The sequence below is a fragment of the Ignavibacteria bacterium genome, from assembly GCA_041649015.1.
GTDB lineage: Bacteria > Bacteroidota > Ignavibacteria > Tepidaquicellales > Tepidaquicellaceae > CAIKZJ01.
In genome coordinates, this window is the sequence record JBAZNU010000007.1 from 1 (window position 1) to 115343 (window position 115343).

The 115343-nt window shown below is 35.7% G+C and carries 79 protein-coding genes; 41 read left to right on the top strand and 38 right to left on the bottom strand.

Translation table 11 applies throughout. The features are described from left to right. Both WC644_11175 and WC644_11180 read right to left on the bottom strand, forming a co-directional pair. On the bottom strand, nt 1-3208 hold a 3208-nt coding region (locus WC644_11175), incomplete at its 3' end, for a hypothetical protein (GenBank protein ID MFA5012497.1). A gap of 65 nt (nt 3209-3273) precedes the next feature. Next, nucleotides 3274-4629: a T9SS type A sorting domain-containing protein gene (locus WC644_11180; protein ID MFA5012498.1), complete on the bottom strand. Its 1356-nt coding sequence runs from the start codon at nt 4627-4629 to the stop codon at nt 3274-3276. Nucleotides 4630-4784: 155 nt separating this feature from the next. On the opposite strand from WC644_11180, the gene WC644_11185 reads away from it, so the two are divergent. Further along, complete coding sequence (locus WC644_11185) at nt 4785-4931, top strand: hypothetical protein (GenBank protein MFA5012499.1); 147 nt, start codon at nt 4785-4787, stop codon at nt 4929-4931. A 298-nt stretch (nt 4932-5229) separates the two neighbouring features. On the opposite strand, the gene WC644_11190 is transcribed toward WC644_11185, so the two are convergent. Then, entirely contained in the window at nt 5230-6159 is a 930-nt protein-coding gene (locus WC644_11190) for a choice-of-anchor J domain-containing protein (protein ID MFA5012500.1), read from the bottom strand. A gap of 155 nt (nt 6160-6314) precedes the next feature. Here WC644_11190 and ndhC point away from each other — a divergent pair, with 155 nt between their 5' ends. Continuing rightward, nucleotides 6315-6683 carry an NADH-quinone oxidoreductase subunit A gene (ndhC, locus tag WC644_11195; GenBank protein ID MFA5012501.1) on the top strand — a complete coding sequence of 123 codons (369 nt, stop codon included), beginning with the start codon at nt 6315-6317 and terminating at the stop codon, nt 6681-6683. After that, a complete protein-coding gene (locus WC644_11200) occupies nt 6674-7186 on the top strand; it encodes an NADH-quinone oxidoreductase subunit B family protein (protein MFA5012502.1) in 513 nt (170 codons plus the stop codon). Before ndhC ends, WC644_11200 begins: the two co-directional genes overlap by 10 nt. Nucleotides 7187-7218: 32 nt before the next feature. On the opposite strand, the gene WC644_11205 is transcribed toward WC644_11200, so the two are convergent. Continuing rightward, on the bottom strand, nt 7219-9006 hold the full coding sequence (locus WC644_11205; protein ID MFA5012503.1) for a long-chain fatty acid--CoA ligase: 1788 nt from the start codon (nt 9004-9006) through the stop codon (nt 7219-7221). Between the two features lie 147 nt (nt 9007-9153). Here WC644_11205 and WC644_11210 point away from each other — a divergent pair, with 147 nt between their 5' ends. From WC644_11210 to WC644_11230, 5 genes are all read left to right on the top strand, one after another. Then, nucleotides 9154-10269 carry an efflux RND transporter periplasmic adaptor subunit gene (locus WC644_11210; GenBank protein MFA5012504.1) on the top strand — a complete coding sequence of 372 codons (1116 nt, stop codon included), beginning with the start codon at nt 9154-9156 and terminating at the stop codon, nt 10267-10269. Between the two features lies 1 nt (nt 10270). Next, complete coding sequence (locus WC644_11215) at nt 10271-13420, top strand: efflux RND transporter permease subunit (protein MFA5012505.1); 3150 nt, start codon at nt 10271-10273, stop codon at nt 13418-13420. Nucleotides 13421-13443: 23 nt separating this feature from the next. Continuing rightward, nucleotides 13444-14226 (top strand): hypothetical protein, encoded by a 783-nt coding sequence (locus WC644_11220; GenBank protein MFA5012506.1) that lies wholly within the window; start codon nt 13444-13446, stop codon nt 14224-14226. Nucleotides 14227-14298: 72 nt separating this feature from the next. Then, the gene (locus tag WC644_11225) at nt 14299-16209 is read left to right on the top strand and encodes a M1 family aminopeptidase (protein MFA5012507.1); all 1911 of its coding nucleotides are present in this window, start codon (nt 14299-14301) and stop codon (nt 16207-16209) included. Nucleotides 16210-16984: 775 nt separating this feature from the next. Then, complete coding sequence (locus WC644_11230; GenBank protein ID MFA5012508.1) at nt 16985-18910, top strand: M1 family aminopeptidase; 1926 nt, start codon at nt 16985-16987, stop codon at nt 18908-18910. Nucleotides 18911-18965: 55 nt separating this feature from the next. Here WC644_11230 and WC644_11235 read toward each other — a convergent pair whose 3' ends face one another. The 3 genes from WC644_11235 to WC644_11245 are packed head-to-tail and all read right to left on the bottom strand — an operon-like array spanning nt 18966 to nt 23120. Further along, complete coding sequence (locus WC644_11235) at nt 18966-20729, bottom strand: DUF4153 domain-containing protein (protein MFA5012509.1); 1764 nt, start codon at nt 20727-20729, stop codon at nt 18966-18968. A gap of 55 nt (nt 20730-20784) precedes the next feature. Next, nucleotides 20785-22164, bottom strand: a complete 1380-nt coding sequence (mnmE, locus tag WC644_11240; protein ID MFA5012510.1) for a tRNA uridine-5-carboxymethylaminomethyl(34) synthesis GTPase MnmE — start codon at nt 22162-22164, stop codon at nt 20785-20787. After that, complete coding sequence (locus tag WC644_11245) at nt 22164-23120, bottom strand: iron ABC transporter permease (GenBank protein MFA5012511.1); 957 nt, start codon at nt 23118-23120, stop codon at nt 22164-22166. The genes mnmE and WC644_11245 overlap by 1 nt, the downstream gene beginning before the upstream one ends. 113 nt (nt 23121-23233) lie before the next feature. Between WC644_11245 and WC644_11250 the strand changes: the two genes are divergently transcribed. The 7 genes from WC644_11250 to rnr are packed head-to-tail and all read left to right on the top strand — an operon-like array spanning nt 23234 to nt 36710. Further along, nucleotides 23234-24439 carry a HAMP domain-containing sensor histidine kinase gene (locus WC644_11250; protein ID MFA5012512.1) on the top strand — a complete coding sequence of 402 codons (1206 nt, stop codon included), beginning with the start codon at nt 23234-23236 and terminating at the stop codon, nt 24437-24439. Between the two features lie 15 nt (nt 24440-24454). Continuing rightward, a complete protein-coding gene (locus WC644_11255) occupies nt 24455-26728 on the top strand; it encodes a glycosyltransferase family 39 protein (protein MFA5012513.1) in 2274 nt (757 codons plus the stop codon). A 47-nt stretch (nt 26729-26775) separates the two neighbouring features. Further along, a complete protein-coding gene (gene rfaE1, locus WC644_11260) occupies nt 26776-27774 on the top strand; it encodes a D-glycero-beta-D-manno-heptose-7-phosphate kinase (GenBank protein MFA5012514.1) in 999 nt (332 codons plus the stop codon). A 1-nt stretch (nt 27775) separates the two neighbouring features. Continuing rightward, nucleotides 27776-28228 (top strand): D-glycero-beta-D-manno-heptose 1-phosphate adenylyltransferase, encoded by a 453-nt coding sequence (rfaE2, locus tag WC644_11265; protein ID MFA5012515.1) that lies wholly within the window; start codon nt 27776-27778, stop codon nt 28226-28228. A gap of 6 nt (nt 28229-28234) precedes the next feature. Continuing rightward, nucleotides 28235-32875 (top strand): translocation/assembly module TamB domain-containing protein, encoded by a 4641-nt coding sequence (locus tag WC644_11270; GenBank protein MFA5012516.1) that lies wholly within the window; start codon nt 28235-28237, stop codon nt 32873-32875. A gap of 4 nt (nt 32876-32879) precedes the next feature. Next, nucleotides 32880-34568, top strand: coding sequence for a phospholipase D-like domain-containing protein (locus WC644_11275; GenBank protein ID MFA5012517.1), 1689 nt, complete (start codon nt 32880-32882; stop codon nt 34566-34568). Between the two features lie 12 nt (nt 34569-34580). Further along, nucleotides 34581-36710 (top strand): ribonuclease R, encoded by a 2130-nt coding sequence (gene rnr, locus WC644_11280; GenBank protein ID MFA5012518.1) that lies wholly within the window; start codon nt 34581-34583, stop codon nt 36708-36710. 13 nt (nt 36711-36723) lie between these two features. On the opposite strand, the gene nuoF is transcribed toward rnr, so the two are convergent. The 4 genes from nuoF to WC644_11300 are packed head-to-tail and all read right to left on the bottom strand — an operon-like array spanning nt 36724 to nt 40314. Next, nucleotides 36724-38013 (bottom strand): NADH-quinone oxidoreductase subunit NuoF, encoded by a 1290-nt coding sequence (gene nuoF / locus WC644_11285; protein MFA5012519.1) that lies wholly within the window; start codon nt 38011-38013, stop codon nt 36724-36726. Between the two features lie 41 nt (nt 38014-38054). Further along, nucleotides 38055-38537 carry an NAD(P)H-dependent oxidoreductase subunit E gene (locus WC644_11290; GenBank protein MFA5012520.1) on the bottom strand — a complete coding sequence of 161 codons (483 nt, stop codon included), beginning with the start codon at nt 38535-38537 and terminating at the stop codon, nt 38055-38057. 16 nt (nt 38538-38553) lie between these two features. Beyond that, the gene (gene nuoD / locus WC644_11295) at nt 38554-39831 is read right to left on the bottom strand and encodes an NADH dehydrogenase (quinone) subunit D (protein ID MFA5012521.1); all 1278 of its coding nucleotides are present in this window, start codon (nt 39829-39831) and stop codon (nt 38554-38556) included. A 6-nt stretch (nt 39832-39837) separates the two neighbouring features. Further along, complete coding sequence (locus tag WC644_11300) at nt 39838-40314, bottom strand: NADH-quinone oxidoreductase subunit C (protein MFA5012522.1); 477 nt, start codon at nt 40312-40314, stop codon at nt 39838-39840. Between the two features lie 180 nt (nt 40315-40494). On the opposite strand from WC644_11300, the gene WC644_11305 reads away from it, so the two are divergent. After that, nucleotides 40495-41967 carry a PQQ-dependent sugar dehydrogenase gene (locus tag WC644_11305; protein ID MFA5012523.1) on the top strand — a complete coding sequence of 491 codons (1473 nt, stop codon included), beginning with the start codon at nt 40495-40497 and terminating at the stop codon, nt 41965-41967. A gap of 228 nt (nt 41968-42195) precedes the next feature. Here the strand turns inward: WC644_11305 and guaA are convergent, their stop codons facing one another. Together guaA and WC644_11315 are read right to left on the bottom strand one after the other, a co-directional pair. Then, on the bottom strand, nt 42196-43767 hold the full coding sequence (gene guaA / locus WC644_11310) for a glutamine-hydrolyzing GMP synthase (GenBank protein MFA5012524.1): 1572 nt from the start codon (nt 43765-43767) through the stop codon (nt 42196-42198). Beyond that, entirely contained in the window at nt 43768-44694 is a 927-nt protein-coding gene (locus WC644_11315; GenBank protein ID MFA5012525.1) for a BadF/BadG/BcrA/BcrD ATPase family protein, read from the bottom strand. Between the two features lie 119 nt (nt 44695-44813). Between WC644_11315 and WC644_11320 the strand changes: the two genes are divergently transcribed. Genes WC644_11320 through WC644_11330 form a run of 3 tightly spaced genes read left to right on the top strand, consistent with a single transcriptional unit; the run spans nt 44814 to nt 45991 of the window. Further along, nucleotides 44814-45224 (top strand): hypothetical protein, encoded by a 411-nt coding sequence (locus WC644_11320; GenBank protein MFA5012526.1) that lies wholly within the window; start codon nt 44814-44816, stop codon nt 45222-45224. 38 nt (nt 45225-45262) lie between these two features. Continuing rightward, a complete protein-coding gene (locus WC644_11325) occupies nt 45263-45601 on the top strand; it encodes a hypothetical protein (protein ID MFA5012527.1) in 339 nt (112 codons plus the stop codon). Continuing rightward, nucleotides 45602-45991: a DUF2752 domain-containing protein gene (locus WC644_11330; protein ID MFA5012528.1), complete on the top strand. Its 390-nt coding sequence runs from the start codon at nt 45602-45604 to the stop codon at nt 45989-45991. A 115-nt stretch (nt 45992-46106) separates the two neighbouring features. Here the strand turns inward: WC644_11330 and WC644_11335 are convergent, their stop codons facing one another. The 10 genes from WC644_11335 to WC644_11380 all read right to left on the bottom strand — a co-directional run bounded on the left by WC644_11335 (nt 46107) and on the right by WC644_11380 (nt 64567). Beyond that, complete coding sequence (locus WC644_11335; GenBank protein ID MFA5012529.1) at nt 46107-49544, bottom strand: T9SS type A sorting domain-containing protein; 3438 nt, start codon at nt 49542-49544, stop codon at nt 46107-46109. A 176-nt stretch (nt 49545-49720) separates the two neighbouring features. Then, on the bottom strand, nt 49721-50941 hold the full coding sequence (locus WC644_11340) for a T9SS type A sorting domain-containing protein (protein ID MFA5012530.1): 1221 nt from the start codon (nt 50939-50941) through the stop codon (nt 49721-49723). 22 nt (nt 50942-50963) lie between these two features. Then, nucleotides 50964-52211 (bottom strand): T9SS type A sorting domain-containing protein, encoded by a 1248-nt coding sequence (locus WC644_11345; GenBank protein MFA5012531.1) that lies wholly within the window; start codon nt 52209-52211, stop codon nt 50964-50966. 592 nt (nt 52212-52803) lie between these two features. Next, nucleotides 52804-55209 carry a T9SS type A sorting domain-containing protein gene (locus tag WC644_11350; GenBank protein ID MFA5012532.1) on the bottom strand — a complete coding sequence of 802 codons (2406 nt, stop codon included), beginning with the start codon at nt 55207-55209 and terminating at the stop codon, nt 52804-52806. 161 nt (nt 55210-55370) lie between these two features. Next, complete coding sequence (locus WC644_11355; GenBank protein MFA5012533.1) at nt 55371-56630, bottom strand: YCF48-related protein; 1260 nt, start codon at nt 56628-56630, stop codon at nt 55371-55373. Nucleotides 56631-57151: 521 nt separating this feature from the next. Beyond that, a complete protein-coding gene (gene ligA, locus WC644_11360; GenBank protein ID MFA5012534.1) occupies nt 57152-59155 on the bottom strand; it encodes an NAD-dependent DNA ligase LigA in 2004 nt (667 codons plus the stop codon). Nucleotides 59156-59176: 21 nt separating this feature from the next. Further along, nucleotides 59177-60274, bottom strand: a complete 1098-nt coding sequence (locus WC644_11365) for a helix-turn-helix transcriptional regulator (GenBank protein MFA5012535.1) — start codon at nt 60272-60274, stop codon at nt 59177-59179. Between the two features lie 111 nt (nt 60275-60385). Next, complete coding sequence (locus WC644_11370) at nt 60386-61255, bottom strand: hypothetical protein (protein ID MFA5012536.1); 870 nt, start codon at nt 61253-61255, stop codon at nt 60386-60388. A gap of 110 nt (nt 61256-61365) precedes the next feature. Further along, nucleotides 61366-62643, bottom strand: a complete 1278-nt coding sequence (locus WC644_11375) for a DUF6600 domain-containing protein (GenBank protein ID MFA5012537.1) — start codon at nt 62641-62643, stop codon at nt 61366-61368. Nucleotides 62644-62854: 211 nt separating this feature from the next. After that, nucleotides 62855-64567 carry a M2 family metallopeptidase gene (locus WC644_11380; GenBank protein ID MFA5012538.1) on the bottom strand — a complete coding sequence of 571 codons (1713 nt, stop codon included), beginning with the start codon at nt 64565-64567 and terminating at the stop codon, nt 62855-62857. Between the two features lie 238 nt (nt 64568-64805). On the opposite strand from WC644_11380, the gene WC644_11385 reads away from it, so the two are divergent. From WC644_11385 to pepT, 3 genes are read left to right on the top strand one after another with little or no spacing between them, the layout of a single operon-like run. Beyond that, the gene (locus WC644_11385; protein ID MFA5012539.1) at nt 64806-66791 is read left to right on the top strand and encodes an oligopeptide transporter, OPT family; all 1986 of its coding nucleotides are present in this window, start codon (nt 64806-64808) and stop codon (nt 66789-66791) included. Between the two features lie 30 nt (nt 66792-66821). Next, complete coding sequence (locus tag WC644_11390; GenBank protein MFA5012540.1) at nt 66822-67223, top strand: GxxExxY protein; 402 nt, start codon at nt 66822-66824, stop codon at nt 67221-67223. A 3-nt stretch (nt 67224-67226) separates the two neighbouring features. Next, the gene (pepT, locus tag WC644_11395) at nt 67227-68459 is read left to right on the top strand and encodes a peptidase T (GenBank protein ID MFA5012541.1); all 1233 of its coding nucleotides are present in this window, start codon (nt 67227-67229) and stop codon (nt 68457-68459) included. Between the two features lie 482 nt (nt 68460-68941). Here the strand turns inward: pepT and WC644_11400 are convergent, their stop codons facing one another. The 3 genes from WC644_11400 to WC644_11410 all read right to left on the bottom strand — a co-directional run bounded on the left by WC644_11400 (nt 68942) and on the right by WC644_11410 (nt 76193). Further along, the gene (locus tag WC644_11400) at nt 68942-69136 is read right to left on the bottom strand and encodes a hypothetical protein (GenBank protein ID MFA5012542.1); all 195 of its coding nucleotides are present in this window, start codon (nt 69134-69136) and stop codon (nt 68942-68944) included. 387 nt (nt 69137-69523) lie between these two features. Then, on the bottom strand, nt 69524-75073 hold the full coding sequence (locus WC644_11405) for a PAS domain S-box protein (GenBank protein ID MFA5012543.1): 5550 nt from the start codon (nt 75071-75073) through the stop codon (nt 69524-69526). 205 nt (nt 75074-75278) lie between these two features. Next, entirely contained in the window at nt 75279-76193 is a 915-nt protein-coding gene (locus WC644_11410; protein MFA5012544.1) for an AEC family transporter, read from the bottom strand. Nucleotides 76194-76313: 120 nt separating this feature from the next. On the opposite strand from WC644_11410, the gene WC644_11415 reads away from it, so the two are divergent. Together WC644_11415 and WC644_11420 are read left to right on the top strand one after the other, a co-directional pair. Then, complete coding sequence (locus WC644_11415; GenBank protein ID MFA5012545.1) at nt 76314-76892, top strand: redoxin domain-containing protein; 579 nt, start codon at nt 76314-76316, stop codon at nt 76890-76892. Nucleotides 76893-76894: 2 nt separating this feature from the next. Next, nucleotides 76895-77380: a TlpA disulfide reductase family protein gene (locus tag WC644_11420; GenBank protein MFA5012546.1), complete on the top strand. Its 486-nt coding sequence runs from the start codon at nt 76895-76897 to the stop codon at nt 77378-77380. A gap of 71 nt (nt 77381-77451) precedes the next feature. On the opposite strand, the gene WC644_11425 is transcribed toward WC644_11420, so the two are convergent. The 3 genes from WC644_11425 to WC644_11435 are packed head-to-tail and all read right to left on the bottom strand — an operon-like array spanning nt 77452 to nt 81752. Next, nucleotides 77452-77886 (bottom strand): DUF6526 family protein, encoded by a 435-nt coding sequence (locus WC644_11425; protein MFA5012547.1) that lies wholly within the window; start codon nt 77884-77886, stop codon nt 77452-77454. Nucleotides 77887-77889: 3 nt separating this feature from the next. Continuing rightward, on the bottom strand, nt 77890-79311 hold the full coding sequence (locus tag WC644_11430) for an aminotransferase class I/II-fold pyridoxal phosphate-dependent enzyme (protein MFA5012548.1): 1422 nt from the start codon (nt 79309-79311) through the stop codon (nt 77890-77892). Next, nucleotides 79311-81752 (bottom strand): T9SS type A sorting domain-containing protein, encoded by a 2442-nt coding sequence (locus WC644_11435; GenBank protein ID MFA5012549.1) that lies wholly within the window; start codon nt 81750-81752, stop codon nt 79311-79313. The genes WC644_11430 and WC644_11435 overlap by 1 nt, the downstream gene beginning before the upstream one ends. A gap of 84 nt (nt 81753-81836) precedes the next feature. Between WC644_11435 and WC644_11440 the strand changes: the two genes are divergently transcribed. Together WC644_11440 and WC644_11445 are read left to right on the top strand one after the other, a co-directional pair. Next, the gene (locus WC644_11440; GenBank protein MFA5012550.1) at nt 81837-83999 is read left to right on the top strand and encodes a YCF48-related protein; all 2163 of its coding nucleotides are present in this window, start codon (nt 81837-81839) and stop codon (nt 83997-83999) included. A gap of 11 nt (nt 84000-84010) precedes the next feature. Continuing rightward, nucleotides 84011-84832: a choice-of-anchor V domain-containing protein gene (locus WC644_11445; GenBank protein ID MFA5012551.1), complete on the top strand. Its 822-nt coding sequence runs from the start codon at nt 84011-84013 to the stop codon at nt 84830-84832. Between the two features lie 85 nt (nt 84833-84917). Here WC644_11445 and WC644_11450 read toward each other — a convergent pair whose 3' ends face one another. The 8 genes from WC644_11450 to WC644_11485 all read right to left on the bottom strand — a co-directional run bounded on the left by WC644_11450 (nt 84918) and on the right by WC644_11485 (nt 95535). Beyond that, nucleotides 84918-87095, bottom strand: a complete 2178-nt coding sequence (locus tag WC644_11450) for a T9SS type A sorting domain-containing protein (GenBank protein ID MFA5012552.1) — start codon at nt 87093-87095, stop codon at nt 84918-84920. An 89-nt stretch (nt 87096-87184) separates the two neighbouring features. After that, on the bottom strand, nt 87185-88330 hold the full coding sequence (gene dnaJ, locus WC644_11455) for a molecular chaperone DnaJ (GenBank protein ID MFA5012553.1): 1146 nt from the start codon (nt 88328-88330) through the stop codon (nt 87185-87187). Between the two features lie 3 nt (nt 88331-88333). Then, entirely contained in the window at nt 88334-88909 is a 576-nt protein-coding gene (locus tag WC644_11460; GenBank protein ID MFA5012554.1) for a nucleotide exchange factor GrpE, read from the bottom strand. Between the two features lie 19 nt (nt 88910-88928). Further along, nucleotides 88929-89969 carry a heat-inducible transcriptional repressor HrcA gene (gene hrcA / locus WC644_11465; GenBank protein MFA5012555.1) on the bottom strand — a complete coding sequence of 347 codons (1041 nt, stop codon included), beginning with the start codon at nt 89967-89969 and terminating at the stop codon, nt 88929-88931. Between the two features lie 201 nt (nt 89970-90170). Then, complete coding sequence (locus WC644_11470; GenBank protein MFA5012556.1) at nt 90171-91043, bottom strand: glycosyltransferase family 2 protein; 873 nt, start codon at nt 91041-91043, stop codon at nt 90171-90173. A gap of 1 nt (nt 91044) precedes the next feature. Then, entirely contained in the window at nt 91045-92712 is a 1668-nt protein-coding gene (nadB, locus tag WC644_11475; protein MFA5012557.1) for an L-aspartate oxidase, read from the bottom strand. 119 nt (nt 92713-92831) lie between these two features. Beyond that, nucleotides 92832-94667 (bottom strand): M20/M25/M40 family metallo-hydrolase, encoded by a 1836-nt coding sequence (locus tag WC644_11480; GenBank protein MFA5012558.1) that lies wholly within the window; start codon nt 94665-94667, stop codon nt 92832-92834. 16 nt (nt 94668-94683) lie between these two features. Next, nucleotides 94684-95535 (bottom strand): hypothetical protein, encoded by an 852-nt coding sequence (locus WC644_11485; GenBank protein MFA5012559.1) that lies wholly within the window; start codon nt 95533-95535, stop codon nt 94684-94686. Nucleotides 95536-95751: 216 nt separating this feature from the next. On the opposite strand from WC644_11485, the gene WC644_11490 reads away from it, so the two are divergent. The 4 genes from WC644_11490 to WC644_11505 all read left to right on the top strand — a co-directional run bounded on the left by WC644_11490 (nt 95752) and on the right by WC644_11505 (nt 99646). Further along, nucleotides 95752-96681, top strand: coding sequence for a TerC family protein (locus tag WC644_11490; protein MFA5012560.1), 930 nt, complete (start codon nt 95752-95754; stop codon nt 96679-96681). A gap of 485 nt (nt 96682-97166) precedes the next feature. Beyond that, nucleotides 97167-98054, top strand: coding sequence for an SDR family oxidoreductase (locus WC644_11495; GenBank protein ID MFA5012561.1), 888 nt, complete (start codon nt 97167-97169; stop codon nt 98052-98054). A 2-nt stretch (nt 98055-98056) separates the two neighbouring features. After that, a complete protein-coding gene (locus tag WC644_11500; protein MFA5012562.1) occupies nt 98057-98245 on the top strand; it encodes a YwbE family protein in 189 nt (62 codons plus the stop codon). A 300-nt stretch (nt 98246-98545) separates the two neighbouring features. Continuing rightward, entirely contained in the window at nt 98546-99646 is a 1101-nt protein-coding gene (locus WC644_11505; GenBank protein MFA5012563.1) for a serine hydrolase domain-containing protein, read from the top strand. Nucleotides 99647-99723: 77 nt separating this feature from the next. On the opposite strand, the gene WC644_11510 is transcribed toward WC644_11505, so the two are convergent. Further along, nucleotides 99724-101571 carry a T9SS type A sorting domain-containing protein gene (locus tag WC644_11510; GenBank protein MFA5012564.1) on the bottom strand — a complete coding sequence of 616 codons (1848 nt, stop codon included), beginning with the start codon at nt 101569-101571 and terminating at the stop codon, nt 99724-99726. A gap of 1126 nt (nt 101572-102697) precedes the next feature. On the opposite strand from WC644_11510, the gene WC644_11515 reads away from it, so the two are divergent. From WC644_11515 to WC644_11565, 11 genes are read left to right on the top strand one after another with little or no spacing between them, the layout of a single operon-like run. Further along, the gene (locus WC644_11515) at nt 102698-103486 is read left to right on the top strand and encodes a hypothetical protein (protein ID MFA5012565.1); all 789 of its coding nucleotides are present in this window, start codon (nt 102698-102700) and stop codon (nt 103484-103486) included. A 22-nt stretch (nt 103487-103508) separates the two neighbouring features. Continuing rightward, entirely contained in the window at nt 103509-105119 is a 1611-nt protein-coding gene (locus WC644_11520) for a hypothetical protein (protein ID MFA5012566.1), read from the top strand. 12 nt (nt 105120-105131) lie between these two features. Continuing rightward, complete coding sequence (locus tag WC644_11525; GenBank protein MFA5012567.1) at nt 105132-106160, top strand: hypothetical protein; 1029 nt, start codon at nt 105132-105134, stop codon at nt 106158-106160. A gap of 19 nt (nt 106161-106179) precedes the next feature. After that, nucleotides 106180-107076, top strand: coding sequence for a PorV/PorQ family protein (locus WC644_11530; protein MFA5012568.1), 897 nt, complete (start codon nt 106180-106182; stop codon nt 107074-107076). Between the two features lie 42 nt (nt 107077-107118). After that, a complete protein-coding gene (locus WC644_11535) occupies nt 107119-108786 on the top strand; it encodes a glycosyltransferase family 39 protein (GenBank protein MFA5012569.1) in 1668 nt (555 codons plus the stop codon). A 2-nt stretch (nt 108787-108788) separates the two neighbouring features. Then, the gene (locus WC644_11540) at nt 108789-109754 is read left to right on the top strand and encodes a hypothetical protein (GenBank protein MFA5012570.1); all 966 of its coding nucleotides are present in this window, start codon (nt 108789-108791) and stop codon (nt 109752-109754) included. A 10-nt stretch (nt 109755-109764) separates the two neighbouring features. After that, a complete protein-coding gene (locus WC644_11545; GenBank protein MFA5012571.1) occupies nt 109765-110733 on the top strand; it encodes an NAD-dependent epimerase/dehydratase family protein in 969 nt (322 codons plus the stop codon). Further along, on the top strand, nt 110730-111644 hold the full coding sequence (locus WC644_11550; GenBank protein ID MFA5012572.1) for a formyltransferase family protein: 915 nt from the start codon (nt 110730-110732) through the stop codon (nt 111642-111644). The genes WC644_11545 and WC644_11550 overlap by 4 nt, the downstream gene beginning before the upstream one ends. Then, nucleotides 111641-112378: an amidohydrolase family protein gene (locus WC644_11555; protein MFA5012573.1), complete on the top strand. Its 738-nt coding sequence runs from the start codon at nt 111641-111643 to the stop codon at nt 112376-112378. Before WC644_11550 ends, WC644_11555 begins: the two co-directional genes overlap by 4 nt. Further along, on the top strand, nt 112371-113417 hold the full coding sequence (locus WC644_11560) for a hypothetical protein (protein ID MFA5012574.1): 1047 nt from the start codon (nt 112371-112373) through the stop codon (nt 113415-113417). The genes WC644_11555 and WC644_11560 overlap by 8 nt, the downstream gene beginning before the upstream one ends. Beyond that, nucleotides 113414-114883: an oligosaccharide flippase family protein gene (locus WC644_11565; GenBank protein ID MFA5012575.1), complete on the top strand. Its 1470-nt coding sequence runs from the start codon at nt 113414-113416 to the stop codon at nt 114881-114883. Before WC644_11560 ends, WC644_11565 begins: the two co-directional genes overlap by 4 nt. Nucleotides 114884-115343 lie beyond the last annotated feature (460 nt).

Here is a 115343-nt window from a genome sequence, read left to right on the forward strand (position 1 = left end):
TTTCTGAAAATCCCTGGATTGATTTTGCTCCGATTATTTCCGAGTAAAACCGGTTATAATACAAATCTATACTTGAGTTTGTTGCTATAACGCCGTCTGAGAAGTTATTGAAATTATTATTTTTAATTGTTCCTCCGCAGACTCCGTTAACAGCCGCTGCGATTGCAGATACTCCCGAAATGTTGTTAAAATAGTTGCCCTCAAGTCTTATTGGAGTTTCTATTGCAGACAAAGAGTTAAATGAAGTTACCAAAGGGCTGCTAATATTTGTTTCATTTATTATGAAGCTATTCCCGCCTATATAAGCATTTCGCCACCATGGGTTTTCGCAACTGCTGTACTGATAATAGATTGCGCCTGACTTAGTGTCTATATAAAACTGACTGCTGTTTATTGTAATATCATTGCAGTTAATAATACTGAGAGCACAGTTTTGATATTGTGCGTCCAATCCCCCCTGAGGTTCGTAAGCTATATTCTTGAATACGGAATTTGAAATGTGTATATCCGTGCCGCCTATAAATGATATACCTTCCCAGTAACAGTTGTTTCCGGAAAATTCTGTCATTGTAGGAGATGAATTCTGGGGTAAGATACCTGAATAAAAACTTCCTCCCGAGAATACTATTTTACCTTTCGGATTAAACTTAATTGTGGTTCCCTGATAAAGCCTTAATTCATGGTTGTTATTGAAAACAATGCTGTCGCACACAAATGTTGAAGAAATTACTTCCTCATCGCATACGAACGTTCCCCCTTCCTGCATTACGGGAGCGATTTTAAGAAGCTTTCCTTCACCTGGTTGGAATTCTCCGGCATACACGAATTCAGTTGTAGATTTATTAAAGTATGATATTACGGAATCTGTTACTGCTTCCTTTATTACCCAGTTATTAAATCCAGGTAATTGAGAGGGGTTAAATTTAATTTTCAATACTCTTATGTCTCCGAAAACATTGGCATCATTAACCGGATAAGTTCTTTTATTTACAGCATAAAGATACTTGCTTTTATCGAAAGGTTTTGATGATGCAGGATTTGTTTTAAAAAACCCCAGCTCCCAAAATCTTTTAATCAAATTATCATAATCTCCTCCTTCTGTTTGATTGCAGGGAACCGTTGCACCATTTAGATATGGTGCCAAACTTTTTATATCGTTTACATATTCGTAATTTGTATATCCGCATTCAGTGCAGTCAGGATATGTTACAGGGTTTACCGTTAGTGTTTTATCATGTATCAAATGTTCATTTGGTAGGTTCATGGGATACATATAGTCGCCTGTTCTTTTAATCTTATAATTTAAATTTGCTACAAAATCCCATTTATGCTGACCATAATAATTTGTATCCCTTTTCCCCGAGAAAATACTGTCGGAAGTTGTTAATCCCCAATTATAAGAGTGTTTACCGGTATCCTGTAATTTACTTGTATAAGAAAATTCAAGCATGATTTTAGCTCCATATGCCATGGATGTATGCATTAGTAATGAGATTTCTTCATTAGTTGGCTCCCTTATTCCCCAATCACCAGCCAATCCGGAACCAGTAATATTATTCTCATCGCTGTTAATCTGATTTATTACGCCGTATATTAATCCTTTATCTCTGGCTTTTTTATAAAAATATTTTTGCTGGCGTACGAACCAGGAGATAGAATTCTGAACACTAAACTCGTTGTCAGATGTATAGGCACAATAATTTGATGCAGGGAAAACATATTGACTAATGTGATATGTCGAAGGAATGTTTGGAAATACATCAGGATATCTTAAGGTATAATAAAAAGGAAACCATTGTGTTATCATTATATCCGTAAGAGCGCTGTCGCTTATTGCTTTGTCCATACAAACATCCCATTGTCTTTCATCCGCAATATTTTTGTTTCTTAGTGCGGTCCAATCTATAAATGCTTTAGGGTCAGTGATAAAGATTAATGACATTTGATTGTTGGAGTACTTTTTTACAAGTTTGTTAACTTCACCTATGCATTCCAGATTCGGATATTGCACTTCGTCAACCCAGAAATAGCCAAGTCCATTGTTTGTTTCAACAAATGCTTCGACTTCTTCTTTGATTCGTAAATGAAATTTCCAGGGATTTTGATTCCCAGGTAATATTTCATTTTCATAAGTATCCGTAAAAAGATAATGCGCCCATGAGTCATCAACTCTTACGTAGTCAAGCCATACATCAACCTTGCCATGCCATTTTATCTGGTAATCAATTTGACTTAAAAAGTCGGGTTTGTCTGGGCTGCCGCGTTTTCCTACAGCGAGTGAATCTGCAAGGACGGAGAGGAAATTAGCTGTATCCAAAATTGGTAAATTGGAATTAAAATATCTCTCGAGGTAACTCCCATCATAATAATAATTTAATCCTACTTTAGTTAAAAAATTTATGCATTTAATATAAGTAGTATCAAAAATATCACCGTTGAAATTCTTTACATAAACAATAACAACGGTATCGTTAGGATGTGTTTTTGCATAAACAGAATCAATTCTCATCCTTGGTTTGATAAACCAACGCATTTTATATTCACTTTGTTTAATATCAGAATACAATCTTTCCCAGCCGCTGCTGTTAGTTGAGTCCGGCTTCCTTGTTAGGTTATTTGTCTGACTGCAGTTTTCATATAAACCTTTTACCATAAATCCCGCAGAATCTCTTCCTGCTTTGCAATATCTGCCTCTTATCGTTACGCCCGTAAAATCATCATCTACATTTTCACCTGTTACATTTGTGCTTGCATATCCGAATGAAGGAAACTTTAAATGCCACGTTCCAGGGTCTTCTGCCTGATATGTAAATCTCTGTCCATAAGCAGGGCGAAGTATTTTTTCTCTTTCAAATATCAAAGAATTGTCATTTGCGATATTCTTCCAGTTCGTGATTACCTGAATCATCTCGCTTTGATAATTTTTGATGGGTTCAAAAAATCCCCCGTCTCTTTGAGTTGTATTGCTCCATTCGCTCGGAAAGTAATCCAGATGTGCACAATAACTATGCATCATATTGTAGGATAAATCCTGATACCATTGATGGTGGGATCTTGTTTCAAGAACATTTAAAAAGTAGTGGCTCATTGGTCCCAGATAAAACCCTTTTTTCATATTAGGGTTGTTCTGTGAATTTAACTGTGATAAACTCGTGAATGCTATAATTACTACTGTAATCATTGCAAGTATAAATTTTAATTTTCTCATTTTAAAATTTATTTAAATTCTAAAAAATGTTTGATTTAAAAAACCTGATAATAATAAATTTTTAATCACTTTACATAAACAAGTTTTCTTGACTGCTCAAAAACATTATTGCTTTTTATGTCAGAAGCCCGCATTCTATAAATATACACACCTGAAGACAAACCCATCTTTCCTATATCAATTCCCGCATAATAATTGCCTGACGTGAAAAACTCGTAGTTATATACCTTTAATACCTCCTTTCCTGTTATGTCATAGACGTTTAATGAAACAAATGAAGGTCTTGATATAGAAAAGTTTATTCTTGTTGATGAATTAAAAGGATTTGGATAATTCTGTTCAAGAATGAACAGTTCGGGTTTGGTTGTTATTTGATTGTTTATTCCGGTTATTATTATAGGTCCTCCACCGTCATTAGTTCGGATTCCAATATTATATCCAAGACTCCACCCTGTATCCTTATTTGCAAAATCAATTCCAGTAAATTGTATTTGTCCAAATGATGTATCAGGTTGTTGAAAGTTCCAATTTACACCACCATTGGTTGAAATCCAGATAATTCCTCTATATTTTGCACCAACATCAAAAAACCTAATTCCATTATCTCCATATATTGTATCTTTATTTACAAATTCAAAATCAGCAATAGTCTTGCCAACTATATAATTCAAATTTGGAAGGTTATATACATTCCAATTTAAACCCCCATTTGTAGTTTTCTTGAATTTATCACCCGCTGAAACATAGCCTATATTCTCGTCTAAAAAATACAACTTTGATATACCAAATGACTGTTGTATTTGTATCCAATTTACGCCCGAATTTGTGGTTTTCCATAGATCAGAATAATTCGTTGACCAACCAACATACTCTCCGTTTACTTTGTTCTTCAGAAAGAACACTTTTCCAAATCCTGTATTGGTTGATTGAACGTTCCAGGTTACTCCTGCATTTGTTGTCCTCCATAGAAATGGCAACCCGCTAGCAGTGCCGCCTACCCAGCCGGTGTCACGGTTAACAAATGAGAGTCCGTTTACTGTCCAGGAACCTGCTAATGGCAGACTATCCCACGAAATACCAAGATCGTATGATCTTAATAACATACCATATCCGCTTGCACTCATTCCATTTGCATATACTGTACTTGTATCAATTATTTCAAAATTACCAACATATTGACCCGGTAAAATTATTAACCAATTAAACCCTCCATTTATTGTTCTAAGTGTTATTGCGGGATCCATAGAAATCAATCCAGTGTTTGCATTAATAAATTTAAGATCATTAACCTGTCCATTCACTGGCAACGGCTGAGAAAACCACCCTGACTGGGAATAAGAAGAGACGGTAAATAAAAGTAATAGAATCTGAAATGAAAGTATTGTTAATTTTGAACTTTTGAGGTAATATAAAACTTTCATAATATTATATATTTTGAATTAAATAAAATATAGATTTACTTTAGGTAATGTTATTTACTCATATTTTATGATTATTAAAATCCAAATATTCAGTTGCACTTCTCGATAAATTACAGCTTGAACTTTTTGAAGCGATAAGCCAGAAGCCGCAAACGATGGACTTTGACGAGATAAGACTTTTTGTGGATAATGTTTTTATGGTTCTGAATAAATGTGCTTCAATAACAAAGGATGTGAAGAATGCATTGCTTCAGAAGGATTATAAAGAATTGTTTACTGAGACGTATAATTCACCTGCATAGGCTTAGAAGGTAATAGAAAAATAGTAAAGGGCGGGAGCGAAGGTTTCCGCCTTTTTTTAATTTGAGGCGTAATAATAGAACACCTGACAGCAACTGGCAGACAGATTTCACGGATTAAACATATAAACGCTGATTGAGATTATAAAAGAACGCACGACAAAAACTGATTGATTTAAGATTGACACTGATATCGAACACGGTTTCTTGATAATAATTCGTAGAATAAAATTATGGGGATCGAAATAAAAAACCCGCCTCGATGAATCGGGGCGGGTTGACGCATAGAAAATGTGAAATTTTACTTCACAAGAATCATTTTCTTTGTTTGTACGAAATCCTGTGATGTAAGTTTGTAATAGTAGATACCGCTTGTTAGTCCGCTTCCGTCGAAGTTTGTTTCGTAGTAGCCTGCATTTGTATTACCGTTGTGCAGAGTCTTTACAAGCTGTCCGAGATTGTTATAGACTTCAAGCAAAACACTTCCATTTTTAGGGACATCGAATTTAATCTTTGTTGTAGGATTAAACGGATTTGGGTAGTTTTGGCTAAGAGCGTATTTCTTTGGGACGTTTGTACCTATCTGAGAAATGCCTACGCTGGCTCGGTTTCCGACTAATACGTCATCGATATTGCACCAGAATCCATCATTAGTAGTGTTCATATAATATCTGAATCCAAGGCAAATTTTCTGACCTGCAAATGCAGTAAGTGAAAATTTATGTTCCATCCAAACATTATTCGCAAGTGGAACGCCTGCACTATCATTGCTCTTAATAGTTGCAAGTTTTTCCAGAGTTAAACCTGAAGATTGTTCGAGCAAAGTCCATACCTGCATAGTATCAAGATATGGCTGAAAACCCTCAGGACTTCCAATAAGCATCCAGAAAATTAAGCTGTCACCCGGTTGAACTGTGAATGTATCCGTTATTGTCCAATCATCTGCTATTGGATTACCGGCACTCCACGGAATAGTAAGGGCTCTTTTGCTGTCGTGTGCTTTTGAAGTAAGTAATGCGTTGGTTCCGACATAATTAGTGTTTGAGTCTCTAACTGCCCAGTTTCTGCCTGGTCCGCCTGTTCCATCAACATCTTCCTTTACCCAGTTAGGCGGAAGACTGTCTGTGTTAAATCCCGTAGTTTCAAAGTTTTCGTTAATAAGAATTCTTTGTGCAAAGACACTCGGGATAATAAATGCTAAAGCTAAAAGCGTAAAAATTAATTTCTTCATTTCTTTTCCTTTCGATTAATTTGGCTAAATGTATGTATAATTGACAAATAAAGAAACGAAAAATTTTATGTGCAAATTTTCAGGACTATATTATTATTTTGAAAATTTGGCAATTTTTGACTTTAGACTTTTAGCAATCTTAAGTATCTTATTTTATGTTAAGTCTATATATACCTATTCTTTTAATAATGGGGTTTGCAATTTTGCTTGCCTTCATTTTTGTTAAAACATCGACATGGTTCGGACCGAGTAAACCCGACACAGAAAAACTTTCAACATATGAAAGCGGTATGGAGCCTATAGGTTCGGCACGCGACCGGTTTTCCGTGAAATACTATATGGTCGCCGTTAGCTTCATCGTGTTCGATATTGAGGTTGTTTTTCTTTATCCATGGGCAATTTCATTCCTGAACTTTCCAAAACCGGAAATGGTTTATTCTTTAATAATAGCCATGCTTTTTATTGTGATACTCGTAGCCGGGCTAATATATGAATACAAAAAAGGGGTTCTGAAATGGGATTAGAAGAAAAACTTGGTAAGGACGGTTATCTCACTGGTAAGCTTGATGACCTAATGCAATGGGCACGCAAACACAGTATGTGGCCTATGCCGATGGGGATTTCCTGCTGTGCGATTGAAATGATGGCTACTGCGTCTTCGCGTTTTGATATAGCACGTTTTGGTTCTGAAGTTATGAGATTTTCACCGCGTCAAAGCGATGTTATGATTGTTGCAGGAACCACAACATATAAAATGGCAAAAGTAGTTCGCAAGATTTACGACCAGATGCCCGAGCCTAAGTGGGTCATTGCTATGGGTGCGTGTACCTCATCAGGTGGTATGTACAGAAGCTATCCCGTTGTACAGGGAATAGACCAGTTTCTGCCTGTGGATGTTTATGTGGCGGGCTGTCCACCGAGACCCGACAATCTATTGAACGCGCTGATAACTCTGCAGGAGAAGGTGCTTGCAAGTAAGGGCAGTAATAGCAAACAAGAGCAGATAAAAGAGAAACATTTATCATAACAAAGACCCTGCAATGTTGCAGGGTCTTTGTTTTATACCTTGTGGTACATATTATCTATGATGTACCTATACTTTTCTTCTACAAATTTTCTTTTCACTTTCAACGTAGGAGTAAGTTCACCTCCTTCTATAGTAAATGGTGTTTGTATTAGATTGAATTTACGTATCTTTTCGAACGATGCAAGATTTTTCTGAACCTCGTTTATATCCTTATCAATTTGTTTAATTAAAGCAGGATTAGTAAATAGATCGGATTCAAATTCAATATTTATACCGAGTTTTTTTGCAAGACTTTTCAATTCATTTATCTCTGGAACGATAAGCGCCGTTACATACATCCTTTCATTCCCGATTATCATAACCTGATCAATATAAGGAAGATTGCTGACGAGATATTCTATTTGTGCAGGTGCAATATATTTACCGCCCGAAGATTTAAACAAAGATTTCTTCCGGTCAGTAATCTTAAGGTAACCGTCTGAATCCATCGTTCCGATATCACCGGTATGAAACCACCCGTCAACTATTGCTTTAGCCGTTTCTTCCGGCTGGTTAAAGTAGCCTTTCATAACTATATCTCCCTTAACGAGTATTTCCCCGTCATCAGCTATTTTTACCTGAACATTATTAATCGGAAGTCCTATAGTTCCGTACTTATTTTTCTCGGTCCTGTTCACCGAGACAACCGGAGAAGTTTCCGTAAGTCCGTATCCTTCGAGTGTCAGTATTCCTATACCCTCAAAAAACTCACCGATGGATTTGTTAAGAGCTCCTCCCCCGGAAACAAAGAGTCTAAGCATGCCCCCGGTCTTTTCTCGTATTTTCGAAAATACCAGCTTATCAGCAAGAGTCCATTTTACCGATTTCTTATTGTTCCAGTGAGTTCTTGCAACCTCAAGCCCCCGGTTATAAATTTTCTTTCTGAAACCTTCTTCCATTTCGTAACCGGTTTTTATAAGTTTATTGTATATCTTATCAAGAAGACGCGGTACAGTAATAATAATAGTAGGTTTCACCTCAGTCATCTGCAGACCGATTGTATCTATACTCTGAGCGTAGTAAGTTTTAGAGCCGAAAAATAATGCAAGATAATATCCCGCTGTGCGTTCAAAGATGTGCGAATACGGTAGGTATGAAAGAAATACGTCGTCTTTGCCCGTGTGTAGAATCTTAGGGAACGTTTTGAGGTTCGAAAAAATATTCTTGTGAGTCAACATAACTCCTTTGGGGACTCCTGTTGTTCCCGACGTATAGATGATCGTCAGCAGGTCTTCCTCTTTTACACTATCGGAAATAATTTCAAGTGCTTCGAGAAGTTCATTCTTTGTTAGTGTTTTCTTCTCGCAGAATATATCAGAAAATGTTATTATGTGGTCTTTGTTTTCCTGCTTGCCAATTCCGTTGAACGATATTATATGTTTTAAATCGGGACATTCATTTTTTATCGCTCGAATTTTGTCAAGCTGCATTGTTGTTGAGACGAAGACTACCTCAGCCTTGCAGTCTAAAAGAATATACTTTATTGATTCCGAGGAAAGTGAGGGATATATTGGTACGCTTACATTGTTTGAAAACATGCACGCAAGGTCTGTCATTACCCATTCAATCCTGTTTTCCGATATGATGGCAAGAGTACTGTTCTTCCTGAGCCCGAGCCGTAAAAGAAAATTCTTTATACATATAGAATGATTTACAATTCCGAACATACTTATTCCTTCGTATACATCCTTCTTCTTTGTAAAGAATATGTCTCTCATTACATCGAATTTCTTGATATTGTTTATCAGCAGCTGAACAAGCGTCTTTTTATGAATACCCATGATTGTTTGTTTATGCTTTAAATTAATAAAAATAGACTAAATAAAATATTTGATTTAATGTGCCATAATAAAATTGTCGATTTTTGTTTCTTTTGAATTGATATCTAATTAAAAAATACTAAATTTGGAAACAATTACATTTAATAAATGAGCCGTAAGAAAAAGATAATAATATCAGTTTCGGTAATTATTTTAATCGCTTTGAGCATCTTTGTTTATCTTAGATTCCGTGCTATTTTGGCTGCATCAGAAAGGCGGGGAATGCCGACTCCTTTCGTGGAGGTTATCACTCCCAAAAGAGGCGACATTTCGAACATTATAAATTTTTCCGGAGATATCTTAGCAATAGAGCAAACAAACATTTTCTCAAGAGTTAGCGGTAATATTGAAAAAATATTCGTTGACGCGGGGGACTATGTTTCTTCAGGAAAACTGCTTGCATCAATTGATAAAAGCCTATATTCACAGAATGTTAAACAGATTGAAGGGGTTCTAAAAGTCGCCGAGGCAACAGCAGAAAATGATTTGATTAACCTTGAAAGAACGAAAATACTGTTTGAAAAGGGTCTGGCTTCACAGGCAGACTTTGACAATGCAAGAACAAAGCTCGACGTTTCAAATGCACAGGTTGAAACTGCAAGGGCAAACCTTCAGAATTCAAGAATTCAGCTTAGCTATTGCGATATCAGAGCGCCGTTCTCAGGATATATTACTAAAAAACTTCTTGAAAGAGGTACATTCGTTAGCGCCACAGGTGCCGCTCAAAATACTCTCTTCGTCCTTGCTAACATTAGAAAACTTAAAGTTGTGGTTAATGTCCTTGAACGTGACCTGCCTTTAATAGATAATGTTTCAGATGTTAATTTAAGAACTGATTCTTATCCCGATAAAATCTTTAAAGGTAAGTTTAATAAGATAAGCCAGTCAGTTGATCTCGGTACGCGTACAATGCCCGCGCAAGTAGATATTGATAATTCAGACGAACTGCTTAAACCCGGTATGTTTGCAAGGGTAGAAATAATTCTCGATACAAGATCAGATGTGATGATACTGCCCACTGAATGCGTACTTAAGCGGGATGACAAACATTTCGTTTATGTTATTAATGATGATTTGACCGCTGTATTGAAGTATGTTGAAACCGGATTTTCTGCTAACAATGAAACTGAAATTATCAGCGGTTTGAATGAAGGCGAAAGGGTTGTGAAAGTCGGTCAGGAACTTATCAGCGATAAAGCCAAAGTTAAAATAGCAGATAAATAGTATGTGGCTTACTCGACTCGCACTTAAATATCCTATCACTACTTTAATGGCTTCTTTAGCCATCTTTGTACTTGGACTGGTTTCTTTCAAACAGCTTCCAATAGATATGCTTCCCGATATTCAGGTACCAAGCGTAACTGCTATTACTTATTATAGTGGTGCAAGTCCGCTTGATATGGAACAAAGTGTTACTATTCCCTTGGAAAGGGCTGTCAGCTCTACGAGTGATGTTGATTACATTCAGTCGACGACTAAAGAAGGGGCATCGCAAGTTAGAATTTATTTTAACTGGGACGCTAACACAAGCGAAGGACTGATTGATATCATTCAGAAAGTTAACCGTGTTTTGAATATTCTTCCAACTGGTGTCTCCCAGCCTCAGGTCGTTAAGTTTGACATTACTAATTTTCCAATTATTTCTATCGCTTTGAGCAGTGATATGGATCAGCGGCAGCTTTATGACATCGCTTATAATAATATTCAGCCTCAAATAGAACACCTTCCCGGCGTTGCTGCTGCAAACGTTGTCGGCGGTAGAATAAGAGAGATACAGGTTACCTTGAATAGAGATAGAGTCGAAGCCGCAAGTTTGTCAGTCCAGCAGGTTGTTCAGGCTATTAGCGCTTCGAATTTAATCCTTCCGTCTGGTGATATCAAAACAGGTGTGTTTGATTTTTCTCTGAAAACGGAAAGCCAGTTCAATCTTGTAGAGCCCATTGCTGATGTCGTGATTAAAAATGTAAACGGTGTCCCTGTTCGAATAGGGGATGTTGCAACTATTTCCGATTCTTATCAGGAACAAACACAAAAGATTAGGACTAACGGAAACGAAGGCGTAATACTTAGAGTTCAAAAAACTCCGGGTGCGAACACGGTCGAAGTTGTTAACGAAATTATTGAAGCTTTAAAAACTTTAAGGGACGTTCCTTCAAACGTTAAAACTTCTACTGCATTCGACACGAGCAATTATATTAGAGACTCTATTAATGTTCTAATAAAAGAAGGTATGCTCGGCGCTATGTTTGCGATTATAATAATTATAGTTTTCCTTAGAAATGTTAGAAGCACTGTAATTATTTTTATCGCAATTCCTCTGTCTATTCTCGTAACTTTTATTTTCTTCAGATTCGGCGGTATATCCCTAAATATAATGACTCTCGGCGGTCTGGCGCTTGGTGTTGGAAGGCTTGTCGATGACTCCATAGTAGAGCTTGAAAACATTTCGAGGCACTATACCTTGATGAAAAGTCAGAACGTCAGTAAACTTACTGCAACCCTCGAAGCCGCTGCTGAGGTTGCCTCTCCGATTTTTGTTTCTACCATAACAACTGTTATTGTATTCCTTCCCGTTATATTTTTAACAGGTATTGCGAAACTGCTCTTCATCCCGCTCGTCGTTACTATCTCTGTTTCGCTATTTGCTTCATTCTTCGTGTCCAGAACAGTCACTCCCCTTATGTGCTATAAAGCTCTGGAAGGCGAAAGAGAAGTCAATCCTGATTCTAAAAAACTTTCTGATTGGCTGCAGATTAAAACAAAAGTTTTCTTTGATAATTTAGATAACCTCTATGAAAGTTCCCTTGCATATTGTATCAAAAGAAGAAAGTTTGTCCTTATTAGCATATTTGTGTTTGCCGTTCTTTCTTTTGGATTGTTTAAATTCATCGGAACAGAGTTCTTCCCCGATAGTGACGAAAATCAATTCAATATTAATATCCTTTTGCCTGTCGGTTCAAGGATTGAAATGACAGAGGGCATTGTTAAAAGAGTTGAGCAGATTGTCTTAGATAATGTTCCTGAAGTAAGTACTATTACTGCTGATATCGGCGTTCCCAATTCAAAAAGCGGCGGTGCTTTCGGCGGTAATGCTGGCAGTCACTCAGCTTCCGTCCAGATTTCACTCAAACCAAGAGGTGAACGTAAACGCGATGTCTTTGAAATTATTAAAGCTCTTAGACCTAAAGTGCAGGCAATTGCAGGTGCTAATTTTTACCTGAATCCTTCTGGATTCCTTAGATTCCTGTTGAACTTTGGCTCTTCGGCTCCTATCGATGTTGCGATTTTAGGTTATGACTTTGATGACGCTGATAAATTGTCGAAACAGGTTTTTGATGTTGTTAAGTCAACCCCCGGGGCTACTGACGTTAGAATTAGCAGGGAAAATAATCTGCCTGAAGCAAAAATTACCGTTGACCGGGTTAAAGCAGGTGCGCTCGGGATTAGCGTTTCACAAATATCAAACACTATCGCTACAAGCATGAGCGGTACAGTTGCGTCTTTATTCAGCGACCCCAGAACCGGTAATCAGTATAATATCCTCGTACGGCTTGCGGAAGATTATAGAAGTAATATTGAAGATATTAAAAAGTTGACTGTCATTAATTCTCAGGGCAAATCGGTTCCTATCGGTAATTTCATTGAGATAACTATGACCAAATCTCCTATTATTATTCAAAGAAAATATCAGGAAAGACTCGTCAACGTTACTGCTAACGTGAGCGGAAGACCGCTTGGCGATGTTGCCGAAGAAATAAAAGCAAAACTTAAAGACGTAAAAATCCCGCCCGCATTCGAAGTTCAAATGAGCGGAAACGTTGAACAGCAAAGTAAAACATTCAGTGCTTTGTACCTTGCTTTCGGTCTCGCTATAGTGCTGGTTTATATGGTTATGGCTTCTCAGTTTCAATCGCTGATTGACCCGTTTATAATTATGTTCTCTGTTCCGCTCGGTATGGTTGGCGTCGTCTGGATTCTTTTCCTTACGAATACTACTTTATCCGTTACTTCATTTCAGGGGGTAATTGTTATGGTCGGTATCGTCGTTTCAAACGGCATTCTTCTTATTGATTATATGAACAGGTTAAGAAAAAAAGGTATGGGTTTGCATGAGGCAGTCCTTAAAGGCGGCAAGACAAGATTAAGACCTATTATAATGACTTCTCTCGCCACTGTGCTTGGGCTAATTCCCCTCGCTATCGGTATCGGCGGACAGTCTGCTCAGGCACCGCTTGCAATTGCTGTCATCGGCGGCTTAACAGTTTCGACTTTCCTTACACTGCTTTTTGTTCCTACGCTTTATATCGTGTTTGAAGAAAAATTCCACAGGAAGGAAAAAAGCAGGGAAGAGGAAGAAGAGTTAGCTAAACTGTAATATTTAAATAAAACGATTTCTTTATGATAAGAAAATCAGTAATATCTTTAGTTATTGGGCTGTTAGTAAATCTTTTTATAGGACAGTATTCTCCGTCATATTCACAGTATATATCAAAATCGAATAATCAAATTCCCGATAAATTAAGATTATCCGAAATTGATAAATCAAAAAATCTTCTCGATTCTACACTGAAATATAAACCGCTCGAACTCGAACCAATTTCTGCTGATAATATTATCACGGAAGCCCTTTCGGGCGTTGGTTTTGGAGGTGCAGCAACTTTTTTATATATAGTTGTTGGTGTTCCTTTATTCAATATAAAATTCGATGTGGGTGGTGGTAGCAGTGGTAGATCTTCGGTGTTTAATGAAGTTGCATTCATATCATTGTTAGTATCCATCCAGGTTCTTGCAACAGCGGGAGGCGTCTGGATTGCTGGCACCAATAAAAAGGTCGGTGCAAATTTCGGTTTCACTTTACTCGGAAGCTTTCTTGGTGTTGGGCTGGAATTTGGAGGAATCGCACTTGCAAATAATGTAGGAAATGACTCTGGCGAAAAAAAGGGGAATAGAACCTTTGGGTGGATAATTGCAATTTTAAGTTTCTTGATGCCAACAGCAGGTGCTATGGTTGGACTTAACACAACCCGATATCCAAAACGGGTGTATGATGAACCGAAGTCTGTATTAAACCTGAATTCTAATGGTTTCAGTTTCTCATCGCCATTTATTTACACAGAGCCCGATAAGACAATTGATAAGAAACCAATTACATTTGCAAAACTTATAACAATAAGTCTCTAAAGTTCCGTAGAACTAAATCGCAGTAGTATTTCTTTCTGGAATTTTAATCGTAGCATCATTATTTTAGTTTATATGAAAGCCAAGTTTTACATATTATCAATCTTATTGTTTGCAGCATTTGCATACGCCTATTCCGATGATTTATGCAGTAAGGGCAAAACTTCTTTCAACATGCAGGATTCCGCCGTTTATGATTCTTCTTTCGACGTAAAATATTATAACCTTAATCTTCGCGTCACTACAAACCCGAACTTTCTGTATGGAGCCGTGCAGGTCAGCGGCGTTTTCAATACTGCCGGCAGCTCGCTGTTTCTTAATCTCAGCAATGCTATGTTCATTGATTCTGTTACAGGCGCATTGGTAAGCGGTTTCACTCATTCAAACGATATACTAAATATAAACTTCTCACAAAGCACATCTCTATTCGATGTAAAAATATATTATAAAGGTTTACCGCCGGGTTCCGGGTTTGGAAGCTTCGTCTTTTCATCACAGAATTCTTTCCCCCTTATCTGGTCTTTGAGCGAGCCGTTTGGTGCAAGCGATTGGTTCCCGAACAAAAACACTCCCTCTGACAAAGCAGACTCATCTGAAGTTTGGATTACCTGTGCTTCAAATCTTTTAGGTGTTTCTAACGGTTTGCTGTATGAAACAGTCATAAACCCCGATAATACTAAAACTTTCAAATGGAAAAGCAGATACCCCATCGCAAATTATCTTATCTCTATCACAGTAACAAACTACGAACGATACGATAATTACTACAAGTATGGATTAAACGATTCAATGGTCATTAATCACTACGTCTATCCTGGTACTCTAAACAGCGTAATGACGGAGCTCGATAAAACTCCCGATATGCTTGATTTCTTTTCTAACAGATATTCGCAATACCCTTTCATACAGGAAAAGTACGGTCATGCACAATTCGGATGGGGAGGTGGTATGGAGCATCAGACTATCTCATCAATGGGCGTTTTTAATCAGGGAATCATTGCTCATGAACTGGCGCATCAGTGGTTTGGTGATAAGGTCACCTGCCGGAACTTCAACAACATCTGGCTGAACGAAGGGTTTGCAACTTATTCAGAAGCACTTTTTGCTGAACACTTTAACGGTAAAGAAGAATACGATGCTATTATTAGAACTAAGATGTCAAATGCAAAAAAAGCCGTAGGCTCTTTATATCTGCTGAATACGGATAACGTAAACGAAATTTTTAATTCTAACAGAACCTACTCCAAAGGTGCTATGGTTGTTCACATGCTTCGAGGTATCACTGGCGATAGTGTTTTCTTTAACATTCTGAAGTCTTATATCAACGACCCCGCACTCGCTTATAATACCGCAGTCACGGAGGACTTACAGAGAGTTGCAGAAAGTGTTAGCGGTAGAAATCTTAATTACTTCTTCCAGGAATGGATATACGGAGAAAATTATCCAATGTATAGTATTAATTGGAATAAAAGTAAAAATAATCAGGGAACGTATGATGTTAATGTGAACATATCTCAAAAGCAAAACACAAATCCTCCTTATTTTACTATGCCCGTCGATATAAAAATATCTTTGAATAACACCGATACTACTTTCACAGTTTTTAACAACGCTCAGGTTCAGGAGTTTTTATTTACCGTCTCATCTGAACCTAAATCAATAACCTTCGACCCTGACAATAAAATTCTTAAAGATAAAAAAGGCGATGACCCCATCGAGCCTATTGGCTTTCAATTGTTTCAAAATTATCCTAACCCGTTCAATCCCGAAACAAAAATTAAATATATGATTAAAGAATTCGGCGCGGTGAGTATTATTGTTTATGATTTAATTGGCAGGGAAGTCACAAAATTAGTCAGCCAAAAACAGTACCCTGGCACTTACAGTATTTCCTTCTCTCCCCAAAATCTTGCCTCTGGTGTTTATTTTTATAAACTCGTCTCAGGCAATTTATCCGACTCCAAAAAAATGGTTTTCATTCGGTAACCATCCATACTGCTTTTTCCCATTCCCGCATAATATAAAATTTGTTTCCTAACTCTGCATTGTACCTTTCCTCTATTAAAACAGTCGCTATAAATTAACCTTTAGAATATCTCTCAACCAGATAATTCAATATTTTGTCAAATATGTCAAAACACTGAAAATTATCGATGAAATGCAATTTTCTGTCATTTACACTAATTTACATAATACCTCATTGTCAAGAATACCTCCCCCGAACATCGACCTATTAATACGGATAAAGTGCGGTGAATTTGCGGTTATAATGCGGTTGATTTGCGGTTGCAGTGCGGTGATACTGCGGTTGTAATGCGGTGAAACTGCGATTAAACTTAATTTCTGCCCATTTTTATAATTCCCTTAGTCTGTAATCCATCATCATTCTCAATCTTCTAAAATTCATAAACCTTAACATAAAAAATCAAGTTTTCTGCTCTAATTTTAAACACTAATTCCCTCAATTTAGTTCCCTAAATAAATAAGGTATACCTCGTATTTCTTCATACAAAACTACTTCAATTCTTATGATTCGTCTCTTCCGCAGATTCAGCGAATTACTGCTCTACAATAAAAAATTAGCAAATATATCATTGTTTTTCCACTTTAATATTAAAGTCAGTTTTGCAATATTACTTGATTATACCCAATTTTAATTTATAAAATGAAAAAATTAGTTCTCACTTTAGTTACCTTCTTGGTTTTACTAAATTTAAGTTTCTCTCAAGATGAGAGTAAAAGAGGTTCTGAAATTTGCTCAATGAAAAAATCCAAAATAACTCATCCGGAAAACTTATTTCAGGATTCCCCGAATACACCAAGGCATTCATACGATGTCTTGAATTACAAACTCAATGTCGATCTTTATAATTGTTATTTTAGCCCGTACACAAAGGCTTTCAATGCATCAAATATAATTACATTTAAGGTTGATTCAACTTTAAATAATATTAAACTAAATGCTACAAATACTTCTCTGGCTATTGATTCCATAAGACTTGTGAACGGTACTGCTTTAACTTTCACTCATACTTCCAATATTCTTACGGTTAATTTAGATAGAACTTATAATGTCGGCGAGGTAGTTGATATAAAAATTAATTATAGGCATTTAAACGTCACCGACGCTTCTTTCTACAATAGCGGTTCTTCTGGTTATGTGTTTACTGACGCTGAACCTGAAGGTGCACGAGGTTGGTTCCCGTGCTGGGATAGACCATCTGATAAAGCTACAGTTGATATTACAGCTAAAGTTCCCCTCTCACTTCAGGTTAGATTAGGTAGTAATGGAAGATTGAATGATTCAACTATTACTGGCGATTCTTTATTCTATCACTGGATTTCAAGAGATCCTGTCTCTACCTATTTAGTTGTTATGACTTCAAAAACCGGCTATACTTTAAACATTGTTTACTGGCATCCGCCTTCACATCCTTCGGATAGTATTCCTTTAAGGCTGTACTCTCCAAGTACTGCTAATAGTTCAGCTATCGCTGCTATTTTGCCAACAGCCACAACTTATATGTCTAATGCTTTTGGTGAAATGCCTTTTGAAAAAAACGGCTTCTGCTATGTTCCTAACAGTGCTGGTTTTACATGGGGTGGTATGGAGAATCAAACTTTAACTACTATCAACTCCTGGAATGAAAATACTACTCTTCATGAATATGCACACCAATGGTTCGGTGATCTGATTACTTGTGCTAGTTGGTCTAACATCTGGCTTAATGAAGGTTTTGCTACTTGGAATGAATCGTACTGGGCTGAACGTACAGGTGGTTATACTTCTTATAAGAACATGATTAATTCAGACGCAAATACTTATCTGTCGCAAAATCCGGGCTGGGCTTGTTCGGTTCCCGATTGGGACGTAACTACTCCGAATTCAAACACCTTGTTTAATTATGCAATTACTTATTGTAAAGGATCTACAATCGTGCATCTCTTGCGTTATACATTGGGCGATTCTCTTTTCTTCAAAGGAATAAAAGCTTATGCTACAGATACCGTGAACTTCAAATTTAAGAATGCTACCATTCCTGATTTCTTTGCTAAGATGTCCGCAGAGACCGGGCAGGACCTTACATGGTTCTATAATGCATGGCTTTATCAGCCAAATCACCCTGTTTACCAGAATGGTTATAACATCGTTAATCTCGGCGGCGGTCAATACAGAGTTAATTTCCTTGCTAAGCAGACTCAGACAAATGCAGGATTCTTCCCAATTCCGATTATGATTAAATTTGCATTCTCTACTGGCTCTGATACAATAGTAAAAGTAATGAACAATGTTAACAATCAGTTATTCTCTTTCTATTTTTACCGTCAACCGACCAGTGTTACATTCGACCCTCATAATGAAATTGTTATCAAGTCCGCAACCCTATTAGTTAATACAGATGAAAACTCAACGATTATTCCCGATAAATTTGTTTTACATCAGAACTATCCAAATCCATTCAATCCTGTAACAAACATTAATTACGATATTCCTAAAAATTCAAACGTAAAAATTACTGTCTTTGATGTCTCTGGTAAAGAAGTATCCGTTGTTATCAATGAATTCAAGCAGGCAGGAAGATACACATCATCATTCAATGGTATGAATCTTGCCTCTGGCGTGTATTACTATAAAATTCAGGCAGGCGATTTTAGCGAAGTGAAAAAGATGACGTTAATTAAATAAAATTAATAATATTATTATAAAGGGCAGAATATAAGCATTCTGCCCTTTTTTATTTCTATAATTTCTTCGTTAAAATATATGCTCTCAGGTATGTTACTTTAATTCCGTTTTCTTCGCGGTTAAAATCAATCCCCGTCACTATAATCCTAACGTGCATATCCTTAAAGTAATTATTCATCGTCATACTCTGAAGCGGAGGACGCTCCGAATGTAATGAGTCTGTGATGTACTTTATCGGAAATTTAATCGTATCGGTATTATTATAAACAATTATGTCATTATTTTCAAAATCATAATAAGATTTTATCGCAGACAAAGAATCTTTCTTCTGGCTTTCAAATAGACTAAATCTATCAAATCCCTGTACATTTATCTCGCTCGCCCCCGTTGTTCTTGCGGAAACAAATCTCTTCTTTATTAAATTATTTACATTATCGGTTTTCAAACCCATCATCTGCATTATTTGTTCTGTTTTATTATGATAAACTGCCTCAGTGACTTTCTTGTAATCCTCAAGCGAATCAAGATTCTCAGTAAACCACGGTTGGATTTCATTAATCTTATTCCGTTCGAGTAAAAAGCTCATTATTGAATTAACGTCCTGAATCTCTTCCTGTTGTATATCTTTCGTTGCAGGAATAATTCTTTCGTTAACAAGGATTGAATTTTTGTTCAGAATTTCTTCAAGCCTGCTAATCTGACTGTTTAACGACATATTAAAAGCGCTCCAGGGTCCAACTGAAGTTAGAACCGCAATTATGGAAAGAGAAATAGGTATGTATTTTATATTCTTAAAATTTGTAATTATATAGTATATTGTCGTTACTGAAAGCCAGAAGGCAAGAACAAAAACATAATACCTCCTTTCAGTCATACCATAATCAGTAGTTCTTACTGATATCGCAAGAAATAACAATACAATCTGCGGAATTAAAGATATAAAGAAAATTCTCGAGAATATCTTTACCCACTTTATCTCTTTGCTTTTAACAAGCGGATAAATCAGCAGGAGAGAGAATATTCCTGCTGTCGAAAATCCGATAACAAGATACGAAACCCATCCAACAGGCAGATTCCAGCTGAATATAATCTTAAATAAATACAAGTATAGAATCAAAACATAAATTACAATAATCGGCAGCAATACGTATTGAGTAAAGATTTTGAGTCCTTTCGGAAAAGCTTCCGACTTCATATCCTCCGGTTTTGGTATTCCCGAACAGAAAAACCATGTGTTGAATATTCCTACTATGAAGAATAAAAGTTGTCCGTATCTTTTCCCGTCTATATTCATCTCAAAAAGTTTATCAAATGAAAGCAAAGCTATTGCCAAACCTCCATAAAGTACAAACGTGTAGAGTCCTGAAAGTATAAACCGCAGGAAAACTGTCTGATTAAAATTCCAGAAATCAAGTTGCGATTTGTCTTTTGTAAAAATGAACGGAGCAAATGAAACCAGCAAATGAAACGCTATTGATAATAGAATATATCTTCCGATATCATAAAAATCCATTTGGTCTGAAAGAGTAAAGAAATAAACTAACAGAAAAGCAATAGGTATTAACTGTAACAAATATTTCTTTACTTTCTCAATGCCCGTGCTTTCTGCAATTAGTGAAAAGGCAATAAACAAAGGCAGCCCGAGAGAAAAAGTCATAACTAAATTCCACAAGAACTGTCCTTGATAATCAATTGGTGCAAAATCAATAATTCTTATTAACGTAAATGAACCAAGAATTGACATCAGTATGGCAATCGGAAATCTTGAAGCTGTTTCTTTTGCCTGACTTATTAGAACATCAAGGGATGGTAATTTCATAGATTAATGTATGTTAATTAATAAAATTAATTACGGTATCGATATAAAGCGTAATTTACTTACCTATGCAAAATTTTGAGAATACATAGGTTAATATGTCGTCATTTGTAACAGAACCTGTTATTTCACCGAGATGACTTAATGCATTCCTTAAATCAATTGATAAAAACTCACCTGACATTTTCTTTTCTATTGACTTAACCAAATTATCAAGAGATTCAATCGTTTTCTCAAGACATATTTTATGCCTTATGTTTGTGATAACTATTATCTCGGATTTAATACCTGATTCATTTTCCTTTATCATACGTACCATCTCTTTTTTAAGTTTCGATAATGATTCGTTATCGGAAATGGAAACAGCCACTGCTGTATCAGGTACGCTGTTCCCTGCTAAATCCTTTTTTGTGAATACAAGTAGCTTATTATTAGACTTTATTTGTTCGTTAAAAAATTTAACGGAATGCTCTCTTTCACTTTTACTGTTCGAGGAATCCACTAAATAAATAACAAGGTCAGCATCGTTAATTCTCGAAAAACTTCTTTTAATACCCTCGTGCTCAATAATATCAGCCGTCGAGCGCAATCCTGCAGTATCAGTAAGATTAAAAAGAATACCATCAATTATAAGATTTTCTTCCAGATAATCCCTCGTTGTCCCCGAAATTTCACTCACAATAGCACGCTCAGTTTTGAGAAGAGAATTAAACAAAGACGATTTTCCGCTGTTTGGTTTACCAGCAATTACAACGTTAATTCCATCTCTTATTACTTTCCCTTTAATGTAAGAGTTTACAATTTCTTTTAAGTCATTAATAATCCGAAGAGCCTTATTCTTTACTTCATCTTTTTGTGCAAATTCTAAATCTTCTTCCGCAAAATCAAGTTCAAGCTCAACAAGTGCTGTAACATTTATTAAATCTTCTCTTATTTGCTTAACGTATGCTGATAGAGAGCCTTCAAGTTGTTCTAAAGATGATTTATGAGCCTCTTCAGTTTTTGATTTGATTAGGTCTGCAACCGCTTCGGCTTGTGAAAGGTCTATTTTGCCATTAAGAAAAGCCCGTTTTGAAAACTCTCCGGGTTCTGCGTGCCTTGCTCCTTGCTTAATAATAAGACTCAGAATTTTTCGTGTTACAAAAACCCCTCCATGAGCGGAGATTTCTATGACGTCCTCCCCCGTGTAAGAGTTTGGCGATTTAAATATTGAAACTAATACTTCGTCAATAAGTTTATTTTCATCAAAAAGATATCCGAAGTGAACAGTATGGGATTTTGTTTCCGAAATATTTAAAGCCTTAGACTTTTCCCTCGATTTTGAGAAAATATTTTGTACAATTTTGAACGAATCAGTTCCTGAAATTCTGATAACAGAAATACCGCCTTCGCCTATCGGGGTCGAAATTGCGCATATTGTGTCATACAGGTTAATCATCAGTTTATCCCTTTGTTTGTATTTTTAAAAATTAACCAGATGAAAATGGGGGCTCCAATAAATGATGTTACTATTCCAACAGGAATCTCGGATGGTGATATAATTATCCTTGAGATTGTATCTGATATAAGGAGAAAAATGCCTCCTACTAAAATACTTCCCGGAATGGAGTACCGATGATCAGAGCCCAGAAGCAACTTGGAAATATTTGGTACTATCAACCCTACAAATGAAATAATTCCTGCTATCGAAACTGCTGATGCTGCAAGGATCGAGGATAAAATGATTGAAGAATATTGAAGCCTTTTTGTGTTTAAACCCAATGATATGGACAGTTCATTTCCGAGCGAAAGAACGTTGTATTCTTTCGAGAATAAAACCGAGATTAAAAGTCCCGCAAAGATAATTGGAGAAGTTGAATAAAATTCAATCCATCCCTTTCCTGAAAGTCCTCCGCTCAGCCAATAAATTATGTACGTTAAAGATTTTCCGGAATAAATTAACAGGAAACCATTTATTGCAGATAGTAGAGCATTTATCGCAATTCCTGCCAGTATGATTTTATTAGAAGAAAGAAAATTTGTATATTTACCTTTGAGTCCTTTTGATATCTGAAAGATTAAAAGTGTTGTAAGTATTGCTGATAAAAAAGATACAGGAGTTATTAAATAAAAAGTAGATGCGGATAATATAAAGAATAGTATTGCTCCTAAGCCCGCACCCGCAGAAATACCAAGCAGCCCGGGTTCAGCAAGATTGTTTCTTAATAAAGACTGTAAAACAATGCCCGAACAGCTGAGAGATGCGCCGACAAAGAATGCATTCAGTGTCCTTGGAATTCGTATATTATACAGAATATTTTTGAGCGTTTCTGCTTCATCCGGTTCCGAAAAGAGTATTCCTGGATTAACATATACGCTTCCCACTGAAATTGATACAATAAAAGATATAATCAACAGGAAAAATAATATAAACAATATCTTTAAATTACGGTTCAAATTGTGATATATTTAGATATTTTTGTTAAAAATAAGTATATCTATATTAATAAAGGAGAGCATAATTAGTAATGTATAAATTAGGTTCGTTTAAATTAAAAATAGTACTTGTATTAAGTGCGGTTATTATTGCCCTTGGTATTTTATATTATACTCAGCTTCTTGTTGAGAGAATACAGAAAAGAGAAGCAATGATTGCCGGACTTTATGCAAAATCTCTGGAATACATAGCTAACGACCAAAGCTCCACTGGAGAATATGGTTTTATTTTTAATGAGATTATTACTCAGATTGATTTCCCTATTATTGCAACTGACAGGGAATATAAAGTTGTCAACTTTTATAAAAATATAGATATAGACACAACTTTACCGAAAAAGCAAATTCAACAAATTCTGCTTAGTCAGGCAGATGACATGAAAAACAAGGACGCTCCGATTAAAGTTACTTACAGGGATTCTGTTGTCTTAAACTACGTTAATTACGGTGAATCAACTCTGATTACGGAATTAAAACTATTGCCGTTCTACGAGTTTTTAATAGGTGGACTATTCATACTACTGGGATATTTCGGATTTTCTTACGTTAAAAAACATGAGCAAAGCAGTATTTGGGTTGGACTTTCGAAAGAAACAGCTCATCAGTTAGGTACACCTATCTCATCATTGATGGGCTGGGTTGAGCTGTTGAAGAATACAAAACCGGAGTCGGAGGAATTTAAGAAGATAATAGATGAAACAGAAAGCGATGTCGAGAAGCTCAACAAGATAGCATCAAGATTTTCAAAAATCGGTTCTCAACCGAAACTTGAGAAAGAAAATATATCAGAGTTAATAAAAGATGTATGTAAATATTTCGAGAAGAGAATACCAAGGCTTCATGGTGCTGATGGTACCGTCTCAAAAAAGGTTAATATAGAACTAAACATTTCATCTGAGATATACATTAGTCTTAATAGGGATTTGTTTGAATGGGTTATTGAGAACCTGCTAAAAAATGCTCTGGATGCTATGGATAAAGAACACGGACTAATTAAGTTCGACCTTCGGGAAAAGGATAATGATGTTATTATAGATATCAGCGATAATGGAAAGGGTATTGATAAAAAATTCAAAAAGGATATTTTCCGACCCGGATATTCTACAAAAAGAAGAGGATGGGGTTTGGGTCTTAGTCTATCCAAGAGGATTGTCGATGATTATCATCAGGGGAAACTTGTATTACTGGATTCTGTTATTGAAAAAGGAACAACTTTTAGAATTAAGCTGAATAAATAGCTAAAACAGATTCATTTGAATAAGGCTATAAGGCATATATACAGTATTATTATTGAAAGAGAATATCTGATTCTGGCAATTTTAATTATAATAAAACTTGCATTTCAGATATTGATAGTAAATTCCGGTTATAAATGGTTATCATCTGATGATTACTGCAGAACTGTAAAATCTTTTGAATGGATTGAAAACCCAATAATTAACTCAGGTGTTTGGCTGACTCCTCATTTCTGGATAAACGGAATTGTTATGCTTTTTGTGAAAGACTTGTTTCTTGCTGCTACATTGACAAATGTAATTTTCTCATCTGCAACAGTAAATTATTTTTATAAAATATCTTTGTTTGTATTCGATAAAAAAACGGCAATTTTATCAACTCTGATTTTTACACTATTTCCATTTCAGGTATGGTTAAGCCTTTCAGGATTGCCCGAATCCATACATTTTTTCTTTATTATTGCCGGGATTTATTACGCACTGATGTACAAAAAGAATAATGGCAGATTAAAAGATTTAATTCTTGCATCGATTATGTTCATGTTTGGAAATATGTTTAGGTATGAGGGCTGGTTGTTTAGCATAGTGTTCGTTATTTATGTGTTCTACATTGAAATTGTGATGAAGAAAAATGAACGAAAATATTATGTTCCTTTAATAATCTCTGTTTCTTCACTTTCAACAATTGTATGGTGGTTAATTCAAAATTATGTTGATTACGGGAGCTTTACTTATTTTGCCTCTGAAACAAATAAAATATTCGAGGATTATGGAGGTATAAAAGTACTTCAGAAATTCATACAATATCCGATTTTTATTTTTTACATTGCGCCCATCACCTCTTTTTTTGCCATCAAAATCTCCTATGAATGTATCCGGGGATTCATTAAGAAGAAAGATAATATATCCCTGCTTAGTATTCTTGCATTTTTTAATATTGCACAACTTGTACTTTTGATGTTGCAGGGTTTATTAGGTACAGGCGGAACAAATATGATATCCCGGTACATAGTTATTAACGCTATGCTTTTTATTCCCATGGCAGTTTGGCAGATTTTTAGCTTTAGAAAATGGATCGCAGCAACATTGTTAACATTGATAATTGCAGGTAATATAGTATGGAGTTTTAACTATCCAAATCCTTTCAGAGAGGATACATACGAAGCCGGAAGATTAATACGCGACCGAATTGAAAAGAATTATATCAGGAATGAGGAAAGCGTTTATTTTGAAGAGATTGAAGGTTATTATGATGTATTTGCAGTACAGACAATTTCTAACCACCCTTCCAAATTTATATTTGGGAATTTCCCTGTCTTGAAAAATGAAGAGAGTAAGAAAAGCAAAAAAAGCAGATTATCAAATGAAGAAATTAACATTCTCGACATAAAATCATATCTTGAGAAAAATAAGATATCACTTGCAATCGTTAAAAGTGACAGCTATGCCGACAAATTAAAGAAACTTAACTTTAAGAACGAAGAAATCGGCGATTACAAAATATTCTATATAAGAAACCTTGAATCAAATATTAATGACTCAAGCATTACCGTTCTAGCTGATAAAATAATTGACCTCAAAAAATATCAGAACACTTTAAATTTTAACAAAACGATTGCAATAAAAGAAGTTGTTCTGGATAATACGAATTTTGGTTTTAATCCTCAGACAGTTTCAATAAAATGGGCATCAACCTCAAAAAATATTCTTGATAGTATAAACTACGATGACTATGAATTCAATAGATATAACTCTGTTATCGAAATAAGGAGAGAAGACAATGACTCGCTTGTTTATACTGAAAGTAAAAGGATATTCTCTGAAAGAAATATCGAAGACCTGCTTGCATTCAACGAGGTAAAGAATATAATCGTCATAAAACCATTTGCCCTGATTTATTACTCAAAAAAGTATGTATCATCGCCTTTTGAAAGCGGAGTCTATAATCTTTCACTAAAGGTTTACGATGCAAAAAGGAAGAGACCACTAATTCTTTACAAAGGTGATAGTCTGTTTAAACCAGAAATAAAACTGAGTGATACTTCAAAAACTTCTATTACTGATAGTATCAAATTCCGTCAGAAGAATACTGATACTCAAAAAATTACATCTACTAATAATTATGTGATTGGCAACATTATTGCATTTTTCCCAAACACTAATCTGGATAAACTTGTCGGTACTGATGGTGCTGCATTTTACAGAATAATCACAAGAAACGGATTGCAGGTTTTCTTCTCTCAAAGACATCAGGCTGATCACTTCCTAAACTTTGTATTCAACTATTTCTAATCTTCAATATACATTGAAAAACCTTTATTTTAGCCTTATTTTAATAAATGAACAAAAAATATATCAAGAAACTATTCGAAAATGCTGAGAACAGCAAGATTTGCATTATCGGTGATGTTATGCTGGACAGATACATGTTCGGAGATGTAAACAGGATTTCGCCGGAAGCCCCTGTACAGGTTTTTGACCTTAAAAAGGTTGAAAATAAACTTGGCGGTTCATCTAACGTGTGTTTAAACGTAAAATCTCTTGGAGCAAATCCATATCTTATTGGTGTTATAGGTGATGATGAAATGGGTGATTTGCTAAGAAGTACTATGTTGGAGTCCGGGCAAAATACCGATGGTCTTATTGTAGATAACAAAAGACCCACAACGTGTAAAACAAGAGTTATATCCGATTCACATCATTTGATAAGAATTGATAGTGAATCAAAAGATGATATTGATAAAAAAACTGAGACAAGAATCATTGATAAAATGAATTCAGTCATTGAAGAAATAGACCTTATTATTCTTCAGGATTACAATAAAGGTGTTCTTACAAAATCTGTTATTAAGAGGATTATCGATACAGCTAACATCAAGGGGAAGAGAGTTCTTGTTGATCCTAAGTTTGAAAATTTTTTTGAGTTTAAAAAATCTTTTATTTTTAAACCTAATAGGAAAGAAATTGAAGATGCATTCGGAAGAAAGTCAAAGTCGCCGGAAGATCTTGACGATATGGTCATTTCGCTACTTGACAGATTAAGTTGCGAGAATGTTGTTTTAACTCTTGGTGAGCACGGAATGAGAATTTATCAGAAGAAAAAAGGGAAAGTAACTATAGATTCGATTAAAACAAGAGCTAGAAAGGTTGCTGACGTTTCAGGAGCGGGGGATACTGTAATTTCAACCATTGCATTTTGTCTTGCGGGTGGGGCTGAAGTACATGAATCTGTGTATATTTCAAATATTGCAGCGGGAATAGTTGTAGAGGAAGTAGGTATTGTTCCTATACAAAAAGAAAATCTGCTAAACCTTCTAATATCAGAATTCAAAAACTAAAATGATTTTCACGTTAAAAGATTATTTAGTAATAAGAGAAAGTATAAATGATTTGGTCTTTACAAATGGTTGTTTTGATATTATTCACAGGGGACATGTTGAATACTTAAATCAGGCCAAATCACTCGGAAAATATTTGTTAGTAGGCCTGAATTCAGATGAATCTGTTAGAAAGATTAAAGGTGAAGGAAGACCGATAAACATTGAAGCAGACAGAGCATTTGTACTGAGTAATATAAAATGTGTTGATGCTGTAATAGTATTCAATGAAGATACACCTTATAATCTAATTAAAGCAGTAAGACCTGACATTCTTGTTAAAGGAGGAGACTGGAAAGAAAATATGATTGTTGGTTCAGACGTAGTTAAAAATTACGGAGGTAAGGTTTACAGTTTGAAATATGTTGATTCCTATTCAACATCAAACATTATTGATAAGATACGGAAAGATTGAGTAAAATTGTCTTCAGATATTAAAAATATTGTCGGAACTGAAAAGCTAATTAAAAGTAATCAGGAGAAGATTTCTAAGCCCAAGAAGAAAAGAAAACTATTCCGCAAGTTGTTTCTGATTCTGTTCCTGCTTTTTATTGCTTTAATTATTTTTGTTCAAACATCATTCTTCAAAAATTGGCTGCTTCAATATGGTGTCGATGAGATAAACAAAATACTTTCAGAAAAGGAATCAAGATTAAGTATTGAAAGAATTGAAGGATCAATATTAAAGGATTTCAAGCTTTATAACATTTCCCTTACTGTCAGGAAAGATACGATGTTCAAACTTGATTTACTCGATATTGAATTCAGTCTATCAGGACTTGCGAATAAAGAGATCAAAATCAAATCACTGGTTCTTGAAAAACCTGAGATTAATTTCACAAAGGTTCTTGATAAGAATGACAGCCTTGTCTGGAACATCGGATATCTGCTAGAATCAGAAAAGAAGGAAGAAGATACAACAAAAAGCGAATTTGATTGGAAAATATATGCTGACAATTTTGAAATTAAGAACGGTTCCTTAAGATCGCTGGATGCAAAGGATTCAAGCATACCGATAAGAGATGCAGTAATGAGAAAAATAGATGCACTGACTTCAGACAGCCTTGATGTTTCATCTTTGAACATTAGACTTAATGCACAATACCTTCCCGACGATAAGAATATTAATGTTGAAAATATTTCTTTTAAAACAAATTCTAATTTTAACTTAATCGGTTTATCATTCAATGCTTCTCTGGACAAAGACGACCTTGCTAAAGTTGAAAATCTTAGCTTGGTTACAGAGAAATCCAACATAAAAATTAAGGTTGCTTCCATTGAAAATCTTAATCCACTCAAGAATAAGGTAGACTACTTTGAATTTCAAAAGAAAAACTTTGTGGTTGATATCATTACGGATAAATTTGATTTTGATGATCTCACTTATTTTCTACCGGATATAAATTTTATGAATGGATCAGTATTCCTTAACCTGAAGGCAGACGGTAACTACGCAGATTTTAAGATGGATGAATTATTAGTTACTCTGCCCTATGGTACTACTTTAGATATAAACGGAAGGGTTAAAAATCTGCATGAGCCTTCAAGACTATATTTTGATGTTGATTGCAGGAATGCCGTTCTGAATCCAAAAGATGAAGAGGAAATAACCCCGGGTTTGCCGATACCTGATTACAGTCATCTGGGTATTGTAAGGGCAAGTTTTAAGTTTACAGGTGAACCATTGAAGTTTAATGCTGAAGCTATTGTGAGTTCAACAGCAGGCGATGCAGAAGTCAAAGGATTTCTCGATATTACTCAGAATGAACTTGTATACGATGCTGAAGCTACAACAAAAAATATTGATATTGGGAGAATAATCAAAGATGAAAGTTTGAGAAGTAATATTACGGGAGATTTTATTGTATCCGGCAGAGGAGTTGATTACAAGACCATGGTTAACAAAATATCCTATAATATTAAGAATACGGTTTTGTTTGATCAAAGGATTGAATCGTCAAGTGGTACAATAGATGCAAATTCAGGTAATATAGATCTGAATGTTGATTACAAATCTAATTCTGGTTATGCAAAAATTGACGGCAATATTATTGTAAGAGACATCGATAATCTTGCTTATAACCTTAAAGGTAATGTTAATAATTTAGATATTTCAACGTTTGTTAAGGGATCTGAAAATAGAAGTGATTTAAACTTTACATTCGATGTGCAGGGTAATGGAACAGATATTGATAATCTGACAGGCAAACTGAATGTGCAGATGGATCAATCCATGTTATCAGATTATATGTTACCCTCAAGTCCGTTGTCAATAGAATTTTCGCAGACAGATACAGCAAGAATTGTTAAAGTTGAATCTAACCTGCTTGATCTGACAGCGTCAGGTAAGTTTAGATTTTTAGATTTACCGGGGATAGTTACAAACAATATTGATCAATTATCAGAACAGATTTCCAATAATCTAAATATGGACACGCTCGGATTTTTCTCTAATCCAGAGGTATCTGACTTCAGGATCAGGTCTTATGTACATAATTCCTATTCAACCGACTTAAGATATTATATTAAAATAAAAAGTCTCCTTCCGCTAAACTTAATCCTTCAAGACAGCAGTCTGGTTTTTAAGTGTGACATAAGGGGCAGGCTGCTTAATGACGACAATACGATGGTGTTTTCTGTCGCTGGACGGTTTGAAGATTTTATGTACGGAGATACGACTCTTCTATTCAAAAAAAGTGTTGTAAGAGTTTTTCTGAAAAACGATTATCAGACCAACTTACCATTTTCTTATCTTGCTGATGTAAACTTCCGGGCATCCGATATGTCAGCAGGTAATATTAATTTTGACACGATAGGTGTAGATTTAAACACCTCCTCATATCTTCCAACCTTGTCTGCTTATGTAAAAATTGACTCATCAAAAAGTTTTTATACTCAGGGTGCAGGAATTTTCCTGAAAAGTATAGCCGGAATTCAGTTTGATACTATGAGCATTCAGTTCGATTCGTACAAACTTCACAACGCAGAGCCTATTATGGCAAAATATGTTATTGATGATACAGGAATCTCAAAAAATCATTTTGATATATCCAGTTTTAAACTTACTGATGGAAACCAAAGATTAAACATTTCAGGAATATACTCACTAAACGGTTTCAGTAATATTTCATTATCTGCAGATCGAATAAGCATTGCAAAACTTCAAAAACACTTCAATCCGAATATTGAAAAAAATGACCTGTTAAACGGTAACGTCAGAAGGGTAAAAATTGATTATAAAGGTTCTTTTGAAAATCCGGAACTTAATTTCGAAGCCAATACTGATTTTCTCAGTTCGCAAAAAATCAAGCTTGGAAGAATGGATGCTTTGGTTAATTACAAAAATAATTTATTAAAACCTCAAGTTGCTTTTTACAATCCTAATAATGCAGGTTCGTTGTTAATTGACGGTAGTTTACCTTATGATAATCCGCTTATCGCAAGTAAAAATGAAGTAGACAGAAGTAGTATATTATTAAATCCGGTTGATATAAAAATAGCCAGCAAAGATTTCCAAATAAAGATTCTGGAACAGTTTGTACCGGTGATATCAAGTCTGAAAGGAAGAATGAACGGTGAAATAGATATCAATGGAATTGTTAAAACACCTCAGCTTTCCGGTAATCTTAATGTTAAGAACGGTTCATTTATATTTGATATGACCGGAGTAAATTATGATTTCGACGCATTCCTCTCGACTGAGAAACAAAGACTGAATTTTTCTGATTTTAAGATAACGCATAAAACAGCGAAAAATAAAATTATGAATTTGGGAGGGTATATTGATTTTTCGAATCTGACATTAAATGACATGGAGCTTCGCATAAGAGGAGAAGGTAAATTGCTTGATGAATCAGTTACGCAAAATGTTATGGGTGTATATGGGAATCTATTCGGGAAAACCTCAAACGATTTAGTGTTAAAGGGAAATGCTGATAATTTATACATGACAGGTAACATCGATATAACTGAAGGTAGAATTTCAATAATTCCTCAGTATAAGGTTGCTTATAATATTTATGATGATAACTTTATATATAGGGTCAAAGTCGATTCTTCTATACTAAGAAGCGATACGCTTTTTCTTGCTAAGTATAGTGATAGCCTTTCAATGTTTGAGAAATCAAAACTTGATCCCTTTGACTCTTATTTTAAGTTAATTAACGACACATTGGAAAAGAAAACCCAAGCAAGTAATTTTAAATACTTTATCAAATTAAATACGCTCAAAGATATTTACTGCAGACTTCTTATAGAAGAAAAGTCAGGTCAGGAATTTACAGGAAACGTGTCTGCAAGTATAACTTTTGATAACCTTGAGACCCCTTCATTCTCAACAAGAGGAAGGGTTAATATTGGTGAAAATTCATTCTATAAATTTTATAAAAGTTTTTTAGCTGAAGGGTATGTGCTTTTTACTGGTGATGTTGTTAATCCCGAGTTATACATAAAGGGACTGTATGCCACGAAAACAACTGATCCTAACAATAATAACGCATCAAGAGAAGTTGAAATTAAACTTGATGTTAATGGAAACGCAATGAGTCCCAAATTAAAATGGGAGGTGTTATCAAACGGAAGTACATATGGAGGCAGTGATCCTACTGACGATGCCATAAGCTTTATTGTTTTTGGAAGATTCAAAGATGAACTTAATGCTGACCAGCGTTTATCAATGTTTTCAAGTGTTGGTGCAAATGTGGGAACAAGTTTCGCTTCAAACTATGTATCGGATATTATTAATACATATCTTCCATTTATTGTGAAGACAGATATTACGTATAATGACGCAAAGAAAGGTACTTTTGCCGATAATACAGATATTAGGTTTACAGCACAATTTGGAGGAGCGACTATAATATTAGGAGGACAGATCCTTAGGGATTTATCGAATACAAACTTTCTTATAGAATATCCGCTAAATAACATACTGGGTATTAATAATATATCTCAGAATTTGATAATACAACTTGAAAGGTATTTTGACCCGTTTTCTCAGAACAATGTACTTTCAAATGACAGCAGGACGGGCGGTTCTTTGTTTTACAGAATAAAATTTTAATACAATGAAAATTATTCTAACGTTTACTATTCTCGTTAGTTATTTTGTATTTTCTCAAAACTGTTTGTATTCCAATCCGATAATTAGTGATATAAAATATTCGGAGGTCGAAGTCTATTCTGTAAAAATATCATGGAAGACAAATGAGTTGGCTGATTCCAAAGTAAGATGGATGATTAGTGATTCAAATTATCAAGCAATTGAATATAAGGATTCGTTGTACAATCCTGTGTTGGACACCGTCCATTCTGTTGTGTTAACATTTTTAAATCCTTATACTTTATACAATTATAATATTACTTCTACTTCTTTTTCGGGAAGCACAACAATCCCAAATCAGATGTTTGCTACACAGTCTGTTAATTATGGTAGAATCAGCGTATTTTTTAATAAATCAGTTGATACAACTGTTAACTCAGGGATTATTGCGGAGGGTAATGCAGATTTAAGAGCAAAATTATTAGACCGCATTGTTACATCAGGTTATTACATAGATGCCGTAACAAGTTATTTTGAAGATGCTGCTGAAATAACATCAGAATTAATTAGGGCTCATCAAAATGGAGTAATAATTAGGTTTATCTATGACGGAAAACAAAATTCAAGATGGGTTGACTCATTAATTGCAAATGGAATCAGGGTTGTTAAAAGGAATTATGACAATATCAATGGACATTGTCTTAATGCTAACTACTGGGTTTTTGATGCAAGATGTACTTGTTCGGGACAGAATGTATACGTATGGACATCATCCGCATCTATATCAAATAAAGGCTTTTACGAAGATAAAAACTCAGCAATTGAAATAAACGATAGAACTCTTGCTTATATATACACAAGAGAAATTGATGAAATGTGGGGATCGTATTCTAATTATCCGGATACAACACTCTCAAAATTTGGCTCAAACAAAAAGGATAATGTTCCTCATATTGTTAATCTTAATGGAGTGTATGCGGAAGTATATTTCGGACCATCGGATAGCGTTCATTCTCAAATGAAAAAGTTTTTTAGTAAATCATTATCCACCATTGTATTCAGTACTTATGATTTTAATTCTCAGAGTATTTTTGATGCATTGTATAATATCAGAATTGAAAGAAACATCAGAGGTATTTTTGATAAGTCAAAACTTAATATACCATTCTTTAACTCTATGAAATTATGGGCTGATATTTGGCAGGATTCAACGGCAGGTAATATGCATCATAAATATATGATTTCCGACCCGACAGGTAATTACAATACATCATCTGTTTTAATGGGGTCAGCAGACTGGACAAATGAATCAAACCTTTTCAATGACGAAAATATCTTAGTGATACACAGTCCAATGGTTGCTAATCAATATTATCAGGAATTTCATCAAAGGTACAAAGAAGTGAGCGGACATCTTGTAAATATTCATACTTTTTCGAATGAATTACCTTCTGATTTCAAACTTTACCAGAATTATCCAAATCCTTTTAATGCACAAACAGTAATTAGATTTTCTGTGAATAAAACAACAGATGTAAAACTTCAGTTGTATAATGTCCTTGGTCAGTTAGTTAAGGAACTTGTCAATTCAAGATTCAGTCCGGGCGTTTATCAGGTCACTATTAACAGCAGTTTACTTTCAAGCGGAATTTATTATTATATACTGAGGTCTGAAGGATACTCGGATGTTAAAAAACTTGTTGTAACTAAATAAAATATAATCAAACTGCATAAAGAAATAATTGAATTTTTAAGGAAGAACAAAGGAACTCACTATAAATTTAACCATTTATCAGGAAATCTTCATATACCAAATACTGACAGGGGTTTATTAAGAGAAGCTTTGAGTGATCTCGTAATATCTGATGATATCAAAAAAGATGGAAAATATTATTTCATTCCTGCCGAAGATAATACTTATTTAACGGGTGATGTGGTAATAAGTAATAATGAATCTATTGCAGTTCAATACAGAGATTCTTCGGGCAAGATTCTTGTACTTGATATCAAACTGAAGAAGGGGCAGACTGTCTCGATAGGGGATAAGGTAGAATTCAGGCGTTCATATAAAGGAAAGACGGGGAATGAATTTGCAAGAATTACGAAAGTAATTAACAAGGATGCGTATTATATAACAGGTTTTTTTGACCCCAAGAGAAGCTTTGCTAAAGTTTATCCTGATTCAAAGAGAATTCGTGCTGATGTAATTGTAAGGAAACCTGATTTTAATGGTGCACAATATGGCGATAAGGTTGTTTGTGAAATTATTAATGTGGATGATATTGAAAGCGGTGTAGTTGACCTTGAGGCAAGGGTTGTTGAAGTTCTCGGTAAAGCAGGTGATACGCTTGTTGAGGTAAAGTCTGTTATGAAGAAATATGGTTTTACAGATAGGTTTGATGATATTGTTGTTGAAGAAACTGCTAATGTTTATAAAGAATACAAGGAAAAGTCGGAAATTGGTTCAGTGAATTCCGATCGGGAAGATTTAAGAGAATTAACTATCTTTACTATTGACCCTGAAGATGCAAAAGATTTTGATGATGCTGTTTCAATTCAGAAAATAAAAGATGGATTTATAATTGGAGTTCATATAGCTGATGTATCTTATTTTGTAAAGGATGGTTCTTCTATTGATGTAGAAGCATTTAAACGTGCTACGAGCGTGTATTTCCCTGCAAAAGTAATCCCGATGCTTCCCGAAATTTTATCAAATGATTTATGTTCATTGAAACCTAATGTTGACAGGTATGCTTTCACTATTTTTATTGAGTTGGGAAAAAACTATGATGTTAAAAATTACAGGTTGACAAAAAGTCTTATTAAAAGTAAAAGACGTTTTACTTATGAAGAGGCACAAGAGATAATAGAAAAGAAGAAGGGCGATTTTGTAAAAGAATTACTTTTATTGCATAAAGTTGCTCAAGCATTGACAAAGAAGAGAATTAACGAAGGCTCGATAGATTTCGATACACGTGAATTATATTTCGAGATTGATTCTAAAGGTCTTATAAGAAGTATTGGTGTGAAAGAAAGATTGGATTCGATGCGACTCATTGAAGAGTTTATGCTCATGGCAAACAGATGCGTTACTCAGTTTGTCAGTAATCTTGAAAAGCAAATACGTCAGCCGCTTCCTTTTGTATTCCGAGTTCATGATTTGCCGGATGCTGATAAACTTTTTAATCTATCGGAGTTTATAAGACAATTCGGTTACAAAGCAAACCTCAAAGATAAAAATGAAATCCGTAAACTGCTCGAAATGGTGAAGGGAAAACCAGAAGAATTTATTATTAATGATTTGCTTATACGGTCCATGGCGAAAGCAGTTTACACGAATGAGAATATCGGACATTATGGATTAGGTTTCGATGACTATACACATTTCACATCTCCTATACGCAGATATCCAGACTTAATCGTTCACAGACTTCTTTATCTTTACAATAATTATAATTCAAAAGAGGAGAAACTTAAAATTCCTCAACGATATCAAAATTCACTTGGCGATACCTGCAAGCACTGCTCGGTTCAGGAGCAGAATGCTGTTGCAGCAGAAAGAGAAGTGAAAAAGATTTTGCAGGTTGAATTTATAAAGGATAAAGTAGGGGATGAATTTAATGCTATCGTTTCCGGGATAAGCAGGTTTGGACTTTTCGTAGAAATTGATGATTTTATGGTTGAGGGTATGGTAAGATTCCGTGATATTCCGGGTGATTATTATGAGTATGACGAAAAGAACCACTGTGCCATTGGTACAAGAAAGCGTAAGATGTTTAAAGCAGGCGACCGTTTAAGAGTAAAACTTATACAAGCAAATACTGAGACCCGCAAGATAGATTTTGTAATAGTATAATTTACTTCCGATATTACTCCATTCGTAAGGAATGCACCTTATTCATTACAGGGACGACTAAATTATTATCAGAAACTTTTTTCTCAAAATCACTTCGGAATTTCTTTATAGTCCATTTCACAGGCCATGCTGCGGCATCGCCGAGTGCACAGATAGTATTTCCTTCGATGTTCTCAGCAACAGAGGTCAGCAAATCCAAATCCTGAAGTCTTCCTTCTCCTGAATCAATTCTCTTCAAGACTCTTAACAGCCAGCCCGTACCCTCGCGGCAAGGTGTACATTGTCCGCAGGATTCATGATAGTAGAATTTAGATATACGAATCAAAACTTTAAGTATATCAGTATCTTCATCCATAACCATAACGCCCGCAGTGCCGATTGAAGAACCAAATTCCTTAAGACTTTCATTATCCATCTTAGCGCTCAGGCATTCTTCTTTAGTGAGAGGGGGCATTGAAGAACCTCCCGGGATAACCATTTTTATATCCTTGCCGTTTGTAACACCGCCGCAGATATCATTAATAATCGTCATCAAAGGAGTGCCTGTCGGTAATTCGTATACACCGGGTTTGTTTACGTGTCCGCTGACACCAAAAAGTAAAGTACCCGGATGTTTGGGGGCACCAATTCCCGTAAACCATGCAGCGCCGTTATTAATTATTTCAGGAACGTTTGTAAGTGTTTCGATATTATTAATTGTAGTAGGGCAACCCCACAAGCCGTAAGCAGCAGGAAAAGGCGGCTTCACCCTTGGGTATCCCCGTTTGCCTTCGACTGAATTCATTAAAGCAGATTCCTCGCCGCAGATATATGCACCCGCACCTCTATGTATATAAATATCCGTCGAGAAATTACTTCCTAAAATATTTTTTCCTACATATCCCTTCTTATAAGCATCATCAAGAGCATCCTGAAGTAGGTTTATCCATTTATAATACTCGCCTCTTATATAAACGTAAGCAGCTTTAATTCCCATTGCATAACATGCAAGCAGTGTTCCTTCAATAAACTGATGAGGATTCTTTTCAAAGATTTCTCTATCCTTAAAACTGCCGGGTTCTGATTCATCACCGTTGCAGCAAAGATACTTATCCTTATCAGTTTGCTTTGGCATGAAAGTCCATTTCAAACCTGTCGGGAAGCATGCACCTCCTCGACCTCGGAGATTTGAGCTTTTGACTTCATTAGTAACCTCATCAGGTGCCATCTCCTTAATAGCTTTGCGGATAGCCTTATAACCGCCGTTTGCTTCATAAACATCAATCTTATGTAAATCAGGAATATCTTTTAGAATTATTTTCATATATTATTTCAAGTTCAATGTTGGATTAAATATAAGAACAATTAATGAGACTTTTTAAAGTCGTCTATAAGTTTATCGAAACTTTCAACAGTAAGATTTTCGTAGTACTCTTTGTTATTAACCTGAATCATCGGAGCGGTACCGCAGCTTCCGAGACACTCAACCTCCTCAATAGTGAACAACTTGTCTTCTGTAGTTTCATTATTCTTTATACCAAGTTTTTCGGATGCGAGTTTAAATAAATCATATCCTCCTCTAAGCATACATGAAACGTTAGTGCATATCTGCAAATGGTATTTTCCGCGGGGTTGTTTATTAAACATTGTATAGAAAGTAACTACGCCGAGAATATGCTCATAAGATACTTTAAGCAAATCGCCGACATATATCATTGAATCTTCTGATATCCAACCTTCTTTTTCCTGTACCATCCAGAGCACAGGCAGTAAAGCCGCCTGTGAAGACGGGTAACGGGATTTAATCTCTTCTACTTTCTTTAATTCTTCTTCGTTAAATAATGACATCTTAATAAAATTAATTTTACTTATCTGCTTCGCCCATTACAGGGTCAAGTCCTCCGATAATTACGACAGAATCGGAAATAAAGGAATCCTTCATCATAACCGGAAGTCCCTGAAGGTTGCTAAACGATGGCGAGCGTATTTTCATTCTGAACGGATGACCGCTTCCGTCGCTTATAATATAAAAACCGAGTTCACCTTTTGAAGATTCAATTGCACCGTATGATTCGCCAACAGGAGGGTTCTGTCCGAAATTAATCAGCATAAAATCGTTTATGAGCTCTTCCATCTTTGTGTATATCTTCTCTTTTTTAGGAAGAGTTTTCGTTGGGGCTATTGCATTTACCTGTCCTCCGGGAAGGTTATCAAGGCATTGTCTGATTATTTTTACAGACTCATACATCTCCTGAAACCTTACCCAGAATCGAGCGAGGCAATCGCTTTCAGTTGCTGTAATAACATCAAAGTCCATTTTATCGTAAACAAGGTAAGGTTCATCCCGTCTTAAATCTCTTTCAACACCCGCTGCTCGGAGAATGGGACCGTTGATACCATAATTTATAATATCTTCTTTAGACATGTAACCGATACCTTCAAGTCTGTCCACAAATATTTTGTTACGTTCTATTATATCTCTCATTTCTTTCAGATAACCGGGAAACTCATCAATAAACTTTCGTGTAGCAGCGATTGCTTCATCAGAGATATCATTTGCAACGCCGCCGATACGTGTATAAGAAGTTGTGAAACGAACTCCCACAAAAATATCATATATATCAAGAATCTTTTCGCGTTCACGCATGCACCATAGAAAAGGAGTTAAGCCGCCTGTATCCATGACAGTTGTACCGTAGGCAATAAGGTGCGACTGAATTCTACCGAGTTCTGCACATATTGTTCTGATGTACGTTCCGCGTTCCGGTACTTCGAGATTAAGAAGTTTTTCTACAGCAAGAGCATAAGCAACGTTATTGTGAATCGGCTGAAGGTAATCCAATCTATCTGTATGAGGAATAAACTCATGGTATGACATATTTTCAGCAAGTTTTTCATAACCCCTGTGCAGGTATCCGAGGTCAGGAACGATTCGTTTAATAGTTTCACCGTCAAGAGAAATCAGAAGTCTAAGAACACCATGCGTAGCTGGGTGCTGAGGACCCATATTAAGAACCATTTCATTCTCGAGAACATCGTCAAATTCTATACTTAAATCCGAAGACTCGAGAGCCTCAAGAATTTTAGACTTAGGAATTTCCGGGTCGTTTTCTTTTAATCTTTGATATACTGAATGCGTCATAGTAATTTATTTCTTTGGTAAATAAAGAGAATCGGGAATACCCATAAGCGGAAAGTCTTTTCTGAGCGGGTGGTACTCGAACTCTTCCGGCATATAAATTCTTCTTAAATCAGGATGTCCTTTAAAGATAATACCAAACATATCGTAGGCTTCACGTTCATACCAGTTTGTACCCGTCCAAACCGGGGTCAATGATGGTGTCTCGGGATTCTTGGTATCGAGCAGGACTTTCAAAAACAATCTGTCTTTGAAAGTAAGAGAATACAGACTATAAATAATTTCAAACCTGTTCTTTTTCTGAAACCTATCAACTCCAATCGCATCCCTGCACATCTCAAACGACAGTTCTTTATCGTTTTTTAATAAACCGGCAATTTCAAGAACATTATCGGGTGCTGCAATAATACCGGGTGTACCGTTGATATCATAAAACTCGATATTGAAATTCTTTAACTTATCTTTAATAATATTTAATCTTTCCATTATAAAATTTTAAGGAAAATAAAAATTCGGGTAATCAATAAAAATAACAAAAAGTATGGGCTTTAAATTCATAAAATACACAAAATACATGTTTTTATCTGAAATATTCATATTTACTGAGAAATGTGAATTTTGAAACGTAAAGATATGTTATAAAAGCAAAATAAATAAATCAAATAAATGAAAAGAACATTTTTAGCATTAATTTTAATAACATTGATTGGATGCGCAAAAGCACAGAATCCAAGCATAACGCTTGTAGATGCATATCCGAATCTTACTTTTAATAAGGCGCTGCATTTAACTCATGCAGGGGACGGAACGAACAGGGTGTTTGTAGTTACGCAGGTGGGTCAAATAATTGTATTTCCGAATGACTCAAACGTAACTGCTGCACAGACGAATGTATTTCTCAATGTATCTAATAAGATTTCATCATCATCGGGTGAGCAGGGATTGCTGGGACTTGCGTTTCATCCGAATTATTCTACAAACGGATATATCTTTATAAATTATACGGCGGGTTCACCCTTGAGGACAGTTGTTTCGAGGTTCAAGGTACAGTCGAGCAACCCCAATAAAATTGACTCTTTAAGCGAGTATAAAATTTTCGAGATAAACCAGCCTTTTTCGAATCATAACGGCGGTACTGTTATGTTCGGACAGGACGGCTATCTTTACGTGGGAATGGGTGACGGTGGAAGTGGGGGAGATCCTAACGGCAATGCTCAGAACCTTCAGGTACTTCTTGGAAAGATGTTAAGAATTGATATCAATGACACGACAGCGACAAAAAGATATGTTATACCGACAACAAATCCGTTTTATAACAATCCGACAGCAGGTAAAGAAGAAATTTTCACATGGGGAATGAGAAATCCCTGGAAGTATAGTCAGGACCCTGTAACAGGGCTTATATACTGTGCGGACGTGGGTCAGGGCAACTGGGAAGAGATTGACATTATTGAAAACGGGAAGAACTACGGCTGGAAAGTCATGGAAGGATTTGTATGTTACAGTCCTTCAACAGGATGTGATACTTCGGGAAAGAAACTTCCAATTAAAGCATATAATCACAGCGCAGGGGATTGTTCTGTCACAGGTGGTTATGTTTACAGAGGTGACAGAAGACCTGAATTAAGAGGTGCATACATTTATGGCGATTACTGTTCAGGAAGAATATGGATGCTGAGGTATAACAATGGAGTAGTGACCTCAGATTCATTGCTGACTCAGAAATCTATGGCATTAACATCCTTCGGTGTTGACCAGTACAATGAGCTTTATGTGCTTGCATCAGCTGCATCGGGGAAGATTTGGCGGTTTAATAAAAGCCCTCTTGCAACAGGAATTGAAAACAACGAATTGAAACTTGAAGGATATAACCTGTATCAGAATTATCCTAATCCGTTTAATCCAAGTACGATGATTAGTTACTACCTGCCGAAAACGGGAATTGTCAAACTGCAGGTTTTTGACGTGAACGGTAAACACGTAAGAACGTTGGTAAACAGTTCACAATCATCGGGAAGATATAACGTTAATTTTAACGGTACGGATGAAAATGGGAAAAATATCCCGAGCGGAATTTATTTTTATACGCTTTCATCGGATAATTTTACAGAGACAAGAAAAATGCTGATGATAAAATAATCAGGCAAGAATTGACCATAAAAAAACCCGCTTCTTTGAGGCGGGTTTTTTGTTTATATAGGGTAGTTTAAAGACTCTGATTCGCACAAAAAAGGAGAGACCAATTTGAGGCCAATTAGAGTACAAGATAGAGCCAATCAAAGACTGACTTTTCAAGAGGAATTTATGACTGAAAACAGCCCATTTTGTTTTTTGAAAATATAGCGGAGATACTATATTATGACAATTTTATTCCCACTCAATAGTTGCAGGTGGTTTTGAACTGATATCGTAAACGACGCGGTTAACGCCTTTAACTGAATTTATTATTTTGTTTGAAACGATCGTCAGAAATTCTTTTTCGAACTGATAGAAGTCGGCAGTCATACCGTCTGTAGAAGTAACGGCTCTTAGCCCGACTACGTTTTCATAGCTGCGTTCATCTCCCATAACGCCGACAGTCTGAACGGGGAGGAGGACTGCAAAAGCCTGCCAGATTTTATCGTAAAGTTTAAAGTTGTAAAGTTCGTTAATAAAAATATCATCCACATCGCGAAGAAGTTCGAGCTTGGGTTTTGTCAAATCGCTTAATACCCTTACAGCAAGACCGGGACCCGGGAATGGGTGACGGTTTATAAATTGCTTCGGCAATCCGAGTTTAAAACCAATCTTTCTTACTTCGTCTTTAAACAGTTCGCGGAAGGGTTCAATAAGTTTTAAGTTCATTTTTGCAGGCAGCCCCCCGACGTTATGATGAGATTTAATAGTGACAGAGGGACCCTTGAAAGAAACTGATTCGATAACGTCGGGATACAGTGTTCCCTGAACAAGATATTTAATCTTGATTCCTCTTTTACGCAGCTTCTTTGCCTCGGCTTCGAACACATCGATAAAAGTTTTACCTATTATTTTCCTTTTCTTTTCCGGGTCAACAACTCCCTTTAATCTTTTAAGGAATAACTCCGAGGCATCAGCAAAGATAAGATTAAACTTAAAATGTTTTATAAATAAATCTATGATTTGTTTGCTTTCGTTTTTTCTCATCAGGCCGTTATCGATATGAATACAAATTAATTTATGCCTGATTGCTTTTTGCACGAGAACAGCAGCGACTGAAGAATCCACACCGCCGCTGAGAGCGCAGATTACATAATCGTTTCCGGCAATGTCCTTGATATCCTTTATCTTTTGGTGAATAAAGGATACGGGCTTAAACAGGTTTTTAACTTTGCATATTTTGAATGCAAAATTTTCGAGTATAGTAAGTCCTTTTTCAGTGTGGATTACTTCGGGATGAAACTGCAGGGCATAAATATTTTCATTTGTATTTTCGAAACTGCTTATGTGTCCGTTTGAACTTCTTGCAGTGACTTTAAAGCCATGAGGAAGTTTGTCAACCGAGTCGCCATGGCTCATCCAGACATTGAGGTTTGCCGGGCATCCTTTGTACATAGCTGATTTCAGTGTTTTTACCTTTGTATGACCATATTCTCTAACTCTTGCCTTATGTATTTTACCTCCTGATTTTTTTGCTAAAAGCTGAAGTCCATAGCATACACCGAGAATAGGGACATTCAAATTCCGAATGAATAAATAATCTGATTCACTAATATCGGGTGAGTTTTTTTCAAGAACGCTTGCAGGTCCGCCTGAAAGGACTATACCTTTGAGTGAATAAACATTTTTACTTAGTAAGTATTTTTCAACGTCTATGCTGAACGGCTGGATTTCACAGTAAACGTTCAGTTCACGAAGCCTTCGCGCAATGAGCTGCGTGTACTGTGAACCAAAATCAAGAATGAGTATTATATCAGTTTTCATTTAACTTTTATTCTTTGAAAATTTATTTATAGCAAGTTTTAACGCTCCGTTAACCGCATTTACGGGATTTTCGAGAATAAGAAATTCCTTTTGGAAATTTGTTATTATCAAATTTCTAAGTGTATCAGAGAAGTAATTTTTATTTTCTATGAGACTGCCTGCAAAGGCAATATTAAGCTTAGCATCAGAGCTGTGCTTCTTCTCGAATGCATCAAAGAGTTCGAGAAGATTTTCTATCTCTGCTTCAACAACGTGCCTGCACAAAAGGTCTCCTTTTTCAGCTTGCTCTACGATGAAAGGGGAGAGGGAAGCAATGTCAAACTTTTTATGATAGACTGTATCTATTATGTTTCTTCTGTTTATTTGGAATTTTTCTTCGAGAAGTTTTTCGATATCTGCTTGCTCATCGTACCTGTCAAAATATTTAACGAGTTTTTTAAGGAAGTTAAGTGCAAGGAAATAACTGCTGCCGTCGTCGCCGAGAATTTTTCCCCAGCCTCCAAGTCTTATAATTTCACCGTCAATTCTTCCGAATAAGACCGAGCCGGTACCGCAGATAAGAACTAAACCGTCCTTATCTCCGTGTGCATCCTCGAATGCGATTATAGTATCTGACTCAATAATTATATTGTCGAATTTAAGTATTTCTTTGAGAGAATCAGTTATCTCATCTTTATTTGCGGCTGACCTTGCCCCTGCAACACCGGCGCATATACCAAGGCAATCAGTTATGTTTTGATTAAACTGATTCAAGAAAAGATTAATATTATTGGCAGTATGCAATGAAAAATCAAGGCAGCCCGCTGTAGAATAATGAATTGCAGGAAAAACAACGGAATGTATTACTTTAAAATCAGAGCCGCAAGCAGAGATTCTGCAATTAGTACCTCCTGAATCAATGCCAATAAAAAAACCGTTATAATTCATAAATAAATGTATGAAAAATCCGAAAAACTTGAAACTGAAATAAGAAAAATTATGCGGTGTATTAAGAAAATTCACTTGCTTTAATTATATAATGAAATTATCTTTATACAAATAAATATATGATTAATAAGGTTACTAAAATACTATTCTTTGTTTTGGTTACAGTCGGTATTGCATACGCGGGTTTGACATTTGAGTATTTCACGGGAAAAACAAATTCTGACGGTATAATGCTTGAATGGAAAACCGGAGACGAAAATGGAACAGTTAAGTTTGAAATAGAGCGCAGTGCTTCCACACCTAACAGTTTTATTTATGTCAAAACATTAAGTGCAACCGGCAGTAATTCATACTATTCGTATCAGGATAACGGAGTTGATGTTAACAAATCCACGTCATCCGTTTATTATTACAGACTTAAATGCATAAACGGCAATGGGAGTTATACCTATACGAACACAATAACTGTGGTGCATACTGTTTCCGGCATAAAAAATACCTGGGGTAGCATAAAAGCTATATTCAGATAAGAATTTTTTAAATATTAATTTTTAAAAAAGGAGAGGGAATGGCAGAATCTACAAGAAATCTTAATATTACACCTGAAGAAATCGAATCAGGAAAAACAATGGCGTTTGTCGCTTATTTGATTTTCTTTATTCCACTTTTGATGGATGAATACAAGAAGAACAAATTTGTGATGTATCACACAGAACAATCGATAGTATTATTGATAGTAAACATACTCGTCAATATAATCGGTGTCGTAACATGCGGATTCGGATATATACTGTATATAGCCGTAATCGTGTTTTACATAATGGGAATAATAAATGCATTCGGCGGAAAAGTAGTACCGCTGCCATTAATAGGACAATACGGAGAGAAGTTCAATTTAGTTAAATAATTGAGCATAGACCGGCTTTTAGAAAATAAGAAATTTCAAGGAACTGCGGTTATAACAGCCGCAGTTTTTTTTATTATCGTTTTATTCTTCTGGGACCCGGCAGTTTTAAATTACTATCCGCCTTGTTTGTTTCAGTCTGTTACGGGGTTGCTTTGCCCGGGCTGCGGCGGAATGAGAGGTACGCATGAGATACTGCACTTTAATTTTAACGAAGCTTATGTTTTAAATCCTCTTGTTTATGTTTCCACACCGCTTATCTTTTATTCTATTGTTTATTTTATTGAACTGGTAGTTTTTAATAAACAACTGCCTAAAGTACCTGTAAACTCAAGAACTATAACAATTGCGGCAATCGTTGTACTGCTATTCTGGATATTCAGAAATTTGTAATGGGGGTGATTAAATAATCATTCTATCAAGATCTTGCAATATCTTATTAAATATTAAAAAAACCCGCAGGTATCTGCGGGTTTTGATAAAGTAAACTAAAATGTTGGGTATGTCTTTATTTGATTAGCACCATACGTTTAACGCTTACAAAATTACCGCTTTTGATTCTGTAGAAATATACACCGCTGCTTAAATGCGAGCCGTTGAAATCAACGGTGTAATATCCTGCCTGCTTTACTTCGTTTACAAGTGTCTTAATTTCTCTGCCCGTGATGTCATAGATTTTCAGAGATACGAATCCCTGCTTCGGCAACGCAAAGTTTATCTTTGTGTTTGGATTAAAGGGGTTCGGATAGTTCTGAGAAATACTATACTCGTCAGGGACTATATTGCTGAATGTTGCAGATTCCTTGTTTTCTTCTGTTTTTGTGAGCAGAATATCTTCAATTTGCTTCCTGTCTTTTTCTTCTCTCGTTAAAGATTTTGAAGTACGCATTATGGAAACAGCTTTCATCTTTGCATCATCGTATTTCGATTTCATTCTTGCTATTTCCTGTTTTGCGGTTTCATTGCTGTTAGTTCTTGAAGCTGCATCTTTCTCAATCTTTGAGAATTTTTCTGCTTTTGTTCTATCAAATGATTTCTTTACCATTTTCTTCACAGGGTCGTCGTTAATCTTTCTGTCTATTCTCTTTTTCAATTTCTTATAGTACTCTTCCTGTGTCATGTTTTCTTCTTTACTTGAAATTCCGCCCGAGCCGTTCATCAGGTCTTCTATTTCAGCATAATCCCAGCTTGCGAGAAAACTTAAATATTCATCGGGATGGTAAAGAGCTATGAATTCATACCCCGACATTGCTTCGTAATACTCAGAAATTGACGCCAGACACATAACTGTAATATTGTAAGCGATTAAATTGAATTCATCGCTGTACAGACCTGATTCAATTCTTGAGTCAAGGAAGTATTTCAGATCGGAATACAAAATATCGTGTGTTGTTTGATTTGCTGAGGTATCAAGCTTATGGTAACATTCATACAGATCGTATAAACAGGCTTCAGTATATGAACTTTGAGGGTGAGCATTTATTAACGTCTTAAACGTTGAAACTGCTCCGTAATTATCGTCGTTTAATTTCTTTATAATTGCAGATGAGTATAAACCTTCATCCTCATCCGGCTGATACCCTGAGTTATCATTAGTTCTGTACAATGTGTCATAGAATCCGTTACCAAGGTCATCAATTAGCCATATTGTTCCTGCATCAGATGTATTACAAGAAAAGTTTGAACCTTCGTAATATGGGATAACCACAGTAGTATCCGAATAATAGTCTCTTAATGATGTGCTCGGAATATTACTGCCATTAAAACAATTGTTTCTTACATAATACACACCTGAGGGTTCGTTTATTCGTCCCTGTAAATGAAAATTGTAATAACTTTTATAAAAAATGTTTTGACCCCAGTCCAGCAAGGCATTTCCATTGTTGTAATAGATATTTCCGTTAGAGGTACTGGTTAAAGTATTTTTTCCTCCTCTCCATACCCAACCACCGTCGGAGCTGGTTGAAATAGGAGCAAGATATGGATAAGAATCGTTAATCGTCACATTCATAATATACGATTCAAAAGTGTTTGAAAGTACGTCCGGATGAGCTTGAATCAGGTCAAGATTCTTTCCTGAGCTATTTGCAATAAAATTATATTTTATATTTCCGTATGTTTGTCTGTATGCAATGTTTGTGTTAGAAACACTACCATTGCAATAATTGTATTTGAAATTAATGTAAGGGTAAGAATTTGTGAATGAAATAAAAGCAGCGGATACAATTCCGTTTGAAATTACATTTCCCATGACATTTACTGCATAAGTTGGTGAAGCTGACTCTTCGTTGCCCTGGTTTATATAATACCGCATAAGAATCCCGACCCCTTTACCCGGCGTCATAGATATATAATTGTTAGATACGGTTATGTTATTTGCATTCTTTGCTTCGATAACGTAGTTACAGCTTGCGTCTGTATAGAATGTATCATTGCTGATATTCTTAAAAACTCCGAAATAGTTTGAATCGGTATTCTTCACGAATATTGAATTGCGTAGGTTTGTAAACGTACAATTTGTTATTGAAGTCTGCTCACCAGCATTTTCAAGAACTATTCCCCTACCGTGACTGCCCTGAGCTGAGGAAATATCGCTTCCGTCTGCTATAAGATATGCTCCGTTCTTGAATTCTATTTTTGCGTTCTCACCAAGCTGGACGATGGAGTTGGGTTTTAATTCAAGGTTTGTATTGCTTCCGTCAAATACTAAAGTGGTATTAGCAGCGAGTGATAAAGTTGCATATCCGTCTATCTGAACTTTGCCTCCATTATTAACCAAATGCGAAGTACCACTGTATATTAATCTTGAATATTCGTAAATTCTTTGCATCGAATTTGCTGACCAAACAGAATTGCAGCCTTCATCTATTATTACACCTCCAAAACAAGCATTAAGCTTTGCAGAGTCTTCTTTAATTATTGTACTTCCTTGTTTCATAAAAAGTGTGTCACCACCAGAATTATAATCGAAACCATTAATATACAATTTCTTATTCTTATTTAATATAATAGTATCTGAATTCTCTGCTGTTATTTTCATACCAAGTGTCCATCCTGATGGATCATTCGTAAAATAGTAATATGCCGGCGTAGTAAAAATGTTACCCTTTTGCAAAGAATCATAATCCGGAATATTTGGTGGGTCATTGTAATAATCATAAGGTCCGTTTGTTTCCACAGTATTATAACCGAACCTGTCCTGTTCACCAAAGTTATGATAAACAGTATCAAAAGTTATTTTTGTTCCTATTTTAATATTATATAATTTATTGGTATCATTAACTAAATATGGATTCATTGGGAAAGGTGTTGTTTTTACGTAAAAATCCTTCGCAAGCGGAGCTTGTTCCCTCCAATAAGCATACCAGTAATTTATTTCTCTGTTTGTCTGTCCTAAAAAAACAGTATCGATGTATCTGTAACTGGATGAATCACCATTATCAATAATAACGTATGCAGATTTATCGGTCTCATAATATTGCATTGTCCAATCTGAATGATAAGGTCTTCCATTTAATACATTGTCCATTCCAGCTTTGCTATCAAGCGTATTAAAAATAAAACTGATATTTTTAGAAGTGTTATTAAAATTTTGGAACTCAATTAAGTATTTGCCAAATCCATACACACCTTTTCCAGTTGAAACAACCTCACTAAAACAAGATGCTAAACGTAAATCACTGCTATCAGTAGATTGATATAAAATTGATTTATTATATATTTCATATCCAACGAACCTTCTGTGAATTGGTCCATTAAATATTAGAAATCTTCGATTACTATCGTTAGGGTTTACAGATTGTCTGTTTAATCCTTCAAATGGAACCGTCAAAAGCTTCATATTTGTTTTACCTGGTACAGTTCTAATTAAAGTTAAATCCCATTCAGCAATTGCTGAACATAAACATGTTAAAAATACGATTATTGTTAAGATTACTTTTATCATTTTTATATAAGTTTATAATTCGTAAAATAAAACGGCGAAGGAAGGGCATAGCCCAGCGACTAATTGATGTGGTAATCATTTAAGCGAATTTCTTCGCCGCTTTTTAAATTTAAATTTTGTAACCCTGTTTAGTAAACTTGCTAACTAAGGTCCTCTTATAAGTCCTTTAATGTTATTCATTTCATTAATATTACTCTTTTTACAATCGACGTATTATTAAAGTTAAACTTCAGGAAATATACCCCGCTTGAATACTTGTCAAATGATAACCTCAAGTTGTATATTCCTTCGTTCTTATTTTCACTCAGTACAGTAGCAATATTTCTTCCTAAAACATCATACAAGAAAACACTGATATTGCCGTTTGCAGGAATTTCATATTTTATATTTGTTTCATTGTTAAATGGGTTAGGGTAATTTTGATTAACAATAAAACTTTTTGGAACATTATTAAAGTTATTTCCTATATTCACTACACCATTCGGGTTATAAACATATAAAGCATTTCCACAAAACCAAACATTATTGTATTTATCCTCTTTAAATTCGCCAAATGAATTTGGGCTCGGAACAGGTGGATTACAGTTTAATAATATTGTATCATTGAATTTAAAAAGACCATTTTGAGTTCCAAACCATTTTACGTTCCTGCTATCGTTATAAACATTATATACAGTACCACCAAATATACCAGGCCATGTATTATTATAATATGTCCAAATATTATTTATTGAATTGAATTTTGCAGCATATGCCGTATGAAAACCCATCCATTTATCCCCATACTGATCTACCGATATACATCTTACCATATTGGATGGTATTCCAGAATTTGAATAATTGTAATTAATGAAATTTGTATCGTTATATTTAATTATTCCATCGTATCCAGTAGCCAACCATTTTAAATTATTTTCCAATGCAATTCCAGATATTCCGTTTGTTTGAATCCCAGAATTATTTGTTTTGTAATACGTCCAATTTGTATCATTATATTTAATTAAACCATTTCCTATAGATGCCATCCATTTTACATTATTATTATCCACCACCATCTCAAAAACAGACAAAAGTGTTACGGTATCATATTTTACCCAGTTAACTCCATCATACCTTCCAATACCTTTATTTGTTGCAATCCAGATAATATTTCTTTTATCGATTGCAATAGTCCTTACAAGATTACTTGGAATATTGGAATTTAATGTGTCAAAGTGAGACCAGGTATTTCCTGTTAGTTTTGCAAGGCCCCCAAATCCCGTTGCCACCCATTTATTATTTAATGAGTCAAACGCAATGTCATTAACTGCGTTAACCTGATTATATGATACCCACTGCGGCTGGGCTTCAAGAACAATAGCGAACAATATTATTATTGTTGTGAATATTCTTTTCATGTTCAGTGATTATTTATTTTTTCTATTTTAATAAAACAATTTTATTTGACCTTATTTCATTTTCTGTTTTTAAATGAACAAAATAAACTCCACTTGTTAAATTATCTGCGTTAAAACTAAATGTGTAAGTCCCTTTTCTGTAATTGCCTTTTGATATTTTTTCTACTAACCTGCCATTAATATCATATATATTTAAACTCATATGCGAGCTTTCAGGGATTGTAACTTCAATTTTTGTTCTTGAATTAAACGGATTAGGATAATTTCTGATTATTAAATAATTTTCAGGTACAATGTCCGTATTATTCTCTATTCCTACCACACCAGTTGGATTATAAACATATAATCCGATTCCTCCGCAAAGCCACATATTTCCGTATTTGTCTTTTGCGAAATTACTAACATTTCCAGTTAATGAATAAGGAAACACTTGCCATGTTGTATCGTTAAAGATAGCAAAACCATTCATCGTTCCTATCCATTTTACATTATTATTATCTATATAAACTACCTTTACATAATTACTTGGAATGCTTGAATTATATGTGTTATAAAGTGTCCATTGATTTTGGATGTAATTAAATTTTGCAGCACCTTCATTATATGTTGCAAACCAGATATTGTTATTCAAATCTCTATTTATTTTATAAATAAAATTGCTTGGCAATCCCGAATTGTAAACATTATATGTTGTCCAGGTTTGCCCGTTATACCTACCAGCACCTGCCTCTACTGTCCCTACCCAAACAATATTACCTTCACAAAAAACCTGATACACTCCATTGCTTGGTATCCCTGAATTTCCTGTATGATAACGCGTCCAGATTGTATCATTGTACTTCAATAGTCCTGAAGCATAACAAACCCATTTATTGTTTATACTATCAATACTGATGCAGGTACTACTATGAACTCCATATCCTGTACTCTCATCATTATAAACAGTCCAGTTTATCCCATCGTATTTTACATATCCTATATCCAAAATCCTGATCCATAAATTGTTTTTCATATCCTTCACTACAGATGTACACCAATTTGAAGGCATTCCGGAATTTGTTGTATCATAAACCGTCCAGGTATTGCCTTTCAGCCTTACAAAACCGTTACCGGTTGTAATCCATTTAACATTATTGCTGTCTATAAGAACAGTACCAACTGAATTACTTGGCAGCCCTGAGTTACTCATTGTGTATTGTACCCACTGCGGCTGTGCTTCAAGACCCAAAGCCAACATTAATATTATTATTGTTGTGAATATTCTTTTCATGTTTCTTTATTCTTATGATTAATTTTAAGTATTCATTTCATTAGCAGATCTACTGATAGAAGTAATAAGTGTAAACATATAAATGTAATTTTCTTAATCATAATTTATTAAGTTTTTAAATAGATTTATTTCTGCAATACTATAGGAATTTGAGAATTTAATTTTTATCGAAATATTAGTTTCATAATTTACAAGAGATATATTGTAAGGTGTGATTGATAAAGAATGACAATAACAGGATCTATAAAGGCGAAGAAATATTTCCATTCCCGCAGAAAAACAAATATTATAAACAGATTTTTTCATAATCGAATTTGTTTAACCCCCTCGAATTATTTTTTTTTATTAGGGGGGGGGGGGTAAATATTATTTTATTACTTGAGCAATATAGTTAGTATCGGTTTAATTGTCAATGTATCATCCAAAACGATTGCAGCGGTTGCGGTTCTGCTATTCTGGATATTCAGGAATTTGTGAAGAAGTGATTAAATAATCATTTTTTCGAATTTGTGGAATTTTTTAATAAATATTTTAAAAAACCCGCAGGTATCTGCGGGTTTTGTTAAAGTAAACTAAAATGTTGGGTATGTCTTTATTTGATTAGCACCATACGTTTTACGCTTGTAAAATTACCGCTTCGGATTCTGTAGAAATAAACTCCGCTGCTTAAATGCGAGCCGTTGAAATCAACCGTGTAATATCCTTCCTGCTTTACTTCATTCACGAGTGTTTGTATCTCTCTGCCTGTGATGTCATAGATTTTTAAGGATACAAATCCCGGTTTTGGCAATGCATAATTTATTTTTGTGTTCGGGTTAAACGGATTCGGATAATTTTGGGATAACTCGTATTTTTTGACGGTATTGTTATTAACAAGGTTTCCCATGTTATCTCCTCTTATAAGGTCTTCCGAAGAAAACGAAACGAAATCAGAATAAACCGATGCCCAATTAGTGCTGTCAATCGCTACTATCTTATATCGGATACTGTTCATTAAATTATTTCCCTCCATACAAGAATTCCATGCATCCAAGTCCATATAAGTGGGCTGCTCATCTTTATTTATCAGTAAATCTGCAACCTCCCAGTAATCTTCCGGAACAGTTCCGTATTGATTATAACCTCTAAATACTTTGTATCTCTTTTCTTCAAGTTTTTCTCCCTGAATCATATCGGGCTCCATATTATGGTTCCAGGTAAGTACGGGATATACTCTATCATTATCGCATTCGGAAACAGAAACATTTAAACCCATTGGGCGTGAAGGTGGTGTTAATTGAAGTATATCTTCCTCTGTCATATCATTTTCACCAACTTTATATATATCAATATTGTAACTCTTATCATTTTCTTGTCCTCTTAATATAATAAAGATATCAGATTTTTGATTATTTGGATTAGTAGTCCATGTATTTGTATTAGGCGATGAATAAGGTGAGAAAACCTCGTTATATTCCATTCTCCATGGATCAAATCTATCTCCATTCAACTGGTCAAAAGCGTAATAATCCTCATCGGTAGTGTACCATCTCTCAGTCCCTAATTGACAGGGATCTTGCGGAGCATGTCCTTTCCAAGCCCACATATAGTATCCACAACTTTTATCAGCTCCAACTCCTCCCGGATTATACATTCCCAGGTCATTATCATAAACCACTTGATTACGTTTATAAACATCCCACATACCGTTATTAAAACAATGACCGGCATCATAAGCATACATACGAACCTGTGTGTCATAATTGAAAGACCATAATCCGTCTGCACATTCTAAATCCTGAACATGTTCATTCAAATAAGGTAATGATATTTCTTTATTAACGTGATGAATATAAATACCGCTTCCGAGTTCATTAAAAACATCAAAACTATTTATTCGCGCAGTGTCTCCCATCATCTGTTTGTCCCATTTCGAATAATTCCCTCTGTTGGTTATTAAGAAATACTCTCCGGTTGCTATTGGGACTTTTAAAATGTAGCCCGAAGAAGTGTCTCTTGCCGAATAATCCTTTAAATTATAAGGTAAGGTGTAGAAATTACCGAATGTTACTGTTGTCGGTGACATATAACCCAGTAATATCATTTCATATGGACTTAAAAATCCGTCTGCTCCTGGTCCTGCAACAACTTTCCCATAAGTAATATGACCATCTGCATATAGAAAATGGCCATGTTCATGCATCGCTACACTCAAATTCATATTTTTGTTAGGTGTGAAATCTAGAGTTAATCCCGAGCCCTCTGTCGAAAAGCCGTATTTTATGGAAACACCATTGAAAGGATCAACAGGAATAACAGTATTATCATATCTATTTGAAGTCAGATGGGCATAACCTGCAGTATTAGGCATCGGTCCTCTACCTCGCATTTTATGAATTTTATAAATCATATCTACATATCCATCAGGTTCCCATTTGAATTTTCGAACACCATTTGTATCCACAGGTTTCCATAAATCATAAGGTGTCCAATTTACAAGCCCCTGATTTTCTATTAAATCATCCCAAATCGCTTGATTCATTATTGCTTCAGTAGAATAATTGGATGCATTTCCTAACTGAACATAATATGCTTTTCCAAGAACATGCATTTTTCCCCTGCTTGCTTCTAACCAATAATCGCTCAATGGTTCCGTTGTTTCACTATATGCATTCCACCATTCAGTGTTGTAATCTTTAGTTTCAGAAATAAAGTTGTTAAGATAATCAGGTGCTCCATTTGCAGGCCACTGCGGTCGATCGGGATCATCAGCAAATTGAACAAATACAACTAAAACCGGGAAGTATGCCGATGATGGCGGTTCCGGAGTTAGACCACTCAAATCAGTTCTAATAGGTTTATTCAATCCCCAAAAATCATTTAGACTTACATAGGGACTATATTGACCTATACCGGTAAATCCACATTCAAATCCGGATTGTGCAAATATGTTTTGTGATAAGGAGAATAAAATTGTAATCAAAATCACAATTATGTATATTAATTTTAAATGTTTCATGTTATTTTGTTTAATAAGTTTTATAAATAGAGAGAGTTATACCGTTCGGTAAGAATTTATGAATCCCCGGGCAAGGTGTGTTTCATAATTTCCAACTCTCTCTCTTATTTTAGTAAATGCCCTTTTTGCTTTAAGGTGCTCTTATCATTTTGAATTCTAATCTATGGTATATAAACTAATTTTTTAGTATCAATCAATCTGTTATTAGAGTATAATGAATAAAAATAAATACTGCCTGAACTTTTTTGTTTTATATTTCCTATGTTGAATTTAACTTTATGAATGCCTTCCGGCATATATTCATCAACCAACCTTTTTATTTCCCTGCCTAAAACGTCATATACTATCAATTTTGTCATCCCATCTTTGCTCAATTCAAAATTAATTATTGTTTCCGAATTAAACGGGTTCGGGAAATTTTGGTATAATTTAAAATCTTTCGGAACATTTGAATATGAATTGTTATTGTTTACGAGTGTCTGACCACCATTTGTCGTATGCATAATTTTTCCTATTCCTCCAACACCCCATACCACAGAATCATTGTAACTATAAATATCTCCCCAAAACCAGGTGCCGGCACCTGTATTTTCCCGTGACCAGTTTTTACCTCCACTAGTTGTTTTAAAGAGTCTGTTATATTCTCCTGCTGTCCAGCCAATTAAAGAGTCTGAAAAGCTGCTACAATATATAGTTCCTGTTGGTGAAATATACGGGATATTACTAATTGTATCCCAGGTATTTCCAAAATTCGGCGAATAAAATACCCTTCTATTATTGCCTATAAACCAGCAATTATCATTAATGATAGATATTTTATAAAAAGTTGAACCTGTAGTACCGAATGGAAAACTCATTAAATTCCAATTTTGGCCCCCATCTGTAGTTTTATATGAATCTACAACGCTACCGGCAACTAAACCAACATTATAATTTTTAAAATACACATCATAAAAAGCACCGCTTAAATATCCACCTGTAAAATTTCCTCCTCCGTTTATTGTCTTAAAAACAACCTGTGTTTGGCCTACTATGAATCCGTAATTAGAATCCACAAAAAAACAACTGGTATAGCTGTCTCCCCCCCCCCAGGGCCCATTTTCGATCTCTATCCAGTTTAATCCTCCGTTGGTTGTTTTAATAATTGTTTTAAACCAACCTACTACATAAGCTGTATTAGAATCAACTAAACTAATTTTAAACAATGGTTTTCCTACAGCAGGATTTGGAACATTAATCCAATCCTTACCTCCATTTATAGTTTTAATTATTACTCCACCATCACCCACAGCCCAACCTGTATATCTGTTAAGGAATTCTACATCCCGTAAATTTTGATTAGTACCTGAAACTTGCGGAAACCATTGAGCATTAACGCTGAATGATATGATCATAAATAATATTATAATTAGTTTTTTCATAATTCTAAATTTTAAGTTTTAGGTTTTAATACAATTAAATGATTTGTGCGGTAAGAAATTCTTTGAATAATATATTTTGCGGTTCTTAGATTTTTTGAATTAATAGTCTCATAATTTATTGGATAGTAATAAGAAAATGTGATTGATGAATAAATAGAATGATAGAAGTTGAATATAAAATTATGAAGAATAATTTCTTTACCTACAGAAAAACAAATATGATAACCTAATCTTTTCATATTTAACTTTGTTTAATCTCCTCTGAACTTTTTTTGTGGGGGGGGGGGGGGGGGATTTATATTTGAATTAAAATAATCATAATTTAATTATTTGTCAATGTAACATATAGTATTCATTAAGTCGCCGCATTGCGTTATAAATATTGTAAACGAAAAAGGTGCATTTTTAAGTACAATTCATATTTCAAATCCAACCGAAATTACTGTACTCACAAAGACAATAACGATTGCGGCGGTTGTTGTGCTGCTATTCTGGATATTCAGGAATTTGTGAAGAAGTGATTAAATTATCATCTTTTCGAAGTCTTCTTCGGAGATTATTTTCACACCAAGCTTTTTTGCTTTGTCGAGTTTGCTGCCTGCTTCTGCTCCGGCAAGTACGAAGTCAGTTTTCTTGCTGACAGAACCTGATGTTCTGCCGCCAAATTTCTCAATTATTTCGGATGCCTGACTGCGGGTGAATTTCAGGAGTGTGCCAGTTAATACAAAAACTTTACCAATGAACTCTTCTTTTAACTCAGAACTTGCGGATATATCAGATTCGAACTTAAGACCGGCTTTCCTTAACTTATTCAATAACAAGAGGTTCTTTTTATCTTTGAAGAAATCAACAACGCTTTGAGCAATTGATGGACCTATTTCATAAATATCATCAATCTCTTTAACTGATGCTTTTGAAAGTTTATCAATCGAATTAAAATGTTTTGCAAGCAGCTTAGCGGTTCTTTCTCCAACCTGCTTTATTCCCAAAGCAAATAAAACTTTTTCAAAAGGTTTTTCTTTTGATTTTTCGATAGCCGCAAGAATGTTGTCAACGCTCTTTGCACCGAACCTTTCAATTGACAATATTTCATCTTTCTTATTCTTCAGTATGTATATATCTGAGAAATCATTTATCAGACCTTTATCAAGAAAGATAGAAATAATACTTGTACCGAGACCTTCAATGTCCATTGCATCCCTGTGAACAAAGTGCTCTATTCGTCCCTGAATCTGCGCAGGACATAAATAGTTCGGACAATAAACATAAACTTCTTCTTCTGATTTAATTAGTTTTGCACTGCATACCGGGCATTTATCAGGAACGGGATACTTCTTTGAATCCTTCTCTCTTTTTTCTAAAATGACTTCTGTAACTTTCGGGATTACGTCGCCGCCTTTTTCTATTTTCACGAAATCTTTTTCCCTGATATCCTTGCGTTCAAGTTCATCAAAATTGTGCAATGTAGCTCTTGAGATTGTGGAGCCTGCAAGGAGAACCGGCTCGAGTTCTGCAACCGGAGTTATAGTGCCTGTTCTGCCGACCTGAAGAGTAATGCTTTTTATTCTTGTTATTTTCTCTTTTGCTTTGAACTTGTAAGCTATTGCCCATCGGGGAGATTTAGCAACATTGCCGAGTATATCCTGTTCATGTATGCTGTTGACTTTTACCACTACTCCGTCAATTTCGTACGGAAGGTTATCGCGGAGTTCATCTATCTTTTCACAGTACTTCTTTACCTCATCGATTGATTTTACTTTCTTTGCGTAAGAATTAACAGGAAACCTTAACTGTTTAAGCAGTTCAAGATTTTTAAAGTGTTCTTCATGTTTTATATCATCAGAATACAAATAATAGGAGAATAGATTTAAAGGACGTTTAGCCACGGATCTGCTGTCTTTGAGTTTTAACGTGCCCGCGGCTGTGTTTCTTGGATTGGCAAAAAGCTTTTCTCCTTTTAATTCCTGATCTTCGTTTATTTTCAGAAAATCTTCTTTTTTAATAAAAATCTCTCCGCGGACTTCAAAGTTTTTCAGTAACTTATGGTCAACTTTCAGCGGAATGGATTTAATAGTTTTCAGGTTAGCAGTTACGTCGTCTCCCTTCGTGCCGTCACCGCGAGTTGCCCCTCTTACAAAATAACCGTTTTCATAAACCAGAGAAACAGCAAGCCCGTCTATCTTTAATTCGCACACGTATTCAATACTATCCTTTCCGATTGCATTTTTAACCCGCGTATCAAAATCAATCAATTCATCGAAGTTGTAAGAATTGGAAAGCGAGAGCATCGGGATTTTATGTTCAACAACATTGAACTTTTTCGTGGGCTCACCAGAAACACGCTGAGCAGGGGAGTCTTTAGTCTGTAGTAAGGGATATTCTTTTTCAAGTTCTTCAAGCTCCTTCATAAGCCTGTCATATTCAAAGTCGCTTATATCAGGCTCAGCAAGAACGTAATACTTATAGTCAGCGTCATTAATTAATTTTTTCAGCTCATCAATGCGGTCAACAATATGCTTATCCATTATCCTGTAATGAGTTACATATTATTCGTTTAGAAGAGTCTTTCTTGATAGCTTGAGATTTTTTACAGACACATCCTCGAAAATAAGTTTTTTATCGTTAAGATAAGCATCAAAGTTATCAGTATTTTTTGATGTTATATAAAACTGTTTTTTTGCTTTAAATTCACCTTTGCTATTCTCTGAAACCTCCTCAAGTTCGCCACCTCCGGTAACAAGTGTATCGATATAAATTAAAATCTTTCCTTTTTTAAGTCCTACTATCTTCAACCTTAGGAATTCAGACTCCAGATTTTTAAGAGAGTCTGCAATAGCGGCTTTTCTTAAGGAGTCCTGAACTTTGTTGATAGAATCTTGAATTTCTTCTTCAGTTTTCTTTCCAAGAATTTTCTTTTCATTTTCCTGAACAACCTCATCGAAATTCTGTTTGACAATATCAACATTCTGATTTTGTTTTTTCAGAAAGACAACATCGATAAGTAAATAAATACCGGCAAGCAGAGCGATAATCATTAAAGCGATACCGAGATTCTTTAACAAGTGAATCGGTACTTTGAATCCTTTTATTTCAGTGTATGTACCGTTAAACTCAGTATCTTCGGGTTCAAGCTTTACCCGCTTTGATTTTGAAAATGGTTTTCTTTCGGGTATTTCATTTTTCTGTTCCGGCAATTCCGCAGGTTTATTCGGAAGATCTTTGTTTAACTGCTTTTCGTGTTTAGAAGGGAAACTGAAAATATCTTCCTCCGATTCCTTTGGTGTTTCCTCAACTGTCGGATTTTTAATCTCTGGCGGCAGTTCAGGTTCTTCCATGTAGGCAGTATTTTCCTCAATTTTCTTTATTGCTACTTCTTTTTCTTCAACATCCTTTAACATAGAAGAAAATTTCCCTTGTTTTGCCATACTGTAATTGAAGAGAAGTTCGTTGCTATCAACGGAAATAGCTTTAGCATACTGTTTAAGGAAAGCACGGACGTGTATTTCTGAAAAAAAGGAAAAGTCTCCGCTTTCCATTTTTTCAAGAATAGACTTGTGTATCTTCGTCTTAACAGATATATCGGCTATAGTAATTTTCTTGGATTCTCTTAGTTTTTTGAGATCCTGTCCAAATTTTTCTAACATTCTATTATTATATTCTGCAAGTTAAAGTATTTACAGATTAAATTAAAGTAATGTATTTTTCCGAAATGAAAATTTTATGTGAAAATATTTAAAAAGGCTGTATAAACTCCGTTATATGTTGAACCTTACCCCTAAATTTGCTGAGAATACTCTTTTCGTCCCGTCGGAATCTTCTTCTCTTTTGAGAACAGGAACAGCAATATTCAAATCCAGCATAAGATCGGTTGAAATATTATATGCAGCTCCGCCAATTAAGTTAATCTGAAGAAAATCACTTTTATCAATAGTTGTTGTAACGCTTGTTGCTGTATAAAAGTCTGAATCCGTTATTTCGGATTTGCTGAGTCTCTTAATTCCGAGCACATCAAAGCTTAGAGCAAATTTTTCAATGTTATGTTTAATACCGCCCTTTAACATCAGGTCAGCACCCCGCTTAAACTTAGAATCTCCATCTTCATAATTAGTTAAAGGGATCTGCAACCCGCCGGAAAAATTAAAGAGGGAAATACTATAAACACCACCAAGTATTAAATCATTCGTTCCCTGCGCGTTAGTATATGTAAATTCATATTTATTTATTGAAGAAGTGTTAATCTTAAAACCTCCCTGCAGCAGCAAGCTCTGCTTCTTACCGGTCTGAATAGAATAATTGCCGATAACAAAAGCATCCCCGACACCGCCGTTCGAGAATGTGTTTGATGTTTTATGCATCTGTGCGTAAAATGGTACTACTACTCCCAGAGAAAATTCTTTTGTAATAACAATATCGCTGCCAAGTTTTAATGCATGATAAGTTATGTCTTCGGGGGTTCCGCTGAATCCGAGTGAATATTGCAGCGATAACGATGATTTGTTATAGCTTTTTTCATCTGTATTATGCCTCTCGCCTATAATGCACACACCGGCATCGGAACATTGTGAATAGACATTATTAATAAATACTGATAGAGTTATTAACGTAAGAGCTGTTATTATTTTCATAAATGTATAAATTTTTATTAATTACAACATAGATTAATTTTTAATAAAATACAAAACAAAAAACCCGATTTGCACCGGGTTCTTTGACGGACGATGTATGAATAAATTACTTACTTTCTGCTTGATGTTTTGGAATTGTTATTACCTCTGTCGTGGGAGCCTTCATTACTCCTTCCGCTGTTGTTGCTTTCTCTGTTCCTTGAGCTGTTCTCCCTGTTAGGACTGCTTTCTCTAATATTTTCTTTTCTGCCCTCATATTTAGGAGGTTTTGTTTCTGTTCTCACTTTTTGCTCAGGTGCTTTTTCTTTTGACCCTTCATATTTTGGCTGTTTGTTCCTGCTCGTATTCTCATCTTTGATTTTAGGAGCGGTTTCTCTGCTTGTTTCTTTCTTCACATCAGGGCTCTTACTTGTTTCTTTCTTCACATTAGGGCTCTTACTTGTTTCATTAACTTTAACATCTTTAGTCTTCTGTCCGTTATTGTTTGATGTTTCTTTAGAGCCGGTATAAACAGTCTTTTTTTCAACGTCGTTTCTGTAAATGCTGACAGTTGTTTCATCTACTTTTGTAATATCCTTTTTATCGGATATAGATACTTTCTTCGGGTCGATTTTCTGACCTGTATTTTTTTCGATGACATTAACTTTCGGTCCGACGTTGATTATATTAGTACCGTCATATTTAACAACAGCAATCTTTTTAGAACCTTCAAGTATCTTTGAATTTTCTTTTGAATCAACGGTTACTTCCTTGTTAATCTTTGTCGTAAAATCTTTTCTTTTAACAATTACCCAGTGATGCGGATTTCCGTGAGCATAGTATCTGTGGTGGTGATGATGATGATGTCTTCTTGGATATATAGGATACCAGCCTATATAATTAGAATTATAGCACCATTGCACCCAGCTTGGAGCCCAGTACCTGCCGGGTAACCAGACCCATCCGTAATAATAATCATAAACCCATCTGCCGTAGTGATATGTAGCCCAGCCCCAAATATAATCTGTAATCCACATCCAGCCAGTATAAGTATAAACCCATCTGCCGTAGCTGTATGGTGTCCAATCGGGACTCATTCCATTAGGTTTCCAGACGTTAATAATTCGTATGTTAGTTACGTTACTTTCTTTTGGATCATCCGGATCATTCAGAGAAGTGTCAGTAATGGTAACCCATTCGCCGTCTTTGTTCAAATCCTTATACATTTCCTTGTAGTTTGTATTTTCATCGAACAAATCCTCTTCGTCGTCTACAGTATCGATAACGGTTGTTACTTTCCCGGGTTCATTCTGTGAATAAGCAGGACTCGTGAACAGGTATGCTGATATTAATAAAATCAACGCTGCCAGCCCTGATTTCATCAATATTCTTAGTCTTGTATCGTCCATTTTATACTCCTTTACTTTATTAGTTAGACAAGCTACTGCTTTATAGGTTTAACTTTAAATTATATACTAAAAGCAAAGGATTTTGTTTCCTTATTTATGCTATTTAACTTTAGCGACCTAGCTTTTTGTATTCAGAAACGAGATAATGATTGAAATAAATCAAAATCATAACAGCTCCTCCCGCATGAAGCGGAAAGGAGCTGTAAATTCATTAGTTTACGAATTGCTGGGCGTAATATTTTGCAGTAAGTTTTTCGCCAGTAGCCTTTTCAATCATATCATTCCAGTAGTATCTTGCACCCGGCATGAAGACTTTTTCCTGCAGATATTTTCCGACTTCCGGCTTGTTTACAAAGCTCTGGTTTTTGAAATCATCTGCTTTCAGAATATTCTTTCCGATGTAGTAATACAGCTGTGAGGCAAGAAGTTCGCCGAGATGATAGTTATGGTAATAACAAGGGAAAGCAGCTATATGAATCTTAGAAGCCCAATCGGGTTCATTTCTGCCCTCGGGTCTTTTTAACAGCTGATACTTTTCAACAAGGTCCCACCAGAGTTTGTTCAGGTCTTGATCGGGATTTTCATACATCGATTTTTCAAATCTGTACATAACCTGCGACCAACGCGAAAAAACAAGCTGCTGAAGTCTTAATGATTTAAAAGCATCATCGGAAATCTTTTGAGCTTCTTCTTCCGTTACAAGTTTCATGTCTTTCATCCAAGTACCGTTTGATGAAAACCTTCCGAAAATCATAGCAATGGCTTCTGTCGTGAATGTATGAGCTGCATCTCTCAGTACAAAGGGCAGATTTTTATTGTCGATATACTTGTCATAAGCTGAGTGACCGAATTCATGAAGCATTGTGTTCATCCATTTTTCGGTTGGTTTAATGTTACAGAGCACTCTTACATCACCCATGTTGTCAATATCCGTGCAATAAGCGTGCTGGTTTTTCCCGGGTTTTTCGTACAGGTCGGAATTTTTAATAACATCATCGATTGGAATTCCGAGTCCTTTGTAATACTCTGCAGTAAGCTGTTCAAGGTTTTTGTCTTTGTAATATGTATCAAGGTCAACTTTGTAAATCTTCGGTGCTTCCTGAAAAAATCTGTTCTGGTAGTGCCATGGCATCAAATCTTCTTTCTTTATTTTATACCTTTCGGCAAAATAAGAATCTATTTCATCTTTTTGTTTCTTGAAAGCATCTTTTGTAAGTACGTCGAGCTCATCGAACAGTTTAAGAATTTCCGCCGGGTCTTGTTCCGAAAGCTTTAGCCTCATTTCGTGATAGTTAAGGTAACCAAGGTCTTTTGCAACTTCATTTCTCATCTTTACGAGTTTCTTAACATCTTCAGCAACGACTGGACCAATCTTTTTATGTGCAATCCATGCTGCTTCAAGTTCTTTCGAATCTTTTGAGGTTACAAGTATTTCTTCAATCTCGTTATCGGAAAGCTTTTTACCGTTCATATCGGCTCTAAAGTTACCGTATTTAACCTCAATCTGGCTTTGTGCATTGTTGATAGCATTCAGCTTTGCGGTATCAGCCTGATTACCGAGAAATGAAAGATAAAGTACGTCCAGTTCCCGTTTTTTTATCGAGTCTGTAATGCCTTTTGAACTATGAATCTTTTTCAGAGTGTTAAAGTCAGCTTTATTTGAAAATATTGCCGTCAGTTTGTTCTGGTATTCGGCAACTTTTTTAAAATCCTCCTCTTTGCCTGAAATGGATGCATTCCAGTAAGCAAGGTTATTTTCTTTGTAAAGAGGAACATATTTAGCTTCAAAATTGTTTAAAAAATCACCAAATTGTTTTACCATTTCGGGGTCCGATTTAAGTGTTTCTTGCGTTTTCTTCTGCTCGCACCCAAAAAATACGGCAGAAATAAAAATCATTAATAAAAATAGGTTTAATTTTTTCATAAGAAAATAATTTAATGTGTAAAAATTGTTATATAAAAATAGTCTTTTTGCTTTACATATTATACGCATTAAGCAAAATAAAGTTAAGAACAATCGCCGGCAAAAGAATATTAACAAAACATGATTTTAGGGGAAATCCGGTGCGAAAAATATATTAAAATGAATCTTTTATTTTATGTATTTTGATGTTAAATTGTGATAAACTAAGTCATTTTTTCTTAATTTAAATAATCTGTTTATGTCAGAACATTTCTCTACCGGAGTAAAAGGTTTACCGGAAAATGCATACAGGGAATTGAAAGAGGGTGAGCTTTACGTACCTCTTATGTCTCCCAAAAGCATAGTACCCGAAGTAAACATTTGGTCCGTTTTCTGGGGATTGCTTATGGCGATCATATTCTCAGCAGCAGCTGCATATCTTGGATTAAAGATTGGTCAGGTCTTTGAAGCTGCTATACCTATTGCTATTATTGCTGTTGGGTTAGCATTCATAACCAAGAGGAAGAACGCTCTTGGAGAAAATGTTATTATTCAGTCAATTGGAGCAAGTTCAGGGGTTATTGTAGCGGGTGCAATATTTACAATTCCCGCACTTTATATTCTTGGTCTTGAAGTTCAGTTCTATCAAGTATTTTTATCTTCACTTCTCGGTGGATTTCTTGGAATTCTATTTCTTATTCCATTCAGAAAATATTTTGTTTCGGATATGCACGGGAAGTATCCATTTCCTGAAGCGACTGCAACTACAGAAGTACTCGTATCGGGAGAAAAAGGCGGAAGTCAGGCAAAGCTCCTGCTTGTCAGCGGTTTGATAGGCGGTATATACGATTTTATTATAGCAACTTTCGGCTGGTGGAGTGAAGTTTTCACGACGAGAGTGTTTGCGTTCGGAAGCGAATTGGCAGAAAAATCAAAGCTGATTTTTAAGATTAATGTTGGTTCGGCTGTACTCGGACTCGGGTATATTGTCGGTTTAAAATATGCAGCGATTATCTGTGCGGGTTCATTTATCGGATGGTACATGATAATTCCTATAATCAATTATTTCGCTCCGGGAATAACCGTTCCGCTTGGAGCGAATATTACAAAACTTGTCGGGGCGATGTCCCCTGAAGATATATTCAGAGCATACGTTAGACCTATTGGTATAGGCGGAATTGCAATGGCTGGAGTAATTGGTATAATCAGGTCGTCAAAGATAATCAAATCTGCATTCGGTCTTGCAGTAAAAGAAATTTTCGGAAAACATGAAGGAAAGCATGAGATACTGAGAACACAGAAAGATCTGCCAATGGGAATTATAGTTGCTGGTGTTCTTCTTGTTGCAGTCATAGTCTTTGTTTTCTTTATGTTTGGAGTCGTTGATAATATCGGATACGCATTTCTCGGACTTGCAATTGTTATGGTAATAGCATTCTTGTTTACAACTGTTGCCGCTAATGCTATAGCAATCGTCGGAACAAACCCTGTTTCGGGTATGACGCTAATGACGCTTATTATTTCTTCTGTCATTATGGTGTCAGTCGGTTTAACGGGTAATGTCGGTATTGTAGCCTCAATGATAATTGGGGGTGTTGTCTGTACTGCTCTTTCAATGGCAGGCGGATTTATAACAGATCTAAAAATTGGTTACTGGCTCGGTTCTTCTCCTTACAAGCAGGAATCATGGAAGTTTCTCGGTACAGTACTATCAGCTGCCACAGTCGGAGGTGTTATAATTATTTTAAACCAGACATACGGGTTTAAAGGAGATAATGCACTGGTAGCTCCGCAGGCTAATGCAATGGCGGCTGTAATAGAGCCAATGATGTCCGGTAAGCCTGCTCCGTGGATGCTCTACGCTGCAGGTGCTTTCATGTCATTGATTCTAACAATGATCGGAGTTCCCGCACTCGCTTTTGCACTCGGGATGTTTATTCCTCTTGAACTTAATACACCGATATTACTCGGCGGTATTATAGCAAACTTTGTTTCTAAGAGAAGCAAAGACGAGAAGTTGAACAATGCAAGACGCGAAAGAGGAACACTGATTGCATCAGGCTTTATTGCAGGAGGTGCATTAATGGGTGTAATAAGTGCAGTTCTAAAGTTCAGCGGAATCAACTACGTGAATGAAGCATGGTTTGAATCACATTCGGCTGAAGTACTTGCACTTGCAATGCTTGTAATACTTTGTGTATATTTTATTTGGGATTCTTTAAGGGGGAAGCCGGACGCAGATTAAAAATCTTTTATTATTTTTAATACAATCGTCATGGCAGAATTGTTGTACAAAGATTTGACTGAAAAGATTATCAAATCTTTTCTTGAGGTTTATAATTTGCTCGGTTATGGGTACTCAAGAGATGTGTACCTCGAAGCACTGTACGTCGAGATGAGAAACCATGGACTTGTTTTTGAGCGTGAAGTTCTTAAAGACGTATTTTACAAAAGCAATAAAGTAGGACAGTACAAATTTGATTTCGTAAATGAGGATAAAGTTCTGGTAAGAGTTGAGACTGTCGAGAGAGTTAATGCAGCAAATGAATTCATACTCGTTAATCAGTTAAAAGCTACTAATTATGAAATCGGTTTGCTCTTAAACTTCGGTAAAAGGCCGGAAGTAAAAAGGAAGATTTTTCAAAACGCAAGAAAAGTATTTAAAAAGGAGTTATAAATAATGAAGCAGGAAATTAAGGAAAGGTTTTTCAGGTACATAAAGATAGACACTCAGTCTGATGAGAGTTCTGAAACCTTTCCAAGCACAAAAAAACAATTTGATTTGTTGAATCTACTGAATAAAGAGCTGCAGGAATTCGGGCTTAAGTCGGAGATTGACGAGCACGGTTACGTTATGGCAACTCTTCCATCAAATATAAAGAAGAAAGTTCCCGTCATAGGTTTTGTTGCGCACGTCGATACGAGTCCGGATATGTCAGGAGAGAACGTTAATCCGCTTGTCTGGGAAAATTACGACGGAGGGGATATTACCATCAATAAGGAATTGAAACTTGTTCTTTCTACGGAACTCTTCCCTGATTTAAAAGAGTATAAAGGCGATACAATTATTACGACTGACGGTACAACATTGCTCGGAGCAGATGATAAAGCCGGGATAACAGAAATTATGACTGCTGTCAAGTATCTTATTGACCATCCTGAGATAAAACATGGAGAAATTAAAATCGGCTTCACTCCCGACGAGGAAATCGGAAGAGGAGTTGATTTTTTCGACGTTAAAAAATTCGGTGCTGAGTTTGCCTATACTATGGATGGAAGCCATGTCGGAGAACTTGAATTTGAAAACTTTAACGCCGCTAAACTTACCGTTAACATTCAAGGCCGAAATGTACATCCAGGTTACGCAAAAGATAAAATGCTTAACTCTATGCTGATTGCGATGGAATACAATGCATTACTTCCTCCGAACATGCGTCCTGAATTCACAACCGGGTACGACGGATTCTATCACCTTATAAGTATGAACGGTACTGTTGAAAATACCACAATCACTTATATCGTTCGCGATCACGATAGAACTAAATTTGAGAGTAAAAAGGTGTTTGCTCAGCAGTGTGCTGATTTCCTTAATAAGAGGTATGGTAAAGATGTCGTAAAAGCTGAACTAAAAGACCAATACTTCAACATGAGGGAAAAAGTTGAACCTGTTTATCACATTGTAGAAGTAGCCAAACAAGCGATGATTGAACTTGGCATTGAACCAAAGATTATGCCGATTCGCGGCGGCACAGACGGCTCAAGACTTTCCTACATGGGTCTTCCTTGTCCGAATGTCTTCGCTGGTGGTATAAACTTCCACGGCAAGTTTGAATATGTTCCGCTTGAGTCCATGGAAAAAGCAACAAACGTTGTTATTAAAATAGCAGAACTCTACGCCAAAAAGGACTGGTAAAATTTCTTACTTTTATAATATTACTGCCGTACATAGAAATGTGTACGGCATTTTGTTTCTTGAAAATAAATACTTAATAAATATTCAAATACCTCTTGATAAAAAACTTTAGAATAATTATATTATATAGTGCTTAAAATAAGCCGATATTAATGATTTATCTTTAATATTGAAAAGATTTAATCATTGTAATATCATATATTTAACCTTCTTGAATACACCCTCAATCCAACCTGAATACACCCTGAATCCAATTGTGAGAGTCTTCCTGCCCGCTTGTAGTACTCTTGCGGCCCGCTCAGTTCATGCAAATTTCACAAATAGCAATAAAACATAGTCATTTCGCTATTGTCTACTCGTTTCTGTATTAATTTTCATCATATGGCAAGAAATTTACAGTTATTTAAAATTTTTAAATAGAAAAACAAAGCAGGTGCCGAATTTTTCGACACCTGCTTCAATAGGAAACACTAAATAGAAACTTAGCGTATCAATATGCTTGCTATAAGTATAGCAAACAGTGAAAGCGAAAACACAAATGCGTATAATACGCCTCTCGTGTCTTTGCTTTTGAAGTAGCAACTTCCGTGATACCTGCAATTAGAGCAAAGTTTCACATCGCTCTCAGTACATTCTACCACAAGGGGTTCAACTTCTGAATGGATTACTTTAATCATAACCCTGCAACTTAATAGTTCGTAAAAAACAATTAAAAAAGAAAAGAACTAATAGATTTAAAACTGAATAACTTTAGACCCGGATTTCTAGGGAAATAATTTAGTTCTAAACTAATAAGTTTCATACAAAGGCTATGATAATTTAAAAAATATCCGCATCCTTTGTACTCCTATAATGACCCTTGTTTATAGTTAATGTAAAATATACATAATAAATCTAAATAAACATCCAATAATTTCTGAACTAAATTAATTTTTTTTCAAAAATGGTACTATATTGGAACTTAAATAATTAGAAATTTCTTAAAACGACACTTCCCGTCTTTTCATCAAAAGTCATAAATGCTCCGTAATGTGCTGGAATCATGTTGCAGCCATTCATATTAGTTATATTCCTTTCAAATTAAATTTATCTTTATTAAGATAATTATTTAATTTGTAGATTAGCAGTGTTCTGCTCAATGGCTTTGAAATATAATCAGTACATCCTGCTACTAAAGCATTTCTCCTGTCTTCGATCATTGCATAAGCAGTCTGCGCTATAATTGGTATGTCCTTGTTAAATTTTCTTATCTCCTTTGTGGCATCAATCCCGTTCATTATTGGCATTTTAATATCCATCAATATCAATGAAATATCATTCCGTCCTTTTGCTTTGTTAACAGCCTCCTCGCCGTTCGCTGCTCTCATTATTATCAATCCTTCCTTACTCAGTATCTTCTCGATGTATTCATAACTTACATCATCATCTTCCGCTATCAATATTTTGTCGCTTTTTTGGAAAGCATATTTAATCGGCTCGCTCGGCTCTGATATTGTTATCGTTTGCGAAACAGGATTGTAAGGTAATGAAAAATAAAATATGCTTCCTTCATGTAACTTTGATTCAACCCATATTTTACCGTTCAACAATTCAATGTATGCTTTAACTATCGATAATCCCAAACCCGACCCCTCATATGAACGTGTGTATGGCGATAAATCACCCTGTACAAACCTCCCGAATATTGCATCGACTTTTTCTGCTGGTATACCGAATCCCGTATCACGAACAAAAAATATTAGACTGTTCTCCTTAACGTAATTTCCAAATTCTATAAATCCTTTACTCGTAAACTTAATTGCATTCTTTATTAAATTTGTCAGTATCCCGTCTATTTTATGCTTATCCGATATTATTATCGATTCTTCCTTCTGAATCTGCTCCGTAATTCTTAATTCTATTCCCTTATCATTCGCCTGTTGTTTAAAAAACTGGTAATGATATTCCATTATTTCAGATATATTCACATCACTAAAACTAAGCTGGAGTTGCCCCGCTTCAATTTTTGATATTTCTATTATATCATTTATCGTGTTCAGCAGGCGTTCTCCGCTTTGATTTACTATCTTTATATATTCGCTCTTGCTATCCTCGCTCAAACTCGGCTCTTTCAGCAAGTCCAGAAATCCTAATATACCGTTCATTGGTGTTCTTATCTCGTGACTCATGTTAGCAAGAAATGCCGATTTCAACTTGTCGCTCTCTTCTGCTTTTTGTTTTGCACTTTTCAGATTCTCAATTAGTTTAAGTCTTTCTGATATCTTCCATACATTGTCCATCAGCAATTTTAACTGACGTTCGTCCGGTGAATCATAATCTGTCTCTTTGTTAGCAACACCCGCTACCGCTACTATTTCATTGTCAACAATTACTGGTATAGTCAAGAATTTCTTCAACTTCACATGACCCTCAGGCGTACCCTGTTTTAATTCATTTTCCGCCTCATAATCATTTAAAATAATCGAACGTCTCTGCCGAACTGCCTCTCCCCAGCAGCCTGTGCTGTCTAGGTCATATATTGTTCCCTGATTTTCTACATTGCATTCACTCATCACATCTTTTGACCACGTGTTCAACGTGAATTGTCTCGTTGTTCCATTGTAGAAATAAATATATCCAATTTTACTGCGTGTCAATTGAATTGCCTCTTCAAGCGCAAAGTCAAGCAGCTCTTGATTGGAACTCGTCTGAAATTGTGAAATCTTTAGCAGGCTCTCAAGTCGCTCATTGTTTAAAATTATCTCCTCCGTTTGATTCCGTAGTATTATTTCATTCGCTTCTGAAAGTTCTTTTGCATTTAATATCTCTTCTTCAATCTTCTTCTGTTCAGTTACATTCGTAAAATTAATTACCAAAAGTACTTCTTCATTTTCTCTCCTTATCGCTGATATCCTGTTATTCCAGTATTCATATATACCCGCTGGATTTTTCATCCTTGGCTCGTATGTTTGAGGTAGTCCTGTCTCCAATGCTCTTTTAATTGCTTCATCACAATCTCTCTTATCTTCAGGCGTTAGAATATCTTTTATGTTTGTGCCCAGTATTTCTTCTTTCTTATTTCCAGGAGTTACTCTGTTTATATCAAGAAATACTCCGTTAATATCAGTTAATGCTACAATATCAGGTGAGTTCTCAAACAATATTCTGAATTGCTTTTCTGTCTCCTCAACTTTCTCCTTCTCCTTTATAAGTTCTATTTCCGCATTCTTTCTTGCGGTTATATCAGAGATTATTGTGACAAATTGGTTCTTTAACGGGCTGAATGCCTTCACTTCATAATGTTTGTCGAGTTCTTCTGCATAATCCTCAAAATATATTGGCTCTTCTGTTAATGCAACTTTACCGTACCTTTCTATCCATTTCTTTTCTAAATTAGGCAATACTTCGAGAACCGTCTTTCCAACTATATCTTTCGAATTTAATCCCGTCATCTTTTCATACATTGGATTCACTGCAAGAAATCTATAATTAATCGGTCTGCCTTCTTCATCGCAGATTATTTCATGTAATGCAAATCCATCAAGCATTTCTTCAAATAATTTCTTGTATTCCTGCTCTGTTTTGCGGCTGCTTGTTATGTCTCTGGCTACTTCAAACATTATTCCTTCCTCTGGATATGGATGTGAATTCCATGAGAGTATTCTATAACTGCCGTCTTTGCATCGGTATCTGTTCTCAAATTCATAAATTCCTTTTCCCTCAATTATTTCCGCCTTAATTTTATTCATTAAATCTACATCATCCGGATGAACGAATTCATTCCATGGTTTCGATAATAGTTCCTCCGCACTCCAGCCGAGTGTACTCGTCCATGCAGGATTTAGTACTTTTAAATATCCGTCATAACCCGTGATACATAACATTTCAATCGAGTGTGTGAATATCTTGTCGCTCGTCTTAAGTTTTTCTTCAGCTTTTTTACGTTCTGATATATCGATGATTACTGCAACGTAATATCCTTCATTCCCTGACTCCATAAACTGCAGGTGAACTTCTATATCGTAAATAGAACCGTCTTTTCGTCTATGAAATGTCTCAAATACAAACTGCTCTTTTTTACCCGTTTTCAACAGAGATACTACATCTATAAAATGTCTGTAATTATCTCCTGTATTCTTTGTTGAGGGGTCTATAAAATTAAGAAATTGTATTAAACTGTCTTCAGGCACAAGGTCTAATGGAGTCATATCATAAAGCTCCTCAAGAGTATACCCTAAGTTATTAATAGCTGCTTTGTTCACATACTTGAATTTCAGGTTTTCTGAATCAAGTAGAAATATCTCGTTTAGTGAGCTTTCAAATATCTGTGCAAGTTTTTTGTTCTCTTCTTCTACCTTTTTTCGTTCATTTATATCAATGTGCGTCCCTAACATTCTTAAAGGCTTTCCAAAACTATCATATTCAGTGATTTTTCCCGTCGAAAGTATCCATTTCCATTCTCCCGATTTTGTTAGATCTCTGAATTCTACACTGTATTCAGTACTGAGTCCGTTAAGATAATCTTCATACAACTTAATGACCCTTTCCTTATCATCAGGATGTAACCTGGAGTTCCAAGCTTCGTGAGACTCCGAAAATTCTTCTGGTTCAAAACCTATCATTCTTGCATATTCAGGTGTAATAATTGCCTTGCCAGACTTAATGTCTAAATCATATATACCCTGCTTTGATACAGCTAAAGCAAGCTTTAATCTTTCCTCATTTTCCCTAATTTGATTTTCTGCTTTTTTTCTTTCTGTAATATCAGTATATGATGCTTGTAAACAAACACCCTCACCTTCATTATTTACTACCCGGCTTGTCAATACCTCTACATCAAAAACGCTGCCGTCCTTTTTTATTCCTTTAAACTCCCCATTCCAGAAACCTGTATCCTGCACTATTTTCAATAAGTCCTTTGCTTCATTTTTAAATTTCCAGAATTCTACTCCGTTTTTACCCAGTACTTCAGATTCCGAGCTGTATCCCCACATCTTTAAAAAAGCAGGATTTACATAGTTCAGGTAACCGTTCATATCTGAGGTTACGAAAGCATTAGTCGATGATTCTATTGCCCAGTCCTTTACCCATAATTCATCTTCAGCTCTTTTCTTCTCGGTTATGTCTTTCAATGAACCATACAAAATACTTTCTTTATTCGATTTCAAACTTTTAACGCATTCTGCATGAGATTCTACCCATTTGATATTCCCGTCTTTATGTTTTATTCTTAATTTACAAACAGACTGCATACCGGTCTTCAAGCCTGTCACATTTTTGTTAAATAACTCATTGTCTTCATCTGCAACAATAAATTCCCAGAATTTCTTTGACATTATTTCATTGATTGAATATCCGCAAATTTTTTCCGAAGCACCTGCCATCCAGTTGATACTGTAAACACCGTTTTTATCAGCAGTGCACGAATAAACAATATCCGTAATAATTGAAGTAACTCTTCTGAATCTTTCTTCACTAAGCAAAATTGATTCACGCATTTTATTTTCTTCCGTAACATCCCTAAATACAATAACTGCACCAACTATATCACCTTTTCTATCCTTTATCGGTGCTGCTGAATTTGTTATTAAAAATTCTTCACCTTTTACTGTGATAAGTTTTATACCGTATGAAAGGCATAAAGCATCCCCTGTGATTAATGCCTTTTTAATGAGGTCTTCAGATTTTTTCCCGGTTTTACTGTCAATAGTAACAAAAAATTTATTAAGAACTTTATTTTCCGCATCGGCAAACTTTATTCCAAGCATGTTTTCAGCCCTCGGGTTCATGCCCGTTATTCGTCCTTTAATGTCAGTTGCAATTACTGCCTCTGCGATTGAGTTTAAAGTGATACGTAGATTTTCATTTATGTCGTGTGCCTTTTGCTCTGCTTTTTTGTAAGAAGTAATATCTCGTAAAAAAGCCATTCCACCATCCAAACCATTATATCTGAAAGGAACTCCGGATACTTCAACGTTAATGTACGTGCCGTCAATCTTCTTATGGACTTGCTCTACTAAGAGTACTTTTTCCTTTTTCTTGTTTAATTTCTTAATTCGTGATTCAATTATTTCGTGATAATCCTTGTGAATTCTTTCTTTTACAGGTTTACCCACTAGTTCGCTCGGGCTTTTTGCTCCGTATAATTTAAGACACTTTTTATTTACATAAGCAAATTTTGAATCTGTTTGTATGAAGACAGCTTGTGGAATATTTTCTAAAACAAGATTTATCATGTCCCCGACATTAAGAACGTTCTCCTTGCTCTTTTTTTCTTTATCAATTTCAGTATAATATGATATGAAGTAATCTTTTTTAACGTTGAAAGATGATATTTTATACCATTCATTAGTGTGAATTGAAAAATATTCAAACTCATGCTTTCCATTCTTTGCAGACATTATCCTGCAGAATGAGATTAAATTAAAATTTTCATTCGATTCAAATGAAAATATTTCTGTAAATTTTTTTCCAATAACATCCTTTGCTTTTTTACCCGACATTTTCTCGAAGGCAGGGTTTATTTCTATGTATTGATAATCTATCGGTATGCCTTTTTTGTCTTTTATTATTTTATGGTATGCATACCCGAACGGAGCATGCATTAAAATTGACTGGGGAATACTTGTATTCATAATTAAAATATTTTATTATGATTGAAACACTCTAATTATATTAATTTATACATTCAGATGTAACTTTTCTATACTTTAAATAGTGCATTCTCAATTTAATTTTTTTCTATTAAATTCGAGTAAGAGGTATTTATACGTGTATCCGGTTCCAATAATTGAAACCAGGGAAATAGTTACAATGAAATTAATATCAGTGTATCGATTCTTACCTCAGTGACATTACAAGCAAATACCACAAAAATAAAGTAATAAACGATACCGGTATTCCCAGTCCAACCATTAAGTTCGCAAGCTTCGGGTTCAAATCATAAGTGACTGCCATCACAGAACCCATAACCATCGGCGGCATTGCTGATTCAACGAGACTAACATCTATTTCCATTCCCCTTTGATTCATAATAATAAAGTAAATCAAAAAAATTAAGGAAGGTGCGAGTATTAGTTTGAATAAAAGTCCAACAAAAAGCTCCCTGTATGGTAAATGTCTCAGTGATACTTTCAACTGCAATCCAACAGATATTATTGCGAGAATGACTATTAATCCGCCTAGTTTTTCAAGAATAAAAGAGGTCGTTTCAGTATGAACAAAGCCAACCATTTTTAAGAACATAGCTAAAATTGTCGCAATAAACGAAGGGTAAGTAAGTATATCTTTAATCATCTTTTTTGTGCTGAAATCCCTTGATGAGTAAAAAGAAGACACTATAACTCCGAATGTTGCGAGAATGACAAAACTTCCAACCTGATCAATTATTACACCGGTCTTAAGACTTTCATTTCCGAACATTGTCACTAAAACAGGGAATCCAACAAATGACGAATTGCATAGTCCTGCAGTCATAATAAGTGAACCGGTTGTCTGTTTGTCCCACTTGAATACTTTTGCAAGCAATACAAAGAAACACAGTGCAAACCCAAAAACTATATACATCGAAGCCGCGGGATATATAATCTGTGACGTGACTTCAACCTGCGGTATGTAGAGTAGAGCTAAAGCAGGCAGTGATATATTAATTACGATAAAGTTCAGTACTTTATGAGCGTCATTGGGAAATGATTTAATCTTTCGAAGTAGCACTCCGGCAAGTAAACAAATGAAAATTAATATTATATTTCCCATAGCTCAAATTAGCTATCGTCAATCATAAATAAAATGAATATGATTCCTGTTGAATGAAATTTTTTGTCTGACTTTTACGTTTAAGCATATAACAATTAAACAAAGGAGATAAATCAATTTATGAAAATATCAGAAATTTTAGTAACAGTATTATTAACCATTTTAATCTCGCTTAATTCTTATGCAAAAGATCCGGGAGAAAAAGTTGAGGATTTTACAATCGTAAATTATGACGGTACACAGTACAATTTGAATACAGCTCTTCAAAGCGGGTATGTAGTTATAATGTTCTGGTCAACAGAGTGCCCTTACGTGCAGCCTTTTAACGACAGAATAAATAATTACGTTAATGCATATAATGGAAAAGGAATAACGTTCTGGGCAATAAACTCAAACACTACGGAAAGCGTTGAAAGGGTAAAACAGCATCACGAAGAGAATAAATATGTGTTCCCGATGCTAAAAGACGAAAATAGCGTTGTTGCTGACCTGTTTGAAGCAACTCGGACACCAGAAGTATTCGTTCTGGGGAAAGATAGAACAATACTTTATCACGGCAGAATTGACGATAATAGCAATGCTGAAAAAGTGTCCTCAAACGACTTAAACAACGCTCTTAATGAACTGACAGCGGGTAAAGAAGTTACTGTCAAATTAACTAAATCATTCGGTTGTACAATTAAAAGGAAAGATATGTAGTCATGAAAAGAATTATTTTAGCTTTAATAATATCCTTCACTTTTGTAAACGTTTATTCTCAGACAGTAAATCCGCTCAAATCAGTTGAAGACCTAAAAGAAATTCAAAACTCGGTCAAAGGAAAAGTTGTACTGTATAACTTCTGGGCTACATGGTGTAAGCCTTGTGTTACGGAATTTCCCGAACTGATAAAACTTTATAACAACTATAAGGATAAAGATTTTGCTTTGGTGTTTATTTCCATCGATGCGGTAGAGGAATTAAGGACTAAGGTAATCCCGTTTCTCGAAAAGCAGGGTGTTGATTTTGATACTTACTATAATGATTTCAAAAATCCTGAAGATCTTATTGATTTTTATGATAAACAATGGGAAGGAGCTATTCCATCAACTTATATATACGATAAAGACGGCGTCCTCAGCACTAAACTTATCGGAGGCAGAAATTATGAGTTCTTTGAGAACGAAATTAAGAAATTAATAAATTAGATCCATAGTTTTTAGTAAAAGAAAGGTACGAATGATTTAATTCGTACCTTTCATATTATATACCATGTTAATTAAACCCTGTAGTTATCGGCTCTCCAGTGCTTGATTGACTTCTTTATGTCTTCTTCTGCGGTTCCCTTTTCTGCAGCACTCTTTGCCAACTCAACAAACTCTTCATCAGACGCAAACCTTAATCCAATAATTTGTCTGATAGTTAGTCTGCTGTCAATAGGCTTTCCGGTAAGAATATAATGTCTGAAATTTTCCTCGGCTCTTATCGCTCTGTCCTGTGCTTTCAGAGAAAAACTTCTTGCAAAGAAGAAAACGAACAACAAAGATAATGATATAATCAGGAAAAATAACCAGAGTTTCATTGACGCTCCCTGACTGGCTGCACTGATTGTATAGTATACCGAAGATACTATCATTAAGATTATCATTGGGAACGTAACAACGTGAAACAATGCAACAAATCTTCTGTGATTGGAATAATTTTGTTCTTTCATCTGTCAAAAATTTAAATTTTTGGAATATGATTTTATTAGCTCAAAAGCGTCGTTAACATTCCTTTCGTCAACGTTTGTCTGAGCTATGACAAGCCTAAGTGAAAACTTACCCAGAAGTTTCGTATGTGAAAGATAAATTTTACCCGTTTTGTTCAGTTCGTGCATAAGTTTTTCGTTTATAAAATTGAGAGTCTCCTCGTCTTTTACATTTTCCGGCTTATACCTGAAACATACGACATTTGCAATCATTGGAGCAAGAATCTCGAAATCAGGTTCTTGCTTCATTTTGTTATGGAAATCTTTTGCTAATGAAATTTGATATCTTACCTTTTCTTGAAGTCCCTTGATACCGAACGAACGAATTACAAACCAAAGTTTTAACGCCCTGAATCTTCTTCCGAGGGGAATTCCCCAGTCACAGTAATTATTCGCAACATTATCAGAACGAGTTTTCAAATATTCAGGAATAATTTCAAAAGTATTTAATAGAGCATTCTTATCCTTTATGAAGTAAGCAGAGCAGTCAAAATTTGTAAACATCCATTTATGAGGATTAAAAACAAATGTATCCACTTCTTCAATCCCTTCTAACATCCATCTGTACTCCGGAAGTATAAGCGCTGTCCCCAAATATGCTGCATCCACGTGAAGCCAGAACTTATACTCCTTTTTTAGCCGCGATATCGCTTTTAGAGGGTCAACTGCGGTGCTTCCGGTTGTCCCTATGGCAGCCACTACACATAATGGATGAAAACCATTTTCAACATCACTTTTAATAGCATTTTCAAGCTTTTCAGGTATCATAGCGAAGTTTTTATCAACTTCAATTTTTATTAGATTATCTCTTCCGATACCGGCAATTTTTACAGCTTTTTCAATAGAAGAATGGGTTTCAGTAGAACAATAAACTCTATATCTTTCCTGTCCTGAAAAACCTTTTTTATTAATACTGAATTCTGAATGAAACTCTCTTGCTGTTAATATCGATGCAAGTGTGGATGTTGAAGCGGTATCCTGTATTACACCAATAAAGTTCTGAGGAAGACCCGTCATGTCTCTCATCCAGTTCATTACTTTTTCCTCAAGTTCAGCGGCGGATGGTGATGTTTCCCATTTCATGCATTGTGCAGCAAGAGCTGAAATTAACATCTCTGCGAGTAATGAAGGATAGCTTGAGTTAGCAGGAAAATATGCAAAAAAGTTAGGGCTTTGCCAGTGTGTAATTCCCGGCATGATTATTTTATTGAAGTCGTCAAATATATCATTAAATTCCTCGGGTTCTTCTGGAGCTTTTGATGGAAGTTTATCGAATATCTCATGAAATTTAACGTTTGACTTTACCGGATACTTTTCTATCTCTTTCAAATACTTATTAATCCAATCCAGTATTTCCTCTGATGCTTTTTTAAATTCGTTGTCTGTCATTATTTTATGTGCAATAATTTTATTAGCTTGCTCTTTCCGTTCGATGTTAATTTTAGAAAGTAAATACCGCTTGAAAGGTTATTCGGTTTGTATATAAATATATTCGGACCTTCGTTAAAAATCTTTCCTTTGATATCATCAACTTCTCTGCCGTTAATATCATATACTTTAAATTCTGCAAACCCTGTTTTGCTTAAATTGAACTTGATCACTGTTGAAGCATTAAATGGATTCGGGTAATTCTGATACAATTGAATACTGCTTGCAATTTCATTAAGATTGCGGATTCCTACCGTTTCATAATTACTTACTCTTGCGATTGTTTCAACCTCTGCAATACTACTAAAATTCATTCCATTTATTAATCCGGAATAGTTTTTTATTATTATCTTAAGTTTGTTAATCGTCTGCCATGGCGATATAAAAATAGATTTGCCGTTAATATCAAGTGCCCCTGTATTTAATATATGCTGTACCACCTGCTCGTTGTAGTATAAAAATATTTCGCAATCGGTAACTTGAATGTTAGTCTGATTTGCAGTATTTGGCAGTACATTGTATAATTTAATCTCCCTTACGTCTATAGGTATTTCCCATCTTAGTTCAATATTTTCATTAGTCCCGCCGTTTGATATCCAGTTTACGGAAAGGTCTTTATTCCTTGCTCGTCTGTCAATAACATTTCTTGAATCTGAATAACTATAAGTACTGCTGGCATAAGTGCTTGCTGAAGTCGAAAGATTTGTAAACTGTGATTCTGTAATATTCACAGGCACTTTTATAAGAGTGTGTCCGGCGTGGCAGCCGACACATTTTGTTCCTGAACCATTGTTTGCAAAATTAAATCCTGTAACATGTGCAAATTTGCTCTTACCTGCTTTTAGTACATTACCATTTGAATCAACGACCTGTTCAAATGATTGTAAATTAGCCGCAATATCCCCCTCAGCGATCTTACCGTCATAATCTACTTTTACTGTTCTAACTAAAACAGGATCATCAAGTCCAAAAGGATTCTGTCTTTGATGGTTTACAAAGAATCTTATCCTTGCATTCTTTGTTATTCTCGGTGCATCATCAATAGGAGCATCAACTGGACCATTTGCATAAATATTCATGCAGTCAAACCTGAATAAGCCCCCTTGATAAAAAGTTGAGGGATCGCTTGTAGGGGGTAGTTTATTCAAATCATAGTCATGAAGATAATCTGCAATCGGAGGCTTTTTCTTTGGTAATAACACTTCTGCGTTCAGTTCCAAAGTTACCGGAAGATCAACGATTGGCATAACATTCAATCCATCCTTTGTGCACGTATATACACCGTAATCCTGCTGGATAACAGTTGAAGCGTAAGAGAACATTACTCGTTCGTTACTAATAGGAACTGGGTCAACCGCATAAGGCGGTAGCATAGTTCCATATGAAGGCGGATTCTGTACATAAAACTGTGTGGATGTATCAACGCCTGCGATGTGATTGAATTCATTTAGTCCTTTTGCAAAATAACGGATACCCGAACTTCCTCCCGTGCAATACATAGACATATCCGGTACATAACAGGCATACATATTTCCGGAAGAGTCAATTCTTGGTCTGTATCCGAAAAGGGATTTCCTGTTCCGGGGATCACCTGCATAAAGACTAATCATATCAGCGTCTGGATTAATCATAGCTGTTTGCCAGATGTTTGCATTATCATTCGTCAATGCAAGAGATGTATCCCTTGTAATACCATTAGGTGCAGTGTTTGATGGCAGGTCGATGTTTAACCACCATCGAGAGTATACAATTCTTCCGGTTATAGGATCAACAGTTGGTTTTTCTGCACCGTTTCTCTCCGTTGTAATTCTGAACATATTAAATCCCGTAGAATCCACTATGTAAAGGTTTGTTGTTAGTACTGCACCAAATTGAGAAATACATGGAAACCTTGTCGATGAAAAAACAATCTTCCCGTCCGGCATATAAACCGGATCAATATCATCGTACTTTTTAAATTTGAATGCCGCCTGTCCGAACTGTGATAAATTAATAAATCTGTCTGTGTATGTTAACTTTCTGAATCCTGTTCCGTCTTTCTTTATTTCATATATTCGCCATGAACTGTCCTTGTGCTCTATACCTGCAAATATAATTCTGATTCCATCCCAATTTACACACGGTTGTTGTACATCTACTAACGAAATCCCGTTGAATGACATCGTGCTGTCGATTAATGTGATAATGCTACCCGTCTCATTTTTAATCATTAACCTTCCGCCTACAACAGAAAACCTTGAATGCGATCCCATACCCGGGATTAATCCTGCCTGTGGATACAGTATGTTCCCGTTTAGTTTATGATTTCTTGAAACAAATACTACCGGAAATTCAATTGATTTTGAGTACAAATCGATTGATGTTAGAATAATTAATAAAGTAATTAGTATTTGCTTTTTCATCACTGCAATATAGGAACTAATAATTGAACATTCACGTTTTAAATTTAACTTACTTAATACATTTTTTCAATAACTTAAATAAGAATGAAAACAACAGTACTTCTCTTTATTGCTCTGATTTCTGCTTTTTTGTTTGTCCCTCAACTCTTTTCACAGGGATTAAACTCTATTACAACTTCCGACACACAGAATGTTATGGCTGTGGGTAATAATGGTAAAATACTCAAGTCCTCAACCGGGGGTAACGGGTGGAGTTTATTTGTAGTAAATAATACAACTAATTACAAATCTGTTTCTGCTGCCGGGAATTATTACTTTCTGTCGGCGAGCAATGGTAAGGTTTATAAAACCTCAGTAAATGTTTTAAACCTTACAGAACAAAATACAGGAGTTGGAGCGCCACTGAATTCCGTTACATTCCTGGATTCTTTGAATGGATTTGCATGCGGTGCAAATGGTACTGTTATTAAAACTACTAATGGTGGTACGAACTGGACAATCAATAATAACGGCATTGGTTCAGTGAGTTTAAATTCGGTTTCGTTCAAAGATTTAAATAATGGAGTTATCGTCGGTGATAGCGGAAAAGTATTTCTTACTTCCAACGGCGGACTTAACTGGACTTTGCAACCCTCATTAACCAACAGAAATCTGCTTCAGGTAAAATATTATTATCAAGGAATTGTAATCGTGGGTGAATATGGAGTAATAATAAAGAAGGATAATATTAACAGTTTTTATTATTTGAACTCGAAGACAAATTCCGACATAAGAGGTATTTCAGGTACTTTCTATAATAATCACATTTGCGGTGGAGGCGGATTTATTCGTAATAATAAAAACGGATCATCAGGATATCTTAATTTCGAAGTCAATCCTATGATGGCAAATCTCGTTGATGTTGTTTTTGCCGATTCGCTCATAGGTTATGCTGTTAGCAGTCTGAACGATGCAGTTATTAAAACAATAAACGGTGGTACTAAATGGGATCTTCCCGCGGGTACAAGCGTTAATATTAACTGGGTCTCAAAACTTTCCGCCTCAAGCGGAATTGGAAACAATCTTTGTCAGCATCCTTTTGACAGGAACGCAATGTATGTAATGTACGGCAGTACCGTGTATATAAGCAGAAACAGGGGAGAGACATGGAGCTCTATAGCAACGACAGCCCTCGGGACTCGTGCACATTCCTTCTACGTTAGTCCTCTCGACACAAACGTATGGGTTGCCGCTATTGAAAGCTCACCCGACAAAGTTATTAAATCAACAAACTACGGTGTAACTTGGACCACTATCATTTCTAAAAATTTTAGTAATTATGGACAACCTCTTGAAATGGATCAAAATAATCCCTCAGTGTTTTATTTTGCTCCCGACGGAGGCGGCCTCTATAAATCTCTCGATACCGGTTCAACCTTCACAGAAATTTCTGGTAACTATCCATTCAGAAGTCCCTGTGACTTGATTGTCATGTACGATAGTTCAAATATCGTCTTTGTCGCCGACGGTGTTACAGGTTCAGGAGTTGCAAAGATATTTAAGTCAACTAACGGAGGTGTTAATTGGCTGGATGTTCATTCAAATGCAAGTTCAAGTGAAATACCTTCTATGTCAAATGTTGTTTTCGATAGGAGTGTCATTTATGCTACTAACTGGCCAAGCGGTGCAATCTACAGAACAACGAACTATGGAGATAACTGGTCGCTGCTCAGGACGAATTCCGGTTCGGGCTGGGCTTCTGATATGTGCAGGGAAGACCCGACTCTTGTATTGACGGGCTCTTACGGCTCTTCTTCATGGCTTTCCACAGACGGCGGTGCAAATTTCTCAACCTTTGCAGCATCAGGTGGTGCGGGTGCGGGAATGATTGTTCCGGAAAGAGGGTATCAGCTTAATATGATGACAGGTGCTCTTTTGAAGATGAACTTCGTGTATTCTGTTTTGACAGAAATTGAAGAGAATAATGTTACAACTTTAGTACCCAAAATATTCAAGCTGTACCAGAATTATCCTAATCCATTTAACCCGGTAACTAAAATTAAATTTGATTTACCGAAAAGTAACAATGTCAAAATAGTTCTTTATGATAATATAGGAAGAGAATTGAAGACCATATTAAACGAATACAGAAATGCCGGAACTTATGAAATAAGTTTTGACGGAAGTAAATTAAGTACGGGAGTATATTATTACCGGCTGACATCAGGCAGTATTGCCGAAACCAAAAAAATGATTTTAACTAAATAACAAATAACATAATGCTAAAGAAATTTCTAATTTTTTCATTCGTTGTAATTCTCGGAATTGCTTTATACACAAACATTAAAGCATTTTCAACGGGCATTGTCGGATTAACTAAGAGAGCCGGTAATACAGTAGGTTGCACCTGTCATGGTTTCAATCCTACAGCTTCAGTTAATGTTTCTTTTCAGGGTCCGGATTCAGTTGCATACGGTGACACTGCTACTTTCACTGTTAGTATAACCGGTGGTCCATTAACTAAAGGAGGAATTGACATCTCATCGGGGAATGGAAAAGTGATTCTTAGCCAGTCGGATAATACTTTGCAGAGCCTTGAAGGTTCTCCCGGCGTGTTTGAACTCACACATGTAACTCCAAAAGCTCCTGTTTCCGGGTCTGTTACATGGACTTTCAGATACATTGCTCCACTTGCAGGGTCAAAAGATACCTTGTTTTCAACTGGCAATTCTGTTGACTTTACAGGAGGTACTAATAACGACTCATGGAATTTTGGACAAAATAAAGTTATAGTTCTTAAAGCACCTACCGGTATTGCGGGTACTAATGAATTTATTGATAATTTTCGCTTAAACCAGAATTATCCAAATCCTTTTAATCCTGTTACAAAGATTAATTATTCAATCGCTAAAAGCGGAAACGTTACCCTGTCTGTCTTTGATAGTAAAGGTAATCTCGTAAAGAATTTGGTTAATGAAAGAAAACAAGCAGGCGAATATAATGTTGAATTTAATGGAATTGGTTTAAGCAGCGGTGTCTATTTTTACACTATTAATATCAACGGATTAAGCGAAACAAGAAAAATGATGCTGGTTAAATAATTCAATTCAATATCTTTTAATAAAAGGCAGTCTCTACGGCTGCCTTTGTGTTTCTGTTAAAGTATATATACAAACCTTAAATTTACTACTTGAGTAATACAATCCTGTATACAGATGTATAATCATTATCTCCGTTAATATACAACATGCAATAATATATTCCGCTTGCGTAGTTTTTACCGTTAAAATATGATGTGTAATTCCCTGCAGGTCTTAAATCATTACTAATAAGAGTTTTTACCTCCCTTCCTAAAACATCATAAACTTTCAAAGTAATATATCCGTTAATCGGCAGATTGAAGTTAATTCTTGTTGCTGCATTGAAAGGATTCGGGTAAGCAGCAAGATTTACAAGATCTTTTTTCTTGGGCTGCTGACCACCGCTGAAAATAGAGGTATCAATGTATAAACTTTTCCGAACTCCCATACCTGTCTGATCGTTGCTTTCAAAATATGAATACCAAAGAGTAAGGTTGTTTTTATCCTCAAAAATTCCCGTGGAACGGTAAATTTGTGCATGTCCATATTGTTCTTTCTTCATCAACGGTTCAGGCGCTAAATCCCATTTTATAAGGTCTTTGCTTCTTGCAATGTATAAATCGTTGTTCTTGGAACTTGCGACATCGTACTTTCCTGCAATAAGCATGTAATACATACCGTCAAAATTATTTCTTAATACATTTATATGCCAGGGCTGGAAACTCTTGCTGGTATTGAATATTACACGCTGTTTTATCTGCTGATCCCAGCCATTCATGAGTTCAATGTTGTTTAAATAACTGACCTCAAACTTACTGTCCGGCGTTTTATCTACAAAAAAAATATAGTACTTGTTTGCTTTTATAAGGGATGGTGCAAACGTCATTCGTTGATAGCTTGTTTGTTTTAGTATGGTTACAGAATCAGGATTAGTGAAATTGCTGTCGTACATTACCATTTTTACGTTTTGGTAAAACTTTTCCTGTTTTTGAGAAAATGTCTCATTGTACACCATATAATATTTCCCATTATCATACAAAACATCAGGATCATTATTGTATGCATTTCTGTAATTTGGAGGTACAGCCGGCATGTTAATTAGGGGTTTTTTCGTTCCAGGAATCTCTGTAAAGTTAAATCCGTCTATGCTTTCTAGGACTGATGGATTTTCAAAATCATCATCGCTGAACGGAAATGGTGTCATTACCATTTTGTACTTACCATCATGTCCTATTATAACGTCCGGATGTATCGCTTGATTCGTTCCCTCGTAGGTTTTTATTACTAAGTCTCTGTTGTTATCGGTGTCATAAAATAAAATCAAATCATTGCTTATTCCTGTTTTGATCGGAAGTATTATCTTCCATGAATTCCTCCAGGATGAATCCACATCACCTGGTATTAAATTGTCGTTTCCTGTTTTGTAAAATCTGCAGTCTCCTGTTTCCCGAAAGTAAAACAAAAGGTTGCCGTATTCTCTTCCGTTTCCGAAATCACCCGTTTCAATGTATGTGATATTCTTTGGGAATTCAGTGTTTATTGGTATTTCAGTAAAATATGGTACAGATGAATTGTAACGGAAAAGTGATACCCGGCCGCCCTGGTTTTTATTAAAGGGGTCGTAAGTTATTAAGCCTTTTGTTCCGTTTTCAAATGTAATTCTTTTTACGGTTTCCCATGTTTGTCTTTTCATAAATACAGAACCCCATAATGAATCTATTTTGTAATTTCCGGAATTTTCCTTCGTGATTTTGTATAGATTAGCAATGCTATCCTTTGCATCATAGAAAAGAAATTCATTCTTCGTTTCACGGTAAGAGTCCATCAATACTATTTCTGTCCATGTTTTTCTGATTGAAGTAATTTTGCTTTTTACTATCAGCTCCATATATTTCCCCAGATTACAGATTTCTACAATTCCATTATACTGATCATATAATAAAAGTTCATCCTTGTCGTCAGCGTCAAAATCATGTGCAATTATTCTGTACCATGACCGGCTCAAATCGTAGTAACTTCTGGATATTGATAACTCGGAGTCTAAAAGTAATGCTGTTCCATTTGCTCTGTCATAAAAGAAAAGAAAGAATGTATTGTTATAACGAATCTGTGTAACTGAACTTACTGTTTCCATGAACTCATAACCGAAGTAAACTAATTCGTCAAGGTTGTTCTCACTTGTTGTGTATATTTCAAACGAGCCGTCAAGGTTGTTGACCTGTGCGTATGTATTACTGAATAGCACGAATATTAAAGGAATTGCTAAGAGGTAAATTCTCTGCATATATAATGCTGTTTAATACTTAAAATATAGTAATGAATTTATTACAATGAAACAGCAAATTATTAACCCTGAATTAAAGGCTTTGTTTATCAGCTAAACACCGATTTGAAAAATCCTTTTTCACTATTGGCTTCTGGAATGAAGTTTTCGCTTTTGTTTAATTCTTTCAATAATGTCTTTTCTTTTGAAGATATTTTCTTGGGAATAAATACGTGTATCTTTACAAGCTGGTCGCCTCTGCCCCCGCTGTTTAAATGCCTTATTCCTTTATCTCTCATTCTTAAAATATTACCGGATTGAGTTCCAGGTTCTATTTTAAGTTTCGCTTTGCCATTCAATGTCGGGACAACTACATCTGCCCCGAGTATTGCATCGCTTATACTGATTTTTAGATTGTATATGATATCGTCATTATCGCGTATAAAATATTCATGTTTTGACTCTTCTATGAAAATCAGCAAATCGCCTGCATGTCCGCCTCTCGAACCCGCATTTCCTTTGCCTCGCATTGATATATACTGTCCATCTGAAACACCAGCAGGTATTTTGATTGTTTCTGTCTCCTCGTCCTTTACCCTGCCGTCACCATTGCATTCGGTACATTTATCTCTTACAATCTTACCCTCGCCGTGACAATTATGGCATTCAGAAACATTCACAAACTGTCCGAATATCGAACGCGATACCTGTTTAATTTCTCCCGCACCATTGCATACCGAACATGTAACATAACCGCTGCTCGATTTTGCTCCGGTACCGTTGCATGTCTTGCATGTCTTAAGTTTTTTAATCTTAATTACTTTTTCCGTTCCGTCAGCAATCTCTTCGTAAGTCATTTTTATCGTTATCTTCATGTCCGACCCGGGAATTCCCTGTGAACGTCTTCTTCCTCTTGACGAACCGCCCCCGAAGAACTCATCAAATATACTGCCGCCGCCAAAACCTCCGAAGATATCACCGAAATGTGAAAATATGTCGCTAACATTGTCAAAGCCCGAGAATCCTGTCGAATTAACTCCCTGATGTCCGAATTGATCATATCTCTGACGTTTCTGTTGGTCTGAAAGTACTTCGTATGCTTCAGCGCATTCCTTGAATTTTTCCTCTGCTTCTTTATTGCCCGGGTTCCTGTCAGGGTGGTATTTCATCGCAAGCTTTCTGTAGGCAGATTTTATCTCGTCGTTAGATGAATTTTTTTGTACACCAAGTATCTCGTAGTAATCCCTTTTTGTCATGTCTTATTCCTTCTCGGCAGATACTATTACTTTCGCAAATCTGATTACCTTGTCTTTTAATTTATAACCCTTTTCAACCACTTCCGTTACAGTGTGTGGCGGAACTTCATCATTTTGTACCTGTAGAAATGCGTCGCATGTGTCAACATCAAATTCTTTTCCTAGTATATTAATTTCTTCAAGACCTTCGTTCTTTAATGTTGTCTTGAATTTATCTGCTATTAGCTGCATTCCTTGTTTTAAAGTACCAAAATCTTTCGTCTCTTCTTTTTCTATCGATTCTATTGCACGGTTTATGTCATCGTAAACAGGAAGCAGTGATTTTATTAAATTCTCAGATGCGTATTTAATGTAATTTGAAATTTCGTTGTCAGAACGCTTTTTGTAATTTTCAAACTCAGCAGCTTTGCGTATGAAAGCATCCTTGTAATATTCTGCTTCAGCTTTAAATTTTTCTACCTCTGTCAGTTGAATATCTTCTGCTTTATCCATTGTTGCTTCTGCATTTTCTTCATGTTTAGTCTTCTCGTTTTGCTTCTTTTCCTCTGTGTTTGTTTTGTGTTTATCGCTTTTCTTCATTTTATCTTAAAACTCCTGTCTATTGGTTTAATTCTGATATTAATTTTGATGTATATTCTACTAATGAAATCATTTTTGCATAGTTTAATCTCTTCGGTCCTATTATTCCAATCTTTCCGTTTACACCCCCTATTGAATAATCAGTGCAAACAACCGAGTAATCTTTAAGTTTCTTCTCATCATTTTCTGACCCGATTTTTATGCTGACTTCATCCTTATTTTTCCCTGGATTCTGAAATATGTGTATTACTAAATTTTTGTTCTCCGTTAAGGTTATAATGTTTTTAAAATTATCGTGGTCTTCAAATTCCGGCTGTCTTATTATTTCTCCGGTTCCGGAAATGTGGACCTTACTCCCTTTTTCTTCTGCACTGTTTATTTTACCGATTGAATCAAAAAACAACTGAAGTAGCTCAGGTTCTTCATTCTTATAATCGCTTATCCTTTCAGCAAATGTTTCCTTTATTTGCAGTAATGTTAAACCGGTTAGGCGTTCATTTAAAATCTGTGTTATCTTTTCTATCTTTTGGAAATGAATTTCGTTATCAATTTCCATTATAAGGGTTTTTACATAACCCGATTTTATCGTAATCACTAATAATAGTTTGTAAGCCGATATTGAAAATACTTCAAGCTTTTCGAATACACCCGAACTTAAAAATGGCTGAGTTACAACCGCAAGCTGATGAGATATCATGCTTAAAAGCTTTGATGTCGCTGAAAGCAGGTCGTCCGAATCATATATGTTGTTCTTGCTTTCCTCTATGTTGTTCTTTATTAGGTCGATTTCATTCTTGTTCAGATTTTCTCTGCTCATTAACTCGTCAACGTAATATCTGTAACCTTTGTCTGTTGGCTTTCTTCCTGCTGAAGTATGAGGTGTCTCAAGTAGATTCATGTCCTCAAGATCGCTCATAACGTTGCGTATCGTTGCAGATGAAAGATTCAATCCTGTTTGCTTCGAAATTAATCTTGACCCGACAGGTAAACCGTATTTTATAAAATTGGCAACAATATACCTTAGGACTTCTTTTTCTCTATTTGAAAGTTTTTCGACCATTTATTTTAGCTCAACATTCAAAATAACAACTTTAAAAATTTAATAAAATTCATATTTTCATTCAATTTATATATTACAAATTACACCAAATATTTGTTCCATTATTTGTCGGTTAAGAAATAAATGATTTTTAGAATAGAAAGCAATATTTTTATGCTCTATAAATTATTGTAAAAACATAATCTTACACGGAAAATCATTTTAACGGAAAAGCTTTGCTTTTATAATCCTGAAAAATCCCGTAACTTTCAATCCTATAAACAATATGCTGTATAATAACGGATTGTAATTATGTTTCTTAAAATATCTTAAGCAATCGTTGTTCCATATTTTTATCATTCCTGACCTGTCCTTGTAGATGCTTATACCTTCCATGTGCTTGACTTTTGCATCTGGAAAAAATACGAGTTTATATCCTGCATCAGATATTCTCTTGCAAAAATCCACATCATTATAAAACATTATAAACCTTTCGTCCAATCCGCCTACAGATTCAAGAACCTTTCTTTTTAAAAGAAGAGCCGCTCCCATAGGTTGATCTACCTCTCTCATTGTGTTGTGGTCAAAATATCTCATTTTCCACCTTGAGAAAAATTCACTCTTTGGAAACAGTGTCGCAAGCATTAGCATCTCTGAAAACATGTCCCAGTATGTTGGAAATGTTCTGCATGAAAACTGTATATCTCTGTGATATGATAAAAGCTGCGGTGCCACTACACCTACGGTTTCATTATCATCCAGATATTTCATCATATCTGCAACTGCACTGTCGAGTATTTCTGTGTCAGGATTTAATATGAAAATGTAATCTCCCGTTGATGCGTGTATCGCCTGATTGCATGCTTTTGTAAATCCTAGGTTAGAATCGTTCTTGATGAAAACTATTTTCTGGTCTGTAACCCTAAGAAAGTTTTCTATCGTTTTTACTGTATTGTCTGACGATGCATTATCTACTATGACCGTTTCTAAATTAAGTCCGGGCACTTTTGAAGTTGCATGAAACAGCATATTTAGGCATTCTGCAATCTCATCTTCACTGTTCCATGTTACGAGTGCAATTGTAAGTGATGACATCTTAATATTTTACCAGCCTTGTATCTTTTTTAAATTCTTTGTCATTTCTTTCCGGGTAATCAAGCATGTAGTGAAGTCCCCTTGATTCTTTTCTCTTAATCGCAGATTCAATTATCATGTATGCAACTAAAACAAGGTTCCTTAATTCAAGTATTTCAACAGTTACTTTTGTTCGTCTGTAATAATCCTTTATTTCATTCCTCAACATTTTTATTCTTCTGAATGCACGTTGTAGTCTCACTGTGTTTCGCACAATCCCGACATAATCGTTCATTAATTCTTTTATTTCTCTCTTGTCATGAGATATTAAAACCCATTCATCTGCATTTATCGTTCCCTTTTCATTCCAGTCTAATATTTCTTTATGTAACTTTCTGATTCCGTTTCCATTCTTGCTCTTTGAATAAATCGCGTTAATATTTTTCTTAATAAACTTATATATCGCATCTGAAAATACAACCGCTTCAAGCAGCGAATTTGAGGCAAGTCTGTTCGCTCCGTGTACTCCTGTCATCGTCACTTCTCCGCAGGCAAATAGATTTTTTAATGAAGTCCTCCCGTTAAGGTCTGTTGTTATTCCTCCGCATGCGTAGTGAGCCGCAGGGACTACAGGTATCATTTCCTTCGTGATGTCTATTCCTTTAGTGAGACACGTCTTGTATATATTCGGAAAATGTTGCTTGACTTTTTCCGCTCCTATCGGCTTTGTGTCAAGATATACAAACTTGTCTCCGCTCTTTTTCATTTCGTTATCAATTGCCCTAGCTACAATATCACGCGGTGCGAGCGATTTCCGCTTGTCATATTTGTGCATGAACTCCTTTCCGTCCCTTGTTCTTAAAACCGCACCCGCTCCCCTCACAGCTTCGGATATAAGAAACACCTGCGTGTCATCATCTATTTCCTTCTCATACAGAGATGTAGGATGAAACTGTACAAACTCCATATTCTCAACGACACATCCCGCTCTGTATCCCATCGCAAAACCGTCGCCTGTTGCTATTGCAGGATTTGTCGTGTGTAAATATACTTGACCTAATCCACCCGTTGCCAGTATTGTATTTCTTGACACAATCTTTTCGACTTTCTTTCGTTTGATGTTGTATGCGTAAACCCCGTAACATGCATTCTTTTCTCTGTTTTTTCTGGTGTGTCTGTATCTTTTGCCTAATTCTTCTTTGTTCTTTTTCAGGTTCCTTTTCGTGAGCAGGTCAATCGCAAAGTGGTATTCAAGTACTTCGATATTTTTATTTATCGAAACCTCGTGAAGTAAAGCCCTCTCAATTTCTTTCCCTGTCAGGTCTCTTGCGTGTACTATCCTGCTTTTTGTATGTCCGCCCTCTTTGCCGAGCAAAAGCCTCCCGTTCTCCTGTGTAAATTTAACTCCTAAATCAAGCAGTTCGTATATTCTTGTAGGACCCTCTTTAACAATCTTTTCTACCGCATCAAGATGGCAAAGGTCTCCTCCGCATGACATAGTATCCTGTATGTGAAGTTCAAAGTTATCATCATCCGCAAGTACTGAGGCTATTCCTCCCTGAGCGTAATTTGTATTAGATTCGGCTTTTCTCTTCTTCGTTACAATCAGCACTTTCCCTAAAGTGCTCAGCTTCAAAGCAAGAGATAGTCCTCCAATACCGCTTCCTACAATTAAAAAATCAGTTATCATATATTTTAAAAATACATCTTAATTAACGTATTTGAAATGTAAAATGTCTTAATTCCTTATATGTCAATAAAAAAGGCTTCCGGTATGAAAGCCTCTTTTGTTTAAATATATTTGTAAATTTATTTTGTGCCTAATTTTACAACAACAGATATTTCTTCTGTTCCTCTTTTTACAACTACATTTACATCCTGTCCGGGTTTATATTCACCTAAAGCCGCTGTGTAATCATACAAATTACTAATTTCCCTGTCACCGAATTTTATCATTATATCTCCTGCAAGTATTCCCGCTTTCTCCGCAGGACTTCCTGACTGAACACCCGATATCTTGTAACCCGCATCAGAATAACTGAAATCAGGAACCGTTCCTACATATACTCTTACAGACTTTCTTTCACCCTTGTTTTCTTCCTTTACAGCTACCTTGGTAAATTCAGGTTTCACGTCTCTCGTACTCAGGTCATATGCCATATCATAAACCATGTTCAGTACCTTTTGCTGCCCTTCTGTATTTATCTTATCAGGTGTATCTGTCGGTTTGTGATAATCAGTATGTAAGTCGGTAAAAAACATCAGTACGGGTATATCCTTTGCATAAAAAGACGAATGATCTGAAGGTCCGAAACCCTCAGGATTCATCGACGTTTTAAAATTATATTTCTTGTTTAGCTCTTCAATCATAGGTGTCCAGTATGTGGATGTACCGGTTCCGTTTATTATTAATTTATCATCTTTAAGCCTCCCTATCATGTCCATGTTCAACATTGCAACTATATTATAATTCTTGAATTCATCCGATTTTGCAAAATATGAAGACCCGATTAATCCTTCCTCCTCAGCTGTAAAACAAATGAATAAAACACTTCTTTTTAGCTTGTTATTTTCTGAGGATAGCTTTTGGGCAATCTCAAGTACTCCCGAAGTTCCTGATGCATTGTCATCAGCACCTACATGCGGCAATTTGTCCTTTCCTCTGTACATCGAATTCTGTCCGCCGTATCCTAAATGATCGAAGTGACCACCAATTACGATTACTTCATTTTTCAAAACAGGATCGTTGCCCTCCAGAAGTCCCACTACATTTCCCGTCTTGGCTATATTTTTTTCAAGGTCAACTTCGTATTCAACCGATACTCCCATAATCTCAAATGAATTTGGTTTAATACCGTTGTTTATTTCTTCCTGAATCTTGCTTAAGTCATATCCCCTTTGTTTTAAGAATGATTCTATTATGTCTCTCTTAGTATTAATAATCGGTATGCCTGCATTCTGTGAAACCATGTCAAACCCTACGTCCATCAGTATATCAGCATTGCTTGAAGTGGAATTTATTGGCGGTGTTATTATGATTACACCCGCGGGTTTTAAATCTTTAAACGAGGCAATCTTCGTTCTTAATTCTTCAAACTTTGCGAGCTTGTCATTATTCGGATTCATCGTAGTAGGAGAGTATCTCATAACTATAATTACTTTTCCCTCTACGTCAATTTTATTTCCGTTTGCGTCTTTAAAATCACTGTAGTCGAGCATCGGAGCGTTTATTCCGTATCCCGCAAAAACCAGACCCCCTTTTACTTTTCCGTTTGATGATAATCCTAACGGAGTAAAATCTGATTCGCTAATGCTTACCTGTTTTCCGTTATCAAAAAACTTTACAGTATTAGCTTTGCCCTTTTTAACTCCATTGTTCATATCAAATCTTTGTATGAAAGCACTGTCGCCCTTTGGTATTAATCCGTACTTCTCAAATTCTCTGCTTATATACTCCCTCGCAAGTATGTCACCCTGCGTCCCTGGATATCTGCCCTCAAGTTCTTCCGATGCAAGATAGTTTATGTGCTCGTATATCTCTTCTTTTGTTATTTCATTGCTTCTTACATTCTCAATCGCATTCTGGGAATATACAGCCCCGGAAATGAATGTTAGAAGTAATATTAATAAATTTTTAATCTTCATTATTTATTTGTTTTTATTAACTGTTTGGTGTGTTCCCGCTCATAACACTATGCGGTATGCTGAAAATTATTAGTGTTACAAGCGATGCAATAAGTATCCATTTCCTTGGATTCTTACCCCTGTAAACTTGTATAGTTGTTGCTATCCAGATAATCCATGCGATGAGTGTCTTATTATCGGTTAAGTCTATTCCAAATGGTATTCCTGTCCATAACTCTCCAAAAGCAAACTTCTGAACCACCGGTCCAAGTATCATCCCGCCGATTGTTATGAGGCCTAATGACCATAATGCGAATTTTTTGAAGTTTGGTTCTTTGTTGAAAAACTCAAATCCGGCTCTTGTCGATACCAGCATCGCTGTAAATATTAGTATAATATGTATAATCAGAACAATCATCGGAACGTCGCCTTTGTACCTCAATACTACCGGATTACTCGGTATTTCTGTCTTCTGATCGTCCTTTAATACTAATACTTTATATTCAAATTTTTGTGCAGGAGTTTTATAAACTTTGTCCTTTTCTGCTGGAAATTCACCCGTTAATGTTCCGTTTTCATACTTCATTTCAACGAGTGTTTTATCGTCTTTTGTATCGTATCTTCTGTACTCTATATATCCTTTAATTCCCGTATCAATATTCTCAAGCTTTACCTTAACAAGTTTTGATGTGTCACAACTTCTGTCAAACTTATACTTAATCTCCTTTCCTTGAAATGATGCAGCTCCGCTTTCGGGATATGTAGGTCCTGTCAGGCGTTGGTAATATGCTGACCCTGCTGTTATTGCGAATGCTAAGATCCAGTAAAATACAATTCTGAATGACCAGTGACTCTTATTTTCGATTTTTGTGGGTGTATTTTCGTCCATTTAACTTTCTCCGGTTTTAAACAACTGATAAACATAATAAATGCAGTTATTTAATTCTATCCTTATCAACATCATTTTTACCTGTAAAATTCAGTGATTTCCGTACTGATAAAATATAATTAATTGTTTTATCCGTAAATAAATTCTTACCTAATTCCGAAATTCTCGAACTTTATCCCGTCAATTTTGTTTACTAATTTCAAATTAATATAAAATATGATTGATACCCACTATCTTTGGATTGGTTTTAATTTATTCGTTTTAATTATGCTCGCTCTCGACCTTGGTGTGTTTCATCGTAAATCACACGAAGTAAACATTAAAGAAGCCCTTATTTGGAGCTTCGTTTGGATTTCTCTTGCTTTGATTTTCAATTACGGAGTTTATGAATACATGGGTAAAGTAAAAGCACTCGAATTTTTTACGGGTTATGTTCTTGAAAAATCTCTTAGTGTCGATAATATTTTTGTTTTTATTCTCGTTTTCTCTTTCTTCAAAGTACCGCCTAAATATCAGCATAAGATTCTTTTCTGGGGTATCCTTGGAGCTCTCATTATGAGGGTTATACTCATTTTCTCAGGGGTTGCTTTGCTTGCAAAATTTCATTGGCTCGTTTATTTGTTTGGGGCTTTCCTTATTTTTACTGGCGTTAAAATGTTGTTCCAGAAAGATACTCATATCGAACCCGATAAAAACATTCTTGTCCGTTTGTTTAAGAAATTATATCCGGTAACCAATGATTATCACGGCGATAAGTTCTTCGTTAAAATTGATGCTAAGAAATATGCTACACCTATGTTTGTCGTTCTTCTCGTGATTGAGTTTACCGACCTTGTTTTTGCTGTAGATTCTATTCCCGCAATCCTTGCTATCACAAACGATACATTTATTGTTTATACTTCCAACGTATTCGCTATTCTCGGTTTGCGTTCCCTCTATTTCGCTCTGGCAGGTGTGATGAAATATTTCCGTTTTCTGAAAATCGGTTTATCAGTAATTCTTGTTTTTGTCGGTATAAAAATGATGATTGTAGATTTTTACAAATTTCCTATTTCTTTATCGCTCGGTATTATTATCGCAATTCTTGCAATCTCGGTTCTTGCATCACTAATTATTAAACAAAAACCGAAGCCCGAATCTGTGTAGACCTGTTAAATTGCTTTCCTTCCTAAGCTCTGCTTAGGAAGGTATGACTACATTGAAATTACTATTTGTGTCGACATCTTACTATTTAATGCTTGTTTTGTATTCTCTTTGCTTCCGATACCTCCTTTCAGACTCTTTTGTATAATTTCTTGTTCTTAAAATAAATTAGTTTTTCTTTGATAATTCGATTGAAAATTGTGTGAAATAAACAAACATTTTCAATAGAAAAAGAACCGATGATTTTTTATGCTCTCTTTGCGAGCTTTGCATACTTTGAGTACTTTGCGTTCCTTTCGGTAAAAATTTTTGATCATAATATCTCATTCTTTGTTTGCAGAACTTGTTACTCTGTTTACTCTGTGATAGTATCTTTTCATTTGTTTGGTCTTTCCGCATCGTGTGCTCTCCGTAAAATAATAATAAACATTTTCAACTTTAAAATTAATCCTGCGTTTCCTAATTTACGCATAAATTAATCTTGTTCTATGCGGGTTTTAATAACAGGTGGTAGCGGTCTGTTCGGTCAGTACCTAAACGAGAAAATATCAGAAGAAAATGAAATATTAACTCTTTACAATGACAATAAAGGAAACTGTAGAAATTTTAATTCCCTGAATGCAGATATACGCGACTGGGCTAAGATGTCTTCTTACTTCAATAATTTCAAACCCGAGGCAGTTATACATACCGCTTGCTATTCTCGTCCCGAACAGTGTGCTAAGTTATCAAGAGATGACGTTTATCTTCTCAATGTTGAAGCAACAGAACTTATCGCTCAGCTTTGTAATGATTTCAACGCTAAGCTCATCTATACTTCAACCGACCTTGTTTATGAAAGCGTTAAAGGCGGTATGCTCAGCGAAGAAAGTAATCTTAACCCGCTTACTTTGTACGCTGAATCTAAGCTCATGGGGGAGTTGTCCGTTCAGAAATATTCTGATAACTATATTATTCTTCGCACCGCATTGCTCATTGGTTTCGGTAAAAATCATTCACGTAATAACTTTCATCTTACCTACGAAAAACTTAAAGAGAATGTCAAAGTCAACCTTTTCCGTGATCAGTACAGGACTCCACTGTCGCTTTTCGATTCCGCTGACATGATAAACGATTTACTGAAAATGAACATTCGTAATGAAGTTCTGAACTTCGGAGGAGCTGATAGAGTCTCCCGTGTAGACATCGGTAAAGCACTATGCGAATATTTTAATTTCGATGCTTCTCTAATTAATGAGATCTCCTGCAAATCAGTAGAAGGACTGCCGCAGGTTCCTGATGTTTCATTGAATATAGATAAATTGAGACGTTTCGGTTTCAGCCAGAAAAACTTCTCCGATGTTATAAAGCAAATTTGCGATAGGGGAATTGGATAATTTTGCAGAACAAAGAAAATCAACTGCTTATAGGTCGGAAAGTTCTCATAGTTCAGAAACATCACCAGTGCTCAGGTGAATTCACTGAAGGCATTGTTTCAAAAATTCTTACTAAAAGTAAATCACATCCCCATGGTATAAAAGTCCGTCTCGAATCTAATGAAATTGGCAGAATCAAAAAAATCTTCTAAATTATTTCGCGTTGACAAGAGTCAACGTATAAAATTATTCCGAAAACTCAGGGGCTGCATCACCGCAAATATCTGATGTAATTATTTGCTTTCCTGAATCCGTGTAATTCCATCACATTATCAAAAATACGTGTTCTATATTGTCCATCAATCAAACCCAGCATTTCTTACTTCTTTAATTCTATAAATATGAATGGATTTCTTAAATTCCGTATTTTAACCTTAAATTATTGTATTTCATAATAAACCAAATTATTATAGATTTAACAAATTTGTTCCCCCAAATAATTATAACTATAAATGAAAAAACTCATTTACATCTTCTTGGTTGCTTTCAGTGTAACTCTTTTCTCATGCACGGAAGATGAAAACAGCAATCCCGTCAATCCGCAGTCTGTGGTTCTTACGGATGAATTAAAGTCTAAACTCAGTTTTGCTGCTGACAGTGTTTTTATGCGTATCAGTACCCCGGGTATGATGGCGATTTTTTCAGCGGAAGGCGAAGTTGATTTAGTCTTGAAAAGAGGCGTAAGTAATCTTCTTACAGGCGAACTAATGAATGAAGACTATTATTTCCGTATCGCAAGCAATTCAAAACCGTTTACCGGTCTCGCTGTTCTTATGCTTGTCGATGAAGGAAAAATTAATCTCGATAGTTCAATCACTTACTATCTCCCGCAATATAACATTCCTAACGGTAATCTGATTACTATCCGCATGCTTGGAAGGATGAAAAGCGGATTATTTAATTATTCCGACGATGGACCTTTCTGGGCTGATTTTGCAGCAAGCGGTTTCACTAAATCTTATACACCCGATTCTCTCCTTGCTATCGCCTTCAGGCATCCTGTTAATTTTCCACCCGATGCAGATTATGAGTATTGTAATACTAACACTGTCCTTCTCGGTCTTCTTATGGAAAAAGTTACTGGTATGAAAGCCGATGAAGTTATCTTCAGCAAAATTATACGGCGGATTGGTTTGCTGAATACTTTCTGGCCCAATACCATATTCCTTCCATCTCCTTATATTCATGGATATTCTGCTGCATTTGGTCCCCTGACCGAAGCAACAAACTGGAATCCTTCTTGGGGATACACAGCAGGCGCTATAATTTCAAAATTCTCTGACATGAAAATATGGTCTAAGATTGTCGCTGATGGTTCATTCCTTTCTGAACAAATGAAAGCTGAGCGTTTTAATTGGGTCAATGATCATTACGGTTTTCAGGTTATGAAAGCAGGAAATTGGATTGGACATCCGGGAAACATGTACGGCTATAACTCGCACTTTCTATACCATACGCAGAAAAAAATATCCATGCTGATTCTTACAAACCGCGAAGATAATACTCCTGTGGAATATTTTTCTGACGCTTTCAGACAAATAATAGGTAATTAATTTCAATTGAGTCTTTCTGTATATAAAGAACCCCGGCATAACCGGGGTTCTTAGTATAAATTTTAATTATCGAATCTTTATTTAACAAGGAACATCTTCTTTACTTCTGAGAAGTTTCCTGCTTCAAGTTTGTACAGATATACACCCGATGTCAGTTTGCTTGCATCAAATACATAGTTGTAACTTCCTGCTGCTAATTGAGTGTTGACGAGTAATCCTACTTCTCTTCCGAGTAAATCATACACCGTTAACTTTACTAATCCTGCCTGAGGAATCTGGAACTTTATTGTCGTTGTTGGATTAAACGGATTAGGATAGTTCTGTGATAATGCATAATTCGTCGGTATGGCTCCCGTTGGGTCGCTGATTGAAATTGAACCGAATGTTACCTTTGCTCTTAAGCTCCAGTATTCTTCGTTTGATTCCGGCATACCTGACGTTACTCCGTTTACGTACGAGCCTGGAACGTGACCTCTTAATGTAACCATGTTTACATAGTAGTCTGTTCCGGAATTGTCATTCCATTTTGATACGCTGACGTATCTCCAGTCTTTAATTGGATCTGCCGGATTTAACTTGCCAAGTACAGGCCATGTTAAACCGCCGTCTTGCGATGCTGATAGCCATATGTCACAGAATACTGTTGTGTCAACTCCGCCGCCAAAATCCGATGGTACCATGAATGCCACAAATAATGCATTTCCGTCTGCTGATACACCTATGTTTGGACGTCCTAATGATGATAATACGTCGTTAATTCCAACATAAGGATGGTATCCTACTCTGTTCGTATCTGCAATTATTATACTTCTGTTCGGGTCTGATCCGGGTAATGTATTCGACCAGAATCTTATCTTTGCTGGTGCTCCGGGGAAGAATGTTCCGGCTTGTGTTTGTTTTACAGTCTCGAATGCAACCGCTGGTGCATTTCCCTTGTAAACTATACTGACACCTCTTATGCACCCTAAACTGTCCGTCGTGAAATCTGCATCATATATTTTTAATGGGGCACTGAAAGATGTACCGTTATCCGTTGATTCTATAAACCAGACATCTCCGTAATCATTCACCTGCATACTATCATTATTCTTGAATGCCATTCCGATTCTTCCGTCAGCTCCTCTTGCTAACGAATATGTTTCAGCTGCGTCTGAAGGTATTGTTGTCCAGCCAATCCAGGTCCCAGGTGTTGCGTTAACGTCTGTGCATGTGTTCCATCTCGTTGAATCCATTCCACTGATTGAACCAACAAATACGAATTTGTTTGTTAATGTTAAATCAGTTGTCGATACTGCTCTCGGCCAAATGTATCCTCTGTTTCCTGGGGCGTTTAACTCTGTAAAACCGCCCAGTCCTGAGCCTAAATCTTTATATGCTTTACCTACGTCTGAATGGTTAACCACTAATGCAGAACCATCTGCGAAACCGTCAATCGCCGGAAATCCGCTCCTGACACTTGGTACGTCTGTTATAAACGTCCATGTTGCACCTCTGTCAGTCGAGTAATAATATTTGCTGCGTCTGCCCGCAAAACCTGGCTGCGGGTCACCCATTGGACTGTGAACAAATACCGCGTGCACTAAATCCGGATTTGCTGGATCCTGCCAGATTTGTACAGGTGAACCGTTCGAACATAAATCATACAGCGTTCTTGCTCCAATATCTACAAGCGTTACTGTTATGTCATTTGTAGATTTGTTCGGTGATGATTTAAATTTCTTTAAGAAATCTTTTACTGAAGGTAATCCGTATGTATTCGGCATTCCGTCAACTCTTACACCTACTACGGCATCACCAATTCTTTCAACTTTGAACTGTGTGTTCAGGAAATTTAATTCTGCCTGACTAAATTGTGCGCTTACTGTGTTAAAAGCAAACAATGCAGCCATTCCTAATGTCAGAACAAATAATACTTTCTTCATCATAGCTTTTTAATTTGGTTTATAAAAAATTATTTAAAATGTTAAAATTTTGATGTTAAAATTTCAATTTAAAAAATCAATTTTAACCGAGACTTAGTTTTAAATATATTTATTTATGTCTTAAAAAACAATCTCTAAACAACTTTGATTTCCCTTATTCAAAGGGTTATAATAAAAAATTCTAATTATCAATAAATTTCTTTAATATATTTAATCTTTATTCGAAATCCTTTGTACTTTCTACCTTTACTCTCAGAAAGCAATTTGTAACTATTGTTTATAAATATACGTTAAAAATCTGCTAAAGATACATTATAACTGCTTCTGTCTAAACATTTATATTAAACTATATAATGAACTATAAAATAAACTCCAATTCTCATTTGATATTCTGATAAATTAAGACCGACAACCAACAACTGACAACTAATCACCCCCACCTACTTATAATCACAACATTTTTTGTATTTGTGCCACGTTTATTTAGTGCAAAAATTTTTACCCCTTCGATTTTATTAATTTCTCTCGGTTAAACCATGTCATGCAAAAATTTTTGCACTTTTTTCCCTGTCCAAATTATTACTTTTATTGTGATATATAATAGATGGGCGTGTATAGATTTGCTCTGCAGTTTTATGATTTGCTGAAATAGTATTAGAAATTTGACTGTTTTCAGCCACGTTCTAGTGTATTTCTCGATTACTTTGGGTTTTGCTCGGGTGTTACTCGGGTGTTGCTCGGGTCATGCTTGGGTCTTAATTAGACTTTAATTGGCTTTTAATTGGTCTTGAATTTGTCTCCTGTTAATTTGACCATTCCTGCTAATTAATACTGACTTTATCCTCAGTTAATCACTAAATTTTGCGTTTTGAAGGTTATTACCCATCGAGCCTTCATTGAGCCTACTTCGAGCCTTCATCGAGAACCAATCGAGAAACCATCGAGAAACAATCGAGAAACCATCGAGAAACAATCGAGAAACCGTCGAGAAACAATCGAAAACACTTTTACCCGATCTTGAATCTTATACCCTAAATCCTTTTTCCAAGTTTTCTTCTAAACTGTGTTTTATTTTAATCTTTATTTTTATAACTTAAATATTGTTTAAACCAATGGTATGAATATTTTTATGTTTAAAAGCTTAATTTTTGTGATGCTCTTGATGGTATCGTTTGCATTTATTTCATGCGAAAAGAAAAATGATAATGTTATTGACCCGTCGTATGATTCACCCGTTATTATTAACGTTTCAAAATCAACCGATACTGTCTCAACAACTTCAGCATCTCCGAATATTTCTTTTGATTTAACTGTTGTTGCGAATGAAAATAACGGCAGCCCGATAGCGTCAGTCAATTGTGTACTCGTTGACCCGCTTGGCTCTTCACTCGGTTCTTTTGCTCTTAATTTTGTTCAGGAAGTCTCGAACGGTAAGCAGTATTCGAAAAATGTAAGTGCCTCCGGTATCTCATGCCTGATAGTCGGAAACTATACCATTCAGGTTGTTGCTAAAAATGAAGCAGGGCTTCTTAGCAGTCAGGTTAATCTTCCATTGTACGTTAGAAATTCTGCTAACACTCCTCCTTCTATAAGTAATTTAGCTATTCCTGACAGTGTCGTACGTCCCGTTTCTGGTTATTTTGATATAACATTATACGCGCAGGCAATTGACCCCGACGGTAACTGTGACATCAAAGAAGTCTATTTTTTTGCTTACAGACCTTCAGGATTCATTATACCCGGCGGCTCAATACCAATGACGTTAAATCCATCAGGCAGCTGGAGCCTGACTAATCCTGTTACACCAGCTGTTCCCGATTCACTCTACGGTTATTATAAATACCAGTTCTTTGCAAAAGACCGCTCCGATGCTGTTAGTACAGGTGTCTGGGATAGTATTAAATTTGTTAGACCTTAATTTAAAAAAAGAATAATTTTATATGTTGAATAGAATTTTGTTGTTGTTTCTTTTGGCGTTTAGTCTGAACCTTTACGGTCAGTCTATACCCGAAAGTTTTATGCTCGGTAACTTTAATAAGTCATACGTAAAACAGGATTTGGATAATATCCAGAGCACCGTAGTTACTCCGCATAACAGAATTTGCCCGATTAGTAACTTCATTACCGATGTTTACAAAAACGGCGATACTGTATGGTTCGCTACAGGCAGCGGTATTATGCGTACTCGCGATAAGTTTAATTCATTCGATTACTATGTAGGTCTTCAGCCTTTCGGTGATGATGATATCGCAGGTTTTGCTCTTAAAGATAATGTCATTGCTGTCGGTACGGCTGTTAGCGAGCAAATTAGCGGTGAAAGCGTACCCACCGGTACGGGTATAAAAGTTTCTACTGACTACGGGTACTCGTGGACTGGTTTCTCTCAACCCGTTGACGGTCTGTATGATACTGCTATCGTTTATGGTTCTAACACATTGTATTCTTTGCCCGTCGTCGTTAGACAACAGAATCTCTCTTATGATATTACCATCACAAAAACAAAAAACGATTTAAATAACTATACCATCTGGATTACTTCTTTTGCAGGAGGTCTTCGAAAATCAACCGATTACGGTGCTACTTGGACACGCGTACTCCTGCCGCCGGATAACCTCGATAGTATATATACCGGAGGTACATATACTTTTGCTTTAAACCCTCGCGATAATCTGAATCATCGTGCCTTTTCGGTTAAATCAGTAAACGATTCTACTATTGTTGTCGGTACTGCGAACGGAATTAATATATCTTCCGACTGGGGTATTAGCTGGAGAAAATATACTAATCAAAATTCAGGCAGCGGTACAAACAGAGTCGCAGGTAATTTTGTAGTAAGTCTTCATGTCCAAAGATATGGCTCTCAGGAAATAATCTGGGCTGCAACACGAAGAGCCGAAGATAACAACGAAGTTAATGCCCTGAGTTTTACTGCAAGCAGGGGTCAGGTCTGGTCTTACACTCTAAACGGTTTTTCGCCGAATGGAATATTTTCCAAAGATTCGACCGTTTATGGTCTTACAGACGCTGGTCTGTGGCGTGCAAGGTTTGGTGTCTTCGATTGGTCTAAACCTTCCTTGATTGCCGACCCCATCACAAAAGATGTTTGTAAAGCAACAAATTTCTATGCCGGAAATCATGTCGGAGATACTTTATATATCGGAGGAACGGACGGCTTGCTCAGAACTCGTGAAACCGGGATCGCATGGGCTTCCCCATGGAAAATATTCCGCGCAAGTGCATGTATAAACTCTGGCTCAGATATAAAGACTTATGCCGCTCCGAATCCTTTCTCTCCGGCGACTGAGGTTACAAGAATTTTCTACCTTACAGGTAAAACAAGCTCAAAAGTTACTATCAAAATATTTGATTTCGGTATGAATCCGGTGCGGACTGTCATTCAGAACGCCCCGCGTACCGGTACTAATGAACAGTTCGCTATCTGGGACGGAAAAAATAACGATGGATATGTTATCGCTAACGGAGTCTATTTCTACAGAGTTGAAATTGACGACGATACTCCGCTCTGGGGCAAAATTATTTTGATGCAATAAAATTTTATGATTATGAGAAAATACTTATATATAATAATACTCTTGATATTTGCAGGTACTGCTAATGCTCAGCTTGGCAGTTATGCAGGAGCATTTGCAAGACTCGGTTTTGGTGCTCGCGGCCTTTCGATGGGTAACGCTCTCGTTTCCGACGCTTTCGGCGATGTCTTCGGTTATTACAATCCATCCCTGAGCGTTTTTCAGCAGCAGGGAATAGTAAATGTCGGTTATACTTTTATGTCCGTTGACAGAAAACTTAATTTTGTCTCTTTTGCTAAACAGTTTAAACTCTCAAACGGTAAGCAGACAGCCGGTATCAGCCTGTCATGGATAAATGCTGGCGTATCCGATATAGATGGCCGGGATAATGACGGACGTTCTCTCGGTATGCTTTCTACTTACGAGAATCAACTCCTTCTTGGAATGGGATTCATGCTCTCGCCGCAGCTATCAGTGGGTATGGGTTTTAAAATGTATCTTTCAAAACTTTATGAAGATGTTACAAATTCAAGGGTCGGTATAGACCTCGGTGCAACGTACCTTGCGGCAAAGGATTTAAGCATCGGACTTGCTGTTCGCGACCTCGGTGTTAAATACAAATGGGAAACTTCGGAAGTTTACGGCTCTGTTAATGGTACCGTAACTGAAAATCCGTTCCCCACAATCGTTGATGCAGGTGCTACTTACAGCCTGCCCAAAAATCTGGGGGTAGTTTCTCTTGGTGTGGGCACTTACATAAACCCAAAGTTCGAAGTTAAAGATACCCTCGGTCTTGTTACAAAAAGCGATCAGAAAATGAATTTCACAATAAGACTTGGCGGTGAAATTAATTTAAACGATTACGTAAAAGTCAGAGCGGGTATTGATAGAATGGATTTAAACACTGACGATTTCTGGGGAAATATTAAACCGGGTGCTGGCATTTCTTTATCAAAGTCTTTTTCTGAAAGTATAATACTCGGTGTTGATTACAGCTTTCAGTACGAACCATATACTCACAAACCTATGCAGAATATTGGAATTGCATTTAAGTTCAAATAATCATTTTATATTTTAAAAGATGAAGAAATTAATTTTATTAATAATAGTTCTTGTTTATACGGCTCCTGTCTTTTCTCAGAATGATGGAGCTGCAAATACTGGTCTGGCTTACTTGAAACTCGGTATCGGCGCAAGGTCTATCGCTATGGGCGAAGCCTTTAGCTCACTTTCTGACGATGGTACTGCATTTATATACAATCCCGCGCGTATGAATGCCAACGAAAACGGTAATGTAACCGCAATGTTTAATAAAACAATGCTCGATATGACTACAAACTATGTCGGTGCTAAGTTCAGAATTAAAAAATTCGGTGTAGGTATCGGTCTGCTTAAAACAACTATCAGCGATATAGAGGTGCGTAATACCCCCGGGGCACCCCTCGAAAAATTCAATGCTGATAACTTCTCAGGCGGTATTAGTTTAAGTTATGAGGTTTATAAAAATCTTGCCGTGGGTATAACAGGAAAACTATTGTACGAAAAGATTTATATTGACGAAGCTTCTGGTTTCGGTATGGATTTCGGTGCGAACTATATGTATAATAATTTCTCTTTTGCAGCTGTCTTGTCTAACGTAGGCTCTATGAATGCTCTTAAAAATTCAGAAACAAAAATGCCGACCTCGCTCAGGTTCGGTGCAAGTTATAATTATAAAAAGGATAACCTCAGTTTAACAGGCGCTGTTGACGGTTACAAGGTACTTGACGGCGGTAATTTCCATGGTCATTTCGGTGCCGAAGGCGGCTACAAGGATTTCGTATTCCTTAGGGTAGGTTATATGTCCGGATACGATAACAAAGGCTTCACAGCAGGCGTTGGATTTAAATATAAATCTTTATATCTCGATTATGCCTTCCAGCCGTATTCAACAGGATTCGGATCTGGAAACTCCCTCTCTCTGGGATATAATTTTTAACCATAAACATTGTGTTGTGTCTTTCGTGAAGAATAAGACTAAATGACGAGTATCTTAAAATATTTTGACGAGGAAAAGAATATGAAATATGTATATCTTTTCCTCGTCATTTTTCTGGTGCTTATTAAACTTCATTCCATTGTTACAACTGATATCCAGCCATGGGATGAAGGTATGTACGCTACACGCGTGCTTTCTGTTCAGGAATCAGGCGATATAATCGATCAGAGTCAGCATTCTGTCGGAAAATTCTATTCTGGTTCGCATCCTCCGCTGTTAATCTGGATTGGATATGCGGTTACTTCAGTTTTTGGAATGAATAACATTGTTCTCAAAGGTCTCATCTTTATTTTTGGTCTTGCGTCTCTTTGGCTTATCATGTTAATTGGAAATAATGTCTATTCTCCCCGTGCTGGCATTATTGCCGCTGTCATTTTTTGCAGTAATCTTATATTTAATATATTTTCAAAACGCTTTCAGTTTGATATTCCTTATACATTCCTGATTCTCCTGTCATTCTGGTTCTTTCTGAAATTTCTTGATACGGGCGAAAATAAATATAACTATTATAGCGGCATCGTTTTTGGTCTCTGCCTCATGATTAAAATTCTTGTAGGCTTCTTTATTCCTATGGCAGTCTTTTTGTGGTTTATTCTGTCAAAAGATAAAATGAAGTATTCCATAAAACATTTGATTATCTTAACCGCCATCGGTATTATTATCGCTGCCCCTTGGCATGCCTACATGTTCGTAAAGTACGGCTGGGAGTTCTTTAACTATTTCTTCTTCTATCACATTTATGAGCGTGCCCTGTTTGGAGTTGAGCATAACACAAAGGGCTCTGGTTATATTTATCATATCAGCTATTTGCTGACAATCCTGCCGTTCGGTGCTGTCATCCTTTTTGGTGCATTCAGAAAACTTAAAACTTTTCGCGGACTCCCCGGAAAAGAATTGTTTATTCTCGTATGGTTTCTTATTGGATTTATTATAATTACACTTTTTAAAACAAAACTCGAAGTTTATATTCTGCTTATTCTTACCCCAGGTGTCTTTATCGCTGGTAACTATCTTGAGGTCTTGGACTCTCTCGGCTTAAAAGAAAAAATTATTCTGCTTATTGTAACTGCTTTTAATATATTCTGGGCTGTGCTGAATTATTTCAGGATTGAACTTTCATTCCCTCTTAATTCAAACACACTGCCCTTGGTTGCTTCATTGTCAGTAGGTTGGTTTGTCCTTTCGGCTGTAATAATATTTTTCTACGTTAAAAGAAGTTATTCTCTTTCGCGTATGTTCTATACATTCATCCTCGTGTTCCTTTTCTTCATAAATATTCTATACGCGGTGAAGATACCGTTCTGGGAAAATTCATTCAGGATTACGGAAGTGAAGTCCGAGATTGAAAAAAGTGGATTTAATAAGCTCATATACGTTGCCTCGAACTATAGGCATAATCCGCAGTTCAGTTTCTATTTTAACGGTCTTGATTTGGGCTGGACTAATACAAAATATGATTTTATTTTTCTTGATTCAAAGAATGGTCTTGATAGTATAAAGTCTGTAATTAAAGGAATAGGGAATAACGTAAATATTATCGTTGAAAAAGATTATATTAACAGAAGCAATTATTTTGACTCAAAGAAGATAATTGATGATAGCTATAAGTTAATCATGAAAACTTCTGGTTATGAACTTTACAGGAAATAACATTGGAAATTATTAGAGTAAATATTAACAGCTCTGCCGAATGGAGAGATTTTCTTTCCTCAAACTATAATATGTTCTTTGATGGAAAGTTCCTTGAGTATAATGATAAGTTTAATAAGGGTATTAAATGGCATCACTTGGCTTTTAAAGATAAGTATAAGACTATTGCTATTCTCAACGGAAATGAGAGAATTGAGAAGGATGAAAAAGTTTATGTCTCATGCGACGGAGTGAGCTTTGGCGGGTTTATGTGGACGGATAAAATTAAGATTAATGATATGAATAATGTTATTAATCTTTTCAAAAATTATCTTATTGAAAATGGATTTACAAAATGTATAATCAGGAATCCTCCTTTCCTCTATCGTTTACACACGAACGAGGAATATGAATACGTTCTGCTTTCCGAAGGGTTTTCCATAAACAAATATGCTATCACAAATATAATAGACCTCAGCTCGTTTGAGTTCGAGAAGTTAAAAAACTCTAAAAAACGGTCTATTCAAAAGTCAGCCGAAATTATTGAAATCGACCTTATTGAAGATGTCGTTTCTGAAAAAAGCCTCGGTGACTTTTATAACATTCTTCATTCAAACAGGGAATTGAAAAATGTCGTACCGACTCATTCACTCGAAGAACTTGTCTTTCTTAAGAATAATCTCCCCGACAAAATAAAACTGTTCACGGCAAAAATTGAAAATGAAATCGTAGGAATTTGTACTCTCTTCCTCATTAAAAAAGACGTGGTCTTAAACTTCTACCTTGCTGCCGATGAAGAGCATAAAAGGAACAGGGTATCCGATTATCTTCTTTATTTTTCTATCGAGTGGTCAAAGGAAAAGAATTTTAGAATTTATGATATTGGTACTTCAAGCGTTGATGACAGGCTTCTTCAGGGTTTGTTTGATTTTAAAAAGAAATTCAGGGCAGATGGTTTCCTAAGAAAAAGTTATACTTTAAAATTATAAACTTATTTATATGATAATTAAGAATAAAAGGATTTTATTAACAGGAGGCGGTGGATTCATTGGCAGTAAACTTGCCGAAATGCTGAGTAATAACAATGAATTGCTTATTTATGATTTGTTAATCCGTGATTCGTTGAAGTATAAAAACATTAACAAGAAAAATGTTAAACTTGTAAAAGGTGATATCTGCAGCTTAAATTTTTTAAAGAAAGCTGCCGAAGACTTTAAACCTCAAATTGCTGTACATCTTGCCGCTGTTGCTGGTGTCGATACTGTTATTCATAATCCCATCAAAACCATGGAAGTCAACGTCCTCGGTACTTTTAACTTTGTTAGGGCAATTGAAAAGTATAGCAGTAAACTCGAACGTGTGCTTAATTTTTCTACGAGTGAAGTTCTCGGCGCATATTCATACAAGTCTCCCGAAAAATCAAACACTAATGTCGCTCCCGTTGGCGAAGGACGCTGGACATACTCTATCAGTAAAGTTTCCGGTGAGCACCTTATCTACAGTTACTACAAGACAAGAGGCTATCCCGCATTGTCTATCCGTCCTTTCAATATTTACGGACCCGGACAGATAGGGGAGGGGGCAATTCAGATTTTCATAAAAAATGCAGTTCTTAACAAGAATATCGAGATTCATGGCGACGGCGACCAGATTCGTTCTTGGTGCTATATCGACGATATGATTGACGGTATCATGCTTGCATTAACAAAGAAGAATGCTGTTGGTGAGATATTTAATATAGGCAATCCTAAAGGTACCGTTACCATCACATCTCTTGCTGAAAAGATAATCCAGCTTTGCGATACAAAGTCAAAAATAAAATATGTTCCGAAAAACTATGTTGATGTCGAACTGCGTATCCCTACTATCGATAAAGCTGAACACCTTCTCGGGTATAAACCCAAAATTGACCTTAATGAAGGTATTGTTAGAACTTTTAAATGGTATAAAAAATACTTTAGCAAATGAAATTCTTTTATCTGGCTTTTGGGGGTATGAGTCTCAGAACTCTGATAGATCTTATCAGTATGAATGAGATACCGGAATTTGTAGTCACTCATAAATCGTATTTATATGATGACTATAAAGAAAAGTTTTATGACAAGCTGGAAGAGATTTGCAAAACCAATTCTGTTAAACTTGTTAATACAGATAAAATCTACGAACTAAAGGATGATATTTCCAAAGTCGAACTCGGGGTTTCAGTCGGTTTTATGGAGATTATTAAAAAGGATATTTATAGTGCACCTAAGTTCGGAATCCTTAACCTGCATTGCGGTAAATTGCCTGAATATAGGGGGAGAGCACCTATTTCAAGAACTATTATGGATGGAAATGATTCTCAGTTTATTACCCTGCACAAAATTGATTCGGGTGTCGACTCTGGTCCTATTCTTCTTGAAAAGGAAATCATCATTGAAGAAGATGATGACGTTAATTCTGTGTATTACAAGTGCTCTATCCACAGCGCTCTGTTGGTAAGAGAAGGTGTTGAACTTCTTAGAATGGGTAAAACAGAATTGTTCAAACCTCAGGATTCATCAAAAAAATATTCTCCTTGGCAGAAGTTGTCCGATGAGGAAAGAAAGATTAACTGGTCTCTTAGCAATAAAAAGATATTCAACCAAATTAGAGCAATGTCTTCGCCCTATCCGTGCGCCTTTTCAATGCTTAATAATATTCCTTATCTCTTCAATAAGGCAAAACCGGTCTTCTCAAATAAGAATAATGAAATGCATGGATGTATTGTTGATGCTAACAGTGATTTTATCGTCGTGAATACCGGTAACGGTTTGTTGATGGTTTATGATATTAGAAACAACGTTAATGAAAAAGTGGATTTTGCAAATTCTTTTAAAAAGGGAGATGTGTTTAAATGAAAATTATTGACGGACACGTACATATAGGTAGATGGAGTGATGTTTTTCTGAATTATGAATCTACTGTCGAACAAGCGGCGATTGTAATGAAAGAGTCCGGCATATCATCAGCTGTTGCTATGCCCTGCGATACTTTCGAAAACGAAAAACTTTTAAATGATATTCTGAATCAAAAGGGATTTACTTTCCATTTTGCCTGTTGGATAAATCCTGATGATAAAAACCTCGATACATTTATTGATAAAAACAGCAGTTACATAAAATGTTTTAAAATCCATCCCTCATTCCAAAGAAAGAATGTTCTTGATAAGTCTTATCAGAAATACTTGGATGTTGCTGTTGATTTGAAGGTACCCGTTATCGTTCATTGCGGCAGATGGAAAGAAGTTGCAAGTTATGATTTTCCAATAACACTATCTAAACAAAGACCTGACTTGAATGTTATCCTTGCACATCTAGGCGGCGACCAGCCCGCTTTGTGTACAGGCTGCGCTAAAAGCGTTAAAGAAAGTGGTGCTGAAAACATTTATCTCGGAACAGAATCAGTTCGTGAGTTCTATTTCGTTAATCAGGTTGTTAAAACTGTCGGCGCCGATAAAGTAATATTCGGAAGTGATTATAACCTCGGACTGCCAAAAATGTATATTCCTATAGTTGAAAGTCTTGATATTTCTGATGAAGAAAAAGAATTGATTTTCTATGGTAATATCTCTCGGCTTTTAAATATTGGGTAAAAAAATATTACATATTGCTCCTCAAAACTTTGCTGGAATGCCTTTTGGATTCATGCAGATGCAGGCACAGGCAGGGCATACATCCCGTCTCGTTACAATGTATCAAAATACTCTGAACTTCGAAGAAGATATTTCGCTCAACTTCAGGCTTCCTGTTAATAAAGCCGCTAAACTATGGCGCGACTCTAAAATTGGAGGACTTAAACATTATAAACCGAAAAATTTTCTTGAAAGTACATACTTTAAACTAAGAGATTTTAAAAACCGCTCAAAGATTACAGCACTGATTGATAAACATAAACTTTATGACTACGATGTCTATCATTTCGACGGCGGTATGGATTTTTTTCGTGACCTGCGGTTTGCGAAAGAATTAAAAAGACGTAATAAAAAGATTGTGTGTTGTTATTTCGGCAGCGACCTTAGAAGCAGGGGAGTGTTTAAAGAACTTGATGATATGAGTGACCTTAACCTTACCGTTGAGTACGACCACCTTCATCTGCATCAGAATATTCATTATTTGTTCTTCCCCTATGATGTTAATAAAGTTGAATACAAATTCTCTGAATTGAATAAACTCAGAATTATTCATTCTCCTACAAACAGACTTTTCAAAGGAACAGATAAAATTATAAAAGTAATAGATGAAATTAAGAAGACTAATAACTTTGAATTTATACTTGCTGAAAATATAAGTCGTGAAAAACTACTTGAAATGAAGAAAACCTGTAATCTCTCTATTGATCAGGTCGGTGGGGAACTCGGCGGTTCTGGGTATGGAAAGAATTCCGTCGAAAATCTGGCTATGGGTATTCCTACTATAACTGAATTTTCCAATGAGTATCTTGATTTCCTTCCCGAAAATCCTTTTATATCTTGTGCTATAAATAATTTGAAAAGTACAATTTTATATTATATCGAAAATGTTACTGCACTGAAAGAAGTTTCACTCAATGGAAGACAATGGGTTGAAAAATATCATTCTTATGAATCTGTTAACGCAAAGCTCGAGCAGCTTTACAGGGAGAATAATATTTGAGCGGGAAAAACATAAAGGAATTGTTCTCTCAAACAACAATTTATGGGATTGGGCTTCTTGCTAATAAAGCAATATCTTTCGTTCTTCTTCCATTATACACTTTTTATTTTTCACCCTCAGAACTCGGTGCTTACAATATCGTTCAGTCTTTGTGGATGTTCATAATTCTTTTCTATCTCTTCGGTCAGGAAACATCTTTTATCAAACTATTTATCGACGGCAAAAATGAAATCGAAAAGAAAAGTATTTATTCCACTACTTTAATAATGTTGACTGCCTCATCATTGTTGTTTTCGTTAGTTCTTTATCTGCTCTCCGGAAGTATAACGTCCCTGCTCGAATTCGAAGATCCTGTGAAAGGATTGATGTATATCAAGATTCTTTCATTAATACTATTTACGGATGCATTATTTAGGTTCCCTTTGCTGCTTCTTCGTGCTGAGCTTAAAGCCGCTCAATACTTATTCCTGACGCTTCTTTCTCTTGCAGTAAACGTTACATTCAACTTCATTTTTATTATTAGTTATGGCTTAGGTGTTGAAGCTATATTCTACAGTTACATCATATCCGTTGTCGTTACTTTTATAGCAGGGTTACTCGTTACACGAAAATATTTGTCATTATACTTTTCTGCCGTGCTTGCTAAAAAGCTCGTAAGTTACGGAGTGAAGTTTATATTCGTAGGTGTCTTCATTCTTTTAATAGATGTCTCCGACAGGTTCTTTCTTAAATATATTTTCAACGAAGAAGTTGTCGGTATATACAGTGCTAATTACCGCCTCGCTTCTGTAATGTCCCTGCTTATAGCAGCTTTCAGGTTCTCATGGACGCCGTATTTTCTTAATCTTGAAAAGAATCCCGAAAATAAAAAGATTGTTTCTCAGATTTTTACGTATATCGTCTTTATCGGACTTTTCCTTTTTCTTTTCTTCTCTCTTTTTACAGAACCAATCGTGAAAATATCATTCGGTAAGTTCTCACTTCTCGATATCCGCTACCAGTCGGGACTTATTATCATTCCTTATGTTCTAATGGCGTATGTATTCTCAGGATTGTATTCGGCACTCAGCGTAGCTCCTTTCTATGCTGATAAAACCAAAGAACTCCTGTATGTTTCTGGTTTGGGATTTGTTATTAACATCACACTTAATTACATACTGATAATTCATTTCGGTATTTTAGGTGCTTCTCTGTCAACACTGTTTACATATTTTGTCATGATGGTTGCTCTCTACTACCGCGCTCAGAAGATATATAGAATTGAATATGAATTAAAAAAGATTTTTCTTCTTTTCTTATTTTCAATTATTCTTTTTGCTTTTTCTCAATTAATCAAAGGTCTGTTATCAAACTCGGTTTTCATAATAATTTCAGTTTTGCTGTTAATTATTTTTCTTATTTTATCAAAGATATTCAAAGCGTTCGATATAAGTGTTGTAAAATCAATACTTATAAAGAACACCTAAAGTATAACTTTAGTAATTTTTCTCTTGACATTTAATAATAACATACTTATGTTTGTATTAGATGGATGAGATAAAATAAGAATTACCCTTTCTTATTAAAACAAATCCGGTTGCCTTAAAAACAACCGGATTTTTTTATCACTAAATTCTCACTATTTCTATGTGATATTTTGTCACAAATCATATTTTTCTGATTAGTCTCTAATTGGCTTTTAATTGGTCTCTAATTGGCTTTAAAATTTTCAGCATTTTCTTGTGACAAATCAGACATTCTTTGCTTCTCTTTATTCCACCTCTATTTGCTTAGATGCATATTTGTCACAAAATTGACAAAATTGCATCCACTTAATGATGATTTTGTCAAATTACTGACTTTTTTGTCATACCAAAAAATAAAACAACATATTTTCGAATCATATTACTTTGGCACGGCATTTGTAATATATAGGGTAAATTATAA

What these genes read in the sequence shown, in the direction of transcription:
- WC644_11490 (MFA5012560.1), top strand. Translation starts at nt 95,752, where the DNA reads ATGATTGATACCCACTATCTTTGGATTGGTTTTAATTTATTCGTTTTA.
- WC644_11340 (MFA5012530.1), bottom strand. Translation starts at nt 50,941, where the DNA reads ATGAAAAGAATATTCACAACAATAATAATATTGTTCGCTATTGTTCTT.
- WC644_11275 (MFA5012517.1), top strand. Translation starts at nt 32,880, where the DNA reads ATGAAAATTATTCTAACGTTTACTATTCTCGTTAGTTATTTTGTATTT.
- WC644_11380 (MFA5012538.1), bottom strand. Translation starts at nt 64,567, where the DNA reads ATGAAAAAATTAAACCTATTTTTATTAATGATTTTTATTTCTGCCGTA.
- WC644_11545 (MFA5012571.1), top strand. Translation starts at nt 109,765, where the DNA reads ATGATAATTAAGAATAAAAGGATTTTATTAACAGGAGGCGGTGGATTC.
- WC644_11320 (MFA5012526.1), top strand. Translation starts at nt 44,814, where the DNA reads ATGATTAATAAGGTTACTAAAATACTATTCTTTGTTTTGGTTACAGTC.
- guaA (MFA5012524.1), bottom strand. Translation starts at nt 43,767, where the DNA reads ATGAAAACTGATATAATACTCATTCTTGATTTTGGTTCACAGTACACG.
- WC644_11430 (MFA5012548.1), bottom strand. Translation starts at nt 79,311, where the DNA reads ATGACAGACAACGAATTTAAAAAAGCATCAGAGGAAATACTGGATTGG.
- mnmE (MFA5012510.1), bottom strand. Translation starts at nt 22,164, where the DNA reads ATGATTAACCTGTATGACACAATATGCGCAATTTCGACCCCGATAGGC.
- WC644_11460 (MFA5012554.1), bottom strand. Translation starts at nt 88,909, where the DNA reads ATGAAGAAAAGCGATAAACACAAAACAAACACAGAGGAAAAGAAGCAA.
- ligA (MFA5012534.1), bottom strand. Translation starts at nt 59,155, where the DNA reads ATGGATAAGCATATTGTTGACCGCATTGATGAGCTGAAAAAATTAATT.
- WC644_11535 (MFA5012569.1), top strand. Translation starts at nt 107,119, where the DNA reads ATGACGAGTATCTTAAAATATTTTGACGAGGAAAAGAATATGAAATAT.
- WC644_11530 (MFA5012568.1), top strand. Translation starts at nt 106,180, where the DNA reads ATGAAGAAATTAATTTTATTAATAATAGTTCTTGTTTATACGGCTCCT.
- nuoD (MFA5012521.1), bottom strand. Translation starts at nt 39,831, where the DNA reads ATGACGCATTCAGTATATCAAAGATTAAAAGAAAACGACCCGGAAATT.
- WC644_11415 (MFA5012545.1), top strand. Translation starts at nt 76,314, where the DNA reads ATGAAAATATCAGAAATTTTAGTAACAGTATTATTAACCATTTTAATC.
- WC644_11220 (MFA5012506.1), top strand. Translation starts at nt 13,444, where the DNA reads ATGATAAGAAAATCAGTAATATCTTTAGTTATTGGGCTGTTAGTAAAT.
- nadB (MFA5012557.1), bottom strand. Translation starts at nt 92,712, where the DNA reads ATGATAACTGATTTTTTAATTGTAGGAAGCGGTATTGGAGGACTATCT.
- WC644_11440 (MFA5012550.1), top strand. Translation starts at nt 81,837, where the DNA reads ATGAAAACAACAGTACTTCTCTTTATTGCTCTGATTTCTGCTTTTTTG.
- hrcA (MFA5012555.1), bottom strand. Translation starts at nt 89,969, where the DNA reads ATGGTCGAAAAACTTTCAAATAGAGAAAAAGAAGTCCTAAGGTATATT.
- WC644_11450 (MFA5012552.1), bottom strand. Translation starts at nt 87,095, where the DNA reads ATGCAGAGAATTTACCTCTTAGCAATTCCTTTAATATTCGTGCTATTC.
- nuoF (MFA5012519.1), bottom strand. Translation starts at nt 38,013, where the DNA reads ATGAAAATAATTCTAAAAGATATTCCTGATTTACATAAGATTGATGTT.
- WC644_11355 (MFA5012533.1), bottom strand. Translation starts at nt 56,630, where the DNA reads ATGAAAAAACTAATTATAATATTATTTATGATCATATCATTCAGCGTT.
- WC644_11400 (MFA5012542.1), bottom strand. Translation starts at nt 69,136, where the DNA reads ATGATTAAAGTAATCCATTCAGAAGTTGAACCCCTTGTGGTAGAATGT.
- WC644_11390 (MFA5012540.1), top strand. Translation starts at nt 66,822, where the DNA reads ATGGCAGAATTGTTGTACAAAGATTTGACTGAAAAGATTATCAAATCT.
- WC644_11315 (MFA5012525.1), bottom strand. Translation starts at nt 44,694, where the DNA reads ATGAATTATAACGGTTTTTTTATTGGCATTGATTCAGGAGGTACTAAT.
- WC644_11200 (MFA5012502.1), top strand. Translation starts at nt 6,674, where the DNA reads ATGGGATTAGAAGAAAAACTTGGTAAGGACGGTTATCTCACTGGTAAG.
- WC644_11325 (MFA5012527.1), top strand. Translation starts at nt 45,263, where the DNA reads ATGGCAGAATCTACAAGAAATCTTAATATTACACCTGAAGAAATCGAA.
- WC644_11290 (MFA5012520.1), bottom strand. Translation starts at nt 38,537, where the DNA reads ATGTCATTATTTAACGAAGAAGAATTAAAGAAAGTAGAAGAGATTAAA.
- WC644_11300 (MFA5012522.1), bottom strand. Translation starts at nt 40,314, where the DNA reads ATGGAAAGATTAAATATTATTAAAGATAAGTTAAAGAATTTCAATATC.
- WC644_11425 (MFA5012547.1), bottom strand. Translation starts at nt 77,886, where the DNA reads ATGAAAGAACAAAATTATTCCAATCACAGAAGATTTGTTGCATTGTTT.
- WC644_11350 (MFA5012532.1), bottom strand. Translation starts at nt 55,209, where the DNA reads ATGAAACATTTAAAATTAATATACATAATTGTGATTTTGATTACAATT.
- WC644_11550 (MFA5012572.1), top strand. Translation starts at nt 110,730, where the DNA reads ATGAAATTCTTTTATCTGGCTTTTGGGGGTATGAGTCTCAGAACTCTG.
- WC644_11365 (MFA5012535.1), bottom strand. Translation starts at nt 60,274, where the DNA reads ATGTTAGAAAAATTTGGACAGGATCTCAAAAAACTAAGAGAATCCAAG.
- WC644_11375 (MFA5012537.1), bottom strand. Translation starts at nt 62,643, where the DNA reads ATGGACGATACAAGACTAAGAATATTGATGAAATCAGGGCTGGCAGCG.
- WC644_11185 (MFA5012499.1), top strand. Translation starts at nt 4,785, where the DNA reads ATGGACTTTGACGAGATAAGACTTTTTGTGGATAATGTTTTTATGGTT.
- WC644_11485 (MFA5012559.1), bottom strand. Translation starts at nt 95,535, where the DNA reads ATGGACGAAAATACACCCACAAAAATCGAAAATAAGAGTCACTGGTCA.
- WC644_11225 (MFA5012507.1), top strand. Translation starts at nt 14,299, where the DNA reads ATGAAAGCCAAGTTTTACATATTATCAATCTTATTGTTTGCAGCATTT.
- pepT (MFA5012541.1), top strand. Translation starts at nt 67,227, where the DNA reads ATGAAGCAGGAAATTAAGGAAAGGTTTTTCAGGTACATAAAGATAGAC.
- WC644_11420 (MFA5012546.1), top strand. Translation starts at nt 76,895, where the DNA reads ATGAAAAGAATTATTTTAGCTTTAATAATATCCTTCACTTTTGTAAAC.
- WC644_11335 (MFA5012529.1), bottom strand. Translation starts at nt 49,544, where the DNA reads ATGATAAAAGTAATCTTAACAATAATCGTATTTTTAACATGTTTATGT.
- WC644_11370 (MFA5012536.1), bottom strand. Translation starts at nt 61,255, where the DNA reads ATGAAAATAATAACAGCTCTTACGTTAATAACTCTATCAGTATTTATT.
- WC644_11480 (MFA5012558.1), bottom strand. Translation starts at nt 94,667, where the DNA reads ATGAAGATTAAAAATTTATTAATATTACTTCTAACATTCATTTCCGGG.
- WC644_11510 (MFA5012564.1), bottom strand. Translation starts at nt 101,571, where the DNA reads ATGATGAAGAAAGTATTATTTGTTCTGACATTAGGAATGGCTGCATTG.
- WC644_11505 (MFA5012563.1), top strand. Translation starts at nt 98,546, where the DNA reads ATGAAAAAACTCATTTACATCTTCTTGGTTGCTTTCAGTGTAACTCTT.
- WC644_11250 (MFA5012512.1), top strand. Translation starts at nt 23,234, where the DNA reads ATGTATAAATTAGGTTCGTTTAAATTAAAAATAGTACTTGTATTAAGT.
- WC644_11445 (MFA5012551.1), top strand. Translation starts at nt 84,011, where the DNA reads ATGCTAAAGAAATTTCTAATTTTTTCATTCGTTGTAATTCTCGGAATT.
- WC644_11205 (MFA5012503.1), bottom strand. Translation starts at nt 9,006, where the DNA reads ATGGGTATTCATAAAAAGACGCTTGTTCAGCTGCTGATAAACAATATC.
- rfaE1 (MFA5012514.1), top strand. Translation starts at nt 26,776, where the DNA reads ATGAACAAAAAATATATCAAGAAACTATTCGAAAATGCTGAGAACAGC.
- rfaE2 (MFA5012515.1), top strand. Translation starts at nt 27,776, where the DNA reads ATGATTTTCACGTTAAAAGATTATTTAGTAATAAGAGAAAGTATAAAT.
- WC644_11190 (MFA5012500.1), bottom strand. Translation starts at nt 6,159, where the DNA reads ATGAAGAAATTAATTTTTACGCTTTTAGCTTTAGCATTTATTATCCCG.
- WC644_11515 (MFA5012565.1), top strand. Translation starts at nt 102,698, where the DNA reads ATGTTTAAAAGCTTAATTTTTGTGATGCTCTTGATGGTATCGTTTGCA.
- WC644_11180 (MFA5012498.1), bottom strand. Translation starts at nt 4,629, where the DNA reads ATGAAAGTTTTATATTACCTCAAAAGTTCAAAATTAACAATACTTTCA.
- WC644_11210 (MFA5012504.1), top strand. Translation starts at nt 9,154, where the DNA reads ATGAGCCGTAAGAAAAAGATAATAATATCAGTTTCGGTAATTATTTTA.
- ndhC (MFA5012501.1), top strand. Translation starts at nt 6,315, where the DNA reads ATGTTAAGTCTATATATACCTATTCTTTTAATAATGGGGTTTGCAATT.
- WC644_11305 (MFA5012523.1), top strand. Translation starts at nt 40,495, where the DNA reads ATGAAAAGAACATTTTTAGCATTAATTTTAATAACATTGATTGGATGC.
- WC644_11235 (MFA5012509.1), bottom strand. Translation starts at nt 20,729, where the DNA reads ATGAAATTACCATCCCTTGATGTTCTAATAAGTCAGGCAAAAGAAACA.
- WC644_11555 (MFA5012573.1), top strand. Translation starts at nt 111,641, where the DNA reads ATGAAAATTATTGACGGACACGTACATATAGGTAGATGGAGTGATGTT.
- WC644_11525 (MFA5012567.1), top strand. Translation starts at nt 105,132, where the DNA reads ATGAGAAAATACTTATATATAATAATACTCTTGATATTTGCAGGTACT.
- WC644_11410 (MFA5012544.1), bottom strand. Translation starts at nt 76,193, where the DNA reads ATGGGAAATATAATATTAATTTTCATTTGTTTACTTGCCGGAGTGCTA.
- WC644_11215 (MFA5012505.1), top strand. Translation starts at nt 10,271, where the DNA reads ATGTGGCTTACTCGACTCGCACTTAAATATCCTATCACTACTTTAATG.
- WC644_11495 (MFA5012561.1), top strand. Translation starts at nt 97,167, where the DNA reads ATGCGGGTTTTAATAACAGGTGGTAGCGGTCTGTTCGGTCAGTACCTA.
- WC644_11405 (MFA5012543.1), bottom strand. Translation starts at nt 75,073, where the DNA reads ATGAATACAAGTATTCCCCAGTCAATTTTAATGCATGCTCCGTTCGGG.
- WC644_11230 (MFA5012508.1), top strand. Translation starts at nt 16,985, where the DNA reads ATGAAAAAATCCAAAATAACTCATCCGGAAAACTTATTTCAGGATTCC.
- WC644_11470 (MFA5012556.1), bottom strand. Translation starts at nt 91,043, where the DNA reads ATGTCATCACTTACAATTGCACTCGTAACATGGAACAGTGAAGATGAG.
- dnaJ (MFA5012553.1), bottom strand. Translation starts at nt 88,330, where the DNA reads ATGACAAAAAGGGATTACTACGAGATACTTGGTGTACAAAAAAATTCA.
- WC644_11520 (MFA5012566.1), top strand. Translation starts at nt 103,509, where the DNA reads ATGTTGAATAGAATTTTGTTGTTGTTTCTTTTGGCGTTTAGTCTGAAC.
- WC644_11345 (MFA5012531.1), bottom strand. Translation starts at nt 52,211, where the DNA reads ATGAAAAGAATATTCACAACAATAATAATATTAATGTTGGCTTTGGGT.
- WC644_11435 (MFA5012549.1), bottom strand. Translation starts at nt 81,752, where the DNA reads ATGAAAAAGCAAATACTAATTACTTTATTAATTATTCTAACATCAATC.
- WC644_11385 (MFA5012539.1), top strand. Translation starts at nt 64,806, where the DNA reads ATGTCAGAACATTTCTCTACCGGAGTAAAAGGTTTACCGGAAAATGCA.